Source organism: Rhodoplanes sp. P11 (assembly GCF_964266735.1).
Lineage (GTDB): Bacteria > Pseudomonadota > Alphaproteobacteria > Rhizobiales > Xanthobacteraceae > Rhodoplanes > Rhodoplanes serenus.
In genome coordinates this window covers 452,737-567,054 of record NZ_CAXWGY010000016.1, presented here as the reverse complement: position 1 = coordinate 567,054, position 114,318 = coordinate 452,737, and the positions used below count along the sequence as shown (strand labels likewise).

Below are 114,318 nucleotides of genomic sequence, written 5' to 3'. Positions count from 1 at the left end.
CGGGCGAGCTGCACCAGCACGCGGGCGAGATGCGCCCGGTGCTGCTCGCCGCCCGACAGCGTCGTGATGGTGCGGTGGCGCAGCGCCGCGAGATCGACCTCGGCCAGCATGGCGTCGACCAGGGTATCGATGGCGGCGCCGCGGCTGACGCCGGCGCCCATGCGGACGATCTCCTCGACCGTGAACGGGAAGGCGACCGCGACGCTCTGCGACAGCACCGCCCGCAGCGTGGCGAGCCGCGAGGGCGAGCACGCGGCGATGTCCTCGCCCTTGAGGAGCACGCGGCCGCGGCCGCGGGAGAGCTCGCCCGACAGCACCCGCATCAGGGTCGACTTGCCGGCTCCGTTGGGGCCGACCACGGCGATGATCTCGCCGGGCGCGACCGTGAGGTCGACGGCGTCGAGCAGGGTGGCGCGGCCGGCCCGCACGGTGACGTCGCGGAGCACGATCGCCGTCATAGGCCCACCACGGCGCGCTGGCGCAGCAGCAGCACGAGGAAGAACGGCGCCCCGAGGATCGCCGTGACGATGCCGACCGGCAGCTCGGCCGGCGCCGCCAGCGTGCGGGCGAGGGTGTCGGCGGCGAGCAGCACCAGCCCGCCGAGCAGCACCGCGGCCGGCAGCAGCGCGCGGTGGCCGGGGCCGATCACCAGCCGCAGCAGGTGCGGCACCACGATGCCGACGAAGCCGATCACGCCCGCGGCCGCCACCGCGGCGCCGGCGGCGGCCGCCACCAGCACGATGGCGAAGCGCTTCAGCCGCTCGACCGGCACGCCCATGTGGAACGCCTCCGCCTCGCCGAGCACCAGGAGATCGAGGCCGCGGGCGATCACCGGCAGCGCCACCAGGGTGGCGACGAGGAACGGCGCGATGGCGGCGACCTTCGGCCAGGTCGCGCCGGCGAGCGAGCCGAGCGTCCAGAAGGTGATGTCGCGGAGCTGGCGGTCGTCGGCGAGGAAGACCAGGAGCCCGGTGCCGGCGCCGGCGAGCGCGCCGAGAGCCAGGCCGGCGAGGAGGAGCGTGGCGATCGAGGTGCGGCCCTCGCGGGTGGCGATGCGATAGAGCAGGGCGGTGACCGCGAGAGCACCGAGAAAGGCCGCCAGCGGCAGCAGCTCGGGGCCGATGACGCCGCCCAGCCGGGTGCCGGCCAGCAGCGTGTCGCCGAGCACGATGGTGGCGGCTGCCGCGAGCCCGGCGCCGGCCGAGACGCCGACGAGGCCGGGATCGGCGAGCGGATTGCGGAACAGGCCCTGCATGATGGTGCCTGCGGTGGTGAGCAGCGCACCGACCGCGACCGCGAGCACGATCCGCGGCAGGCGGATCGAGAACAGCACGAGCTGGTCGCGGGCGATCTCGGCGGCGGGGCCGCCGACGAGCCCGAGGGCGGCGGCGAGACGGCCGGGCGGGATACCGGCGGCGCCGGTCGCCGCCGCGCCGATCGCCGCCGCGATCAGCAGCACCGCGAGACCGGACAGCACCAGCCCGCGCCGCAGGGCCCGCAGGCCGGGCGGTGGTGCCGCGGGAGGCATCATCGCGGCCGGGATGGCGTCGTCGCTCATCGCCGGCAATCCGCCACGGTGGCGTCGTGGCTGACGGCGCGCGTGCCGGCGCCCGTCGTGACCGTTGCGGCCGTCGTGGCCGCCGCGGCCGGCGTCCCGCCGGCGAGGGCAGCGAGCCGCGCCGCCAGATCGCGGGCAGCGCGCGCCGTGCGCGGCCCGAAGCCGAGCAGGTACTGGCCGTCCATCACGATCAGCGCCCGGGCGCGGCCGGCCGGCGTGCCGACGAAGGCTGGGCGATCGAGCACCGCGGCGGTGGCGGTCTCGCCGGGCCGGTTCATCATCAGCACCACGTCGGGCTGTGCCGCGATGATCGCCTCGTCGCCGACCGGCTTGTAGCCGACGAGGTCCGGCATCGCGTTCTCGGCGCCGGCCAGGCGGACGATGCCGTCGGCGGCGGTGTCGCGGCCCGCCACCATGGCGCGCCCGCCCACGAAGGACAGCACGAAGAGGACGCGCAGCGGCCGCGCGAGCCGCACCCGCTCGCGCTCCAGCGCCGCGACGTCGGCCCGCAGCGCATCGATCAGGCAGGCCCCGCGGGCGGGCTCGCCGATGGTGTCGGCGACGAGCCGCACCTTCTCGATCACGCCCGCGATGGTGTAGCGGTCGGCCACCTGCACGAAGGGCACCTGCGCGGCCTTGAGCACGGCGACCGCCGCGGGCGGGCCGGCGCCCTCCGAGGCCAGCACCAGCGACGGCGCCATCGCCAGAACGCCTTCCGGCGAGAGCTGGCGCATGTAGCCGACGCTCGGCTTGTCGGCGAGCGCCTGCGGCGGATGCACGCTGGTGCTGTCGACCGCGACGATGCGGTGCTCGGCGCCGAGCGCGTAGAGGATCTCGGTGATGGCGCCGCCGATCGCGACGATGCGGCGCGTGTCCGTGATGGTGACGCGGCGTCCGTCGGCGTCGGTGACCGTGACGGGCTCGGCCCGCCCGGCGTCGGGCTCGGCCCGCAGTGGTGTCGCGGCCGCCAGCGACGTGATCACGAGGGCGCCGGCGAGGAGCGCAGCAGGAAGCTGCGCGGTGCCGCCGCGGTGTCGTGTTGCGCGTCTCATGCGGACCTCCGAATCCGTGCGGGTCACTTGGTCAGGATCAGCTTGTTCTGCGCGGTCAGCCGCAGCCGGTAGGCGTCGGCGCCGTGCTGGATGACGATCTCGCGGGTGGCGACGAACAGGTCGCGGCTCGCGATGCGATTGCCCGTCACGGCGACGTGGCGGGCCGGGGTGGGGTCGCCGTCGGCGGGCGAGACGGCGGGACGGGCGGGCTCGGGCGGGGGCAGGGGCATCGGCGGTCTCTCGGCGGCGCGGCCGTTGTTCTTTGAGATGTTCGAAGTTTGGGATGATTCTAGACTTGATTATTCTATGATTTGAGACGTTCTAAACTCCGTTTATCTATGTTGACGTCCCGTAATACAGTCGAGTAGCAAAGGCAAGCGCGCGACGCCCGGCTTCGACCGCGGCGTCGCGCCACCGCCAGCCAGCCGCCGCGTGCCGACGCGGCGCGCCCGCCAGCCCGCGACATCACCCAGCGACGACGACGGGGGCCGACATGGCGGGACGGGAACGAGGGCGGAGCGCCGACGCGCTCCTCATGGGAATTTCGGTGATCGCCGTCACGGCCGTGGCGACGGCGGTCGCGCGGGCGCAGGCGGTCGACACGCTCGATCCGATCACGGTGGTGGCGACCAAGCAGGAGGAGAAGGCAATCGACGCGCTGGCGCCGGTGTCGACGGTGCGCCGCGAGCAGATCGACCAGATCCTGCCGAAGCGGCTGTCGGATCTGCTGATCGCGGTGTCGGGCGTCACCGTGCAGGAGCGCGGCGACGAGCCGTCGACCTCGATCAACATCCGCGGGCTCCAGGACTTCGGCCGCGTCGCCGTGGTGGTGGACGGCGCTCGCCAGAACTATCAGCGCAGCGGCCACGGCGCCGACGGCGCCTTCTTTCTCGATCCCGAGCTGATCGGCGGCATCGACGTGGTGCGCGGGCCGACCGCCAACATCTACGGCTCCGGCGCGATCGGCGGTGTCGTCGCGATCCGCACCAAGGATTTCCAGGATGTGGTGCGGCCGGGCGAGCGGTGGGGCGCCGAGGCCCACACCCAGGCCGCCCACAACGGGCCGAGCGGACTCGCCTCGTTCTTCGGCGGTTACCGAGCCTCGCCCGATGTCGACGTGTTCGCCGGCGGCAGCTTCAAGAGCCAGGGCGACTACCAGGACGGCAACGGTGCCGAAGTGGTCAACTCGGGGAGCCGGGCCGGCAGCGCGATCGCCAAGGTCACGGCGCGACCGGCCGATGGGCACGAGGTGAAGCTCTCGGGCCTGTTCCAGAACTTCGACTACGCCATCGGTCAGCCGAGCCGCTCCGGCGTCACCGGAACCTCCACCTATGCGACCGACCTGACCAACATCACGACCGCGGCGCGCTGGCGCTACAACCGGCCCGACAACCAGCTCGTCGACTGGGATGCGAACGTCTATTGGAACCGGACCGACTCGCAGCAGGTGAAGACGGTCCATACGTCGGCGGCACCGAGCGCATTCTGCGGAGGCCGTCCGGGGAACGCGATCAGCGGCTGTGTGGGCGGCGAGCGAAACTACGTGCTCGACACGATCGGGTTCGACGCCAACAACACGAGCCGCTTCGGTGCGCTCGGCTTCGCCCATGCGCTCACGGTCGGCGGCGACTCCTTCACCGACAAGGTGGAGACCTACGACGCCACGGGCAACTCCAACATCACCACGCCGGGCGGCGAGCGCACCGTGAGCGGCGCCTTCGCGCAGCTCAAAAGCACCTACTCGACCTGGCTCGAGGTGATCGCCGCGGCCCGCTACGACGCTTACGCGCTCGACGGCGGAGGGACGACGGCATCGGGCGACCGGCTGTCTCCGAAGGTCACGATCGGTATCACACCGATCGCCGGGCTCACACCCTATGTCACCTACGCAGAAGGCTATCGGGCGCCGGCACTCACCGAGACGGTGGTGGCCGGGCCGCATGTCGCGGTCGGTCCGCCGTTCTTCACCTGCTCGGACGGCAGCCCGGCGCTGTTCTGCTTCCTCCCCAATCCCGGACTGCGACCGGAGACCGGCAAGACCAAGGAGGCCGGCATCAATCTGAAATACGACAACGTGCTCATGCCGGGCGCGATCTTCCGCGGCAAGGTCAACGTCTTCCGCAACGATGTCGAGGACTACATCGACCAGGCCCTGTTCGGGCCGACCGTGACGTTCCGGGGAGTCACGTACTACAAGTTCACCCAATACCAGAACATCGCGCAGGCGCGCATCGAGGGTGCCGAGCTCGAGGCCATGTACGACGCCGGCGCCTGGTTCGTCGGTCTCGCCGGGCAGATCCAGCGCGGCCGGAATGTCGAGACCGGCGTCGGCCTGGTTCGTGTCCAGCCGAACCGGATCGTCACCACCGTCGGCGCGCGCTTTCTCGACCGAAAGATCACCGCGATGGTGCGGTGGGCCGCGGTGGCTTCGAACGACGATCTTCCCGCCGCGTATACGCCGGCCGACTCCTACAATCTCGTCAACGTCTATGTCGGCTACCAGCCGACCCCAGACGTGCTGATGGGGCTCGGGATCGACAATCTGTTGAACCAGTTCTACCGCCCTTATCCGACCGCCGGACAGCCCGACACCGTGTGGTCTTCGCCGGCGCCCGGCATCACGTTCAAGGGCTCGGTCAAGATCCGCTTCGGAGCCTGAGGGCGCGATGTCGGGCCAGCATCACCGCCGGGTCGATCGCGCCACGCTGACGGTGGTGCCACGCCGGGCCGTCGACGCCGTCGCCGAGGGGCGCGCTCCGGCGGTGGTGCTGCGGCCGTTCGTCGAGGAGGCGCGTCACCGCGGCAATGTGGTGTCGCTCGCCCCTGTCCGGGCGGGGCGGAACCATGCGGTAGGTGTCTCTGCGGCGCCGCCGCTCGCAGCGTTGTGCGTCGATGACCGTGCGACCCCGCTCCGCCACCCCGGAGCGGGGCGCCGGTCGGCCGCCGTGGCTGTGGCGTCGGTGCTGCTGCACGCGGCGGCGCTGGCCGCTTTCGCCCGGGTGCCGGCGCCCGCCGCCAGCATCGGGGTCGCGGTGGTGTCGGTCGAGCTGGTGCTCGGCGCCGACACGGCGGCCGGGCTCGCGCCGGTGCCGGGCGTGTCCGAGACGGTGAGCGCCGCCGCGAGCGGCGAGCTGGCGCCGGAGCCGACGGAGCGGGAGACCGCCAAGCCCGAGACGCCCGCGCCGCCACCGCCGCCCGACGAGACGGTCTTCGAGCGGATGGAGGAGCCCGCGGTCGCCGAGCCGGCCGTTCCCGAGCCGGCCCCGGCGCCTGCCGAGACCACCGCGTCCGCTCCGCCGATCGAGCCCGAGGCGCCCGAGCGCGTGGCCGCCCGGCCGGAGCCGATCCCGCCGAAGGCCGAGACACGCACGGTGGAGCCGCCGAAGGCCGCGCCGCGCAAGCCCGCGGCGGCGTCGCGCAAGCCGGTGTCCGCGCCGCGGACCGGCGACACCGCCCGCGACGCACGGCCCTCCGGCCGCACCGCCAGCGTGGCGTCGAGTGCCGCGAGTGGCGTCGGCATCGGTCGCTCCGATCGGCATACGAACTATCGCGGCCTCGTCGCGGCGCATCTCGCCCGCCACAAGCAGTTCCCGTCCGATGCCCGGGCGGCCGGCCTTCAGGGCAGCACCACCGTCACCTTCACGATCGACGGCGGCGGCCGGGTCACCGCGGTGCGGCTCGGCCGCACCTCCGGCGTCGCCAGTCTCGACCAGGAGAGCGTCGCCATGGTGCGCCGCGCCTCGCCGTTTCCCGCCCCGCCCGACGGCCGCGCCATGAGCTTCACGGTGCCGGTCGGCTTCCATCTGCGCTAGAGCATTTTCCGGCGAAGTGGACGCCGGTTCGCCGTCGAAAATGCGATCATGAAAGGACTTTTGGAGCGGAACACGATCCAGGTGGATCGGCTTCCGCTCCAGCATTTCCCGGACTGTCGAACCCGGTCCGGCCCCACGAGCAGACAGGAGAGACCCCCGATGTACATCGCCATGAACCGCTTCCGCGTGAAGACGGGCAGCGAGGCGGCGTTCGAGCAGGTATGGACGTCCCGCGAGACCTATCTGGACCGCATGCCCGGCTTCGTCGAATTCCATCTGCTCAAGGGGCCGGAGGCCGAGGACCACACGCTCTATGCGTCGCACACCGTGTGGGAGAGCAAGGCCGCGTTCGAGGCGTGGACGAGGTCGGACGAGTTCCGCAAGGCGCATGCGCGCGCCGACAACGCCAACACGGGTCCGCTGTACCTGGAGCACCCGAAGTTCGAGGGCTTCGAGGTGAAGCAGACGGTGCGGCCGCGCGAAGCCGACGCGGCGTAGCCTTCACGTGCCATATGGCGCAGGATTGCGTCCCTCTCCCCGCTGGCGGGGAGAGGGTGGCGAGCGGCGCAAAGCGCCAAGCGAGCCGGGTGAGGGGGCGTTTCGGATCGAGTTGTGACACCCATCACCCGGACTTCGCGCCTGCGGCGCAAAGTCCGACCTCTCCCCGTCAGCGGGGAGAGGGGAAGAGCGCGCCTATTCCCGCGTCGCCTACTCCCGCGCCTTCTGCTTGAGTGCGTAGAGCGCCTCCAGCGCCTCGCGCGGCGACAGCGCGTCGGGATCGAGACCGGCGAGCGCCTGCATCACCGCCTCGGCGTGCGGGTCGGCGGGCGGCGGCGGGATCGGGCGCGCCGCGAACAGCGGCAGGTCGTCGACGAGCTTCCGGGCCGGCGAGGTGCGGTCCTCCGCCTCCAGCACGCCGAGCACATGCTTGGCGCGCTCGATCACGGCCGGCGGCAGGCCGGCGAGCTTCGCCACCTGGATGCCGTAGGAGCGGTCGGCGGCGCCCGGCACCACCTCGTGCAGGAACACCACCTCACCGTGCCACTCCTTCACCCGCACCGTGATGTTGAACAGCCGGGCGAGCTTCTTGGCGAGCGCGGTCAGCTCGTGAAAGTGCGTGGCGAACAGGGCGCGGCAGCGGTTGCGGTCGTGCAGGTGCTCGATGGCCGCCCAGGCGATGGAGAGGCCGTCGAAGGTCGCGGTGCCGCGGCCGATCTCGTCCAGGATGACCAGCGACCGCTCGCCCGCCTGGTTCAGGATGGCGGCAGTCTCCACCATCTCGACCATGAAGGTGGAGCGCCCGCGGGCGAGATCGTCGGCGGCGCCGACGCGCGAGAACAGCCGGTCGACCACCCCGACATGGGCGCGCGCCGCCGGCACGAAGCTGCCGGCCTGGGCGAGCACCACGATCAGCGCGTTCTGGCGCAGATAGGTCGACTTGCCCGCCATGTTGGGGCCGGTGACCACGGCGATGCGGCCGGAACCCGTCGTCCCGGCGCCACCCTCGCCATCCCGGCGGGGCGCCGGCGACAGGTCGCAGTCGTTGGCGACGAACGGCGAGCCGTCGGCGACCAGCGCCTGCTCGACCACCGGGTGGCGGCCACCCTCGATGCGGAATGCGAGGCTCGCGTCGACCTCCGGCCGCACGAACCGGCAGGCGACCGCGACCTCGGCCAGCGCCGCCGCGACATCGATCACGGCGAGCGCCTGGGCGGCCGCCTTGACGGCGTCGGCGGCGTCGACCACGGCGGCCGACAGCCGCTCGAACGTGTCCAGCTCCAGCCCGAGGGCACGGTCGGCCGCACTGGCGATCTTGGCTTCGAGCGCCCCCAGCTCGACCGAGGTGAAGCGCACCTGGCCGGCCAGCGTCTGTCGATGCACGAAGGTCTCGTTGAAGGGCGGCGCCATCAGCTTGTCGCCGTGCTGCGCCGTCACCTCGACGAAATAGCCGAGCACGTTGTTGTGCCGGATCTTGAGGGTGCGGATGCCGGTGTCGTCGGCGTAGCGGGCCTGGAGGGCGGCGATCACCCGCCGCGACTCGTCGCGCAGCGCGCGCGTCTCGTCGAGGGTCGCATCGTAGCCGTCGCGCACGAAGCCGCCGTCGCGCTTGAGCAGCGGCAGCTCGTCGGCGAGCGCGGCCGCGAGCTCACGGCCGAGCGCCGGATCGGGCGCGCGCAGATCGGCGATGGCGGCGGCGATCTCGTCCGGCATCGCGGCGGTGTCGAGCCGGGCCGCGAGGTCGACGGCGGCCGCGAGGCCGTCGCGGATCGCTGCGAGATCACGCGGTCCGCCGCGCCCGAGCACCAGCCGCGCCAGCGCGCGGGCGAGATCGGGGGCCGCCGCGAGCTCGTCTCGGACCAGGCTGCGGAGCACGCCGTCCGCCACGAAGGCATCGACGGCGTCGAGGCGCCGGGCGATCGCCGCCGGATCGGTGAGCGGCGCCGCGATGCGCTGGGCGAGCAGCCGCGAGCCGGCCGCCGTGACGGTGCGGTCGATGGCGGCGAGCAGCGAGCCGCGGCGCTCGCCGCCGAGCGTCTTCATCAGCTCCAGGTTGGCGCGCGTCGCCGCGTCGATCAGCAGGGTGGCGCCGCTCGCCTCGCGGGTCGGCGGCGACAGCGGCGGCCGGCGGCCGAGCTGGGTGCGCTCCACATAGGTGACGCAGGCGGCCGCGGCGGTCAGCTCCAGTCGCGAGAAGCTGCCGAACGCATCGGCGGTCGCCACCGCGAAATAGGCGGCCACCCGCCGCTCGGCGGTGGCGCCGTCGAACACGTCGCGGCCGAGCGGCGTCACCGCCGGCAGCGTGCGCAGGAACGGCGCGACGTCGGGGTCCTCGTAGAGCGCGTCGGCGACGATCACCTCGCCGGGCTCGACGCGGGCGATCTCGGCCGCCAGCCGCACGCGGTCGCATTCGGTCAGGCGGAACTCGCCGGTCGAGATGTCGAGGCAGGCGAGGGCGAAGCGGCCGTCGTCGTGCTCGCTCGACGGCTTCGCCTTCACGATCGCGGCCAGGAAGTTGTTGCGGCGGGAATCGAGCAGCGTCTCCTCGGTCAGCGTGCCGGGGGTGACGAGGCGGACCACGTCGCGTCGCACCACCGACTTGCCGCCGCGCTTCTTGGCCTCCGCCGGGTCCTCGAGCTGCTCGCAGACCGCGACCCGGTGGCCGAGCGCGATCAGCCGGTGGAGGTATTCGTCGGCGCGCTCGATCGGCACGCCGCACATCGGGATGTCTGCGCCCTGGTGCTTGCCGCGCTTGGTCAGCACGATGCCGAGCGCCCGGCTCGCCGTCTCGGCGTCGCCGAAGAACATCTCGTAGAAGTCGCCCATCCGGTAGAACAGCAGGCAGTCCGGATTGGCGGCCTTGATCTCGATGTACTGCTCCATCATCGGGGTGACGCGCGTCTCGGCCCGCGGCGCGTCCGGACGTGGCGGCTCGGCCCGCGGCGCGGGCGTGTCGGGGGATTCGTCGGGAGCGGGGTTCTGCACGGCATCCATGGCGGCGGACGCTAGCAGAACCGGCCGAGGGTTTCTAACCGCTGGTGCGCCCGACTTGTGGAGAGCCGGCCCCGAGCCTGCCCTCCTTCTCCCCGCCTGCGGGGAGAAGGTCGGGATGAGGGGGCGCCGCGTGGATACGGAGACGCCCCCTCACCCGGATTCCGCGCCTGCGGCGCGTCATCCGACCTCTCCCCGCGCGGCGGGGAGAGGTGACGGTGGTGCCGCGGCCCTCACCCCACGAATGTCTTCCCGGTGATGCGCTCCAGGTTGCCGCGATAGATCAGGTCCAGCGTCTCGCGCGGCAGGTCGAGGGAATCGAGGATCGCCTGAGTGTCGCGGATGAATCCGGGCCCCTTCTCGGGGTCGAACGGGCAATCGCTGGCGAACAGGATGTTCTCGGGCGGGTAGAAGGCGAGGCCCGCCTGGGTGCCGATCCGCGATCCGAACGTCGCGGTATCGGCATAGAAGCTCTCGCGGAAGTAGTCGAGCGGTCGCTTCGCCAGGCTGTTCTTGAGGGCTTGCAGGTCCTCGCCGGAGGTGCGGCTGCCGATCTGGTCCCAGCCCGGGCCGATACGGCCCTCCAGCATCGGCACGATGCCGCCGAAATGGTGGACGATGGGCTTGAGCTGCGGGTGGCGGTCGAGAGTCTTGGAGAACACCAGCCGGGCCATGGCGGCGGCGGTCTCGTAGGACCATCCGAAGGTCCACCAGATCTCGTAGAGCGACGTCTGCTCGGTCCGGTAGTCGGCGAAGTCGGCGCGCCGCGCCGGGTGAATCCACACCGGCTTGTCGAGCCGCTCCATCGCGGACCAGAACGGCTCGAACTGCGGCTGATCGATCGGCGCGCCGGCCACGTTGGTGTAGATCTGCACCCCGCAGGCGCCGAGCTGGGTGACGGCCCGCTCGGCCTCGCGCACCGCTCCCTCGACATTCGCCAGCGAGACCTGACCGACGAAGCCGGGGAAGCGGTCGCGGTGGCGCTCCACCAGCGCGGCGAGGCCGTCGTTGATGATGCGGGTGAACTCCTCGACCCGGTCGGGCCCGACCACGTCCTCCACCGGCGGGCTCGGATAGGCGATGATCTGGGCATAGTCCGGGAAGGCATCGAGCATCCGCAGCCGGGCGTCGAGATCGTACAGGCAGGGCACGCCGCGCATCCGTTTGCCGATGTCCCGCTGGCCGCCGCCGACCCGATCCATGGCGGCGATGATGCCGGCCGGAATGAAATGCGTGTAGGCGTCGATGCGCATGGGCGGTCTCCGGGAGCGCGGGGGCGGCGGGCGGGACGCCGACCATCGCCGGAATCCACCCCCGGCGCCAGTCCGGGAGGTGTGCGCCGAAAGCCGGGAGGGGGCGCGTCCACCGCAAGACGCCGCCGCGGCGGCGCGACGGCGCGGGTGGTTTCCCGTCGGGCGCGAATGCTCTTAGATGGAGCCGTCACAGTGTTCGGATCGGATTGTTCATGGCGCAATTCATGTCTCTCGGCGATGCCGTCGCGGCGCTGGTGCGCGACGGCGACACCGTCGCGGTCGAAGGTTTCACCCATCTCATTCCCCATGCCGCCGCCCACGAGGTGATCCGCCAGGGCCGCCGCGACCTGACCCTGGTGCGGATGACGCCCGACATCGTCTACGACCAGATGATCGGCATGGGCTGTGCGGCCAAGCTCGTCTTCTCGTGGGGCGGCAATCCCGGGGTCGGCTCGCTGCACCGCTTCCGCGACGCCGTGCAGAACGGCTGGCCGCGGCCGCTGGCCATCGAGGAGCACGCCCACGCCGCCATGGCCAATGCCTATGCGGCCGGCGCCGCCGGGCTGCCCTTCGCGGTGTTCCGCGGCTATCTCGGGGTCGACCTGCCTGCCGTGAATCCCAACATCCGCCGGGTCACCTGCCCGTTCACCGGCGAGGCGCTCGCCGCCGTGCCGGCGCTGCGGCCGGACGTCGCCATCGTCCATGCGCTGAAGGCGGACCGCGCCGGCAACGTTCTGATCGAGGGCATTCTCGGCGTCCAGAAGGAGGTGGTGCTGGCGGCGTCGCGCGCGCTGGTGACGGTCGAGGAGATCGTCGACGATCTCGGCCCCCGCAGCCCCAATGCGGTGGTCCTGCCGGGCTGGACCATCGCGGCGATCGCGGCGGTGCCGGGCGGCGCCCATCCGTCCTACGCGCACGGCTACTACCGGCGCGACAACGCCTTCTATCTCGGCTGGGACGACATCGCGCGCGATCGCGCGTCGTTCACCGCCTGGATGAAGACCAACGTGCTGGAGGCCGGTCCGGACGCCTTCGCGGCGCACCGCCGCCGCCTCGCCGTCGCGGCCAATCAGTATGTCCTACGTTTTCAAGCATAAGGGCGCCAGCGGCTTGCTTTCATACCAACGGCATCAGAGATTGACCGCTGCCCAAGCTCTGGTTGCGATCGAGCGGATGCGGCCCGGCTCGGCGGCGAGGGCGTTCCAGGCGTCGCAGCAGGCGTCGACGATGTCGTCGTAGGTGTCGAAGACGCGGTTGGAGAGCCAGTTGCCGCGCAGGAACTGCCAGACGTTCTCGACCGGATTGAGCTCTGGTGAGTAGGGTGGCAGCTTGAGCAGGCTGATGTTGTCGGGGACGCGGAGCCGCCCGCCGGTCTTGTGCCAGCCGGCCCCGTCGAGCACGACGACGGCATGGTACCCGGGCCTCACGGTGCGGCGATCTCGGCGAGATGCAGGGTCATAGTCTCGGCATCGGCCTTGGGCAGCACGAGAGCGGCGCCGCAATCGCGAGCCGGACAGACCGCCCCGAACAGATAGGCCCAATCGTAGCGCTGGTCGCGTGGAGCGCGCGGCCTTGTGCCGCGCTCGGCCCAGATGCGGGTCAGCGTGCCCTGCTGGCCGACACGCGCTTCGTCCTGCCACCAGAGCTCGATCGGCTTGCCGCGTGCGCGGGCCGGGATGCAGGCGGTGACCAGGTCGGCGAAGTTTTTTTATGCGCCTCCTGGGCCGCGATGTCCTGCTCGGGACAGCGCGGCCGCACCGACATCCGCCGGATGCCGAGGCGCCGCAGCAGGTCCCCCACCGAGCGTTCGGCGAGGGTGACGCCCCAGCGCTCTTCGATCAGGCGCGACAGGTCGATCCGACGCCAGCGCACGACACCGTGGACGGCCGGATCGGGCCCTTGCCGGACCAGCTCCGCCACCTCCCGCATCTGCGACGGCGACAGCCGGGGCGACGCACCAGGCGCCTTCCGGTCGGCCAGCCCGGCCAGCCCCAAGGCGTTGTACCGATGCACCCAGTCGCGCAGCGTCTGCCGGTCCATCCCGCACGACGAGGCCGCTTCGCTCCGCGACTTTCCCTCCAGCACCAACGCCAGCGCCAGCATCCGCCGCGCCGCATTGGCGTCGCGGCTCCGCGCTGCCCCATGCCGTAGCTGCGCCGCCGTAAGGTCATTCCGCGTGATCGTGATCCCCGGCATCCCTGCCTCCCTCGAATCAAGAGACCTCAGAGAATCACGCCGACCACCCCTCGAAAACCCGAGTCACCCTCTCACGCCGTTGGTATCAGTTCGATCATGTATCTGTTCCGGGTGTGCACCAAGTGGATTTGGGCCAATAGCTAAATCTGTTTCCAGTCAAATTATTGTTGATCCAAAATTTCGCAGCACTTGTTCTTCAAAAGATGCGATTAGACGTGGTCTCGGTACTTATTGAAGACTTTGAGTGTGGACTGAATGTCTGTAACGCTGTCCCAGCGAGTGCGGTCGTTGAAATTGCCTCGAAAATCCTTTGTTGTCTTGAATTTGACTATGCTCCCGTTCACTTCCGCGATAATGCTATCATCAGGTAGTCGAATAATGGGGCCGATTTTCGATTTTAATAGCATAAGTCGGTGTGTCTGAATATAGTTCGTAATAAAATCGGGGTCGTTGAGCTTTTTTCGGAGTTTTTCTTGACCGTTTTCGGTGTCTTGCTTGATTTTTTCGAGAATTGCTTTATGAATTTTTTCAAGATATGATTTGTCATTTATTGCCATGTAGGCCTCTGCAAGCTGATCTACATAGTCTTGGCCATGCGGTTTTAATGAATAATGGATCTTGTTGATCTCGGGGTCGTACTGGACAAGGGCGTTCCACTTCTTTTCGTCATAGAGTTTTTTTTGATCTGACAGGGGGTTGAGGCCCGGTTGGCGCAGTGCGGTCGAAACTTTATCAACCAACGAAGATTCTCGTTGGGACACTAAAAGCACAATGAGCCCCAAAATGGGGAAAATGGCGCAAGTAAGCATCCACAAGGCTACATTTTTATTTTTTGATTGTGCTATGAAGCCACCAAGAACCGCGCAAAATATTCCTAATGTGCTAAAAATGATAATCACTTCTTATCTCCCGAGTTGTCCTGAGAGGAGTCTGCCATTCCTGCGCGCTAATCTCAATAGTTGCGTTTCTGAATTGCGTGGCGGCCTTTCGTCCGGCGGCGCCAACACGCTGTCCCGAGACTACTCAGAGCTCGTTTGGGAACTCGGACGGGACTGCGTCGCGGCGCGACCTGTCGGGCACCAGGAGAAAAGCGAGACCGATATCAGGTGGTATCGGCGAGCTTTTCGACGCCGTGGCCGGCGGTCGCCCCGCGACCCGAAGGGCCGGGCCGCTTTCGACCGCCCGGGGCGTCGCCGATCTCGCCCGTACTCCCTGGTACGCCCTTCGATCGGCTCCTGCCGGATCGGCCGAAATCGGCTCCGGCGCAGCCCGTCGGAGTTCCCAAACGGGCTCTCAGCACCTGTTTGGGGTTTTGGATGCCGACAGCGGCTCAGTGTGAACCGCCGGGCGCCTGAAGAACGCAGCGCGCAGATTTGGAGTGTCAGCGGCCCCTCGGAAGCCGCTGATCGCTTTACCCGCGATGTCGAGGGCTTGGTTGCTTCTGGTCGCCCGGTTCATCATTGATCTCGACCGCACTCTCTTGGCACGCCCGCCGATCGACACGTGATGGAATGCCCAGAATCGACTCCGCAGAAGTCCCGCGGAAATTAATAGACGGTCGCGCACTCCGATTGCTGACCGCACATTTCCTAGCGGGTGATCACATCACCGCCGCCGCCTCGCCGTCGCGGCCTGAGAGGAGCGCCCCATGACGTCCGCCGATACGACCCTCGCCTATACGGCCACCGAGATGATGACCGTGGTGTCGGCGCGCGCGCTGACCTCGGACGACGTCTGCTTCGTCGGCATCGGCCTGCCGTCGGCGGCCTGCAACCTCGCCCGCCTCACCCATGCGCCGGACATCACGCTGATCTACGAGTCCGGCACCATCGCGACGCGGCCGAGCGTGCTGCCGCTGTCGATCGGCGACGGGGAGCTGTGCGACACCGCACTGACCACGGTGTCGGTGCCCGAGATGTTCCGCTACTGGCTGCAAGGCGGCCGCATCACGGTCGGCTTCCTGCCCGGCGCCCAGATCGACCGCTTCGCCAATCTCAACACCACGGTGATCGGTCCTTACGATCGCCCCGTCACGCGGCTGCCGGGCAGCGGCGGCGCGCCCGAGATCATGACCCATTGCGGCGAGATCTTCGTCACCATGCCGCAGAGCCGGCGCAGCTTCGTCGACAAGCTCGACTTCGTCACCACGTTCGGCCACGGCCAAGGGGGCGACCATCGGGCGCGGCTCGGCATCCGCACCAAGGGGCCGACCCGGCTGATCACCGACCTGTGTGTCTTCGAGCCCGACCCGGAGACGAAGGAGATGACGGTGACCTCGATCCACCCCGGCATCGATCGTGATCAGATCCGCGACGCCACCGGCTGGCCGGTGCGCTTCGCCGAGCGGGTCACGGAGACGTCGTCGCCGACCGACGTCGAGCTCGAGACGCTGCGCGACCTGCATGCCCGCACGCGGCGCGCCCACGCGGCAGACGCCTGAGGGATCGCCGCCCGAGGTCGCCCGGCGGCCTCGCCGGGCACCTCGTATCAGGGGCACCTCGTATCAAAAGCGGGGCCTCATGCCGGTCCAGCTCTGGGCGATAATCGCGCGTCCGTCCAAAAATACGAACACGCGACGCTTGCATTCGAATTACCCGTAGCTTCAAATAGAGGACAATCGAGACCAACGACAAAACGGAAACGCCAAGGATCTCCATGACCTTCTTCTATCCGACCGCGAGTCTCGACGCCTTCCCGCCGCGCCTCTCGCCGGGCTACCGAAGCACCCCCAAGCGCTCCCCCACCAAGCCGCTGATCCTGATGCGGCACACCCTGACCGAGCTGACCGGCCCGGTCTACGGCCAGGACGCCGTACAGCCCGGCGACGAGGACCTCACCCGCCAGCATGCCGGCGAGCCGCTCGGCGAGCGCATCATCGTGCATGGCCGCGTGCTCGACGAGGACGGCCGGCCGGTGCCCGACGCGCTGGTCGAGATCTGGCAGGCCAATGCCTGCGGACGCTACATCCATGTGGTCGACCGGCATCCGGCGCCGCTCGACCCGAACTTCACCGGCGCGGGGCGCGCCAAGACCGACGCCGAGGGCCACTATCGCTTCGTCACCATCCGGCCCGGCGCCTATCCGTGGGGCAATCATCCGAACGCCTGGCGCCCGGCCCACATTCATTTCTCGCTGTTCGGCCACTCCTTCGTGTCGCGTCTCGTCACCCAGATGTACTTCCCGGGCGACCCGCTGTTCCCGTTCGATCCGATCTTCAACTCGGTCACCGACGAGGCGGCACGCAACCGCATGATCGCGGCGTTCGATCTCGACCACACGGTGCCCGAATGGGCGCTCGCCTATCGCTTCGACATCGTGCTGCGCGGCCGCCGCCAGACCCCGATGGAGAGCTGAGATGACGAGCGCCGAGACGACGCTTGGCATCACCCCGTCTCAGACGGTCGGTCCGTTCTTCGCCTACGGGCTGACGCCGAACGGCCAGTATCCGTGGAAGGACACCTTCGGGAACGACCTCACCGGCCCGGACATCGCGGGCGAGCGCATTCGCATCGAGGGGCGGGTGTTCGACGGCGACGGCGCCCCGATGACCGACGCCATGCTGGAGATCTGGCAGGCTGACGCGCAGGGACACTACGCCGGCGCGGCGGGCGAGCCGCGGCGGCACACCAATGCGCAGTTCCAGGGATTCGGCCGCGCCGGCACCGACGCCGAGGGCCGCTTCGTGTTCGAGACCATCAAGCCGGGCCCGGTGCCCGGACCCGACGGCCGGCCGCAGGCCCCGCACATCCTCGTCGCGCTGTTCGCTCGCGGCATGCTGCGGCAGAGCTACACGCGCCTCTACTTCGCCGACGAGCCCGCCAATGCCGACGACCCGGTGCTCGCCCTGGTGCCGGAGGAGCGGCGCGCCACCCTGATCGCCTCCCGCACCGAGCGCGACGGCCGCGCCGTCTACACCTTCAACATCCGCATGCAGGGCGAGGCCGAGACGGTGTTCTTCGAGATCTGACGCGGCCCTCCGCGCAGATTCTCCGCGCAGCGCAGGTCGCCCGCGGCCGGATCGGCCGCGGCCCGAGAACGCCGATCGAACGACGCCGTCGAGGAGATGCCGACAGCAGGCAACGATGACAAGACGTCGGCGCAAGACGTCGAAGCAGGTGAAGCGCAATCATGCGAACCGGAGAGGAACCATGCTCGAGCGCGTGCTGACACCCCTGGCGATCCTGCTCGGCCTTCTGGCCGGCGGCCCCGCGTCGGCGCAGGGAACCGTGAAGATCGGCGTCATCGAGGCGATGACCGGACAGCAGCAATCGACCGGCGTGCAGACGGTCGCGGCCATGCGGCTCTACATGGCCAAGCACGGCGACACCGTCGCCGGCAAGAAGATCGAGCTGGTCGTCAAGGACGACGGCGCCGTCGCCGACAACTCCAAGCGGCTCGCGCAGGAGCTGATCGTGCGCGACAAGGCGGCGGTGCTGATCGGCTTCGCGGTGACGCCGACCGCGCTCGCGGTGGCGCCGCTCTCGACCGAAGCCAAGATCCCGACCATCGTGGCCAATGCCGGCACCTCGATCATCACCGAGCGGTCGCCCTACATTCTGCGCACCAGCTTCACGCTGGCGCAGTCGAGCGTGATCATCGGCGAATGGGCCGCCCAGAACGGCATCAAGAAGGTGGTCACCCTGGTGTCGGACTACGCGCCCGGGCTCGACAGCGAGAAGACCTTCACGGAGGCGTTCACCAAGGGCGGCGGCCAGGTGGTGGAGGCCCTGCGGGTGCCGCTGATGGCGCCCGACTTTGCGCCCTTCCTCCAGCGGGCCCGCGATGCGGCGCCGGACGCCGTGTTCGTGTTCGTGCCGGCCGGCCAGGGCGGCACCTTCACCAAGCAGTTCGTCGAGCGCGGACTCGACAAGGCCGGCATCCGGATCATCGGCCCCGGCGACGTCACCGACGACGATCTCCTCAACGCCATGGGCGATGCGGTGCTCGGCAGCGTGACGGCCCACATGTACTCGGCCGATCATCCCTCCGCGATGAACAAGGAGTATGTCGAGGCGTTCAAGAAGGCCAACAACGGCATGCGCCCGAACTTCATGTCGGTGGGCGGCTGGGACGCCATGCACCTCGTCTACGAGGCGCTGAAGAAGACCGGCGGCGACACCAACGGCGACAAGCTCGTCGCCGCCATGAAGGGAATGGCCTGGGAGAGCCCGCGCGGCCCGATCTCCATCGATCCGGAGACCCGCGACATCGTCCAGAACATCTACATCCGCAAGGTGGAGCGCAAGAACGGCGAGCTCTACAATGTCGAGTTCGCTACCTTCGAGGCCGTCAAGGACCCGGTGAAGGCGAAGCGGTGAGCGGCGGCGGCGTGACCGAGACGCCGGTTCTCCCTCTCCCCGCGTGCGGGGAGAGGTGAAACGCGCGATCGCGAACGCTCATCGGGACGACGGCGCCGGCCATCCACGCTCCACCTCGTCACCTGCACCTCGTCACCCGCGGCGGCCCGCATGCTGACCATCCTGTTCGACGGCATCGCCTACGGCATGCTCCTGTTCGTGCTCGCCGCCGGCCTCGCCGTGACGCTCGGGCTGATGAACTTCGTCAACCTCGCCCACGGCGCCTTCGCGATGGCGGGGGGCTATGCGGCGCTGGTGCTGGTCAACCGGCTCGGACTGCCGTTCGTGGTCGGGCTCGTCGGCGCTTTCGTGTTCGCGGCGGCGCTCGGCGCGCTGCTGGAGCGTACCCTCTACGTCCATGTCTACGCCAAGAGCCATCTCGACCAGGTGCTGTTCACCATCGGGCTCGTCTTCATGGCGGTCGCCACCGTCGACTACACCATGGGCTCGTCGCAGCAGTTCATCGCGATCCCGGCGGCGCTGCAAGGCCAGGTCACCGTGCTGGGCGTCGGCATGAGCAAGTACCGGCTGATGATCATCGCGGTCTGCGGGCTGATCACGCTGCTGCTCCAGCTCGGGCTCACCCGCACCCGCTTCGGCAGCCGGCTGCGGGCCGCCGTCGACGACCAGCGGGTGGCGCGCGGCCTCGGCATCAATGTGGGCGCGGTGTTCGGCTTCACCTTCGCGCTCGGCTCCGGGCTCGCCGGCCTCGGCGGGGCGCTCGGCGCCGAGATCCTCGGGCTCGATCCGATCTTTCCACTCAAGTACATGATCTATGTTCTGATCGTGGTGACGGTGGGCGGCACCTCGTCGATCACCGGGCCGTTCCTCGCGGCGCTGCTGCTCGGCATCGCCGACGTCGCCGGCAAGTACTACGTGCCGCAGCTCGGCGCCTTCGTGATCTACACCATCATGATCGTGGTGCTGATCCTGCGGCCGCACGGCCTGTTCGCCCGCGGCGGTGCGCGATGAGAAGCGAGACGTCGCCCCCCGCGCTGTCGGTGACCGCTCCGCTCGACACCGCTATCGCGGTGCAGCTCGCCGCCCGCGGGCGCTGGTCGCCGTTCGAGATCCTGTTCTGGCTCGGCGCCATCTCGACCATCTGGCTGCTGCCGGACCATCACCTGATCCTCACCGAGATCGTGATCTGGGGCCTGTTCGCGCTCTCGCTCGACCTCATTCTCGGCTATGCCGGAATCGTCTCGCTCGGCCACGCCGCCTTCTTCGGTGTCGGTGCCTACACGGCCGGCCTGCTGGCGCGGCACGCGCTGATCGGCGAGCCGGTGGTGGCACTGCTGGTGGCCGGCCTCGCGGGCGGCGCCTTCGGGTTCCTGACCAGCTTCCTGGTGCTGCGCGGCACCGATCTGACCCGCCTGATGGTGACGCTCGGGGTGGCGCTGCTGCTGCGCGAGGTGGCCAACCGCATGGCCTGGCTCACCGGCGGCGCCGACGGGCTCCAGGGCATCACCATGCAGCCGGTGCTCGGCCTGTTCCGCTTCGACCTCTACGGCCACACCGCCTATGTCTACAGCCTCGTGGTGCTGTTCGTGCTGTTCCTTCTCGCGCGGCGGATCGTCGGTTCGCCGTTCGGCCTGTCGCTGCTGGCCATCAAGGGCAACCCGCTGCGCGCCGGCGCGATCGGCATCGGAGCGGGGCCGCGGATCGTCGCCGTCTACACGCTGGCGGCCGTCTATGCGGCGATCGCCGGCGCGCTCCTGACCCAGACGACCGCCTTCACGTCGCTCGAATCGCTGTCCTTCGACCGCTCCGCCGACGCGCTGCTGGTGCTGATCATCGGCGGCACCGGCCATCTCTATGGCGGGCTGATCGGCGCCGTGGTGTTCCGCTTCGCCCAGGACTGGCTCTCGGCGGCGACCCCGCAGTACTGGCAGTTCTGGATCGGCCTGATCCTGGTGGTCATCGTGCTGGTCGGGCGTGACCGCATCGGCGGCTGGCTGGCGCCGCTGCGCCGTGCCGGCGACCGGCTGGTCCCATGGCGCGGCGGCCGCGACGGAGGCCGGCCGTGATCCCGGTTCTGGAGACGCGCAATCTCGAAAAGCGCTTCGGCGGCATCGTCGCGTCCTCGCAGGTGTCGCTCTCGGTGGCGCGCGGTGCACGTCATGCCTTGATCGGCCCGAACGGCGCCGGCAAGACGACGCTCGTCAACATGCTCACCGGGGTGCTGGCGCCGTCGTCCGGCGAGATCCGGCTGGACGGCGAGGACATCACGCGGCTGCCGCCGCACCGGCGGGTGCGGCGCGGCATCGCCCGCACCTTCCAGATCAACCAGCTGTTCGCCGACCTCAATCCGGTCGAGGCACTCGGCCTCGCCATCTCGGAGCGGCTCGGCACCGGCACCCACTGGTGGCGGCGGCCGGGCAGCCGGCCCGAGGTGGTGGCCGAGATCGCGGCGCTGCTCGACCGCTTCGGCCTCGCGGATGTCCGCGGCGTGCGCACCGCGGCGCTGCCCTACGGCAAGCAGCGGCTTCTGGAGATCGCGCTCGCCTTCGCGTGCCGGCCGCGGGTGCTGCTGCTCGACGAGCCGGCCGCCGGCGTGCCGGAGGCGGAGCGGCACGAGATCCTCGCGGCCGTCGCCGGGCTGCCGGCCGATGTCGCGGTGCTATTGATCGAGCACGACATGGACATCGTGTTCACTTTCGCCGATCGCATCACCGTGCTGGTCAATGGCCAGATCTTCGTCGACGGGCCACCCGACGCGGTGGCGCGCGACCCCCGGGTGAAGGCCGTCTATCTCGGAGAATCGCGCGATGGCCGAGCTCCTTGAGATCGAACGGCTGAGTGCCGGCTACGGCGAGGCGGTGGTGCTGGCCGACGTCTCGCTCACGCTCGCCGAGGGGCGCTCGCTGGCGCTGCTCGGCCGCAACGGCATGGGCAAGACCACCCTGGTCGATGCCATCGTCGGCGTCGTCCGCCGGTTCGGTGGGACGATTCGGCTCGCCGGCCGCGACATCGGCGGCCTGCGGCCCGACCAGCGGGCGCGCGCCGGCATCGGCTGGGTGCCGCAGGAGCGCAACATCTTCCGGTCGCTCACCGTGCATGAGAATCTGACCGCCGTGGCGCGACCGGGGGCGTGGACGCCGGCGGCGGTCTATGATCTGTTTCCGCGGCTGGCCGAGCGTCGCGGCAATCTCGGCCACCAGCTGTCCGGCGGCGAGCAGCAGATGCTGGCGATCGGTCGCGCCCTGGTGCTGAACCCACGGCTCGTCCTGCTGGACGAGCCGCTGGAGGGGCTCGCGCCGATCATCGTCGAGGAGCTGATCGCGGCGCTCGGACGGATCACCCGCCGGGAGGGGTTGTCCGCCATCCTGGTCGAGCAGAACGCCGACAAGGTGCTGGGCGTCACCGACCAGGCGGTGGTGCTGGAGCGTGGCGCCGTCGTGTGGGCCGGCGACAGTGCGGTGCTGCGCGCCGACCGTGCCGTGCTGGAGCGGCACCTGGGCGTCGCCGACGGCAGGCCACGGCGCGCCGGTGTCGCGTCCCACCCGGACGTCGCGTCCCGCACGGACGCATCCGCGATCGTGCCGTCGGATGCCGCCGCCGCGGAGCCGAGATCCGACTGCGGCGAAGTGCCGCCCGATACCGGGACCCCGTTTCCGAGGAGAGGCCGATGACCCGCCCGCGACCGCCGTTCCGCGCCGACCAGGTCGGCAGCCTGTTGCGTCCCGCCGCCCTCAAGGAGATGCGCGCCCGTGTCCAGGCCGGCACGGCCTCTCCCGAGGATCTGCATCACGTCGAGGACGACGAGATTCGCCGCATCATCCGGCGGCAGGAGGAGATCGGCCTTCAGGCGGTCACCGACGGCGAGTTCCGCCGCTCGTGGTGGCACTTCGATTTCCTCAAGAAGCTCGACGGAGTCGAAGGCTTCGAGACGGCGTCGGGCATCCAGTTCCAGGGCGTGCAGACGCGCGCCGAGGGTGTGCGGGTGACCGGGCGGATCGGCTTCTCGGGTCACCCGATGATCGAGCATTTCAGGTTTCTCCGGGCCAACACCAAGGTCACCCCGAAGATGACGATTCCGTCACCGTCGGTGCTGCACTTCCGTGGCGGCCGCAAGGAGATCAGCACCGCGGTCTATCCGCATCTCGACGCCTTCTTCGACGATCTCGCCCGCGCCTACCGCAAGGTCGTCAAGGCGTTCTACGAGGCCGGCTGCCGCTATCTCCAGTTCGACGACACCGTGTGGGCCTATCTGTGCTCCAAGGAGCAGCTTCATCTCGCCCGCCAGCGTGGCGAGGAGGTGGAGAAGCTGCCGCGCATCTATGCCGACGTGATCAACCACGCCATCGCCGACCGGCCGCACGACATGGTGATCACCACTCATGTGTGCCGCGGCAACTTCCGCTCCACCTGGGTCAGCGAAGGCGGCTACGAGCCGATCGCCGAGCGGCTTCTCGCCGGCATCGATTACGACGGCTACTTCCTCGAATACGACACCGAGCGGGCCGGCGGCTTCGAGCCGCTGCGCTTCCTGCCCAAGGGCCGCAAGATGGTGGTGCTCGGGCTGGTCACCACCAAGTCGGGGACGCTGGAGAACACCGACGCCATCGAGCGCCGGATCGAGGAGGCGTCCAAGTATGTCGCGCTCGATCAGCTCGCGCTCAGCCCGCAATGCGGCTTCGCCTCTACCGAAGAGGGAAATCTGCTCTCCGAGGAAGAGCAGTGGGCGAAGCTCGCCATGATCGTCGAGCTCGCCGCCGACGTCTGGGGGTGAGCGGGGCGCCGGAACGCCGCGCCGGAATGCCGTCGGTGGCGTCGCGGGTCGGGCGTTGCGTCCTGTAGAACCCGCCCGGGGCCGAACAGCGCTTGCGATTCCCCCGGAAGGCGATATCTGACGGCGACGTGCCGACGCGGGCGCCCGGGACGGCGCATCGGTGCGGTGGGGACACGGCCTCGCTCGAACGGATCACCCATGACCACCACGCTCGTCGCCGACATCGGTGGCACAAATACTCGGCTGGCGGTGTCCGGCCCAGACGGCCGGCCGCATCGCATGGAGCTGTTCGCCAACCGCACCGTCGCGGGCCTCGACGACGCCATCGGGCGCTATCTCGCGACGATTCCGGAGCGGCCGGACGCGGCCGTGCTGGCGATGGCGGCGCCGGTGCGGGGCCGCAAGATCGCGCTCACCAATCGCAGCCAATGGGTGATCGATCTCGATCGCCTGGAGGCGCGGTTCGGCTTCCGCTGGGCGTGTGCCGTCAACGATTTCGAAGCGCTGGCCTGGGCGCTGCCGGAGTTCGGGCCGGGCGATCTGCGGCCGCTCGGCGATCGCCTGCCGAGCCGCGACGGCCCGGTGGCGGTGCTCGGTCCCGGCACCGGGCTCGGCGTCGCCGCCCTGGTGCCCGAGGAGGACGGCGGCTGGACCGCGGTGGCCAGCGAGGCCGGCCACATCGCGTTCGGCCCCGCCGAGCCCGACGAATGGCCGGTGTTCGAGCGCCTCGCCGCGCAGCTCGGGCGGGTTTCGGCCGAGCGGGTGATCTCCGGCATCGGCCTGGCGCGGCTGCACGCGGCGCTGCATCTCGACGCGCCGGCGCTCGATGCGCCCGCCGTCGACGCCGCCGCCGAGGCGGGCGATCCGGCGGCGCGCGCCACCGTCGCGCTGTTCGTGCGGCTGCTCGGCCGCTTCGCCGGCGATGTCGCGCTCGCCTTCCGGTCCACCGGCGGCGTGTTCGTCGGCGGCGGCGTCGCCCAGAAGCTCGGCGAGCTGATCGATGCGGCGGCGTTCCGGACGGCGTTCGAGGCGCATCCGCCGATGGAGCGGATGCTGGCTGCGATCCCGACCGCGCTGGTCACCTATCCGGAGCCGGGCCTGCTCGGCTGCGCCGCCTATGCGGCCCATTTGGCGCGACGCCGTCCTGCCTGACGAAACGGCAGCGTAGAAGGCCGTTCAGGCGAGACCGCGGGCGCGCAGCGCGTCGACGTGACAAGCCGCCGATGTCTCGCCGAAGCAGCAGAAGATCACCCGATCGATCGGGCGCGCCGCCGTGGTCGCATCGTCGCCGTCGCGCGTGAAGGACGCCAGCGTCGCCGTCACCGTGTCGACCGCGATGCCGGCGGCGCGGTCGGGCGGAAAGCCGTAGATGCCGGTGGAGATCGCCGAGAAGGCGAGCGAGGCGAGGTCGTGCCGGCGCGCCAGCGCGAGCGCCGTGCGGTAGCAGCCGGCGAGCAGCGCGTCCTCGTCGTGATCGCCGCCCGCCCACACCGGGCCGACCGCATGGATGACGTGGCGAGCCGGCAGGCGGAAGCCGGGCGTGATCTTGGCCGAGCCGGTCTCGCAGCCGCCGAGCGGGCGGCACGCCTCCAGCAGCTCCGGTCCCGCGGCGCGATGGATGGCGCCGTCGACGCCGCCGCCGCCGCCGAGGCTGCGGTTGGCGGCGTTGACGATGGCGTCCACCGCGAGCGTCGTGATGTCGGCGACGATCACCTCGATCCGCGTTGAGCCGAGCCGGGTCGCGGCATGGGGGGCAGGTTGCATCCTCGTCACCTCCTCGCTCCGCCGGCCGGCGCACGCGGTGGCGGCGTCATGCGACTGTGTCGGTCGACAGCCTCGTGCCGATGTCTCGCCATCGCCAGTCGTGCCGGTTCCGCGGCTGCGGGTTCATCGTCGACGCGAAACGCCCGCCGCAGACTTCCGTTGCAAACCCCGCCCGGAGCGGTCCGCGACGACGATTATCGATCGCGGCGCGCCGTGTTTCCTGGCGTGGAACGCGGGCCGCGAGTCCCGCATCGGCGGGCGCGACGCATCGCGGCGGCCATATCGGCCGGATCACACCTCGGTAGCCCGAATGTGTCCATGGCGCAACAGATCGAAGAGTGCTGCGCGATACGTAGCCGCGCCCACTTGATGCGATTTCGCGGCTTCGGTCTAATTGATGCATGAGCACCGTCCTGATCGAGATTCGTCGTGCCAAGACCTCCGATGCGGCCTCCGTCGCGGCGGCGCACGACGAGGCTTGGCGGAGCGCCTATCGCGGTGTGATCCCGGGTCCCGAGCTGGAGAAGCTGGTGAACCGGCGGGGACCCGCGTGGTGGGACGGCGCCATCCGCAAGGGCAGCCGTGTGTCGCTGTTCGTGTTCGGCGACACCGTGGCGGGCTATTCCAATTATGGCCGCAACCGTGCTCGCAGCCTGCCCTACGAGGGCGAGGTGTACGAGCTGTATCTGCGGCCGGAGTTCCAGGGCCTCGGCTTCGGTCGCCGGCTGTTCACGGCGGCGCGGCGCGATCTCGCCCAGAACGGCATGAAGAGCGTGGTGGTGTGGGCGCTGTCCGACAACGAGCCGGCGCTGGAGTTCTACCGCGCCCTCGGCGGCCGTCCGGTGGCGCGCTCGTCCGAGACCTTCGGCACCCGCACGCTCGACAAGGTCGCCTTCGCCTGGCCAGCCTGAGGTTGGCCGGCGTGAGGTTGGCGGGCATGACCCGCACCTCGGCGTGATCCGTACCCATCAGCTTCGCCGCGTCGCCCTCGCGTCCCGGCTCACGGCACGGTGCGCCACGCCCGAGACACCGAGCTCACGAGGCCACGAGACCACGACGTCACGAGACCGGGGCCTCCCGTCTTTTGTCCCATTGCCAGCCTGTGTGCAGCGCGGTACGGTTCCGCCGCATCATTCCGCGGCGCCGGCGTGCCGGTGTCCGGCCGGCGGCACCACCGCCACACCGTTTTGCCGACCACTGAACCAGACCGCTGAACACGACCTCGCGTGATCGTCCGCCGGCGTTCCATCAGGCCGGGTGGGCGCACTCCTGACCTCAGCCACCGACCCCCATGTTTCGTCCGTGACGATGGCCAAGACCAGTTCGGGGCGCTACTTCGAAGACTTCCGCATCGGTGACGTGATCCGGCACGCGGTGCCGCGGACCGTCACGGACGGCGACGTCGCCCTCTACACGGCGCTGTACGGGCCGCGCTTCGCGGTGCAGAGCTCCGACGCCTTCGCCCGGGCGATCGGCTATCCGCGCGCCCCGATCGACGATCTGTTGCTGTTCCACATCGTGTTCGGCAAGACCGTGCCGGACATCTCGCTCAATGCCGTGGCCAATCTCGGCTATGCCGAGGCGCGCTTCCTCGCCGCGGTCTATCCGGGCGACACCCTGACGGCGACCTCCGAGGTCATCGGCCTCAAGGAGAACTCCAGCCGCCGCACCGGCGTCGTCTATGTCCGCTCGGCCGGCTGGCGCCAGGACGGCACCAAGGTCCTCGAATACGTCCGCTGGGTGATGGTCAACAAGCGCGACGAGGCGGCGCGGCCGACCGGCGAGCTGGTTCCCGAGCTGGCTCCGTCGCTCGATCCGGCGCTGCTCGGCGACGGCTGCCCGCGGATCGACGTCGCGGCGTGGGACTTCGGCCTGTCGGGCGCGCCGTACCGATTCGACGATTTCGAGATCGGCGAGAAGATCGACCATGTCGACGGCATGACGGTGCAGGAGGCGGAGCACCAGCTCGCCACCCGCCTGTACCAGAATACGGCCAAGGTGCACTTCAACCAGTTCATGCAGGTGCGCACCCGGGTCGGTCGACGGCTGATCTATGGCGGCCACGTCATCTCGCTCGCCCGGGCGCTCTCCTATAACGGGCTGGCGAACGTGTTCCACGTCGCCGGGATCAACAGCGGCACTCACGTCTCGCCGCTGTTCGCCGGCGACACCGTGTTCGCCTGGTCGGAGGTGCTGGACCGGGCGGCGCTGCCGGGCCGCTCCGACGTCGGCGCCCTGCGGCTCCGGCTGGTCGCCACCAAGGATCGCGTCTGCGAGGACCATCCCTATCGGATCGGTCACGACTACGAGCCAGGCGTGATTCTCGACCTCGACTACTGGGCGCTGATTCCGCGCTGACCGCCCGGCGGCCGCCGACATCTCTGTTTCGCTGCGCCGCACGCCTGCGCGGGGCTCCCGCGCGACCCCGCCCAGGTGGTCCGCGCGACGCGGTGCCGCGCGGCGGCGGGCCGTCTCGCCCGATGCCGTCGATCGCATCGCGCGAGGCCGTCCCGGCATGCAAACATGTGACCCCCGGCATCCCCCGCAAGCCCAGATTGGGCATTGCACAACAGACGCGCATCTGCTTCAAGGAACTGGCCCAATCTGGAGTAATTCCATGGCTGAACGCCCGGCGCGGGTCGAGCGGCCGCTATCGCCGCACCTCCAAATCTATCGCCTGACCTTCACGTTCCTGATGTCCGGGTTCCACCGGGTCACCGGGATCGTTCTCTATCTCGGCTTCCTGCTGGTGGCCTGGTGGCTGCTCGCCGCCGCCTCCGGCCCCAACGCCTATGCCTGGGTCCAGTGGTTCATGAGCACCTGGATCGGCCGGCTGGTGCTGCTCGGCTTCTCGTGGGGGCTGATCCACCACTCGCTCGGCGGCGTCCGCCACCTGATCTGGGACACCGGCCGCGGCTTCGCCCCGCACGAGCGCGAGTGGCTGGCGCGGGCGACCCTGATCGGCTCGATCTCGCTGACGCTGCTGGTGTGGATCATCGGCGGCTTCGTCATGGGAGGTCTGCGATGAAGTCGACCAGCATCCGCACGCCGCTCGGCAAGGTGCGCGGGCTCGGTAGCGCCAAGTCCGGCACCGAGCACTGGTGGGAGATGCGTCTCACCTCGATCGCGCTGCTGCCGCTGACGCTGGCCGCGATCGTCATCGTCATCTCGCTGATCGGCCGCAACCACGCCGCCGTCGTGCAGATCCTGGGCTCGCCCCTGGTGGCGATCACCATGCTGCTGTTCGTCTGGACGGTGACGCTGCACATGCGGCTCGGCCTCCAGTCGGTGATCGAGGACTATGTGCACGGCAAGGCGATGAAGACCGCCCTGCTGATCGCCAACACGTTCCTCACGATCGTGCTCTGGCTGGCCTGCACCTACGCGATTCTCAAGCTCTCGTTCGGAGTCTGACCGATGGCCGTCAACGGTTCCGGAAACGGCGGGGCGCCGGCGGTGAACGGCCGTGCCTATCCGCTCGAAGACCACACCTACGACGTCATCGTGGTGGGCGCCGGCGGCGCCGGCCTGCGCGCCGTCGTGGGGTGCAGCGAGGCCGGCCTGCGCACCGCCTGCCTGACCAAGGTGTTCCCCACGCGCTCCCACACGGTGGCGGCGCAGGGCGGCATCTCGGCGGCGCTCGGCAACATGGGGCCGGACGATTGGCGCTGGCACATGTACGACACCGTCAAGGGGTCGGACTGGCTCGGCGACCAGGATGCCATCGAGTATCTGTGCCGTAACGCCGCGGCCGCCGTCTACGAGCTGGAGCACTGGGGCGTGCCGTTCTCGCGCACCGAGGAAGGCAAGATCTACCAGCGCCCGTTCGGCGGCATGACGACGAACTATGGCCAGGGCATCGCCCAGCGCACCTGCGCGGCGGCCGACCGCACCGGCCACGCCATGCTGCACACGCTGTATGGCGCCGCCCTCAAGCACTCGGCCGAGTTCCTGGTCGAGTACTTCGTGCTCGACCTGATCATGGACGACGAGGGCCGCTGCCGCGGCATCGTGGCCCTCAACATGGACGACGGCACGCTGCACCGCTTCCGCGCCCAGATGACCATCCTGGCGACCGGCGGCTACGGGCGCGCCTACCTGTCCTGCACCGGCGCCCACACCCAGACCGGCGACGGCAACGCCATGGTGCTGCGCGCCGGCCTGCCGCTCCAGGACATGGAGTTCGTCCAGTTCCACCCGACCGGCATCTACGGCTCGGGCTGCCTGATCACCGAGGGCTCGCGCGGCGAGGGCGGCTATCTGGTCAACTCCGAGGGCGAGCGCTTCATGGAGCGCTACGCGCCGTCCGCCAAGGACCTCGCCTCGCGCGACGTCGTCTCGCGCGCCATGACCATCGAAATCCGCGAGGGCCGCGGCGTCGGCAAGAGCAAGGACCACATCTTCCTGCACCTCGACCATCTCGATCCGAAGATCCTGGCCGAGCGTCTGCCGGGCATCTCGGAGAGCGCCAAGATCTTCGCCGGCGTCGACGTCACCAAGGAGCCGATCCCGGTGCTGCCGACCGTTCACTACAACATGGGCGGCATCGCCACGAACTATCACGGCGAGGCACTGACCAAGCAGGGCGGCAATCCGGACCACATCGTGCCCGGCCTGATGGCGCTCGGCGAGGCCGCCTGCGTGTCGGTGCACGGGGCCAACCGGCTCGGCTCCAACTCGCTGATCGACCTCGTGGTGTTCGGCCGCGCCGCGGCGCTGCGCTGTGCCGAGCTGCTCGAGCCCGGCGCCACCCAGGCCAACCTGCCGAAGGACGCCGGCGACGCCGCGCTGGCGCGCCTCGACCGCTTCCGCAACGCCTCCGGCTCGACGCCCACGGCGGAGCTGCGCTCGCGCATGCAGCGGGTGATGCAGAACAACTGTGCGGTGTTCCGCACCGGCGAGGTTCTCAACGAGGGCGTCAAGCTCATCGACGAGGTGCTGGCCGGCGCCGCCGACGTGAAGGTCTCCGATCGCTCGCTGATCTGGAACACCGACCTGATCGAGACGCTGGAGTTCGACAATCTCATCGCCCAGGCGGTGGTGACGATGAACTCGGCCGCCAACCGCCAGGAGAGCCGCGGGGCGCACGCGCGCGAGGACTTCCCCGAGCGCGACGACAAGCAGTGGATGAAGCACACGCTGGCGTGGCTCGATCCGCAGACCCGCAAGGTCTCGATCGACTACCGGCCGGTGCACACCTACACGATGACGAACGACGTGTCGTACATCGAGCCCAAGGCGAGGGTCTACTGAACATGGTCGAATTCACCCTGCCCAAGAACTCTCGGGTCACCGACGGCAAGGTGTGGCCGAAGCCGGAGGGCGCGACCAACACCCGCGAGTTCCGTGTCTATCGCTGGAATCCCGACGACGGCAAGAACCCGCAGGTCGACACCTTCACGGTCGATCTCGACGACTGCGGGCCGATGGTTCTCGACGCGCTGATCTGGATCAAGAACAAGATCGACCCGACGCTGACGTTCCGGCGCTCGTGCCGCGAGGGCATCTGCGGCTCCTGCGCCATGAACATCGACGGCGTCAACACGCTCGCCTGCACCAAGGACATGGGCGAGGTGAAGGGGGCCGTGAAGGTCAACCCGCTGCCGCACCAGCCGGTCGCCAAGGACCTGGTGCCCGACCTCACCAACTTCTTCGCCCAGCACGCGCTGGTGCAGCCCTGGCTCCAGACCGAGACGGTGGCGCCCGAGAAGGAGTGGCCGCAGAGCCGCGAGGACCGCGAGAAGCTCGACGGTCTGTACGAGTGCATCCTGTGCGCCTGCTGCTCGACCTCGTGCCCCGAGTACTGGTGGAACCCGGACCGCTATCTCGGCCCGGCCGCGCTGCTGCATGCCTATCGCTGGGTCATCGATTCGCGCGACGAGGCGGCCGGCGAGCGGCTCGACCAGCTCGAGGACCCGTTCCGCCTGTTCCGCTGCGTCACCATCCTAAACTGCTCGAAGGCGTGCCCGAAGGGCCTCAACCCCGCCAAGGCCATCGCCGAGTTGAAGAAGCTGATGGTCGAGCGGCAGAAGACCTGAACCGGGGTCGCCGATCCGACGTTGACGGGATGGCGCGAGGCGCCGTCCCATCGTGTTCCTCCGGGGCGGCCTGCGGGCCGTCCCGGAATCGTGGAGGGAACAAATCGTGATCGACCATGTCGGCTTTCCGGTTTCTGACTACACCCGGTCGAAGGCGTTCTACGCCGCCGCGCTGGCGCCGCTCGGCTACGCCTTGATGATGGAGGTCGGCGGCGACGCGCTGGAGAGCGGCCATGCGGCCGCCGGCTTCGGCCGCGACGGCAAGCCGGATTTCTGGATCGGCGGCGAGGGTGGCCTGACCGGCGTCCTGCACGTCGCCATCGCGGCCGCGGACCGGGCGACGGTGGATGCCTTCCATGCCGCGGCGCTGGCGGCGGGCGGCCGCGACAACGGCGGCCCCGGCCTGCGGCCGCAGTACCACCCCGACTACTACGCCGCCTTCGTGCTCGATCCCGACGGCCACAACATCGAGGCGGTGTGCCACCGCCCGGCCTGATGGCCGTGTGGGCGCCCGAAGCGGGAACCGCGCGGACGTGGCCCGGGTTGACCCGCGAGCCCCGACGCGAGGTTTCCCGATGATGCATGCCGCCCCGGTCGCCACCGACCGGCCGTTCCGAACCGCCGCCGATCTTCCGACCGGGCCGCGCATCCCGCCGGCGCCCCAACTGCCGGTCCCGCCGGTGGCGCCGCCCGATCCCGATCCCGATGCCCCGGTGCTGCCCGACCCCGACGACCCGCCGGTGCCGGGTCCGGGCGGGCCGCGCACGCCCTATCCGGTCAACGACCCCGGCATCGCCGACCCGACCAAGCCGGGCTCCGATCCGGACTACGTGCCGCCGCTGCCGCCCGGCGGTCCCGGGCAGATGTGAGGCGTCGCCGGCCTATCCGCTCAGCCGGCGCCGTAGTCGATCACCGGGCATAGACCGGCCGCGTCGAGCGCCAGGATGGCGGCGATCTGCGCCGGCAGATCCGCGAAGCGAACCGGCGGCCCCAGCAGGGCGTCGAGACGGGCGTCGGCCAACAACGTCAGCGCCGCTTCGAGCCGCCGCCGGTGCGTCCAGCGCGGCCGGCGCGACCGCGCGACCTGCCCGACCTGGCTCGACCGTAGCGTCAGCCGCCGGCTGTGGAAGGCGCCACCGAGCGGCACCGCCGGTGCCGTCTCGCCATACCAGCTCAGCTCCAGCACGGTCGCCTCGTCGCCGGCGAGCGACATTGCCGTGGCGAGCCCGGCCGCGGTGGCGCTCGCATGCACCACAAGGTCGCAGTCGCCGGCCGCCGCCGCGGGCGCCGCGAAGGCGAGCCCGAGGGCGGCCGCGGTCGCGGCGCGCTCCGGTGCGACGTCCACCACGGTGACGTCGGTGCCCGGAATCCCGGCGCACAGATGCGCCACCAGAAGCCCGACCACGCCGGCCCCCACCACCGCGATGCGATCGGCCGGGCCGGGTGCGGCGTCCCACACGGCGTTCAGCGCGGTCTCCATGTTGGCGGCGAGCACGGCGCGGCGCGCCGGCACGCTCTCGGGGATCGGCACCACCATCTCGGCCGGCAGCACGAAGCGGCTCTGATGCGGATGCAGCGCGAACACCGGGCGGCCGATCAGCGCCGCCGCGCCGGCCTCGACCACGCCCACGGTGGCGTAGCCGTACTTCACTGGAAACGGGAACGTGCCGCCCATGTGAGGCCCGCGCATCCGCACGTGCTCGCTCGCCGGCACCCGGCCTGACAGCACCAGCCGCTCGGTGCCGCGGCTGATCGCCCCGTGGGTCGCCCGCACCAGCACGTCGCCGGGACCGGGAATCGGCAGCGGCTCGGGCCGGATCTCGGCGCGCCCCGGCGCCACGTACCACAGGGCCGCGCCAGCCCTCGTATCGCCGTCCTGTCCCACTCGCGATTCCTTTATTGGACGGGTTGATGCGTCCCGCTATACCCGCGGACGTGGTGGAATGGCAGGGGGCATCCCGGATGTCGGCAGAGGCGACCGCGGCACCAGCCGCGGAGGTGGACCGCGGCCTGCCCGTCGCGGCGCGGCGGGCGCTGTTCGCGACGCTCGTCGCCGTCACCCTCGCGGCCCTCGTCGCCCTGATGGTCCGGGTGCTGGCGCCCGGCGGCTTCGGCGCCTTCGATCTCGCCGTCACGGTGCTGTTCGCCATCACCCTGCCGTGGACCGTGATCGGCTTCTGGAACGCGGTGATCGGGTTTCTGATTCTGCGCTTCGCCGACGACCCGGTCACCGCGGTGCTGCCCGGGGTGGCTCGCGTGGCGCCCGACGCGGCGATCGCCGGATCGACCGCGATCCTGCTGTGCGTGCGGAACGAGCCGCCCGACCGCGTGGTGCGCAACCTGCGGCCGCTGCTCGCCGGTCTCGCCGGCTCTCCTTACGCCGATCGGTTCCACGTCTATGTGCTGAGCGACACCAGCGACCCGGCGATCGCGGTCGCCGAGGAAGCGGCCTTCGCGGGCCTCGCCGCCGAGCACGACGGGCGCCTGGCGCTGACCTATCGGCGGCGTCGCGACAATGCCGGCTTCAAGGCCGGCAACATCGCCGACTTCTGCAACCACTACGGCGACCCCCACGACTACGCCGTGACGCTCGACGCCGACAGCGTGATGCCGGCCGAGGCGGTGCTGCGGCTCGTCCGCGTCATGGAGGCCGATCCGCGCCTCGGCATCCTTCAGGGCCTGGTGATCGGCATGCCGGCGACCAGCGCGTTCGCCCGCCTGTTCCAGTTCTCGATGCGGCTCGGCATGCGCTCCTACACGGTGGGCAGCGCCTGGTGGCAGGCCGACTGCGGCCCCTATTGGGGCCACAACGCGGTGCTGCGGCTCAAGCCGTTCATGGCGCATTGCGAGCTGTCGGCGCTGCCCGGCACCGGGCCGCTCGGCGGCCATGTGCTCAGCCACGACCAGATCGAGGCGGTGCTGATGCGCCGCGCCGGCTATGCGGTGCGGGTGCTGCCGGAGGAGACCCTCGGCTTCGAGGAGAATCCGCCGACCCTGATCGAGTTCGTGCGCCGCGATCTGCGCTGGTGCCAGGGCAACATGCAGTACTGGCGCTTTCTCGGCCTGCCCGGCCTGCGCCCGGTGAGCCGGTATCAGCTCCTCTTCGCCATCCTGATGTTCCTCGGCTCGCCGGCCTGGATCGGCCTCGCGGTGCTGGGCGCCGCCGCCGCGTGGCTCGCCGGCGGCGACACGCTGGTCGATCCTGGCGCCGGCGGCCTCCTGGTGGCGCTGCTGGTGCCGATGTGGTTCGCACCGCAACTGGCCACCCTCGCCGACATGCTGACGCGGCGCGACCGCGCCGCCGCCTTCGGCGGGCGCGCCGCCCTCGTCGTCAACGCGCTCGCCGCGATGGCCTTCATGCAGCTCCTGGTGCCGATCATGTGGCTCGCCCACACGGTGTTCCTGGCCGGGCTGCCGTTCGGCCGCGCCATCGGCTGGCAGACCCAGACCCGTGTCGACCATGCGGTGCCGATCGGCACCGCGCTGCGCCTCATGTGGCCCCAGACCCTGCTCGGCCTCGGCGTGCTCGGTCTCGTCGCTGCGGCGGCGCCGGCGGCGCTGCCGGTGGCACTGCTGATCGCCGCCGGTCCGGCGCTGGCGGTGCCGCTCGCCGTCGTCACCGCGTCGCCGGCGGTCGGTCGCCTCGCCCGCCGTTTCGGCCTCGCGGCCCTGCCGGAAGAGCGCGCCCCGCCGGCCATTCTCCGCGCCATCGCGGTCGCGGCGCACGATCTCCGCCCCGGACCGCCCGTCGCGGCCGCCCCGTCGCCCGCCGCCGCCGAGCTGCCGACATGCTCCAGAGCGTCCGCACCCTGACCGGGGTCGTCGCCTCGCTGCGCACCTATTACGGCCGGCGCGGCCATCGCGACGGCCTCGACCGGCTGTACGCCCGCTTCGTCCGGCCCGGCGATCTGGTCTTCGACGTCGGCGCCCATGTGGGTGACCGCGTCGCTGCCTTCCGCCGCCTCGGCGCCCGTGTGGTCGCGGTCGAGCCGCAGCCGGTGCTCGCCCGGGTGCTGCGGCTGCTCTACGGCCGCGACCGCGCCGTGGTGGTCGAGCCGGTGCTGCTCGGCGCCCAGGCGGGAACGGCCGAGCTCTTGATCAACACCGCCAACCCGACCGTGTCGACCGCCTCGGCGGCGTTCGTGGCCGCCGCCGCCGGGGCGCCGGGCTGGGAGGCCGAGCGCTGGACGGCGCGCCGCGCCGTGGCGATGACGACGCTCGATGCGCTGATCGCGCGCCACGGCGTGCCGGCCTTCGTCAAGATCGACGTCGAGGGCTTCGAGGCCGAGGTGCTGGCCGGACTGTCGGCGCCGGTCGCGGCGCTGTCGTTCGAGTTCACCACCATTCAGCGCGACGTGGCGCGGGCCGCGCTCGCCCGCTGCGCGGCGCTCGGCTACGCCAAGTTCGATGCCTCGCTCGGCGAGTCGCATCGGCTGATGCATGGCGGCTGGCAGACCGCCGCCCGCATGGCGGAATGGATCGACGGCTTGCCGCACGCCGCCAACTCCGGCGACGTCTATGCGATCCGCTGACACGCCGCTCGCGGTGCCCCGGCAGGCGCTCGCCGAGGCCACCGCCCCGGCAGGCCGCGGGGCGGCGCCGCTCGTGATCACGATCGTCGCGGCATCGGGCTTCGCGCTCACCCTCGTGGTGTTCTGGCCCGGCGTGATGACCTTCGACGCGCGCTTCGTACTGGAGGCGGCGCGCGCCGGCACCTACGGCGACTGGCAGTCGCCGGTGCTGGCGGCGCTGTGGCGCGTCATCGACCAGTGGTGGCCGGGGCCGGCCGGCCTGCTGGTGCTGACCGCGACGCTCTACTGGACGGGCTTCGCGCTCGTCGGCGCCGCGCTCACCCGGCGCTCGCGCGTGCTCGGCATCGTCGCCGTGCTGCTCGGCTTCACGCCGCCCGCCTTCATGTTTCTCGGCATCCTGTGGCGCGATGTGCTGTTCGGCTGCGTCTGGCTGCTCGCCGTGGCGCTGGCCATCGTGTCGACCGCTCGGTTGCGGGACGTCCCGGAACCGCACGCCCTGTCGCGTGCGACCGTTCTCCGAGCAGCGGGGATCGGGCGGCTCGCGCTCCGCCTCGCCGCCGTCGCTCTCGTGATCCTCGGCGTGCTGCTGCGCCCCAACGCGCTGCTGGCGGCGCCCCTGCTGATCGCCTACGCGGTCTGGCCGTCGCGGCTGTCGCTGCGGCGGATGGCGCTGCTCTATGTCCCGGCCGGCCTCGCCCTGTTCGGTCTTCTCCAGCTCGTCTACTACGGCGTGCTCGGCGCCACCCGCGAGCACCCGCTGCACTCGCTGGCGGTGTTCGACCTCGGCGGCATCACTCACTTCTCCGGCGACGTCCGTCTACCGGGCGCGTGGACCGCCGACGAGCGGCGCCGCCTTCTCACCGACTGCTACGATCCGTATCTGTGGGATGCCTACTGGTACGGCCGCCCCTGCGCCTTCGTGATGGAGCGCCTGGAGCGGCGCGAGCGCGTGTTCGGAACGCCGGTGATCACCACAGCCTGGCGTGACGCGGTGCTGACGCATCCGCTGGCGTGGCTCTCCCACCGCGCCGCCTTCTCGCGCACCTTCCTGATCGGTCCGACCTTCACGCTGTGGGTCGCGGATCTCGACGACAAGAGTCGTCTGGCGCTGCCGGACAACCGCGCCTTTGCGGCCATGGTGGCGGTCCACGACGTGCTGAAGCCGACTCTCTTGTTCCGCGCCGGCGTCTGGCTCCTCGTCTGCGTGCTGCTCGCCGCCGCGGCGCTGCGCCGGCGCGACACCCCGGCCGGCGCCTTCGTGGTGGCGGTGGCGGGCTCAGCGGCCGTCTACGTGGCGAGCTTCACGCTTCTCGGCGTCGCCGCCGATCTTCGCTATGCGTGGTGGAGCATCGTCGCGGTGCTCCTGTGCCTTCCGGCGTGGGTGGCGACCGCACGGCGGTGATCTTCTCGCGCGCGAGTTGTTGCGGCGTCGCGCTGCCACGGCGCGACGGTTTGCAAAGCTGCGCGCCGCGGTCGAGAATGCGACCCACCCCCGCGCCCCCACGGCGCCGCCAACCAAGGCCCCCGATCGATGAGCATCCCGTCCTCTCCGCGGGCCGTTCCGGCCGCGCCCGCCGTCGAGCCGGAGCCCGCGCCGGCGCGTCTCGATCTCGTTGCTCTGCCCGGCCTGCCGCTGATCCGCCCCGGTGACGATCTCGCCGGCCTGCTCGCGTCGGCCGTGATCGCGGTGGGCGGTGCCGCGCCCGGCGACGTGCTGGTGCTCGCTCAGAAGATCGTCTCCAAGGCCGAAGGCCGCTATGTGGACCTCGCCGCCGTCGCGCCCTCGGCGGCCGCCGAGGCGCTCGCCGCCGAGACCGACAAGGATGCGCGCCTCGTCGAGGTGATCCTGCGCGAGTCGCGGCGGGTCGTGCGCCACTCCCGCCACGTCCTGATCGTCGAGCATCGCTGCGGCTTCGTGATGGCCAATGCCGGGATCGACCGCTCCAACGTCGACCCGATCGAAGGCAGCGACCCGGTGCTGCTGTTGCCCGAGGATGCCGATGCGTCGGCGGCGCGGCTGCACCATGCGCTCTCGGCCCGGCTCGGCGTGCCGATCGCCGTCATCGTCAGCGACAGCTTCGGCCGGCCGTGGCGGAACGGCACCGTCGGGGTCGCGCTCGGCGCCGCTGGCCTGCCGGCGGTGCGCGACCTGCGGGGCGAGCCCGATCTCTACGGCCGGCCGCTGCGCGTCACCGAGACGGGCTTCGCCGACGAGATCGCCGCCGCCGCCTCGCTGCTGATGGGGCAGGGGGCCGAGGGCCGCCCCGCCGTGCTGGTGCGCGGGCTGGCGCCCGCCGGGCCGCCGCGCCCCGCCACCGATCTGATCCGTGGCTCGACCGAGGATCTGTTCCGCTGATGGCGCCCCGGGGCACCGTGGTCGCCCTGTCGGGGGGCATCGGCGGCGCCAAGCTCGCGCTCGGCCTGGCGCGCCGGCTGCCGCCCGGCGATCTCGCCGTGGTCGCCAATGTGGGGGACGACTTCGAGCATCTCGGCCTCCATGTCTCGCCCGACATCGACACGCTGATCTACACGCTCGCCGGCCTCGCTGATCCGCAGCAGGGCTGGGGCCGCGCCGGCGAGACCTGGACCTTCATGGCGGCGCTGGAGGCGCTCGGCGGCGACACCTGGTTCCGGCTCGGCGACGGCGATCTCGCCATGCATGTGATGCGCACGCACCGGCTCGCCGCCGGCACGCCGCTGTCGGAGATCACCGCGGCGGCCTGCACGGCGCTCGGGATCGCCACCCGGGTGTGGCCGGCGACCGACGACCGCCTGCGCACCCGGGTGCGCACCGACGACGGGTGGCTCGATTTCCAGGACTGGTTCGTCGGCCGCCGCGCTCAGCCTGCGGTGCGCGAGATCGCCTTTTCGGGTGCCGCGGCGGCACGTCCGCTGCCCGCCGTCGTCGCCGCGCTCGCCGCGCCCGATCTGCGCGCCGTGGTGATCTGCCCGTCCAACCCGCTGATCAGCATCGGGCCGATTCTCGCGGTGCCGGGCCTGCGCGACGCCCTCGCGTCGTGCGCGGCGCCAGTGGTCGCGGTGTCGCCGCTGATCGGCGGCCGCGCCGTCAAGGGGCCGACCGCCGCCATGCTGGCCGATCTCGGCATCGGCGCGACTGCGGCCGCGGTCGCGGCGCATTACGGTGATCTCCTCGACGGCTTCGTGCTCGACGAGGCCGATGCGGCGGCGGCGGCCGATGTCGGCGTGCCGACGCTCGTCACCCGTACCATGATGCTCAGTCTGGCCGATCGCGAGCGATTGGCGGATGATGTGCTCGCCTTCGTCGACCGGATCGGAGCCACCCCCGCATGATCCCCGACCCGAAGCTCTGCGCCGTCGTGCCCATCAAGGGCCTGATCGGCGCCAAGCAGCGCCTCGCCACGGTGCTGCCGCCGGACGCCCGTGCGGATCTCGCCATGGCGATGGCCGAGGACGTGCTGGAGCAGCTCGCCGCGGTGCCGGAGCTCGCCCGCATCCTGGTGGTCACCGCCGACGCCACCGCGGCGGCGCTGGCCCGGCGCTGGGGTACCGAGGTGTCCGACGCTCATGCGAGCGAGGGCCACACCGGCGCCGTGACGGGCGCGGCGCGGCGGCTGGTGCGCGAGGGCTTCGGGCTGATCACGGTGCCCGGCGACCTGCCGCTGGTCGTCGCCGCCGACATCTCGCGGGTGATCGCCGCGCATGGCGCGGCGCCCGCCTTCACGATCACGCCGGCGCGCGACTTCCAGGGCTCCAACGCCATCGTCTGCTCGCCCGCCGATGCGGTGCCGCTGCGCTTCGGGCCGGACAGCTTCTATCCGCATCTCGCGGCGGCGCGTGCGCACGGCATCACTCCGACCGTGGTCGAGGTGGCGGGGCTCGGCTTCGATGTCGACGAGCCGCACGATCTCGCCGACTTCGTAGCGCGCCGGGTCGACACCCGCGCCGGCCGGCTGGTCGCGAGCTTCGGCCCAGCATTGGTCGACCGCCTCGCCGCTGTCCTCTCGTCCGATGAGGCCGCGCCGGCGCTCGCCACGGAGGCGGAGCGATGAGCCGGGTAGCTGACGACGCGCTGCCCGATCTCGCCGCGCTTGCCCGCACGCCGCGCCCGCTCGCCGACGCGGAGGCGCTGGCGCTCGCCGGCGTCGCGCCGGGGCCGGCGCTCCTGCGGGCCGCGGCGGCGGTGCGCGATGCCGCCTTCGGCGATCGCATCACCTATTCGCGCAAGGTGTTCGTGCCGCTGACCCAGCTCTGCCGCGACTCGTGCCACTACTGCACCTTCGCGCACCCGCCGCGGCGCGGCGAGGCGGCCTATCTGTCACCCGACGAAGTGCTGGCGATCGCCCGTGCGGGCGCGGCCGCCGGCTGCCACGAGGTGCTGTTCACGCTTGGCGACAAGCCGGAGCTGCGCTACCGCGCCGCTCGCGACGGCCTCGACCGTCTCGGCCACGCGACGACGCTCGACTATCTCGCCGCCATGGCGGACCTAGTGCGGCGCGAGACCGGCCTGTTGCCGCATCTCAATGCCGGCGTGATGACGGCCGACGACATCGCCCGGCTGCGCACCGTCTCGGTGTCGCAGGGGCTGATGTTGGAGACCGTCTCGGACCGCCTCTCCCAACGTGGGGGCCCGCATTTCGGCTCGCCCGACAAGCACCCGGCGGTGCGGCTCGCCACCATCGCGGCGGCTGGCGCCGCCAAGGTGCCGTTCACCTCCGGCATCCTGATCGGTATCGGCGAGACGCGGCGCGAGCGCCTCGCGGCGCTGCTGGCGCTGCTGGCCCTGCATGCGCAGCACGGCCATCTGCAAGAGATCATCGTCCAGAACTTCCGTGCCAAGCCGGGCACCCGGATGGCGAGCCATCCGGAGCCGGACGCGGCCGAGCATCTGTGGACCGTCGCGGTGGCGCGCCTCGTGATGCCGCCCGACGTGACCGTGCAGGCGCCGCCCAATCTCGGCACCGGCTATCTCGCCGACCTGATCGCCGCCGGCGTCGACGACTGGGGCGGCGTGTCGCCGGTGACGCCCGACCACGTCAATCCCGAGAAGCCCTGGCCACATCTCGATGCGCTGGCGCGCGAGACCGCGGCGGCCGGCAAGGTGCTGGTGCCGCGCCTCGCCGTGCACCGTCGCTTCCTCGCCGAGCGTGATCGCTGGATCGACCGCGGCCTGCACACCGCGGTGCTGCGGGCGAGCGACTCGGACGGCTTCGCCCGCACCGAGACTTGGACGCCGGGCGCCTGCCTGGCGTTGCCGCCGATGCCGGCGGTCGGGCCGCGGCCCGGCACGCTGGCGCCCATCCTGGCGCGCGCCCAACGTGGAACGGAGCTGTCGGAAGCCGAGATCGTCGCGCTGTTCGAGGCGCGCGGCACCGCCTTCGCCGAGGTGTGCGCCACCGCCGACGCGCTGCGCCGTGCGACCGTCGGCGACACCGTCAGCTATGTCGTCACCCGCAACATCAACTACACCAACATCTGCACCTATCGGTGCAGCTTCTGCGCGTTCTCCAAGGGCAAGACGGCGGAGCATCTGCGGGGACGGCCCTACGACCTCGGCATCGACGAGGTGGTGATGCGCTGTCGCGAGGCGTGGGATCGTGGCGCCGTCGAGGTCTGCCTCCAGGGCGGCATCCACCCCGACTACACGGGCGAGACCTATCTGACGCTCTGCCGTGCTATCAGGGCGGCTCTGCCGGCTTTGCATATCCACGCCTTCTCGCCGCTCGAGATCCACCAGGGCGCCCGCACCCTCGACCTGACGCCGGCCGAGCTGCTCGCGATGCTGCGTGACGCCGGCCTCGGCACCCTGCCGGGCACCGCCGCCGAGGTGCTCGATCCGGCGGTGCGGGCCATCATCTGTCCCGACAAGGTGACGACGGAGCAGTGGCTCGGCGTGGTCGAGGCGGCGCATCGGGCCGGGCTGCGCACCACGGCCACCATCATGTTCGGCCATGTCGACCAGCCGGTGCACTGGGCGCGTCATCTGCTCCACCTGCGCCGCCTGCAACAGCGCACCGGAGGCTTCACCGAGCTGGTGCCGCTGCCTTTCGTGCCGATGGAATCACCCATCAATCTGCGCGGCCAGTGCCGGCTGGGGCCGACATTTCGCGAATCCGTGCTGATGCATGCGGTGGCCCGGCTGGTGCTGCACGGGCTCGTGCCCAACATCCAGACCTCGTGGGTGAAGCTCGGTGCCGCCGGCGCGCAGGCGTGCCTGGAGGCCGGCGCCAACGACGTCGGCGGCACGCTGATGAACGAGAGCATCACCCGGGCGGCCGGCGCCGCGCACGGCCAGGAGATGACGCCCGCGGCCCTCGAGGCGCTGATCCGCGCGATCGGCCGCACGCCCCGGCAGCGCACGACGCTCTATGGCGATGCGCCGGCCGAGCGGGTGGCGGCGTCGTTCGCGGCGGCGCCGGCGCTGACCGAGCGGGCCACCGCGGCGGAGTGACAAGCGCCTTCGTTTCCGCCGGTCGATCTCGGATTGCTGCGACCTTCGCATGACAACTGATACCGATGCGGTCGGAACCGGCGTATAGCCGATCTCGATCCGACCAAATCGGCTCATCTGAGGTCGGAGGGGGATTCTCATCATGGTCTCGGGATCGATATCGATCCTCTTGCTCGCGATCGCGGTCGTCCTGATCGTCGTCGCCACCGGCAAGTGGAAGGTGAATGCATTCGTCGTCCTGGTCGTGATCGCCTTCGCCTATGGGCTGGCGATCGGCATGCCGGCGCTGGACGTCGTCAAGGCGGTCCGCGAGGGCTTCGGCGGGACGCTGACCTATATCGGCATCGTGATCGTGGCCGGCACGATCATGGGCTACATCCTGGAGAAGACGGGTGCCGCCCTGGTGATGACCCAGGCTATCCTGAGCCTGGTCGGGCGATCGCGGGCACCGCTCGCCATGAACATCGCCGGTTATGTCGTCTCCATCCCGGTGTTCTGCGACTCCGGCTACGTGATTCTCACGCCGCTCAACAAGGCGTTGTCGGCGGAGACCAAGACCTCCATGGGCGTGATGGCGGTGGCGCTCGCCACCGGCCTCTATGCGACGCACACGATGGTGCCGCCGACGCCCGGCCCACTCGCCGCCGCCGCCACCCTGAACGCCGATCTCGGCCTCGTCATCCTCTACGGCATGATCGTGGCGGTGCCGTCGGCGCTGTCCGGCCTCGCATGGGCGCTGGTCTTCGGCCGCAAATACGACATCTCGCCCGGCGTCGAGGAGAGCTACAGCGATCTCGTCGCCAAGTACGGCAAGCTGCCCAGCGTGTTCATGAGCTTCCTGCCGCTGGTGCTGCCGATCGTGCTGATCCTGCTGAAGTCGGTCGCCGATTTCCCGACCCGTCCGTTCGGGAACGGGAGCGTGCGGGTGTTCTTCAACTTCATCGGCGATCCGGTCACCGCCCTGATGCTCGGCGTGGTGTGCAGCCTGTTCCTGGTTCCGCGCAAGGAGCTGTCCGTCGCGGTCGACTCGTGGATGGGCCAGGGCATCAAGGATGCCGCCATCATCCTGGCAATCACCGGAGCCGGCGGCTCGTTCGGCAAGGTGCTGGCCGCGTCGCCCATGAAGGACTTCATCGGCACGAACATGGCGCATCTGCCGCTCGGGCTGTTCCTGCCGTTCGCCATCTCGGCGGCGCTGAAGACCGCGCAGGGCTCCTCGACGGTCGCCATCATCACCACGGCGGCCATCGTGGCGCCGTTGCAGCCGACGCTCGGATTCGACCCGGCGATCGCCGCGGTGGTCATCGGCGCCGGCTCCATGGTGGTGTCGCACGCCAACGACTCCTATTTCTGGGTGGTGTCGCAGTTCTCCAACATGCCGGTCAACGTCGCCTATAAGCTCTACACCTCGGCGACCTTCGTGGTCGGCGTGGTGGCGTTCCTGTTCGCCTATCTCTTGTCGCTGGTCGTCTGATCGCGATATCGACGGTTGCGACGGGCGGCGTGTCGCGCCGCCCGTTCGCATGTCTGACCCGATCCGCTCCGGAGAGCCGCCGATGCTCCGCTCGCTGCTGCTGCGCGCCTACGAGCGCCTCGCCCTCAACGCCCTCGCATCCGGCGACTATCCGCGCGCCGAGCGGATGCTGCGGCGGATGGAGCGGCAGGAGGGCGAGACCCGGCGGGTGCTGCACAATCTGGCGCTCGCCCGGCTCGGCCAGGGCGACGCCGGCGGCGCGGTGCGGCTGCTCGACCGGCTGGTCGACCTCTACGGCGAGGCGCCAGCGGTGCTGCGGGCGCTGGCTGACGCCGCCTATCTGTCGGGCGACCGCGACGACGCCCGGCGTCGCATCGCCGCCGCGCTGGCCGAGCCCGACTGCCCGGACCGCACGTTGCTGACCCGCCGCGCCGCGCTGTGCGAGGACGCGGCCGCCCACGCCCGCGCCATGGCGGGCAAGCGCGACTTCGCCGACGGCAACGCCAGGCTCGCGGCCGGCGACAAGGACGCGGCGCTCGCCGCCTTCCGGCGCGCCGCCGAGGCGGACCCGACCGACTTCGTCGCCCTTAACAATCTCGGCACGCTGCTGATGAACCACGCCGGCGACCGCAAGGGCGCCGAGAAGGTCTTCGCCCGCGCGGCGGCGCTCGCCGATCAGCCGGTCGTCCGCCGCAACCTCGCGGCGGCGCGCGAGAGGTCCTGATCCCGTCTCGTCCTCTGCCGGGCGAAGAAATCACTCCGGCACGTTTCGCGGCCCCGGCCCGGTGTAGGTCCAGATCTGATCGCGCGGGATCGGCCCCTTGTTGCGGTAGTCGGATTGGCTCTCCTCCCATGCATGGGCCAGGCAGCCGACCGAGCGCGACAGCACGAACAGGCCGCGGCACAGGGGCGGCGGAAAGCCCAGCTCGGCGAAGATGACGCCGGTGGCGCCGTCGATGTTCATCGGCACTCGCTTGCCGCCGCGGCGCGCCGCGACGACGTCCTCGATGGTGCGGCCGATGGCGGCGTAGAGGCCGCTCACTGCGCCCGCGGCGGCCGCCTCGTCGACCAGGGCCAGCAGGCGCGGCGCCCGCGGGTCGAGCGGGTGGAAGCGGTGGCCGTAGCCGGGGACGTGGCGGATGCCGCGCGCCTTGAGGGCGTCGATCTCGGCCGTCACCGCCGTGGTGATCGCGGCGGCGTCGCGCACGCCTTCGGGCAACCGCGCCGCGATCGCCCCGAACAGCGCCACGCATTGCTCGCCGGCGCCGCCATGCACGTCGCCGAGCGTGTTGATGGCCGACGCCATGGCGTTGTTGATGCCGACCCCGCAGGTCATCGCCATGCGAGCGACCGCGATCGAGGGGGCCTGCGGCCCGTGGTCGACGGCGGCCACCAGCGCGGCCTCCAGCAGCCGCGCCGCCGGCTTCGGCGGCAGCTCGCCGCGGGTGAGGAGATACACCATCTCGGCGAAGCCGACGCGGCCGATCAGGTCCTCGATGGCATAGCCGCGATAGCGGATCATGCCGGGCTTCATCTCGATGATCGACGTCGCCCACCAGTCCGGCGGCGACAGCTTGGCGCGTTCGCTCATGGGGTCCTCGTCGTGGCCGCGGGCCTGCGTTCAGACGGCGCCGCTGTCGCGCAGCCGGGCGATCTCCTCGGCCGTGTAGCCGAGTTCGGCGAGCAGCGCGTCGGTGTCGGCGCCGAGCGCCGGCGGCGGCGAGCGCGGCTCCGGATCGCCGCTCGCCAGCTTGAAGCCGGAGCGCACCACCGGCACCTCGCGGTCGACGCCCGGCGCGCTCGGAAAGCGGGTGACCAGGCCGCGCGCCTGGATGTGCGGATGCGACAGTACCTCGGGAATCGACAGCACCTCGCCGGACGGGATGCCGGCGGCGTTCATCAGCGCGGCCCACTCCTTGGCGGTGCGGCGGGCGAGCGCCTTCTCGATCTCGGCCTTCAGCTCGAAGCGGCGCTTCTTGCGATCCTCGCGGTCGACGAAGCGCGGATCGGTGGCGAGCTCCGGCCGGCCGATCACCCCGCACAGCGCGACGAACTGCTCCTGCTTGTTGGCCGCGATGTTGAGCGGGCCGGAGCCGGTCGCGAAGGTGCCGGACGGGCTCGCCGTCATGTTCTCGTTGCCGATCGGCCGCGGCTGGATGTGGGCGACCAGATAGTTGGAGACCTGCCAGCCCATGGTGACGAGGGTCGATTCGAGCATCGAGACGTCGATGAACTCGCCCTCGCCGGTGCGCCCGCGCCGCACCAGCGCGGCCGCGATCGCGAACGCCGCCGTGATGCCGCCGATGGTGTCGGCGACCGGGTAGCCGACCCGCAGCGGCGCCGTCGTCTCGTCGCCGGTCACGCTCATCACCCCGGCGAGGCCCTGGACGATCTGGTCGTAGGCCGGGTTGGCATGCAGCGGGCCGGTCTGGCCGAAGCCCGAGATGGCGCAGTAGACGAGGCTCGGCCGGATGGTCTTGAGCTGGCTCCAGCCGAGGCCGAGCCGGTCCATCACGCCGGGGCGGAAGTTCTCCACCAGCACGTCGGCGCTTTCCACCAGCCGGCGGAACACCGCCTTGCCGGCCGGGTCCTTGAGATTGACGGTGAGCGACCGCTTGCCGGCGTTCTGGGCCAGGAAGGAGGCCCCCATCAGCGCCTTGTTGAGATCGCGGTCGGCGCCGAGCTGGCGGGCGAGATCGCCGCTGCCGGGGACCTCCACCTTGATCACGTCGGCGCCGAGCAGCGCCATCTGATAGCAGCAGAACGGGCCGGCCAGCACGTTGGTGAGGTCGAGGACGCGGATCTGGTCGAGCAGCGGGCTCATGGTGCCCCGTGTCATGGTGCCCCGTGGGTGGCGCCGCCGGCAGGCTCGGTCGGATGGCCAGGGCGCCGGAGCGGGGGAAGGTCGGCGGCGGCCGCCGCCGTCGCGGATCACCTCCCTTTACACGATCGCGGCGGGCCCGACGAGCGGAGCGTCGGCGGCCGCGCATCCGCATTGCTGCGGAGGCAGGGCACGTTCTCCAGTTGACGGCGGCGCGCCGCTCCAGCGGGGCGGGCGCCGTCGGCTCGTATGCTGGGCATGCCACGTCGCCCATCCCGTGCGGGGACGTCGCACCCACACTCACTTCGTTGACTCGGGTGGGGCGCCCGTCTACCCAAACGCGAGGACCCTCACGGGAGAACCGACATGCGTCGAACTCTGCAACGCCTCGCGCTCGCGGCGCTCTGGCTGACGCCCTCCGCGGCCTTCGCTCAAGACGTCGTCAAGATCGGGTTTCACGCGCCGCTGACCGGCTTTGCGGCCGCCGACGGCAAGTCGGCGCGGCAGGGCGCGGAGCTGGCCGTGCAGCAGGCGAACGCGGCCGGCGGCATCAACGGCAAGAAGATCGAGCTGGTCGTCTACGACGACGAGGGCAAGCCGGAGAACACCATTCCGCTCGCCAACAAGCTCACCGGCCAGGACAAGGTCGCCGTCGTCGTGTCGGGCGGCTATTCGGGGCCGACGCGCGCCGCCGCCCCGGTGATGCAACGGGCCGGCGTGCCCTATCTCTCGGCCTATGCGATCCACCCGGACATCACCCGGGCCGGCGATTTCATCTTCCGCACCGGCATGATGGGCGAGGTGCAGGGGCGGGCCGGCGCCAAGCTGGTCGGCGAGCTGCTGAAGAAGAAGAAGGTCGTCATCGTCGCCGTGAACAACGATTTCGGCCAGGCGCTCACCGCCGGCTTCAAGGAGGTGGCGCCGAAGTTCGGCATCGAGGTGCTGAAGGAGCACACCTTCGCGATGCCGGACCGGCAGTTCGGCCCGCTGGTGGCGCAGGTGAAGGCGTCCGCCCCCGAGGTGATCTATGCGCCGGGCTACTTCTTCAACGCCGGCCCGCTGGTGGCTCAGCTCCGTGCCGCCGGCGTCGACGCCACCATCATCGGCCAGGAGGGTTACGACAGCCAGCGCTTCATCGAGATCGCCGGCAAGGCGTCCGAGGGCGTCATCGTCACCACCTCGCTCGATCGCGACTCGAGCGCGCCGGCCACCCGCTCGTTCATCGAGAACTACGAGAAGACCTTCAAGGACCGCGTCGACATGGTGGCGGCCTCCGGCAATGCCGCCGCCACGGTGGCCATCGAGGCGCTGCGCAAGGCCGGCAGCACCGATCCGAAGGCGATCCGCGACACCATCCGGGCCGGCACCTTCGAGACCGCCATCGGCACGCTGTCGTTCAACAGCCTCGGCGAGGTCAAGAAGGCCGTGCAGGTGCAGGTGGTGAAGGACGGTAACTTCCACCGCTATGCCGTGATCGACGACCTCGGATTCCTGGCGCCTCCGGAAAAGTGAGCCGGCGGCGCGACCGCGCCTGATCGCCCTCGGCCTGCGGCTCCCGCCGCGCCGGGCCGGGGGCAGGCCGCCGGGGTCGGCGAAGGCCCCGGCCCGGCGACTGCCCCTCGCCGGCAGGCCGATCGGCAACCGAGCAGAATCGTCGGCAACGTCCGCCCGAGTGGGGCGCCTTCGAAAGAAACCCCATGCTCCACGTCGAGCTCGTGCTGCAAGGTCTGGTCAACGGCAGCATGTATGCCGTGATCGCCGTCGGCCTCACTTTGGTCTACGGCCTCCTGCGCATTCTCCATGTCGCCCATGCCGGGCTGTTCACCCTCGGCGCCTACATCACGGTGCTGATCACCAACGCGACCGGCAGCCTGCCGCTGGCGGTCGCGGTGTCGGCCGTCACGGTCGGGGTCGCCGGCATGCTGGTGTACCGGCTGCTCTACGAGCCGCTGCTCGACCGGCCGCCCTATGTGGCGCTGATCGCCTCCATCGGCCTGTTCATCTGCATGGAGGAGGGCTACCGCATCGTCTTCGGGCCGTATGGCAACTCGTTCGACACCATGCAGCTCACCGAGCGGATCAATATCGGGCCGATCGGGATGGCGGCGGCCGACGCCGCCATGCTGGTCGGCGCCGTCGTGCTGCTCACCGGGCTCGGCCTGCTGATGAAGCGCACTCGCTTCGGCGTTGCCTGGCGGGCGACCGTGACCGACCCGGCGATGGCGCGCGCCTTCGGCATCGACACCGTCAAGGTGCGCTACGTGAACTTCTTCATCGCCTCGGCGCTGGCGGCCGCGGCGGGTGCCCTCGTCGCCGTCCTCAACAATCTGGTCGAGCCCACCATGGGCAGCGTGCCGAGCTACAAGTCGCTCGCCATCATCGTGCTGGGCGGGCTCGGCAATGTCGGCGGCACGCTGGCGGCGGCGCTGCTGCTCGGCGTCATCGAGGCGTACGGCACCATCTATGCCGGGTCGTTCCTGGACCGCGACGCCATCGCGTTCGTGTTCCTGATCGCGGTGCTGATGGTGCGGCCCCAGGGCCTGTTCGCGACGGGGCGGTCATGATCGGAGCCTACGAGATCACCCTGGTGGCGGTGGTCAGCATCAACCTGATGCTGGCGCTCGGCCTCAATCTCATCACCGGCTTCTGCGGCCAAGTCAGCCTCGGCCATGCCGCCTTCTTCGGCACCGGCGCCTATGCGGCGGCGCTGGCGGCCGGCGGCCTGCCGCTGCCGGTGGTGCTCGTCCTCGCCGGCCTCGTCGCCTGCGCGCTCGGCCTTCTGGTCGGCGTCGCCTCGCTGCGGGTGCGCGAGGATTTTCTCGCCATCACCACCATGGGGGTGGGCTTCGTGTTTCTCGGCTTCGTGCGCAAGCAGGGCTGGCTCGGCGCTGAGATGGGGCTGACCGACATTCCCGACCACGGCCTCGGCGACATCGGCTTCGTCGGCCTGTGCCTGGCCCTGGTCGCCGCCATGGCGGCTCTGTCCTGGCACATCAAGCGGAGCTGGATGGGCTTCGGCTTCGCGGCGGTCGCCGACGACGAGCGCACCGCCCGCACGCTCGGCATCAACGCCGCCGCCTACAAGCTCGCCGCCTTCGTGATCGGCACCTTCCTGGCCGGCGTGGCGGGCGCCGTGTATGCCTACTTCACCCGCTTCATCATCCCGAGCGCCTTCGGCTTCACGGTGTCGATCAGCATCCTCACGATGGTGATCGTCGGCGGCGTCGGCTCGATCTGGGGTGTCGTCGCGGCCTGCGTGGTGCTGACCCTGCTGCCGGAGTTCAGCCGGGTCATCAACGACTACAAGCTGCTGCTGTACGGCGCCCTGATCGTGCTCACCATGCGGTTCGCGCCGGGCGGGCTCGCCGGTCTCGTGCGCAGCCTCGTGGCGCGGCGCTCCACCGGAGGCGCGCCATGACGACGCTGCTCGCGGTCGAGGACGTCCTGGTCCGCTTCGGCGGCATCGTGGCGCTCGGTGGGGTCAGCTTCTCGCTCGCCAAGGGCGAGCTGCTCGGCCTGATCGGGCCGAACGGCGCCGGCAAGACCACCATGCTGCACACCGTGATCGGCGTGGTGAAGCCGACCGAGGGGCGCATCCTGGTGGCGGACCGCGACGTCACCCGCCTCGCCCCCGACGCGCGAGCCCGCCTCGGCGTCGCGCTCACCCACCAGATCGTGCGGCCGTTCCGCGGCCTGAGCGTGCTCGACAACGTCACGCTGGCGGCCGGCTTCGCCAAGACCACGCATCTCGCCCGCGCCATCGTGTCGGTGTCGCGCACCGCCGAGCGGGCGCGCGCCCGCGAGCTTCTGGCGCTGGTCGGCATCGCCGACTACGCCGACGCGGCGCCCGGCGTGCTGCCGCTCGGTGCGCTCAAGCGGCTGGAGGTCGCCCGTGCGCTCGCCATCTCGCCCGCGGTGCTGCTGCTCGACGAGCCGCTGGCCGGGCTCAACTCGGTCGAGGCGGCGCGGCTCGCCGCGACGCTCGCCGACCTCAACGCCTCCGGCATCACCATGATCCTGATCGAGCACAACCTCGCCAAGGTGGCGGAGATCTGCCCGCGCCTCGTGGTGCTCGACAACGGCCGCAAGATCGCCGACGGGCCGACCGCCGCGGTGCTGGCCGACCCGCAGGTGATCGCCGCCTATATGGGGCAGGACACGAGCGGCCGCGAGACGGGCCGGGAGGCCGCGCATGCTGGCGGTTGACGGACTCACCTGCGGCTATGGCCGCGTGCTGGCGGTGCGCGACCTGTCGTTCGAGGCGCGGCCCGGCGAGGCGCTGGCGATCCTCGGTCCGAACGGGGCCGGCAAGTCGTCGACCCTGATGGCGGTGGCCGGGCAGGTCGCGGTCTCGGCCGGCACCATCCGGTTCGACGGCGAGGACGTCACCACGCTGTCGCCGATGGCGCGCTGCGCCCGCGGCATCGCGCTCGCCCCCGAGGGACGGCGGCTGTTCCGCGACCTCACGGTGCGCGAGAACCTGATCGTCGGCGGCTATGTGCGCCCGGCCCGCGACACCCACGCCGCCATGGAGCGGGTGCTCGACCTGTTCCCGCGCCTGAAGGAGCGGCTCGACAACCTGGCCGGCTCGCTCTCCGGCGGCGAGCAGCAGATGACGGCGATCGGCCGCGCCATGATGGCGGCGCCGCGGCTGCTGCTGATCGACGAGGTGTCGCTCGGGCTGATGCCGAAGAACGTCGACATCTGCTACGAGGCGCTCGACGCGCTGCGCCGAGCCGGCCTCACCATCGTGCTGGTGGAGCAGAGCCTGGAGCGCGTGCTGGCGATGGCCGACCGGGTGATCGTGCTCGAATCCGGCCGCCTCGCCTGGGCCGGCACCGCCGCCGAGGCGCGCGGCAACCCGGAGGTCGTGCGCGCCTACATGGGCGGTGCCGCGGCGTGAGGGGGCGCTGTTACGCCGCGAGGATGCGCCGCAGTGTCGCGAGATAGCGCGCCGTGATCGCGTCGCGGGCGCGGTGGTGCCCGTCGCGCACGACGATCTCGCCGCCCGCCATCACGGTTCCGACCGCCTCGCGGCCGGCGACGAACAGCCACAGATCGATCAGCCGGTCGGTCGACCGGCCGCCGGTCGCGTCGCCCGCGACGGCGGCGAGATCGGGATACGTGGTGTCGAGCACCACGAAATCGGCGCGCCGGCCGACCGCGATCGCTCCGATCGGCTGACCGAGCGCCTGGGCGCCGCCGGCGAGTGCCTCGCCGAGGAGCCGCCGGCCGGTCGATTCGCCTTCGGCGGTCGCCATCACGTTGCGGGCGCGGTGTGCGAGGCGCTGCGAGTATTCGAGCTGACGCAGCTCGCCGGCCGGATCGATGTCGATGTTGGAGTCGGTGCCGATCCCGAACCGGCCGCTGGTTTCGAGATAGCGCGCGCCGTCGAAGATGCCGTCACCGAGCGACGCCTCGGTGAGCGGGCACAGGCCCGCCACCGCGCCCGCACGGGCCAGCCGCACGGTCTCGTCCGGGGTCGTGTGGGTCGTGTGGATCAGCACCCAGTGCTCATCGACCGGCATCTCGTCGAGCAGCCAGGCGACCGGCGGGCGGCCCGACCAGGCGACGCAGTCCTCGACCTCCTTGACCTGCTCGGCGGCGTGGATGTGGATCGGCCCGCCGGGTGCGAGCGCGATGGCGGCCCGCAGCGTCTCCGGCGTGACGGCGCGCAGCGAGTGCGGCGCCACGCCGACCGTTCCGCCCGGCACCGCGGCGACGATCTCGCGGCTGCGCGCGACCAGCCGCGCGAAGCGGTCCGGATCGTTGAGGAACCGCCGCTGGCCCTCGACCGGCGGGGCGCCGCCGAAGCCGCCGTGGCCATACAGCGACGGCAGGAGCGTGAGGCCGATGCCGGTCGCGTGCGCGGCCGCCGCCATGCGGCCGGCCATCTCGCCGAGATCGGCATAGGGGCGGCCGTCGATGTCGTGATGGAGGTAGTGGAACTCGGCGACGGCGGTGAAGCCGCGCTCAAGCATCTGCATGTAGGCGAAAGCGGCGATCGCCTCGGCATCGTCCGGCGTCAGCCGGGCGAGGAAGCGGTACATCACCTCGCGCCAGGTCCAGAAGCTGTCGGAGGCGGGGCCGCGCCGCTCGGCGAGCCCCGCCATGCCGCGCTGGAAGGCGTGGCAGTGCAGGTTGGGCACGCCCGGCAGCGCGAGGCCGGCGATGCGCTCGGTGCCCGGCGCGACGGCGGCGCCCGGCTCCACCGCGGTGAAGCGTCCGTCCGCGATCTCGACCCGCACGTTCTGCGCGAAGCCGTGTGGCAGCAGCGCCTGCGCGAGCAGGAATGCTCCGGTCATCGATCCAGTCCTCCTTCACGTCTCCCCACCTGCGGCGACAGGGAGCGGCGATGCTGTGCGACACCGCGCGCCGGACCATAGCGAAGCGTGTGGCGATTTTGTATGGAAACAACTCGGACATCGGCGCGACGGAGCGGCTCATGCGGTTCGACAGGATCTGGCGCGACGCACGCCTTGTGACTCTGGCGTCCAACCGGCCGGGGCTCGGGCTGATCGAGCGCGGCGCCATCGCGACGATCGAAGGCCGCATCGCCTTCGTGGGTCCCGAGGCCGACTTGCTGGCGAACGCCGATGCGGCCGAGACGATCCGGCTCGACGGCCGCCTGGTGCTGCCGGGCCTGATCGATTGCCACACCCATCTGGTCTATGGCGGCAGCCGCGCGAAAGAGTTCGAGATGCGGCTGGCCGGCGCGAGTTACGAGGAGATCGCGCGCTCGGGCGGCGGCATCGTCTCGACCGTGCGGGCGACGCGCGCCGCGAGCGAGGACGAGCTGGTGGCGAGCGCGCGGGCGCGGCTCGACCGGCTGATCGCCGAGGGCGTCACCACGGTGGAGATCAAGTCCGGCTACGGGCTCGACGCCGAGACCGAGCGGCGCATGCTGCGGGCCGCGCGTCGGCTCGGCCGCGAGGCGCCGGTGCGGGTCCTCACCACCTATCTGGGCGCCCACGCGATGCCGCCGGGCGAGACCGACCAGGACGCCTATGTGGCGGCGGTCTGCGATCTCGTTCCCGCGCTGGCGCGCGACAAGCTCGCCGATGCGGTCGATGCCTTCTGTGAAGGCATCGCCTTCTCGCCGGAGCAGACGGGGCGCGTGTTCGCGGCCGCCGAGGCGGCGGGCCTGCCAGTGAAGCTGCACGCCGATCAGCTCTCGAATCTGCACGGTGCGCGGCTCGCCGCCTCACATGGCGCGCTGTCGGCCGATCACCTCGAATACACCGACGAGGAGGGCGCCGCCGCGATGGCGCGGGCCGGCACCGTCGCGGTGCTGCTGCCCGGCGCCTTCTACGTGCTGCGCGAGACCCGGAAGCCGCCGATCGAGGCGTTCCGCCGGCACGGCACCCGCATGGCGCTCGCCACCGACTGCAATCCCGGCACCTCGCCGGTCACCTCGCTGTTGCTGATCATGAACATGGGCGCGACGCTGTTCCGCCTCACCGTCGACGAGGCGATCGCCGGGGTGACGCGCGAGGCCGCCCATGCGCTCGGTCTCGCCGCCGAGATCGGCACGCTGGAGACCGGCAAGCGCTGCGACCTCGCCATCTTCGACGTCGATGCGCCGGCCGAGCTGGTCTATCGCATCGGCTTCAATCCGCTGTTCTCGCGTGTCTACGGAGGCACGTGATGTCGTGTGGCCGGAGCGCCGCGTCGACGCGAGAGGAGCGGCAATCTCTTCCCCCGTCATGGCCGGGCTCGTCCCGCCCATCCACGTCTCGGCGGCTGAACGACGTGGATGCCCGCGACGAGCGCGGGCATGACGACCGAGAGTGTGGCCGGCGTCCCGGCTCCTCTCGCCAACCCGCGTAAGGACATCGCCATGACTCGCATCGACTCCGCCCGCATCGACAACGCCCGCACCATCCGTGCTCCGCACGGCAATACGCTCTCGGCCAAGAGCTGGCTGACCGAAGCGCCGCTGCGCATGCTGATGAACAATCTCGATCCCGACGTCGCCGAGAAGCCGGGCGAGCTGGTCGTCTACGGCAGCATCGGCCGGGCGGCGCGCAATTGGGAGAGCTTCGACCGCATCGTCGCGGCGCTGCGTGCGCTCGACGCCGACGAGACCCTGCTGGTGCAGTCGGGCAAGCCGGTGGCGGTGCTGCGCACCCACGCGGATGCGCCGCGTGTGCTGATCGCCAACTCCAACCTAGTGCCGCACTGGGCCACCTGGGATCATTTCAACGCGCTCGATCGCCAGGGCCTGATGATGTACGGCCAGATGACGGCGGGCTCGTGGATCTACATCGGCTCGCAGGGTATCGTGCAGGGCACCTACGAGACCTTCGCGGAGCTGGGGCGCCGCCACTACGGCGGCGATCTTTCGGGCCGGTGGGTTCTTACCGCGGGGCTCGGCGGCATGGGAGGGGCACAACCGCTCGCGGCCGTGATGGCGGGGGCCTCGTGCCTGGTGGTCGAGTGCCAGCCGAGCCGCATCGAGATGCGGTTGCGTACCGGCTATCTCGATGTCGCGGCGCAATCGCTCGACGAGGCGCTGGAGATCGTCCGGCGGTCGTGCGCCGAGAAGAAGCCGACTTCCGTGGGCGTGCTCGGCAACGCCGCCGAGATCTTCCCGGAGCTGTTCCGCCGCGGCATCCGTCCGGATGCGGTCACCGATCAGACCTCGGCGCACGATCCGGTCAACGGCTATCTGCCCAAGGGCTGGACGCTGGCGGACTGGGAGACCAAGCGCGAGAGCGATCCGAAAGCGGTCGAGCAGGCGGCCAAGCGCTCGATGGTCGATCACGTCAAGGCGATGCTCGACTTTCATCGCGCCGGCGTGCCGACCGTCGACTACGGCAACAACATCCGTCAGATGGCGCGCGACGAAGGGCTCGCCGATGCGTTCGCGTTCCCGGGCTTCGTGCCGGCCTATATCCGCCCGCTGTTCTGCCGCGGCATCGGCCCGTTCCGCTGGGCGGCGCTGTCGGGCGATCCGGCCGACATCCTGCGTGCCGACGCGGCCGTGAAGGAGCTTCTGCCGGACGACAAGCATCTGCACAACTGGATCGACATGGCGCAGAAGCGCATCAAGTTCCAGGGCCTGCCGGCGCGCATCTGCTGGCTCGGGCTCGGCGACCGCCACCGCGTCGGCCTCGCGCTCAACGAGCTGGTGGCGAAGGGCGAGATCAGCGCCCCGATCGTGATCGGACGTGATCATCTCGACTCCGGCAGCGTGGCGAGCCCCAACCGTGAGACCGAGGCGATGCTGGACGGCTCCGACGCGGTGTCGGACTGGCCGCTGCTCAATGCGCTCGTGAATTGCGCGAGCGGCGCCACCTGGGTGTCGCTGCATCACGGCGGCGGCGTCGGCATGGGCTACTCGCAGCATGCCGGCATGGTGATCGTCGCCGACGGCACGCCGGAGGCGGCGCGCCGGCTCGCGCGGGTGCTGTGGAACGATCCGGCCACCGGGGTGATCCGCCACGCCGATGCCGGCTACGACATCGCCAGGGACTGCGCCCGAGAGAAGGGCCTGACGATGCCGAGCCTGGGGTGAGGCGCCTTACCCGCGTTTGGGGTGAACCTCTTCCGGCCGTTTAGACTTACCGGAGGCGGCGCGTCTCGACCGCGTCTCCGCCGCAGGCCGCGCCTGAGCAGCCGCCCTGCGGCGAGCGGCCCGGCTCAGCACTGCGTTCATGCGGCTCTGCCAGCCGGGTCCGGTGCTCCGGAAATAGCGGAGCACGTCCGGATCGAGCCGCAGGCTGACGGCGATCTTGATGCTTGCCGCCTTCGGTCGCCCTGGGCCACGGCCAGGGCGGACGAGCCGATCGCCCTCGTAGACGTCGGCCTGCTCGAAATGAGCCTCGGTCAACTCCGGCGCATCGTCTGGATCAGCCCAGGTGCCGGCGCCAGCGGGCTTCTTCCTTGGCATGGCAGTACCTCATAGAGATGACGTGACGGGCCTCGCCGCGCGGCGTCCAGACGATCACCACCATCCGGTCGCGGAGCATGCCGGCGGAGATGTAGCGATCCTCTCCATACGGAAAACGATCGTCGAGCAGCACCGTGTGACGGCCGGCAAACACCGTCGCCGCGTCGGCGAAATCGAGGCCCCGCTCGGCCAAGGTCCGGAGCCGCTTCTTCTGGTCGAAGGTGATCCTGACCATGACGGCGACAAGCGCCTTCCATCGTCTTTTTTACCGTATATACGAAAATAGGGGCCGTGTCGACCGGCCGGGCGGCCGGTCGCGGCGGTCCACCATCAATCCGCCCAGGCCGGATCGGCCGTGAACACGATGGTGAGCCAGCGGTCGGGGCCGTCGCCGCCGATCGCGGCGGCGACCTCGTCGCGGATGCGGTCGTGCTCGCGGATCGGCGTCACCGTCCAGTCGGGCGGCGTGATGAAGTGCAGCTCGATCTGGCGCGAGCGGCCGACCTTGGCCACATAGGCACGGAACGACAGCATGCCGTAGCGCCGCACGGCGTCCCGGGCGATCGTCTCGACCTGCTCACGCAGCTCGTTCGGCGCCATCAGCATGATGTCGAACAGCGCCTGCTTGGCGGTGCCGAACGGCAGCGGGATGATGACCAGGCAGATCAGCGTCAGCACCAGCGGGTCGATATACGGCGTATAGGCGTCGAGACCGGCGCGCGTCATCAGCCAGCCGATGCCGAAGGCGAGCACCAGCGCCGCCGTGATGCCGCCCGACATCATCCACGCCTTGGCGTCGAGGGCGACGAAGTCGGACTTCAGGCGCCGATTGATCCGCGTCTCCCACCACGCCATGCCGGCGCACACCAGGAACGTCACCACCGCATAGACGATGGCGATTCCGAAGGCGAGGTCGTGGCCGCCCGCCAGCAGGCTGGTGACCGCATTGATCAGCGCATAGACCGATACGCCCATCAGCATCGTCGCATTGAGCCCGAGCACGAGCGGCTCGAGATGCCAGAAGCCGAGCTGGAAACGACGATGCAGCGGGCTCTCGGGCGAGGTCTCGGCCGCATAGGCGGCGATCGCGCGAGCAACCGCCAGGGCGAGGCCGCTCATCGCGGCGTCGACCAGCGAATAGGTGCCGTCGAACGCGATGGCGAACGAGCCCGACAGAATACCGAACAGGATGCCGATGGCGGCTATGCCGATGGTGGCGATGATGGAGGTGCGAAGGACGGTTTGCTCATTGCACATGATGACACGACGCGGCACTGCGCCGGATCGACGATCCGACGGGTGCTCGCCCCGGATTTGGAGTTCGCTCGCGTGCCGTGGCGCCGCGCGCGTGTGCGCGCGAGCCGTGACGGCACGTCGGATGAGGACGACAGGACGAAAACAGTTCGCGCGATGACGAACCCGGCCATGCGCCGGGATGTGCGCGACGTCGCAGCGGCGCCGACGGGCGCGGCCGCGACGGTCAGACCCGCCGTGCGATGATTCGCAACGACCCGCTCGGCCGGGTCGACCAGCCGAGCACGATCGATGTGTTACGTGGTCCCATGATGGGGCTCGCCTCTCACGATCGATATAAGAACAGTATAGGCAGCCGGCCGAGAAGCGGCAAGCCAGGCTGCCATGCGAGCAATCCGGAACATCACGCTGGGCGATCTGATCACGAGATGACGGTTGATCGCGGAAGGCTTGCGATTTGTTGCGCCGAGGCCCGCGGCACGATGCTTTCTAGCCTGTCGCCAGGCTCACGATCTCCGATCGACCATGGCGGCGCACCGGCTGCGCGGCCCTTGGCCGCACGTCTCGGTCTCATACGAGATCCGGCTGATCAATTCGATGGTCATTCCGGAAGCCGCGAAGCGGCTATCCGGCTGCGACGGTCAGACCCGCCGTGCGATGATTCGCAACGACCCGCTCGGCCGGGTCGACCAGCCGAGCACGATCGATGTGTTACGTGGTCCCATGATGGGGCTCGCCTCTCACGATCGATATAAGAACAGTATAGGCAGCCGGCCGAGAAGCGGCAAGCCAGGCTGCCATGCGAGCAGTCCGGAACATCACGCTGGGCGATCTGATCACGAGATGATGGTTGATCGCGGGAAGGTTTGCGATTGTTGCGCCGAGCCCTTCGGCATGCTTCTTTTCAGCCTGTCGCCGGACGCCGAGATCTCCGACCGACGATGGTGGCGCACCGGCTGCGCGGCCCTTAGCCGCGCGTCTCGGTCTCATACGAGATCCGGCTGATCAATTCGGTGGTCATTCCGGAAGCCGCGAAGCGGCTATCCGGCGACTGTCTTGGATGTCAAGCGGGTGCGTATACGACGTCGGCTTTGACGAGGCCGTTGGCGACGACGAGGATCTTCCTGGCGACGGCGATGAGGGCGACCTTTGCGGGCTTTCCCTGGTCGCGCATGGCCTTGTAATCGTCCCTGAGCTTCGGGTTGTGGCGGACGGCGACGAGGGCGGCGAGATAGAGTGCGGTGCGCACGCAGGGTCTTCCGCCCGAGATGGCGGCGCGCGGCGGAGCGTTTCCGGACTGGCTGACGTGCGGCGCGAGGCCGGCCAGGCTGGCGATGGACTTGCGGTCGCGGTGGCCGAGTTCGGGCAGGTCGGTGACCAGCACGGTGGCGATGCGGGTGCCGATCCCCGGGATCGATGTGAGGATGCGGGAGACTCGGACGAGCTCGGCGTCGGCGGCGATCCGGCGAGCGAGTTCGGCCTCGATTCGCTCGCACTGCGCGGCGAGTTCGGCGATGGTGGCACGGTGGCTCTCGATCAGAAGTGGCTCGAGCGTCTGCTTGAGCCTGGTCTTCTCCATGGCGATCATCTCGGTGAGCTGGCGGCGGCGCAGGGAGAGCGCCTTGAGGGTCTGCTGCTCGGCGGAGGGGAGTGGGCGGTCGGCGTCGGTCATGACGAGAGCGAAGCGCGCGATGAGCTGCGCGTCCAGCCTGTCGGTCTTGGCGCGGCGCCCCTCGGCGTCGCGGAACGCCTTGATGCGGCGCGGATTGACGATGCCGACCTGGAAGCCGGCCGCGGTCAGGGCGGCGACTGCGGTCTGCGCGTAGGAGCCGATCGCCTCGAGGACGACGCGGGTGACGCCCGCCGCGGTCAGGCGGGCGATCATGGTGGCGATGCCGGAGGCCAGATTGGGCACCCGGAAGGTCTTTCCGGACGGCGCCAGGGCGACGTCGAGAAAGCGTTGGCCGGCATCGATGCCGGCCGCCGTCGAGACGGACTGCGATGTCATGGAACCGGACCTGTATGCGGGCGGCCGGGCGGGCCGGCACCCGTGCGACTGTTCGATCAACGAGCGGAACGGAGACGCCCGAGCCGGAATAGCGGCCACACAGGGCCGGGAATCCAACGAGCGGTCCCCGTCAGCCCGCCACTATGCCAGTGACAGCCGAAAGATACAGGAATCCAACCGAGAGTTCCGAGTTTGCCGCTGGATTCCGGGCTCGCCGCTGCGCGGCCCCCGGGAATGACGGCGCACTGATCACCCGAAAATAGTATCAGTCGTCCAGCACCTCGAAGCTCAGCCTGAGCAGCGGGGCGTGCTGCTGGGCACCGTAGACGTCGGCATCGCCGACGGCGCCGGAGGCGAGCGGCCGCTTCAGCGTGATCTTGATGGCGGATGCGGGATCGAAGGCCACAATCGACAGGACGTCGCTCTCGGCGATGCCGTACAGCGCCGCGATGCGCGCCGGCGACAGCACCTCGCTTTGGCGCAGGCGTTGGTACCAGGCCGGATCGCCCACCATGATGTCGAGCGTCAGCTCGAATGGTCCGGCGTTCTTGGAGCGAATCACGCCGGCGATGTCGACGAGGCGAACCGTGGTCATGGCTGCTCTCTCCGGGCGAGCGCGACGGTGCGCGCACCGACCTCCTCCAGCGTGATCGGGAACAGGGCGCACGGATCGTCGATGCCGGTCAGCAGATGATAGACGCTGAAGCGGTACACCGCACCGGCATGGAAGTCCGACGGCGAATACGGGAAGGCGAGGTTGCCGGCGGTGGCGATGCGGCCCGGATAGCCGAGATGCAGCAGCGTGGCGCGGGCGAAGCTCACGATGGTGTCGGCGATCGCCTGGGTGTCGGCCACCGCCTCGACGATCAGGCCGAGCTCGTGCGGCGTCGCGATGGTCCGCAGCGGCTCGCTCGTTCCCATCACGCCGTCGCGGCCGTACAACCGGAACAGCAGTTGCCAGCTCTCGGGCGCCAGCGTGCCGGCGAAGTTGGCGGCCACCCGGGCGCGGGCCGCGTCCAGGATGGTGTCGACCTGGGCGATGAAGGACGGATCGCGCACGCCGGCAATCGACACGGTGCGGAAGCCGACCGGCGCGGCGCCCTCGATCTTGAGCGTGTAGGGGCGCGTCAGCATGCGGCTGCCCGCCACCCGCACGGTGCGCTCGTCCTCCTGCGCGAAGGTGGTCGCGGTGAGATCGAGCACGCCGCCGGGGCCGGGCAAGCGATACGGATCGCTCTTCTCGTAGAGCGTGTGCGCGGCGACCGAGACGACGGTGCAGCGGCGCTCCGGCGCCAGCGGCTCGACCAGGAAGTGGTCGCGCCGCAGCGTGCCCAGCATGCAGTCGCCGCCCGAGCCCGGCACCGCCGCGATGGCGGCGCATTCCAGGATCTTGCCGAGATGCACCGCGAGCCCGGCGTCGAAGCCGTGCGCGAGCGGCAGCGCCGCGAACACGGCGGGATCGTAGGCGCGGCCCGCCACGATCACGTCGGCGCCCGCCGCCAGCGCCGCGACCAGCGGCTCGGCGCCCATCTGGGCGACCAGATGGGTCGAGGCACGCACGTCGTCGGCGGTCGCCTCCGGACCCGGCGGCAGCGGCACCAGCGCGCCGCGCGCCTGGGCCGCGAGGAGGGCGTCGCGATCGATGTCGGCAGCGATCACCGCGAGGCGGAACGACAGGCCCTCCTCGGCGGCGATCTCGCGCACGATCGCCACCGTGATGTCGAGATGCGGGCGCGCCCCGCAGCCGCCGGCCGAGCCGACGATCACCGGAATGCGTCGCGCGCGGCCGGCGCGCAGCATCAGGCGCAGGTCGCGCGTCACCGCGGCGCGGTCGGTGAACGGCTCCCCGGCGCCGAGATAGTAGGGGCCCGGGTCGGACGAGCCGGCGTCGACCGCGATGACGTGCGGGTCGCGCGCGAGCCCGGTCGCGAACGACGCCTCCGGGAAGCCGTAACCGAGGATCGCGGTCGGCGACAGAATTCGAAGCTCCTCCGGTGGAGCGGCGCGGGTCATCGACGTGCAGTCCTTCTGTGGTGCCGGCAGTGCGTGAGGCGCCGCCCCTGTCACTCGATGCGGGCGCCGGCCGCCTTCACAACCTCGGCCCAGCTCGTGATGTCGGCGTCGAGCCGCCTGGCCAGCTCGTCCGGCGTCGAGGTCACGATGGTGGCGCCCTGCGCCTTCAGCTTCTCCTGCACGCCGGGGTCCGCCATCGCCTTCAGGGTGGCGGCGTGCAGCCGGTCGCGGATCGCCGGCGGGGTGCCCTTAGGGGCGAACAGCGCGACCCAGAGATCCGCCGCGAAACCCGGCAGCGTCTCGGCGATGGCCGGAATGTCGGGCGCCGCCGGGCTGCGGGTGGCGGAGCTCATGGCCAGCGGCTTCAGCACCTTGCCCTGGAGGTGCGACATCACCGACGGCATGCTGGCGAAGCCGAGCTTCACATGGCCCGCCACCATGTCGTTGATGGCCGGGCCGACGCCGCGATACGGCACATGGGTGAGCGGAATGCCGGCGCGGCTCTTCAGCATCTCGCCGAGCAGGTGGTTGAGGGTGCCGTTGCCGGCGGAGGCGTACTGGATCGGATCGGCCGCTTGCGCCTTGGCGAGCGCGATCAGCTCCGGCAGCGTGTCGGCCGGCAGCGACGGGTGCGCCACCAGCACGTTCGGCACGGTGGCGAGCAGCGAGATCGGCTCGAAGTCCTTCACCGGGTCGAAGCCGAGCTTGGCATAGAGGGCCGGGTTGATGGCCTGGGTCGACGAGATGGTGACCAGCAGCGTGTAGCCGTCGGGCGTCGCGCGCGCCGCCGAGGCGGTGCCGATATTGCCGCCGGCGCCGGGCCGGTTCTCCACCACGAAGCGCGCCTGGCCGAGCACGTCGCCGAGCTTGTCGGCGAGCACGCGGGCGATGATGTCGTTGGTGCCGGCCGGCGCCTGCGGCACCACCACGGTGACCGGGCGGCTCGGATAGGCGTCCTGGGCGGCGGCCGGCAGCGCCGCCGCCGCCGCGAGCAGTGCGGTGCTCGTCAGCGCGGCGGCCAGCATCAGGCCCCGGCGGCGCGTGATGCGGCTGATCTCGTCGGTCATGCGGTCCTCCTCGCGTGTCCTCGCCGCCGAAGATCTGCGCCTTCGGACGGATCGGGACAGACTAGGCGGGCCGCGCGGGAGCCGGGAAATACCAGTTCGCTCTGCGGGGCATAAGGAGGGCTTATGGCCCGCCGCCGCGGGTCCGGGGCCGGGGTGGCGGAGCGGGCGCCGGCGTTCCGGTCGGGCGGACGCCGTGCCAGGTGCCGTCGGCGAGGCCGTCGCGCGTCAGCGCCAGCAGGATGTCGCGCACCGCCGCGGCGGCCGCCGTGCGGGGCGCGGTGGCGAGGCGGCACAGGCTCACCGGCCGGTCGAGATCGGGCTCGGTCAGCCGCCGATGCGCCAGCGTCACCCCGGGCGGCAGCGCCGCCAGCGCCGACCACGGCAGGATCGTGCAGGCGAGGCCGTCGAGCGCGGCGGCGAGCAGCAGCGGCAGCGAGTCGAGGTCGGCCACCACGGTCGGCGGCTCGGCGACGGCCCGGGCGAAGGCCCGGTCGACCAGGCGGCGCAGGCCCTGGGCGCCGCTCGGCAGCACCAGGGGCACGCCGGCGAGAGCCCGCACCGGGCAGGTCGCGCGACCGTCGGCCCGAGCCCGGCGCCCGGCTCGTGCGTCGCCCGGCAGCGCCCCCATCACGAACAGCTCCTCGCGCAGCAGCGGCTCGACCGCGACGCTCGGGGTCTCCAGGTCGCGGTACAGCACCGCGAGATCGAGGCGGCCGTTGGCCAGCAGCTCCTCCAGGTACCCGCTCATCGATTCGAACACCTGGAGCCGGATGCCGGGATGCTCGGCCCGCACTCGGCGCAGCAGAGGCGCCGCCAGCATGGCGGCGACGGTGGTGGGCAGGCCCACCGCCACCGTGCCGGTGGCGCCGCCGGCGGCGCCACGGCGCACCTCCTGGCGCGCCTCCTCGATCTGGCGCAGCACCGTTCGGGCGTGGCGATAGAGCGCCTTGCCGGCCTCGGTCGGCTGCACGCCCTGCGGGCTGCGCAACAGCAGGGCGGTGTCGAGCTCGGCTTCGAGCCGGGTCATGCGCTGGCTCAGCGCCGGCTGGGCGACGTGGAGCTGCGCGGCCGCCCGGGTCAGGCTGCCGAGGTCCACGATGGTGACGAAGGCACGAAGCTGGCGGATGTCCATGGGGCGTTCGGCGGCGGGCGCCTCGGCATCCTAGAGCGGCACATCGCCGAACGGCAACGCGGCGCCGGCGGCGAACCGCCGGGTCAACGTCGCGCCGGGGCGGCCGGCCGGCGCCGCACCAGCAGCACCACGAGATTGAAGGCGATCGACACGGCCAGTGCGGCGGCGAGGCCGGGCCACACGCCGAGCGGCGGCACCGCGAGATGCACGGTGAGGCAGGAGGCCGCGAAGCCGATCAGGCCGACCAGCGCATGGGCCATCAGCGCAGCGGTCGCCGGGCCGCCGAGCCGCGGCTGAAGGATCATCGCCATGCTGGACAGCACCACCGGGAACACCGACAGGAGCCCGGTGAGGCCGGCGCCGAGCCGGCTGCTGCCGGTCACCACCAGGCCGACCAGCGTCGCCACCAGCATGGCCCGGACCGGCACGTCCCACCAGCGCCGCCGCGCCAGCGGGATCGGCGCCCGGCCATAGGGCGCCGCCAGGATGGCGCAGCCGATCATCACGGCGAACACCACCGCGCTGGTGGTGCCGGCGCCCCATGGTGCCGCCTGGATGACGACCGTGGCGGCCGCCCAGACCAGGAAGGCGGTGCCGACGCTGACGACGACGCCCCGGCTCTGCGCCAGATAGACGAACACGAGGCCGAACAGCCCGCTCGGCGCATTGGCCTTGAGGCTGGACAGCCCGCTCGCGGCGATGAAGGCGGCATCGTGATCGAGCGCCAGGAACACGTAGGCGGGGCCGGCCGAGACCGGCAGCGTCGCGATCATGGCGCCGAGCAGGGGGCCGGCCCGCTCCGCCGTCGCGGTGGCGGTGACCACGAACGCGGCGGTCACCGCCACCTTGGTGAGAAGCGGCAACAGGACCGGGATATCGAAGGGCATCGGACAGGAACCACGGGCGGGCGGCGCCGCCGCCCGCCGCACGAAATGGGGCAGGAGCCCTGGAGAAAGAGGACGAAGGTGGCGAGACTCAGGCGCGGTCGAGATGGATGGTGACCGGCACGCCGCCTCGTAGCGTCTGGTAGACGACGCAGTAGCGCTCGGTGAGCTTGAAAAGCTGCGCGAGCTGCTCCTCGGACGCATTGGTGTCGATCCGGAAGGTCAGCCGGATCTCGGCGAAGCCGACCGGCGCCTCCTTGTCGACCCCGAGCGTGCCGCGGAAGTCGAGATCACCCTCCGCCATCACGGCGCCCGAGCGCAGCGGGATGGCGAGCGCGGTCGCCACCGCCTTGAGGGTGACGCCGGCGCAGGCGACGAGCGCCTCCAGCAGCATGTCGCCGGAGCACAGCTCGACGCCGCTGCCGCCGGTCGCCGGATGCAGGCCGGCGACGACCGAGAGCGCCTTGCCGGTCTCCACCTTGCAGGCGATCGTCGTGTCGTCGAGCGTGCCCTTGGCCCGCAGCGTCACCAGGGCGGCGGCCGGGTCGGACCGATAGTGCTCCTTGAGCGGCGCCTGGAGGGAGCGCAGCGCGTTCTGATCCATCGTGCGATTCTCGCGTCCGGGGTGAAGTCGAAAGCCTACAGGCCACGGCAGCAACCGCAAGGGGGGTGCGGGGGGCGCCAAGACATTGTGATCATGCCAGGTTTGACTGAGCCCGCACATTCCGTCAGGGTATCGCAACCGCTGGTTCGCCGGATCTGGTCCGCGCCGCGACGTAGCCCGTTCGACGTCGCCCGTTATTCGACGCCGTCCATCAGGCCGTTCCGCCGCCGATGATCTTGCGTGAGTGATCTCAGACCAGTGGTCTTGCCGCCCGTCGTCTTGCACCAGAGATCGTCGATCAGTCATCCTATGCCAGTGCATTCTATGCCAGTGCACCTTATGCCAGTGATCGTGCGCCAGTGATCCGACACGAGTGTCCGTCAGCCGAGTTTCGATGCCGAGTTCAGGGTCGCACGGGATGACAGGCCACCGCGCGGACGCCGACCCTTCCGAGACCCAATCCATCCGCGCCGAATCCGTCGCGACCAGCGTTCCGTTCCTCGCCGGCGGCGGCGAGATGGGCGCGCTCATGCGCGCGCACGACTGGAGCCGGTCGCCGCTCGGGCCGCCCGAGCAGTGGCCCGATGCGCTGCGGATGGCGGTGAGCATCTGCCTGAACTCCCGCTTCCCCATGCTGATCTGGTGGGGGCCGGACTTCGTCATGCTCTACAACGACGCCTATCGGCCGATCCTGGGCATGACCAAGCATCCGGCGAGCCTCGGCCGGCCCGGTCGCGCCATCTGGCCGGAAACCTGGAGCATCATCGGGCCGCAGCTCGAGAGCATCTGGCAGGGCGAAGCGACCTGGTCGACCGACCTGCTGCTGCCGCTCGACCGCAACAACTACCTGGAAGAAGCGTACTTCACCTACTCGTATAGCCCGATCAAGCATGCCGACGGCCGCATCGGCGGGGTGTTCACGGCGGTCACCGAGACGACCGAGCGCATTCTCGACGAGCGCCGCCTGCGCACCCTGCGCGAGCTCGCCATCCGCAGCGCCGGCGCCCCCACCAGCGAGCAGGCGTGCGCGCGCGTGCTCGATGTGCTGGCGGCTGGCAACCCCGACCTGCCGATCGCGCTGCTCTATCGGCTCGACGAGGATCGCGGGGTGCTGCGCGCCGCCGGCAGCCACCGGGTGCCGGCCGACCGCTTTCCGGCCGAGATCCCGCTCGATGCCGACGATCCGTGGTCCGTCGCCCGTGCGGTGCGTGCCGGCGAGGCGGTGCAGCTCGATCATCTGCCGTTCCGCTTCGGCTCGCTCACCGGCACGGTGTGGCCGGAGCCGGTGCGCCGCGCCCTCGTGGTGCCGGTGCCGCGGCTCGGCGCCGTCGGCGTCGCCGGGGCTCTGGTCGTCGGCGTCAATCCACGCCGCGCCCTCGACCACGATTACCGCCTGTTCGTCGACCTTCTCGCCGACCATGTCGCCACCGCGATCTCCAATGCCCGCGCGGCCGAGGAGGAGCGGCGCCGCGCCGACGAGCTGGCACGTCTCGAGGCGCGCTTCCGCGACCTCGCCGATTCGGCGCCGGTGATGATCTGGGTGTGCGATCCCGCCGGCCTGTGCACCTGGGTGAACCGGCCATGGCTCGCCTTTCGGGGGCGGTCGCTCGACGCCGAGCTGGGCGCCGGCTGGCTCGATGCCGTGCATCCGGACGACCGGCCGCGCTATCTCGCCGTCTACCAGGCCGCACTCGACCGGCGCGAGGCGTTCCGCATCGAGTTCCGCCTCCGCCGGCACGACGGCGTGTGGTGCCAGGTCGACGACACCGGCGTGCCGCACTATGCGGCCGACGGCAGCTTCCTCGGCTTCGTCGGCTCCTGCGTCGACGTCAGCGACGCGCGGCGCTTCGAGGCGGCGCTGCGCAAGAGCCGCGAGGAGCTGCTGCGGCTCAACGAGACGCTGGAGACGCGGGTCGCCGAGCGCACCGAGGATCTCGCCGCCGCCAACCGCCAGCTCCTCGCCGAGATCGCCGAGCGCGAGCAGGTGGAGGCGACGCTACGCCAGATGCAGCGGCTCGACGCCATCGGTCAGCTCACCTCCGGGGTCGCCCACGACTTCAACAACCTGCTCACCGTGGTGCTCGGCAACGCCAGCCATCTCGAACGGCTGTGGGCGGACAGCGACGATCCCAAGCTGATGCGGCGGATCACCCATATCCGCATCGCGGCCGAGCGCGGCGCCAAGCTGATCGCCCAGCTTCTCGCCTTCTCGCGCCGCCAGCGCCTGGAGCCGCGCGTTCTCGATCTCAACGAGACGGTGACGCGCATGCGCGAGCTGCTGGCCACCACCATGGGCGGTGGCATCGAGATCGAGACCGTGCTGGAGCCGTCGCCCTGGCCGGCGCTGGTCGACCCCACCCAGCTCGAGCTCGTGGTGCTCAATCTCGCCATCAATGCTCGCGACGCCATGCAGATCGGCGGCCGCCTGACGGTGTCGACCGGCAATGCGGAGCGTGGCGATCCGGCGCGGCCGGAGCAGCCGCCGCCCGGCCACTATGTCGAGCTGGCGGTCAGCGACACCGGCACCGGCATGTCGGACGAGGTGCAGGCCAAGGCGTTCGAGCCGTTCTTCACCACCAAGACGGTCGGCAAGGGGTCCGGCCTCGGGCTCAGCCAGGTGCTGGGCTTCGCCAAGCAGTCCGGCGGTGGCGTCGAGATCGAGACGGCGCCAGGGGTGGGCACCACCGTGCGGGTGTTCTTTCCGCGGGCGCCGGTCGTCCACGACGACGTGGCGGCGACCGGCGCCGAGGCGGCGGCGCGGGCCGCGGCCTCGGCCTGCGTGCTGGTGGTCGACGACGACGACGATGTCCGCCACGTCACCGCCACCATGCTGGAGAGTCTCGGCCACCGGGTGGTGGAGGCGGGCAGCGGCGGTGCCGCGCTGGAGCGGCTCGCGGCGCGAGACGACATCGACATCGCGCTGATCGACTTCGCCATGCCGGGCATGAGCGGCCTCGATCTCGCCCGCGAGGCGCGGGCGCGGCGGCCGGCGCTGCCGATCCTGTTCATCACCGGCTATGCGGATTCGACCGTGCTGGCGGGCGTGCGGCACGAGCACATCCTGCGCAAGCCGTTCCTCGATGCCGAGCTGGACCGTCGCATCCGCGCCGTGCTGGCCAACAGCCGCGCCGGCACCCTCGATGCGCTGATGGCGCCGGTGCGTTGACGCACCGCCGGATTGCGCCGAACGCCCGGTGGGCGCCTCGCCGCCGCAGCGGTGCCGGTCCCTGATCTTGCACAGACGATGATCGCCAGGGTTGCGCCATGGTGTGGCGTCATCGTGACGATCGACACGCCGTGGTCGAATGCCGGCCCCGATCCTGGCGCGACGGTGCCGGCGACGGAATGGCCTATGTATGATGGCACCGGGCTTCGTCGTCCGGCGTGTCGCTGTCCGGCGTGTCGCCGTCCGGAGTGTCGCTGCGTCCGCCGCGGCACGCCGCCCGGCGCGCTGCTCGGTCCGCAGGAGGTGGTCGCCATGGGTTCGCGTCTCGTCGCCATCGTTGCTCTCGCGCTCGCGGGCGTGCTCGTGATCGGCGCTCCGGCGCCGGCGCTCGCTGCGCCCGAGGGGCCGGCCGCGCGGGCCGGGGCGGCGGTGCGGTCGCTCATCGCTCGCCTGCGCGGCGACGCCATGCCGGCCGGCATCGTCAAGTCGAACGGCCGCATCGAAGCCACCCAGGTCGACGTCATCGCCAAGTATGGCGGCCGGCTCGCCACCCTCACGGTGAAGGAGGGTGACGAGGTGACGGCCGGGCAGGTGGTCGCCACCATCGCGTCGCCGGAGACCGAGGCGCAGCTCAAGGGCGCCCAGGCCCAGGTGCTGCGCGCCAAGCAGGCGCTCGCCGAGGCGATCGCGCTGATCGCCCAGCGCAGCAGCGACGTCGCCTTCACCCGCACGGATCTCGAGCGCGGCCGCAGCCTCCTGGACAGGGGCAACATCTCCCAGCAGGTCGTCGACCAGCGGCAGAACCGCTACGATGCGGCCAGCGCCGGCCTGCGCGCCGCGATGGCGCAGCGCGAGCAGGCCGAGTACGCCATCCAGGTGGCGGAGGCCGACGTCCAGCGCTTCCAGGCCGTGCTCGTCGACATGGTGCTGGTGTCGCCGCGCAGCGGCCGCGTGCAGTATCGCCTCGCCCGCGCCGGCGAGGTGGTGGCGGCCGGCCAGCGGGTGCTGACCATCCTGGATCTCGCCGACGTCTATCTCACGCTCTATCTGCCGGCCGACGACGCCGGCAAGCTGGCGCTGGGCGACGAGGCTCGCATCGTCGCCGATCCCATCCCCGAATACGTGATCCCGGCCACCATCAGCTTCGTCGCCACTGAGGCGCAGTTCACGCCGAAGAGCGTCGAGACCGCCGAGGAGCGCGAGAAGCTGATGTTCCGCGTCAAGCTCCAGGTCGATCCCGAGGTGCTGAGCCGCTGGCACCGCTACGTGAAGACCGGCGTGCGCGGCATCGGCTTCGTCCGCACCAGCCCGGCGGCGGCCTGGCCGAAGGATCTCGAGGTCAAGCTGCCGAAATGAGCGAGACCGTCGTCGCCCGTCTCACCGGCGTGTCGCACCGTTACGGCGCGACCGTCGCGCTCGACGCCGTCGATCTCGCGGTGCCGGCCGGCCGGATGGTCGGCGTGATCGGCCCCGATGGCGTCGGCAAGTCGACGCTGCTCGGGCTGGTCGCCGGCGTGCGCCGTCTCCAGCAGGGCGAGGTGCAGGTGCTCGGCGGCGACATGGCGGATGCCGAGCAGCGGCGCACGCGCTGCGCCCGCATCGCCTACATGCCGCAGGGGCTCGGCCGCAATCTCTACCCGACGCTGAGCGTGTTCGAGAACATCGACTTCTTCGGCCGCCTGTTCGGCCAGGGCGCGGCCGAGCGCCGCGCCCGCATCGACGTGCTCGCTCGCGCCACCGGGCTCGATCCGTTCCTGGCGCGGCCGGCCGGCAAGCTGTCCGGCGGCATGAAGCAGAAGCTCGGCTTGTGCTGCGCCCTGATGCACGACCCCGATCTCCTGGTGCTCGACGAGCCGACCACCGGGGTCGATCCGCTGTCGCGCCGCCAGTTCTGGGATCTGATCGGCTCGATCCGGGCCGGCCGGCCGCAGATGAGCGTGATCGTCGCCACCGCCTACATGGAGGAGGCCGAGCGGTTCGACTGGCTCGCCGCCATGGACGACGGCCGGGTGATCGCCCGCGGCACTCCGGCCGAGGTGCTGGCGCAGGCCGGCCGAGCCTCGCTCGAAGCCGCCTTCATCGCGCTCTTGCCGGAGGCGAAGCGCGCCCGCCACCAGCCCGTCACGGTGCGGCCGCGGCCCGACACCGACGACGCGACACCCGCCATCGTGGCCGAGGGCCTGACCCGGCGGTTCGGCAGCTTCGTCGCCGTCGACCATGTCAGCTTCCGGATCGGTCGCGGCGAGATCTTCGGCTTCCTCGGCTCCAACGGCTGCGGCAAGACCACTACGATGAAGATGCTGACCGGCCTGCTGCCGGCGAGCGACGGCCGGGCCGCGCTGTTCGGCATGCCGGTCGAGGGCGGCGGCATCGAGCTGCGCCGCAATGTCGGCTACATGTCGCAGGCGTTCTCGCTCTACGGCGAACTGACGGTGCGCCAGAACCTCGACCTGCACGCCCGGCTCTACCATCTGCCGGCCGACGAGATCGGCAGCCGCATCGCCGAGCTTCTGGCGCGCTACGATCTCGCCGACGTCGCCGACGCCCACCCCGATTCGCTGCCGCTCGGCATCAAGCAGCGGCTCCAGCTCGCCGTCGCGGTGCTGCACCGGCCGGCGATCCTGATTCTCGACGAGCCGACCTCGGGGGTCGACCCGATCGCCCGTGATGCCTTCTGGCGCACGCTGATCGACCTGTCGCGCGACGACGGTGTCACCATCTTCCTGTCCACCCACTTCATGAACGAGGCGGAGCGCTGCGACCGCGTCTCGCTGATGCATGCGGGCAAAGTGCTGGCGGTCGGTGCCCCGGCGGCCCTGGCGCGCGAGCGCGGCACCGCCTCGCTGGAGGACGCCTTCGTGTCGTGGCTCGCCGAGGCGGGCGGAGAGCCGGCGCCGAAGGCCGCGCCCGTGGCGAGCGAGGCGGAGACGGCGGCACCGGCTCCGTCGTCTCCTGCCGCGCCTGCGGCGCCGCGGCGGTTCGATCCGGGGCGGCTGTGGGCCTATGCGCGGCGCGAGGCGATGGAGCTGCTGCGCGATCCGATCCGGCTGGTGTTCGCCTTCCTCGGCCCGCTGGTGCTGCTGCTCGCCTTCGGCTACGGCATCTCGTTCGACGTCGAGAACCTGCGATTCGCCGCCTTCGACCAGGACCGCACGCCGGAGAGCCGCGCCCTGCTGGAGAGCTTCTCGGGCTCGCGCTACTTCTCGGAGGCGCCGCCGGTCACGACGGCGACCGAGATGGAGGATCGCTTCCGGCGCGGCGACGTCACCCTCGTGGTCGAGATTCCACCGGGCTTCGGCCGGGCGCTCCAGGAGAGCCGGCGGCCCGAGATCGCCGTGTGGATCGACGGCGCCATGCCGTTCCGCGGCGAGACCACGCGCAGCTACGTGGCGGGCCTCGCCCAGAGCTACATCCGCGACCGCATGCTCGAACGCCTCGGCCCCAACGCGGCCGCCGCGACGGTCGAGATCGAGACGCGCTTCCGCTACAATCAGGCGTTCAAGAGCGTCGTCGCCATGGTGCCGAGCATCATCGTGCTGATGCTGATCCTGATCCCCGCCATCATGTCGGCGGTCGCCGTGGTGCGCGAGAAGGAGACCGGCTCGATCGCCAACTTCCAGGCGACCCCGACCAGCGCGGTCGAGTTTCTGGTCGGCAAGCAGCTCCCCTATGTGGCGGTCGCGATGGCGAGCTTCGCGGCGCTGGCGCTGGTCTCGGCCCTCGTGTTCGGCGTCACCGTGCACGGCTCGGCCGCGACGCTCACACTCGGCACGCTGCTCTATGTGTTCGCCACCACCGGCTTCGGTCAGCTCGTGTCGAGCTTCACCCGCACCCAGGTGGCGGCGGTGTTCGCCACCGCCATCATCGCCGTGGTGCCGGCCGTCAACTTCTCCGGCCTCCTGGTGCCGGTGGCCTCCCTGTCGGGCGGCGCCCGGGTGCTGGGGCTCGGCTTTCCGGCGGCGTGGTATCAGCCGGTCAGCGTCGGCACCTTCGCCAAGGGGCTCGGACTCGCCGATCTGTGGCCGAATCTGATGGTGCTCGCTGCCTTCGCGCTGATCTATCTGGCGGCGGCCCGGCTGGTGCTGCGCAAGCAGGAGAGCTGAGATGGCCGATCCCGCCGAGGAGGACCGGCCGGCCGGCCGCGACGGGTCCGCGACCACATCCGGCCCGACGTCGCTCCGCGGCCCGACGTCGCTGCGCGGCCTGCGGGTGCGGCTCGCCAATCTGGCGCGCCTCACCATCAAGGAGCTGCGCAGCATCCGGGCCGATCCGGTGATGCTGCTGCTCGTCGTCTATGCCTTCACCATCAACATCTACACGGTGGCGACCGGCGCCTCGATCGAGGCCACCAATCTGGCCGTGGCGATCGTCGACGAGGATCGCTCGCCGCTGTCGCGACGCATCGCCGACGGGCTGACGCCGCCGCTGTTCCGGCCGGCCACGGTCATCGGCGCGGCCGAGATCGATCCGGCCATGGATGCCGGGCGCTTCGTCTTCGTCATCGAGATTCCGCCGCGCTTCGAGGCCGACGTGCGGGCCGGCCGGCGCACCGCCGTGCAGATCGATGTCGACGCCACCGCCATCACCCAGGCCGGCAACGGCACCGCCTATATCCGCACCATCGTGGCCGACCAGATCGCCGAGACCAAGGCGGGCCGCGAGGATGGCGCCGCCGCGCCGATCGACGTCGTCGTGCGGGCGCGCTCCAACCCGAACCTCAAGTCGAGCTGGTTCACCTCGGTGATGCAGGTGATCAACAGCATCACCATGCTGACCGTCATCCTCACCGGCGCGGCGCTGATCCGCGAGCGCGAGCAGGGCACCGTCGAGCACCTTCTGGTGATGCCGGTGGTGCCGTCCGAGATCATGCTGTCGAAGATCCTGGCGAACGGCTTCGTCACTTTGGCGGCCGCCGGCCTGTCGCTCGTCGTCGTGGTCGGCTGGTGGCTCGGCGTGCCGCTCGGCGGCTCGCTCGCGCTGTTCCTGGCCGGCGCCGCCGTCTATGTGTTCACCAGCGGGGCGCTCGGCATCCTGCTCGGCACCGTCGCCAACACCATGGGGCAATACGGGCTGCTCGCCATCCCGGTGCTGCTGGTGACGCAGCTTCTGTCGGGCAGCGCGACGCCGCTGGAGAGCATGCCGGCGTGGCTCCGCATCGTGATGATGACGGTGAGCCCGACGCCGCATTTCGTGCTGTTCGCGCAAGGGGTGCTGTATCGCGGCGCCGGCCTCGGCGTGGTGTGGCCGTCGCTCCTCGCCATGGCGGCGATCGGCGCCGTCTATCTCGGTGTCGCGCTGCGCCGCTTCCGCCGCGTCGTGTTCGGCGGCTGAGCCGCGCCGCCGGCGTTGCCGCTCACCACCACAGGGCCGCACCGGCCTCGGCCGGGCGGGCGCCGCCGCGGCCCTCGCGGGCATCGTCGAGAGCGGCGAGCACGCGGCGCTTGGCGGCGTCCCAGGCGGCCGAGTCGCGGTCGCGCGGGCGCGGCAGCTCCACCGCGATCTCGGCGGCGACACGCCCCGGCCGCGGCCGCATCACCACGATGCGGTCGGCCAGCGCGATCGCCTCGTCGACATCGTGGGTGACCACCACGAGGGTCGGCTCGGCATCGTGCCAGAGATCGAGCAGATGGTCCTGGAGGTCGGCGCGGGTGAAGGCGTCGAGGGCCGAGAACGGCTCGTCCAGCAGCAGCACCTCGGGCCGGCCGACGAGCGCGCGGGCGAGCGCTACCCGCTGGGCCTGGCCGCCGGACAATTCGCGCGGCCACACGCCGGCCTTGTCGGCGAGGCCGACGCGGGCGATCTGGGCGGCGACGCGGTCGCGCCGCTCGCCGGAGGGCAGGGCCGCAAGCCCGAAGCCGACATTGTCGGCGACGGTGAGCCACGGCAGCAGCCGCGGCTCCTGGAACACCAGGCCGATCTTCTCGTGCGGCGCCGCGATCGCCTCGCCGTCGAGCCGCACCGTCCCGTCGGTCGGCCGGTCGAGCCCGGAGACCAGTCGCAGCAGGGTCGACTTGCCGCAGCCGGAGCCGCCGACCACCGCGACGATCTCGCCGAGCGGCAGGGCGAGCGACACCGCGTCGAGCGCCCGCACGCCGTTGGCGTAGGTCTTGCCGAGCTGGTCGAGCACCAGCATCACGTCGGCTCCTGCTGCGCCACCACGTCCTGCCAGCGCAGGAACGGCGCCGTCGCGGCGACCAGAAGCCAGTCGGTGGTCTTGCCCAGGATGGCGAACGCCACGATGGCGGCGACGATCTGGGCCGGCTTGCCGAGCTGCTGGCCATCGACCAGCAGATAGCCGAGCCCTTCGCCCGCCCCCATGAACTCCGCCGCCACCACGAACATCCAGCCGAGGCCGAGCCCGGCGCGCAGCGCCACCACATAGGACGGCAGCACCGCGGGGAGCAGGATGCGGCGGACCATCGCGGGGCCGGACAGGCGGAAGATGCGGCCGACCTCGACGATCTTGCGGTCGACCGCGGCGATCGCTCCGAGCACGCCGAGATAGACCGGGAAGAACACCCCGACCGCGATCAGCGCCACCTTGGACGCCTCGAAGATGCCGAGCCACAGGATGAACAGCGGCACCCAGGCGATGGAGGGGATGGCACGCAGCGCCTGGAGGGTGGGGTCGACCAGCGTCCGCGCCAGGGTCGAGTAGCCGGCGAGCGCGCCGAACAGCGTGCCGGCGAGCGCCCCGATCCCGAAGCCGGCGGCGACCCGCAGGCTGGTGGCGGCGGTGTGGCGGGCGAGCTCGCCGGTGGCGGCCAGCTCCGTGAAGGTCTCGGCGATGCGCGAGGGCGGCGGCACCAGGCGGCCGTCCGACAGGCCGGCCACGACCGCCAGCTCCCAGCCGACGGCGGCCGCGACCGGCACCACGAGGCCGAGCGCGGCGGCCCGCCAGCGGCGGCCGGCGCCGCCCGCGCGGGCGCGCGGGCGACCGGACGCGGTGGTCTCGGTGACCGGGATGGCGGCGTTGCTGCCCATGCGGGCGATGGTCGCTGCCGTGAACGGCGGCGTCAATTGCCGGCCGGCGCCAGCCGGTCCTCGATCAGCGCGTCGACGGTGGCCTTGATGTCGACGGTGGTCGGCACGACGCCGGCCTGCTGGAGCGCCAGCCCGGCCGCCAGGATGGAGTCGCGCTGCGGCGCGCCAATGCGGCTGTGGGTCAGCTCGGTGCGCTCGCCCAACTGCTTCTCCACCACCGCGTCGGGCAGCTTGGTGACCGCCGCGAAGGTCCGCTTCAGCGCCGCCGGATCGGCGAGCGCCTGCCGGCGCGCCTCCTCGTAGACGGCGAGCACCCGCCGCACCAGCTCGGGATGATCCTTCAGGAACGCCTCGCGGACATTGAGGATGCCCCAGGTGTTGGCCTCCGGCTTGCGGTAGAACAGCTTGGCGCCGTCCTCCACCTCGGCCTGCGCCATCATCGGATCGAGTCCGGCCCAGGCATCGACGTCGCCGCGGATCAGCGCCGTCTTGCCATCCGGATGCTGGAGCAGCACCGGGCGGATGTCGCGCTCCGAGAGGCCGGCGTCGAGCAGGGCGCGGACCAGGAAGATGTGCGGATCGGTGCCGCGGGTCACCGCGACGCGCTTGCCCTTGAGGTCGGCCACCGTGGCGACCGGGCTGTCCTTGCGGGTGACGAGGGCGGTCCATTCGGGCCGTGAGTAGACGTAGATCGACTTGATCGGGTTGCCGTTGATCCGCGCCACGAGAGCGGCCGAGCCCGCCGTCGAGCCGAAGTCGATCGAGCCGGCATTGAGGAACTCCAGCGCCTTGTTGGAACCGAGCGACTGCACCCAGCGGATCGTGATGCCGTCCTTGGCGAACTCCTTCTCCAGCAGGCCCTGGTCCTTCAGCACCAGCGAGACCGGATTGTAGGTCGCCCAGTCGAGCCGGATCTCCTTGGGCGGCTCGGCCGCCACGGCGACGCCGGGTCCGGCGACGACAGCGCCGGCGGCGAGCAGAAGACCCGCGAGGGCGGCGACCACGGTACGGCGCGACGACAGCATGCGACTCTCCGCTGATCAGGATCGGCCGGCCGGGAAGCCGGGCCGACCAAAGGACGGTGTATCGGTCAGCCGTCCGTCGTCGCCTGCGATGAAAGCAACGGACCCCGCGGGGGCGCCGGGACGGTGGCGCCATGCGGGGCCGCGGGCGCCCCGCAACCGTCGCCCAGACCGAAGCGTCGGTCAATATGACAGGAGTTACTTGTATTTAGGCATCGAGAGCAGGATTTTCTCCGGTCCCGACGGAGCACAGCAGGGCGTTCTTCGATGGCGGCGCCGATCGGCCGCGCCGGCCCGCGTCACGCCGATCGTGACAGGGTCGGCGGCGTCCGCTATCCAACCGGGATGAGCGCTCTCATCGACCGGCCGTCCCGTCCCGCCTCCGAGCTGTTCGACGTCGCCGCGGTGGCGGCCGATCTCGATCGGCTCGCCCACGAGCATACCGGCCACGAGCGCGAGCTGCGTACCGCGGTCGCGCAGCGTCTCAAGCAGGTGGTGACGGAGGGCCGCGCCCGCGCCGAGCAGCTGCTGCTCACCGACCGCCACGGTCGCCGCTGCGCCGAGCGCCTGTGCGACATGCAGGACGCCGTCATCGCGCTGCTCTACGAGTTCGCCGCCACCCATCTCTATCCGACGCGCAATCCGTCGGAAGCGGAGCACATGGCGATCGTCGCCACCGGCGGCTACGGCCGCGGCCTGATGGCGCCGGGCTCCGACATCGATCTCCTGTTCCTGCTGCCCTACAAGCAGACCGCCTGGGGCGAGTCGATCGCCGAGGCGATCCTCTACGGCCTGTGGGACATGGGCCTGAAGGTCGGCCACGCGACGCGCTCCATCGACGAGTGCATCCGCCAGGCCAAGGCCGACATGACGATCCGCACCGCCATCCTGGAGGCGCGCTTCCTGTTCGGCGAGCAGAGCCTGTTCGACGAGATGACAGAGCGGTTCGACCGACAGGTGGTGCAGAACACCGGCCCGGAGTTCGTCGCCGCCAAGCTGGCGGAGCGCGAGGAGCGGCTGAAGCGAGTCGGCCAGTCGCGCTATCTGGTCGAGCCCAACGTCAAGGACGGCAAGGGCGGCCTGCGCGATCTGCACACGCTGTTCTGGATCGCCAAGTATGTCTACCGGGTCCGCCGGCCCGAGGAGCTGCTGGAGCGCGGCGTCTTCGACCGCCAGGAGTACCGCCTGTTCCAGCGCTGCGAGGACTTCCTGTGGTCGGTGCGCTGCCACATGCATTTCGTCACCGGCCGCTCCGAGGAGCGGCTGTCGTTCGACATCCAGCGCGATCTCGCGGTGCGGCTCGGCTACACCGAGCATCCCGGCATGCAGGACGTCGAGCGCTTCATGAAGCACTACTTCCTGATCGCCAAGGATGTCGGTGATCTCACCGCCATCCTGTGCGCGGGGCTGGAGAGCCGGCACCAGAAGGACGTGCCGATGCTCAACCGCTTCGTCGCCCGGCTGCGGCCGCGGCCGCAGCGGACGCTGCGCGAGAGCGACGACTTCATCTCCGACAACAACCGCATCAACATCGCCGATCCCGACGTCTTCCAACGCGATCCGAAGAACCTGATCCGCATCTTCCATCTCGCCCAGAAGCACGGCCTCGCCTTCCATCCCGACGCCATGCGGGCGGTGACGCGCTCGCTGCGGCTGATCGACAAGCACCTGCGCGCCGATCCCGAGGCGAACCGGCTGTTCCTGGAGATCCTGAGCGGGCGCAACGACACCGAGATCGTGCTGCGGCGGATGAACGAAGTCGGCGTGCTCGGCCGCTTCGTGCCGGATTTCGGCCGTGTCGTCTCGATGATGCAGTTCAACATGTACCACCACTTCACGGTGGACGAGCATCTGCTGCGCTGCATCGGCGTCCTCGCCGAGATCGAGTCGGGCCACAACGAAGAATACGGGCTCGCCACCGAGCTGATGCGCACCATCCAGCCGGAGCACCGCGCCGTTCTCTACGTCGCGCTGTTCCTGCACGACATCGCCAAGGGGCGGCCCGAGGACCATTCGCAGGCCGGCGCCAAGATCGCCCGCAATCTCGGACCGCGCTTCGGCCTGTCGGCGGCCGACACCGACACGCTGGCGTGGCTGGTCGAATATCACCTCGTGATGTCGACCATCGCCCAGTCGCGCGATCTCTCGGACCGCCGCACCATCGAGAACTTCGTGCAGATCGTGCAGTCGCTCGAACGCATGAAGCTGCTGACCATCCTGACCACGGCCGACATCAAGGCGGTGGGGCCCGGCGTGTGGAACTCGTGGAAGGCGCAGCTCCTGCGCGCCCTCTACTACGAGGCCGAGCCGGCCCTGACCGGCGGCTTCTCGGAGGTCAACCGGGCCCAGCGGGTCGCCGCCGCGCAGGCGCAGTTCCGCGCCGAGCTGACCGAGTGGTCGGCCGAGGAGGTCGACAAGTATATCGGCCGCCACTATCCGGCCTACTGGCTCAAGGTCGATCTCGCGGCGCAGCTCGGCCACGCCCGTTTCGTCCACGACACCGAGGCGGCCGGCCTGCCGCTCGCCACCCGCTGGGGCTTCGACGAGAGCCGCGGCGTCACCGTGCTGACCGTGCTGGCGCCCGATCATCCGTGGCTCCTGTCGGTGATCGCCGGCGCCTGCGCGGCGGCCGGCGCCAACATCGTCGATGCGCAGATCTACACGACGACCGACGGGCTCGCGCTCGACACCATCTCGATCTCGCGCGAGTTCGAGCGCGACGAGGACGAGACGCGGCGTGCCGCGCGGGTCACCGACACCATCGAGAAGGGCCTGCGCAACGAGCTGAAGCTGCCCGACATGGTGGCCAAGCGCGGTGCCGGCAAGGGCCGCATCCGCGCCTTCCGGATCGAGCCGGAGGTGTCGGTCAACAACCAGTGGTCCCACCGCTACACGGTGGTCGAGGTGTCAGGGCTCGATCGCCCCGGGCTGCTCTACGAGCTGACCACGACACTCTCCAAGCTCAATCTCAACATCACCTCGGCCCACGTCGCCACCTTCGGCGAGCGCGCCGTGGACGTGTTCTACGTCACCGATCTGATGGGTGCGCGCATCACCTCGCCGACCCGCATCGCCGCCATCAAGCGGGCGCTGCTCCAGCCGTTCGCGCCGCGGCCGGAGCGTGCCGCCGAGAGCGGGTCGCGGGACGACGCGACCGGCGACGCCGCCGTGGCCGGATAGCGGTCGCCGCCTCGTTTCCTCCCGGAACCGGCTGCTGCCGAGAGCGTGCCTGCGCACAACGCTCGCGCGTCGTTCACAGGGGCCAGTCGATCGGCGGACGAGACGGCGTCGGCGCTGGGACTGCCGGCCGCAATGGCCTGCTACTTGGCATATAAAATGCGACGTGTCGCGTAGTCCGCAACAACCATGCGGTCCGCGTACGGAACCGTCTGGTGTGCGGCCGCCGCTGTGCTAGGCTCGCGGCTCTCGCCTGTCGTTTCCCCCGATCTCCCGTTCGTTTCGCGTTTCGTTTCCGGTCCCCGGTCGACACGGAGCATGCGACATGAAGGCAGTGCTGGTTCTCGCCGCGGCTGCGGCGGGGCTTCTGGTTCACGGCGACGTCCGTGCCCAACCCTATCCGTCACGACCCGTCATGGTGGTGGTGGCCGCCAGCGCCGGCGGGCCGACCGACACCATCGCCCGCATCGTCAGCGAGCGCATCGGCGCCTCGCTCGGCACCACCATCGTGGTGGAGAATGTCGGCGGCGCCTCCGGCACCATCGGCACCGGGCGGGTCGCCCGCTCGACGCCGGACGGCTACACGCTCGGCATCGGCGGCTGGAACCACTACGTGGTCAATGCTGGCCTGTATCCGACGCTCGGCTACGACCTGTTCGCCGATTTCGAGCCGGTGGCCCAGCTCGCCAGCGGGCCGCAGATCATCCTGTCCAAGAAGGCGGTGCCGGCCACGACCTTGCAGGAGCTGATCAGTTGGCTGAAGGCGCAGCCCAACGTCACCATGGCGACCGGCGGCGTCGGCGCGCCCGGCCATGTCAGCGGCCTGACGTTCCAGGAGCGCATCGGCGTCAAGTTCCAGTTCGTGCCGTATCGCGGCTCGGCCCCGGCGCTCCAGGATGTCGTCGCCGGCCATCTCGACGTGATCTTCGAGCAGACCTCGGCGGCGTTGCCGCAGATCCGCAGCGGCACGGTGCGGCCCTATGCGGTGACGGCGAGTGCGCGGCTCGGCGTGCTGCCCGACGTGCCCACCGTCGACGAGGCCGGCCTGCCCGGCTTCCACGTCTCGGTGTGGCAGGGGATGTGGGCCCCGAAGGGCACGCCGAAGGACATCGTCCAGAAGCTCGCCGCCGCGGTGCGCGAGGCGCTGGCCGACCCCAAGGTCAAGGCGCGCTACGCCGAGATCGCTCAGGAGATCCCGCCCGCCGCCCATCAGACGCCGGACGGCTTCTCGGCGTATCACAAGGCCGAGATGGAGAAGTGGGTGCCGATCATCAAGGCGGCCGGCATCACGCCGAACTGACCGGCCGCGCCGGTCCCGCATCTCCACGTTGCCGGTGGACGACGGCCCAGCGATGGCGGCCGCACGGGACGCGCCCGCACCCATCGGCGCGCGGGCCGCGGTACGGGCCGGTTGGGCCGTTCATGCACGAAGCTGCTCAATCGCGGCAAACGAACCATTTGTGTCATGGCGGCTTCGGCGGCAGCTTTCGGGGTCCGTGCCGGACCCGGTCCGTGCCGCATGCGGTCCGCCCGGAGCCTCGGCTCGCCGCCCGCCGCCGCGACGTGATCGTGGGCGGGGCGGCCGCCGCCTTCGCTGGAGCGGGCCTCCAAGGAGATCGCCATGACGTCCTCCCAGCCGACGAGTTCCTCGACGCCCAGCCTGTCGCGCCGCCTGGCGCTCGCCACGCTGGCCCTGCCGCTCCTGCTCGCGGTGCCGCCGCCGGCGGCTGCTCAGGCGCCGGCTCAGGTCCCGACACAGTCCTGGCCGAGCAAGCCGGTGCGTGTGCTGGTGCCTTATGCGGCCGGCGGTGCCGTCGATGTGCTCGCCCGCACCCTCGGCCAGGCGCTCGCGAAGCCGTGGGGCCAGCAGCTCGTCGTCGACAACCGGCCGGGGGCGGGCGGCATCATCGCGTCGCAGGCGCTGATCCAGTCGGCCCCGGACGGCACGACGCTGCTGCTCGTCGCCAGCGGCCATCCGCTCAACCAGTTCTTCTATCCGAAGCTGCCTTACGACACCTTCGCGGACTTCACGCCGATCACCGAGATCGCCTATTCGCCGCTCACCATCAACGTGGCCGGCAACAGCCCCTACAAGAGCCTGACGGCCTTGCTCGACGAGGCCCGGGCCAAGCCCGGTGCGCTGTCCTATGGCATGTCCGGCATCGGCACCTCGGCGCATCTCGCCGGCGAGCTGCTCAACCACACCGCCAAGGTCAAGATCGTGCCGATCCCCTACAAGGGCGGGGCGCCCGCCCTGATGGCGGTGATCGCCGGCGAGATCCCGCTGAGCGTCAATCCGATGGCCGAGGTGGTGGGGCAGCTCCAGGGCGGCACCGTGCGGGCGCTGGCGGTGACGACCGCGCAGCGTTCGCCGGCGCTCCCCGATGTGCCGACCGTCGCCGAGCAAGGGGTGCCGGGCTTCGACAGCGTCGTGTGGTGGGGCCTGCTCGGCCCGAAGGGGATGGACTCCGCCCTGATCGCCAAGATCCAGGCGGACGTCGCGGCGGCCCTGAAGGACCCCGCCGTCGTCGAGTACCTGAAGAAGACCGGCTCGTTCGCGGTCGGCAGCACGCCGCAGGCGTTCGACGCCTACATGCGGGCCGAGGCCGAGAAATGGGGGCCGGTGGTCAAGGCCGCCAACATCAAGCTCGACTGAGCCGGCGCGGGGCCGCCGTCGCGGAGGATCGGGTCCGGCACGGCCGTGCCGGACCCGCTTCGTGATACTGTTTCCAGGTGATCAGTTCGCCGTCGTTCCGGGGCACGGCACCCGGATCGGCGCTGCGCGCCGTTCGGGCGCCGCGAACCCGGAACCCAGCGAGACACGTCATCCTGCGGCAGACTTTTGACTCTCGGTTGGATCCGGACAACCGCTTCGCGGCTTCCGGAATGACCACCAAATGGATCAGCCGGATCTCGTATCAGTCGTCGTCGAACAGGCCGCGCTCGGCGTCCTCGTGGCACGCCTTGCAGTCGCCCTTGAACTTCGCGCCCTTGCGGGCGAGCGTCGCCGGCGCGACGCGATCCTTGCGCTCGTGCTTACGCTTCCACCATGGCAGGTCGGTGATGCGGGCCGGGGTGACCTCGTCGGGCAGACGCCGCAGCACGCGGCTCGGCCAGCGCCCGGCATCGGCAGCGTTGGCGGTCAGATAGGCCCCGATGCGGGCCGCGGTGGCGTCGTCGAGCGAGGCGTTGTCGCCGAAGTGATCGCTGAGACCGGCCATCATGGCGGTCCAAGAGCGCGCCGGCAGCAGCCCGGCCGGATAGATCAGGTGGCAGGCGCCGCATTCCTTGCGCACCACCGGGTCCTTCACCGGCGCGACCCTCAACCCGTCGGCATAGAGCGGACGGACCAGCACCACGCCGGCCGCGAGGATCGCGGCGGCGGCGACCGCCACACTGGCGATCCGCAGGACCTTCGGTCGTGTCTCGGTCATGGCAGGGCTCTCCGGGCGAGCGGTGTTATTGGCTGATCAGGAAGGCGACGAGATCGGCCTTCTCGGCGGCGGTGCAGTCGCGGCCGAGCACCTCGGCGCAATTGCGCCGGAGCCACTTGGCGACGTCGGCGGCGTCGGTCAGGCGCGCCGGCACCACCGACGGCGCCAGCGGCGCGATCGGCTTGCCGGCGCGGCTGTGACCGCCCTGGCGGGGATCGTCGCCGTGGCACGACGTGCAGGACGGCGAGTCGGGCTTGCCGCCGCCGGGCGAGCCGGTGAACAGCGTACGGCCGCGCTCGGCCGACGGCGTGAAGCCCGGGTCGGCGGCGCGCGCCGCCTCTACTTGAGCGGCCAGCACGGCCCGCTGCGCCGGGCCGGCCGCCGTGACATCGGCGGGCGCCGCCCGCACGGCGGCGACCGGCACCGCCGCGAGCAGAACCAGGGCGGCCGGGATCAGGGCGGCCGGCGCGAGCCGGCGCGCGACGCGCGTCGTCATGGTGATTTCACTCCCTCGCGGGTCTGCTCGCGACCGGCCGGTCGTTCAGCTCTGGCGCGGCTCGCCGAACGGCAGCATGCGGGCGATGGCGCCGTCCTTGAGCACGACGTGATGCACGATGGCGGCCACCGCATGGATGCCGGCGAGCGCCGCCAGGACATAGACGGCGGTCTCGTGCACGTCGCCCAGGAACTCGGCGAGGTCGCGGTCGGGTGCGATCATCGGCGGCACCGAGAACAGGCCGAAGACGCCGACCGTGCGGCCCTTGGCCCACACCATCATCATGGCCAGGAAGGGCACCGCGATCAGCAGGGCGTACAAGGTGCCGTGCATCGCCTTGGCCATGAGCTGAACCATCGGCTCGCCGGGGATCGGATCGGGCTGCGGCGTCACCAGCCGCCAGCCGAGACGCGCCGCGGTCAGCGCCATGATCACCACGCCGAACGAGATGTGCAGCCCGATGAGCTGCGACTTCGCCGGGCCGCGCGCCATCTCCTCCATGATCAGGCCACTGGCGAACAGGCCGACCACGGCGATGAAGGTGAACCAATGAATGGCCTGGGTGAATGTATCGTAGCGAGATCGGGTCATCGTGATGCGTCCTGTGGCAATCGCCGCCGATCCGGCGAACCGGGAGCGGCCTGATCGTCACATTGGCACCGAGGCCCTGACGCGGATCTGATCCGGGTCGTCAGCGAGCCGTCAGCGACGGTCCGGATCGGGTGGACGGAAGGGCCGTCAACGGCCGCGCGGCAGGTGAACCGCAGCCGTCATGGCGCCCGGATCGGTCGGCCCCAGGCGGAGGGCGCCGTCCCAGGCGTCGGCGATGTCGCTGGCGATGGCGAGGCCGAGCCCGGTGCCGGGGGTGGTGTCGATGCGGCCGCCGCGCCGAAGCGCTTGCGCCACCAGTTCCGGCGGGATGCCCGGCCCGTCGTCGATCACCCGCACCACCACCGCGTCGCCCTCCACTGCGGCCCGCACCACCACCCGTTCGCGGGCGTGGCGGGCGGCGTTGTCGAGCAGGTTGCCGAGGATCTCGGCGAGGTCGTCGGGGGCGATGCGGGCCTTGAGTCCCGGATCGACGTCGACCTCCCAGTCGAGGGCGTCGCCGGCCGGTGTGCGGCCCACCACCTTGACGACGCGCCCCGCCACCTCGGCGACGGCGGCCGACGCGGTGCCGGCGGTGGCGGTGCGGCGGGCGCGGGCGAGCTCGCGCTCGACATGGCGCCGCATGCTCTCGCCGACGGCGGCGAGATCGGCCGCGATCGCCGTCTCGCCCTGCCGGGTCAGCCGCTCGATATCGCCGGCCAGCACCTGAAGCGGCGTCTTGAGCCCATGGGCGAGGTCGGCGGCCCGCGCCCGCGCCGTCTCGATCTGGCGGTCGCGGGAGGCGAGCAGCGCGTCAACTTCGGCGGCGAGCGGCTGCACCTCGTCGGGAAACGACGTGCCGAGCCGCTCGGCGCGGCCCGACCGGATGGCGGCGAGGCGATTGCGCACGGCAGCGAGCGGGGCGAGGCCGACGCGCACCTGAACCGCCGAGGCGATGCCGAGCAGCAGCGCCACCAGGCCCATATAGGGGAGCAGCTCGCTGGTGAAGTCGCTGGTCGCCACGCTGAGGTCGGCGAGATCGCGTGCCACCACGAGGCGCACCGGGCCGCCGCCGAGGCGCGCCGGCAGCACCACGCGCCGCTCCACCGCGAGCAGTGTGGTGCCGCCCGGTCCGGCGATGCGGTGCTGGTGCAGCGCGCCTTCCGACAGCTCGTCCTCGGGCAGCGGAAGATCGCTGTCCCACAGCGAGCGCGAGCGATCGATCAGGTCGTGCGGCTCGCGCAGGATCTGCCAGTAGAGCCCCGACAGCGGCCGCTCGAAGCGCGGGTCGTCGGGCGGATCGGCCACCGTCAGCTTGCCGTCGGCGTCGCGCTCGAGCCCCGCCAGCAGGCGATCGAGCACCAGGGTGAGGTCGGCCGCCATGCGCCGCTCGACATGGCGCTCGAACAGGATCGAAAGGCCGAACGCCGCCACCCCGAGAGCGATCAGGATCGACACCGCGCCGGCGACCAGCAGCCGCAGCCGCAGCGAGCCGGCGATCACGGCGCCGGCTCCGCGATCCGGTAGCCGAAGCCGCGGCGGGTCTCGATCACGTCGGCGCCGAGCTTGCGGCGCAGGCGCATCACCAGCGCCTCGAGCGCATTGGCGTCGCGGGCGTCGTCGGTGCCGTAGAGCTGGTCGATCAGCTCGTGGGCCGGCACCACCCGGCCCTTGTGGAGCGCCAGATAGGCGACCAGGCGATACTCGAGCGGCGACAGCGACACCGGCACGCCGCGGAGCGACACCCGCATGTCGCGCGGATCGACGGTCAGCGGCCCGGCCTCGATGACGGCGGTGCCGATACCGGCCGAGCGGCGGATCAGGGCGCGGGCGCGCGCCACCAGCTCCTCCATGCGGAACGGCTTCGGCAGATAGTCGTCGGCGCCGGCGTCGATGCCCTCGACCCGCTCGGCCCAGGTGCCGCGGGCGGTCAGCACCAGCACCGGCATCTGCCGGCCGTTGTGGCGCCACCGCTTGAGCACTGCGAGCCCGTCGAGATGCGGCAGGCCCAGATCGAGCACCACCAGGGCGTAGTCCTCGGTGTCGCCCTTGAACCACGCCTCCTCGCCGTCGCCCACCACCTCGACGACGCAGCCCGCCGCCGAGAGCGCCGCGGCGACGTCGCGGGCGATCCGCGGCTCGTCCTCGACCACCAGCACCCGCATCAGTCGTCGTCCTCGATGCGCTTCCCGGTCATCGCGTCGACGGTCGTCTCGACCAGCCGTCCGTCCGGGCGCAGCACCTTGACTTCATAGACGACACGACCGGCGCAATGCTCCAGCTCGACGTCGATGGCATGGCCGCCCAGCTCCTTCTCGACCGCCGGCAGGATCTCCGTCAACGGCTTGGCGCGGCCTTCGGCGAGCGCCCGCAGGGCGCAGTCGTGATCGTCCCGACGTCGGCGGCGCCGGCCTTCGCCGCGCCCGCCGCCACCTCCGCCGGCCCAGGGCGGCGGTCCTCCGCCTCCCCATGGCCGTCCCTCGCCCCTTTGGGCGAGCGCCGGGCAGGCGCTGGCGATGATGGCCAGGCCCCCGAGGAGGAGAGAGCGGCGGCTAGGGATTCTCATGTGTCGCAGTTTCGTCCCTGCGCCCTGACGATGACCTGACGGGCCGCGTCAGACCCGCATCAGTCCTCCCATGCGACAATTCCAAGCGATCGGGGGCGGTTTCCCCGACGAACCACAGGAGGGCGCGATGATGATATCCGCTCGAACGCTCCTCGTCGCCGGCGCGCTGGTCGTGGCCGGCCTCGCGGTCACCCCGGCGCAGAGCCAGGGCTGGGGCGGGGGTTGGGGCGGCGGACCCGGCTGGGGCGGCTGCGGATGGAGCCAGGGCTGCGGTGGGTGGGGTGGCGGCCCCGGCTATGGTCCCGGCTATGGCCGGGGTCCGGGCTGGCGCGGCCAGGGTGGCGGCCAGATGGGCGGTCCCTGCGTGACCGGCCGCAACGCTCCGTGCTGGCGGGTGCAGAATCCCGAGCGGCATGCGGCCTGCTGGAAGGAGGCCGACGCCAAGGGGCTGCGGGCCGCCGCCCGGCGCAGCTTCATGACCTCGTGCATGACCGGCGCCGCCAAGGCGCCGTGACCCGACCGGCGCCGCCGAGGGTCCTGATCCGGGTGTCCTGATCCGAATGGCGGCGGAGCGTCGCGACCGCGCCGCGGCACTCCGCCCGGCGCGGGACTTGGAGTCCGCCGGCGGCGGGGAGGGCTCGTCAACGCACCCGGAAGGCGGCGTGGCAGCCGCTGCACCGGGCCGTGATCGCGGCCAGCCCCTTCACCAGCGCGGCCCAGCCCGCCGCATCCGGCGGCTCCGTGACGGCCGCCGTGGTGCGGGCGCTGACGGCCGCCAACGGGGAGGAGGGGTGACCCTAACAATTTACCATCAAAACTGTACGCGGGCGTTAGGAGTGATTGATTACATCCCTTTAAGTGAAGCCGGGCTAGATCTCGCCTTGGGCTAGCCCTCGGGGGCGGACCGCCGTCATCCGACGGTGCTGGCCTCGTGAGCCATCGGGTTCCGCCGACGGCCCCTCGTGGGGCCGCCAACTGGAGGTCCGCGCATGCGTGCCGCCATGCTGCCGCCGGACGAGCCGCGACGCCTCGCCGCCCTGCGCGACTGCGGCGTCCTCGACAGCGCCCCGGAGGAGTGCTTCGACCGGGCCACCCGGCTGCTCGCCACCCTGACCGGAATGCCGACCGCGACGATCGGCTTCGTCGATGCGCACCGGGAATGGTTCAAGTCCCGGGTCGGAACCGAGTCGACCGCGATCGCCCGCCGGCTGTCGTTCGGCGCGCACGCCATCCTGGCCGACGCCCCGCTGGTGGTGCACGACACCCGCGCCGACCCGCGCTTTCGCACCAACCCGCTGGTCACCGCGACGCCGGGCGTGCGGTTCTATGCCGGCGCGCCGCTCCGCACGCCCGAGGGCCTGGCGGTCGGTGTCCTCTGCGCGGTGGACCACCGCCCGCGCTCCTTCGACGCCTTCGAGATCGGGGTCCTCGCCGACCTCGCGGCGCTGGTGTCGTCCGAGATCGCGGCCCGCCTCGCGGCGCGTCAGCTCGCCCGCGAATGCGACCGCCGGGCCGACCTGGAGGCCGAGCGGGCGGCGGCCGAGCAGCGGCTCGGCGACATGCTGGAGACCGCGACCGACTGGCTGTGGGAGACCGATTCCGACCACCGCTTCACCTACGTGTCGGGGGCGGCGCCGCCGAGCTTCGCCGACGTGATCTTCCTCGGTCGCCGCCGCGAGGAGTTCGCGGCCACCGCCGACGCGCCCGACTGGGAGGCGCACCATGCGGATCTCGCCGCCCGCCGGCCGTTCCGGGATTTCCGCTATGCGGTGCCGCGGGCCGGCGGCGGCGTGCGCCACATCGAGACCAGCGGCAAGCCGGTGTTCGAGGCCGGCCACTTTCGCGGCTATCGCGGCACAGGGCGCGACGTCACCGCGGCGGTGGAGGCGCAAGCGGCCCTGCGCGAGATGAGCGTCAAGCTGCAAGCGCTCCAGACCTCCGGGGTGATCGGCGTCATCGCCTGCCGCGGCGACCGCATCGTCGATGCCAATGCCGAGTTCCTGCGCCTGGTCGACCGCGACCGCGCCGATCTCGACGCCGGGCGGCTGACCTGGTCGGGGCTGACCACCTCGCCGTCGCGCGAGCCGTATCAGGGTGACGGCGTCGATCCGCCGCTCGACCACCCGAAGCCGTTCCATCGCAACTGCCTGCGCCGCGACGGCACGGTGGCGCCGGTGTCGGTGTCGTCCTTCGTAATCGACCCCGCGACCCGCCACTGGATGGCGCTGGTGCAGGATGTCAGCGAGCAGAAGGCGCGCGAGGCCCAGATCCGCGAGCTCGCCTATCGCGACACGCTGACCGGCCTGTTGAACCGCCGCTCCTTCAACGAGCATCTCGGTCGCAGCCTGCGCAAGACGTCGCGCGGACGCACCGCCCGCGGCGCGCTGCTGCTGCTCGATCTCGACCACTTCAAGGACGTCAACGACGCCATCGGCCACGACGCCGGCGACGCGCTCCTGCGGCAGATCGGCCGCCGGCTGCGCCAGGGCGCCCGCGACGGCGACGTGGTGGCGCGTCTCGGTGGCGACGAGTTCGCCGTCATCCTCAAGGATATCGACGATGCGGCCGGGATCGCGGCGTGCGCCCACCGGCTGCTGGAGACGCTCACCGAGCCGCTCATGCACGAGGGCCAGGTGATCCATCCCGGCGTCAGCATCGGGGTGGCGCTCTTCCCGCGCGACGGCAGCGATCCCGCCCAGCTCATCAAGAACGCCGATCTCGCCCTCTACCGCTCCAAGGAGACGGGGCGCCGGTCGGTCTCCTTCTTCGACGCCGGCATGATGGACGACGCGGCTGGCCGGCTGCGGCTCGTCGCCGAGGTGCGCCTGGCGATGACGGAGCGACAGTTCCGGCTCGCCTTCCAGCCGATCATCGCGCTCGCGGACGGCGCGCTGGTCGGCTTCGAGGCCCTGCTGCGCTGGGCGCATCCGCAGCGCGGCCTGGTGGCGCCCGGCGAGTTCCTCGACGCCATCGAGGCCGCCGGGCTCAAGGGCTGGCTCGCCCGCTTCACCCTCGACACCGCGGCCCGCCAAATTCGCGCCTGGCTCGACCAGGGGCTCGAGCCCGGGATTCTCGGCGTCAACATGACGGCCGCCCAGATCAAGGCCGAGCGCTTCGCCGACGAGGTGGCCGCGGCGCTGGCTGCCACCGGGGTGGCGCCCGCACGGCTGCTCGTGGAGGTGACCGAGCGGGTGGTGATCGCCGACGATCCCGGTATCGCGGCCGCCCTCGACCGCCTGCACGCGGCCGGCACCCGCATCGCCCTCGACGACTTCGGGACCGGCTATTCGTCGCTCGTTCACCTCAAGCGGTTCCCGGTCGACATCCTCAAGATCGACCGCTCCTTCGTCAGCGACCTGGAGGGCGAGTCCGAGAACACCACCATCGCCCGCGCCATCGTCAATCTCGCCCATAGCCTGGGGATGCGGGTGGTGGCCGAAGGAATCGAGAGCGAGGCGCAGTTCGCCCGCTTGCAGGCGCTGGGCTGCGACTTCGGCCAGGGTTACCTGATCGGCGCCCCGGTCTCGGCCGATGCGGCGACGCGCTGGCTGGCCGGTGGCGCCTCGCGCACCGGGCTGGCCGCGGGCGACGCCGCACCGGGCGGCTAGAGCGGAATCCGATCCAACTGGATCGGCCCCGCTCTGGAAGTCCTTACTTGATCGCATTTTCGACGGCGAACCGGGTCCCACTTCGCCGGACAATGCTCTAGACGCCCGGCCGAAACGATGTGGCGGTATCGGGGAACGGGCCTCGCCGCCGTGCGTTGTCTCGCAGCCGACCAGGAGAACCGCCATGCAGGCCATGCCCGAGACCGTCCCCTCCACGCTGCCGCCGACCTTGCAGTTTCTCGCCCGCCGCTGGTGGCTGGTGCTGCTGCGCGGCGTCGTCGCCATCCTGTTCGGATTCCTGGCCGCGCTGTGGCCCGGCCTGACCATCCTGACGCTGGTGGTGCTCTACGGCGCCTTCGCGTTCACCGACGGTATCCTCGCCCTCGCGGCGGCGATCGCCGGACGGGGGCCGTCCTCGGCGCGCTGGTGGCTGGTGCTGTCCGGCCTGCTGGGGATCGCGGTCGGCGTCGTCGCGGTGATCTCGCCGGGGGCGGTCGCCTTCGCGCTGCTGATCCTGATCGCCGCCACCGCCATCGCGCTCGGCGCCATGCAGATCGTCGCGGCGATCCAGATGCGCAAGGAGATCGCCCACGAGTGGCTGCTGATCGTCGCCGGCGTGGTGTCGATCCTGTTCGGCATCGTGCTCCTGGCCCAGCCGGGGGCCGGCGCCATCGCCATCGCCTGGATGGTCGCCGCCTATGCGGTCGCCTCCGGCGTCGTCTACATCGCGTGGTCGCTCCGCCTGCGGAAATGGCACAACACCACGACGGGCGCTCCGGCGCCCTGAGCGGCGCTCACGGCGAGCCGGCGGCCCGCACCATCAGGAGCTGCGCCGCCACCGAGGCGGCGATCACGGCCGGCGCCTTGCCGGCGATCCCGGGTAGGCCGATCGGGCAGACCAGGCGGTCGATCGCCGGCTGGTCGAGCCCGAGCGTGCGGGCGTGACTCGCGAAGCGCGCTCGCTTGGTGGCCGAGCCGATCATCCCGACATAGGCGAAATCGCCGCGGCCGAGCGCCCGCGCCGCGATGGCATAGTCGAGGGCGTGCAGATGGGTCGTCACCACGGCCAGGGCACCATCCGGGGCGGTGTCGATCTCGCTCTCCGGCGCGGTGCTGAGCACCGGGATGGCGTTCGCAGGCAGGTGGCTCGGGAACTGGTCGGCGCGGCTGTCGACCCAGCGCACCGCGAAGGGCAGCGGCGCCAGCGCCAGCACCAGGGCGCGGCCGACATGGCCGGCCCCGAACAGCAGCACCGGCACGCGGTCGTCGCCGAACTTCTCGATGAACGGCGCGTCCGGCTGCACCCGCCCGGATGGTGCCTGCGCGGATGGTGTCCCCGCCACCGCCGCGTCCGGGTCGGCGGCGACCTCGCGGCGGACGCGGCCGTCCTCGCCGAGCCGCGACAGGGTGGCGAACGGGCCGGACCGCTCCGCCGCCGCCAGGGCGGCCACCGCGTCGGCGTCGCTCGCGTCGAACACCTCGGTCAGCGTGGTGACGACACCGCCGCAGCACTGGGCGAGATCCGGCCCGAGCGTCCAGGTGCGCAGCAGCGCCTGCCGCTCGCCGCGGGCGAGCGCCGCACCGGCCGCCGCCAGCACCTCGTATTCGAGCCGACCGCCTCCGATGGTGCCGAAGAAGCCGCCATCCGGCCGCGCCACGAGCCGCGCCCCGCTCTCGCGCGGCGCCGAGCCGGCGACCCGCACCACGCTCACCAGGGCGGCCCGGTCGTGCTGCGCGATGATCTCGCCGATGCGCGCCCAGACTGCCATGGCTCGTCGCCTCGCTTGCGTCCCGCGGCCGCGGCGCCCGGCGCGGCGATCAGGCCGGGCGCGGCAGCGCCGCCGGGAGCGCCGCCGCCAGCGCCGCCACCGGATCGAACGGCCCGACCGCCCGCACGATCGCCTCCGGGGTCGCCGGCGCATCGAGCCGCAGGCCGCCGCCCGGGCTCGCCGCCTCGACCGCGTCGGCGATGGCGCAGAACACCGAGATGGCCAGCATGAACGGCGGCTCGCCCACCGCCTTGGAGCGGTAGATGGTCTCCTCGCGGTTCTCGCCGTCGAACAGCGCGACGCGGAAGTCGGCCGGCACGTCGCCGGCGACCGGGATCTTGTAGGTGGACGGCGCGTGGGTGAGCAGCCGCCCCTCGGCGTCGAACACCAGCTCCTCGGTGGTGAGCCAGCCCATGCCCTGGACGAAGCCGCCCTCGATCTGGCCGATGTCGATCGCCGGATTGAGCGAGCGGCCGACGTCGTGGAGGATGTCGACGCGCAGCACCTTGGTCTCGCCGGTGGTGACGTCGACCACCACCTCACTGACCGCGGCGCCCCAGGCGTAGTAGAAGAACGGCCGCCCGGTGGCCTTGGCGCGGTCCCAGTGCAGCGTCGGCGTCTTGTAGAAGCCGGTCGACGACAGCGACACCCGCGCCGCATGGGCGAGCCGGGCCAGCTCGCCGAACGGGACGCGCTGGTTGCCGATCAGCACATGGTCGTCCTGGAACATCACCTGGTCGGCCGGCACCGACCAGGTCTCGGCCGCGAACGCCGCCATCCGCCCCTTGATGACGCGGGCCGCCGCCTGCACCGCCATGCCGTTGAGATCGGTGCCCGAGGAGGCCGCGGTCGGGGAGGTGTTGGGCACCTTGTCGGTCGTGGTCGGCGTGATGCGGACGCGATCGAGGCCGATGCCGAACTCCTCGGCGGCGATCTGCGCCACCTTCTGGAACAGGCCCTGCCCCATCTCGGTGCCGCCGTGATTCAGATGCACCGAGCCGTCCTGATAGACATGCACCAGCGCCCCCGCCTGGTTGAGCGAGGTGAGCGTGAACGAGATGCCGAACTTCAGCGGTGTCAGCGCCAGGCCGCGCTTGAGGATCGGCGAGGCGGCGTTGAAGGCGGCGATGGCGGCGCGCCGCGCCCGATAGTCCGACGTTCGCTCCAGCTCCTCGACCAGCGCGAGGCCGATGTCGGCATCCGTGACGGTCTGGCCGTAGGGCGTGCGGTCGCGTCCGGTGGCGTAGAAGTTCGCCTTGCGCACGTCGAGCGGATCGCGGCCGAGCGACCAGGCGACCGCGTCGATCACCCGCTCGGCCGCCAGCATGCCCTGCGGGCCGCCGAAGCCGCGGAAGGCGGTGTTGGACACCGTGTTGGTCTTCACCCGGCGGCTGTCGATGCGAAAGGCCGGCAGGAAATAGGTGTTGTCGGCGTGGAACATCGAGCGATCGACGACGCCCTGGCTGCAATCCGCCGAGATGCCGCAGCGCGCCGCCAGCAGCATGTCGAGGCCGGCGATGCGGCCGTCTGCATCGAAGCCGACCGACCAGTCGACGCGGAAGTCGTGGCGCTTGCCGGTCATCGCCATGTCGGCATCGCGGTCGAGCCGCAGCTTGCACGGCCGGCCGGTGACGCGCGCCGCCACCGCCGCGATGGCGGCCCACGGATTGGCCTGGGTCTCCTTGCCGCCGAAGCCGCCGCCCATGCGGCGCACCTCGCAGGTGACGAACGCATCGGGCACGCCGAGCGCGCGCGCCACGATGTGCTGCACCTCGCTCGGATGCTGGGTCGACGAGTGCACCAGCATGGCGCCGTCCTCGCCCGGCACCGCCAGCGCGATCTGGCCTTCGAGATAGAAGTGCTCCTGGCCGCCGATGCGCAGGGTGCCGGACGTCTGCCGCGGCGCCGCCGCGATCACCGCGGCGACGTCGCCGCCCACGAACGCATAGTCGGGCAGCACCCGCTCGCCGGTCGCGAGGCCGTCGTCGACCGTGACGGCGGGCGGCTCGGCGGCGATCTCGATGCGGGCGAGCAGCACGGCGCGGCGCGCCGCGTCGCGGGTCGTCGCCGCCACCGCGAACAGCGGCTGGCCGTGGAACGCCACCGTGCCATCGGCGAGGATCGGCTCGTCGTCCATGTGGGCGGCGACGCCGTTGCGGCCCGGGATGTCGGCCGCGGTGATCACCGCGACGACGCCGGGGGCGGCGCGCACGCGATCGAGATCGAGCCGGGTGACGGTGCCGCGCGCCTTGGGGGCGCCGCCGACCGCGAGATGCAGCGTGCCCTGCGGCTCCGGCAGGTCGTCGATATAGGGTGCCGCGCCCTGCACCTGCTTGACCGCGCTGTCGTGCGGCAGCGGCTTGCGGACGTGGCGCAGCAGAACCTCGGGCGTCTCACGAAGCGACACGGGCACGCTCCTCCCTCGGCCGCACGCGGGTGACGTCGGCCGGCACGCCGGCGATCTCGGCCAGGATCTTGACCACCAGATTGGTGGCGACCTGCGATCGGTAGGCGGCACTGCCGCGCTGATCGGTGAGCGGCGTGAAGTCGTCGGCGATCAGGGCGGCGGCCGTGCGCCACACGGCGGGATCGGCGAGCCGGGCGCCGACGAGCGCCGCCTCGACCGCGGCGGCGCGCTTCGGCACGCCGGCCATGCCGCCGAAGGCGATGCGCGCCTCCGCGATGCGGGCCTCCGCGGCATGGTCGCCGTCGAGCGTCAGCGCGACCGCGCCCATCACGGCCGAGATGTCCTCGTCCATGCGCTTGCTGATCTTGACGACGCGCAGCCTCGTGGCGGGCTTCGGCTTCGGCACGATCAGGCGGCGGACGAACTCGTCGGGGGCGCGATCCTGCTTGCCATAGGCGATGAAGAAATCCTCGACCGGCAGCGTGCGGACGGTGTCGCCGCGGCGCAGCTCCACGGTGGCGCCGAGGGCGATCATGACCGGCGCGAGATCGCCGATCGGCGAGCCGTTGGCGATGTTGCCGCCGACCGTGCCGGAGGTGCGCACCTGCTCCGAGCCGAACCGCCGCATCAGCTCGCCGATGTCGGGATCGAGGCGGGCGAGCAGGGGCGCCGCGCGGGCGAGCGGCAGCGCGGCGCCGAGCACCAGGGCGTCGGCGCGGTCCTCGACGGCATCGAGCCCGGCGACGCGGCCGACATGGACGATCTTCGCCAGCGGCGCGAGCTTCTTGGTGATCCACAATCCGACGTCGGTCGCTCCCGCCACGATGGTGGCGTCGGGATGCGCGGCGAGCAGCGCGGCCAACGCGGCTTCGCTCGCCGGCGCCGCGAAGAAGGAGGCGTCGTCGCCCACCCTCACGTCGGCGCCGTCGTCGAGCTCGGCGAGGGCGGCGAGCCGCCGCGGCGCGTCCTGCGCGAAGCGGTCGGCGGCGGCGCCGGCACAGCTTTCGAGGGCGGCGTCGATGATCGGGCGGTAGCCGGTGCAGCGGCACAGGTTGCCGGCGAGCACATCGGCGACGGTGGCCCGATCGCCAGTGCGATCCGGTCGATGATAATGGGCGAACAGGCTCATCACGATGCCGGGCGTGCAGAAGCCGCACTGCGAGCCGTGCCGTTCGGCGAGCGCCTGCTGCACCGGGTGCAGCGGCCCGCCGTCGGCCAGGTCCTCGATCGTGATCAGCTCGGCCCCGTCGATCTGGCCGACCAACGCGATGCAGGCATTGACGGGTTCGTATACCAGGCGGCCGTCGCGCCGGCGCGCCAGCACCACCGTGCAGGCGCCGCAATCGCCCTCCGCGCACGCCTCCTTGGTGCCGGTCGAGCGCTCCTCCAGGCGCAGCCAGTCGAGCAACGTGCCGCGCGGCTGAAACGCGCGCAAGCGGACGACCCGCCCGCCGCGGATGAACTGCACCCAGTCTCTCGCCATGGCACCTCCGGAGGGATAACGAAATCATACGCAATCAGGATTGGCCCGGGTAGGGACAAAGTCGCGCGGGTCGCCAATATCGTTGCTGCGGAGCGATCGCCGAGACGAGCGCCCCGACCGGCGACGAGCGCCGAGCCTGTCGCGCGCCGGGGAGCCTGCCGGCCGGCTGGCGCGGTTGCCGCAGGCGGGACAGTTGCCAAGCCGGCGCGATTGCGGGAGGCTTCGGTTCGAGACGGCCGCCCGGCGGCCGGGCGGCGGGCGCCATATCGGCGGCCGGGTCCATTTTAGCCCGCGGCTGGTGGCTGGCGGGTGGCACCGCCGTCGCCCCAGGGGTCGCGGCAGCGCGTCCCGACGAGACGGCGGACCGCGACCAAAGTGTGAGACTCGCCGTCTTGTGGTGGCGGGCCGGCAGAGCCTATTGAAAGACGAGGAAACGGTCGGCGCGGCCGGAGCGAAGCTCCGTGAACGAATGTCCGCCGCGAGGAGGGAGCAGCAGATGACGCCGAAAGTGTATGATGTTCCTGGCGACTGGGCGACGCGGGCTTATCTCGACGATGCCGCGTACCAGGAGATGTACAAGCGCTCGATCTCCGATCCGAATGCCTTCTGGGCCGAGCAGGCCAAGCGGATCGACTGGTTCAAGCCTTTCACCAAGGTCAAGAACACCTCCTACGATCCGCACAACGTGTCGATCAGGTGGTTCGAGGACGGCACCACCAACGTCGCCCACAACTGCCTCGACCGCCATCTCGCCACCCGCGGCGATCAGGTCGCCATCATCTGGGAGGGCGACGACCCCAAGGACGACCGCAAGATCACCTACAAGGAGCTGCACGCCGAGGTGTGCCGCTTCGCCAACGTGCTCAAGGCGCGTGGCGTCAAGAAGGGCGATCGCGTCACCATCTATCTGCCGATGATCCCGGAGGCCGCGGTCGCCATGCTGGCCTGCGCCCGCATCGGCGCGGTCCACTCGATCGTGTTCGGCGGCTTCTCGCCGGACTCGCTGGCCGGCCGCATCGAGGACGCCAAGTCCACGGTGATCATCACCGCCGACGAGGGCGTGCGCGGCGGCCGCAAGGTGCCGCTCAAGACCAATGCGGACGCCGCCGCGACCCGCGCGGGCGGTGTCGAGACCATGGTGGTGGTGCGCCGCACCGGCGCCGCGGTCGCCATGCAGGCGGGCCGCGACGTCTATTACGACGAGGCTGCCAAGACCGTCTCGACCGACTGCCCGTGCGAGGAGATGGGCGCCGAGGACCCGCTGTTCATCCTCTACACGTCGGGCTCCACCGGCAAGCCGAAGGGCGTGCTGCACACCACCGCGGGGTATCTGGTCTACACGGCCATCACCCACCAGTACGTCTTCGACTATCACGATGGCGACATCTACTGGTGCACCGCCGATGTCGGCTGGGTGACGGGCCACAGCTACATCGTCTACGGCCCGCTCGCCAACGGCGCCACCACGCTGATGTTCGAGGGCGTGCCGAACTACCCGACCAATGCGCGCTTCTGGGAGGTGGTCGACAAGCATCAGGTCAACACCTTCTACACCGCGCCGACCGCCATCCGCGCGCTGATGCAGGCCGGCGACGAGCCGGTGAAGAAGACCTCGCGCAAGAGCCTGCGGCTGCTCGGCTCGGTCGGCGAGCCGATCAATCCCGAGGCGTGGGAGTGGTATCACCGCGTCGTCGGCGAGGATCGTTGCCCGATCGTCGACACCTGGTGGCAGACCGAGACCGGCGGCATCCTGATCACGCCGCTGCCGGGCGCCACCAAGCTGAAGCCCGGCTCCGCCACGCGGCCGTTCTTCGGCGTCGTGCCGCAGATCGTCGACGCTGCCGGCAATCCGCTGGATGGTGCCTGCGAGGGCAGCCTGTGCATCGCCGACTCGTGGCCGGGCCAGATGCGCACCGTGTTCGGCGATCACGAGCGCTTCGTGCAGACCTACTTCTCGACCTATCCGGGCCGCTACTTCACCGGCGACGGCTGCCGCCGCGACGAGGACGGCTACTACTGGATCACCGGCCGCGTCGACGACGTCATCAACGTCGCCGGCCACCGGCTCGGCACCGCCGAGGTGGAGTCGGCGCTGGTCGCCCATGCCAAGGTGTCGGAGGCCGCGGTCGTCGGCTTCCCGCACGACATCAAGGGGCAGGGCATCTATGCCTACGTCACCCTGATGACCGGGCAGCAGCCGAGCGAGGAGCTGCGCGCCGAGCTGGTCGCCTGGGTGCGCAAGGAGATCGGCCCGATCGCCTCGCCCGACGTGATCCAGTTCGCCCCGAGCCTGCCGAAGACCCGCTCCGGCAAGATCATGCGCCGCATCCTGCGCAAGATCGCCGAGAACGAGTTCGGCAATCTCGGCGACACCTCGACGCTGGCCGATCCGACCGTGGTGGACGACCTGGTCAACAACCGCCAGGCGTCGCAGCGCGGCGCCGCCTAGCGCATTGTGCGGCGGAGCGGAGCACGATCCCGCCGGATCGGGCTCCGCTCCTGAGCATGCATTGTCCGGCGAAGTGGACGCCGGTTCGCCGTCGGCAATGCGATCACGCAAGGACGTCAGGAGCCGAATCCGATCCAGTCGGATCGGGTTCCGCTCCTGAGCATTGCCCGGCGAAGTGGACGCCGGTTCGGCGCGCGCTCACCCGTACAGCGGCGTGCCTGGCACGAAGGCGTCGAAGGCGGCCCAGAACAGCGCCCGGATCGGGTCGCGCTCCATCATCAGCTCGTGGCGGGCGCCCGGCACGATCAGATGCGAGCCGGCCCGGAGATGGCTGCCGAAGCTCTCCACCGCGGCGGTGGACACGACGGTGTCGCTGCCGCCGGCGACCAGCAGCATCGGCTGGCGCAGCCGCGCCGCGTAGGTGGGGCGCTGCATCGCCGCCATGGTGCGGAAGGCGGCGTCCACCCAGGCGATCGTCGGGGCCGCCACCGCGAGCGCCGGCCCGGCCTCGACCACCGCGGCGATGCGGGCGTGGCGCACCGGGTCGGAGGTGGCCGGATTGTCGGTGAACGGCCCCAGCGCGGCGGGGCGGCGGCTGGCGCCCGGCGCGGCCAGCCGGCCGAGGCCGAAGAGCCGCAGGGTGCGCGCCAGCGGCGCGGCGGCGCCGAGCAGCGGCCGCTGCGCCAGGTCGATCATCGGGCCGCTGAGCACCATGCGGTCGAACCAGCGATGTCCGCGCGCCGCCGATTCGATCAGCACCGTCGCCCCCATGCCCTGGCCGAGCGCGAAGAAGGGCGGCGGGCAATCGGGCAGCACCACCTCCTTCACGAAGGTCTCGATGTCGACCAGGTAGTCGGTGAAGCGGCCGACATGGCCCTTGCGGCCGTCGCGCACCGCCCGCTGCGACAGGCCCTGGCCGCGGAAGTCGAGGATCGCCACCGCGAAGCCGCGCGTGCGCAGATCGTGGACCACCTCGAAGTACTTCTCGATGAACTCGCCGCGGCCCGGGAACAGGCACACCGTGCCCTTCCGGCCGGGCGGCGGCGGGAACCGGGCGAAGCGCAGCGTGACGCCGTCGCGGGTCGTGATGGTGCCGACGCGGGCGCCGACGGGGGCCGGATTGGCGGGAATCGAGACGAGCTTCACCGCGAAGGGCTTTCCGAGCGGGCGTGGGGCGGCTGACGGCCGCTGAGAGACCATTTGGACACTCCGACGGGGCTGCGCCGGAGCCGATTTCGGCCGATCCGGCAGGAGCCGATCGAAGAGCGTACCAGGGAGTACGGTCGAGATCGGCGACGCACCGGGCGGCCGAAGCGGCCCGGCCCCTGAACTCGGGCTCGCCCGAGTTCAGCTCGTCATGCGACGCAAGTCGGGCAAGCCCGACTTGCGGGGTTCGGGTGCGAACGCCGGCCGCGGCGTCGAACAGCTCGCCGATATCCCCGATATCGGCGTCGCTCTTCTCCTGGCCTCCGGCTGTTCGCAACCCGAACGCAGCCGCCGTCCGAGTGTCCAAACGGTCTCTTAATAGCAGGCTCGGCGGGGGGCTCAACCGGCCGCGCATCGCGGCGGCCGGCGGGGGGCTTGAAGGCGGCCGGACGGCGCCCATATCAACCGTGGCGCCGGCCATTCGGCGGCGCACGAAAGGTCCGGCCCATCGGCGGACCTCTTCGCAAATGGCTCATCGCTCTTAGGAGGATATGCTATGCGCACGAGCTTCGATCTCACCCCTCTGTATCGCTCCACCGTCGGCTTCGACCGGCTGTTCTCGATGCTCGACCAGGTCGCCGGCTTCGACGGCCAGGGCCAGGGCTCGACCTATCCGCCCTACAATATCGAGCGCACCGGCGAGAATGCCTATCGCATCACCCTCGCGGTGGCCGGCTTCGCCGCCTCCGACCTGTCGATCGAGGCGAAGGAGAACACCCTGACGGTGCGCGGCGAGCGGCAGGCCGCCAAGACCGAGGAGAGGAAGGGCGAGGTGCTCTATCAGGGCATCGCGGCCCGCGCGTTCGAGCGCGCCTTCCAGCTCGCCGATTTCGTCGAGGTGCGCGGTGCCAGCCTGGAGAATGGCCTTCTGCACATCGATCTGGTCCGCGAGATCCCGGAGAAGATGAAGCCGCGCCAGATCGCCATCGGCACTGCGGCCGGCAACGGCGGCGCCAAGGTGATCGACTCCAAGGCCGCGGCCTGACCGTCGGAACGACCGCACGGAGCGCGCCCTAGAGTGCGCCTGATTGCGAAACTGGAAGCGCCCCGCCCGGGGCGCTTTCTTTTTGTGGAGCGGGCACTTGGCCGATTGGTCGGCCCACCCGTCACTCCACTCCTTCGTTACTCCAGCGGCGCGATGGGCACGGTGACGGCGCCGGGCGCGCGCGGCGGCACGGGGGACGACACCGTTCCGGTCGGCTCGCCCGGCCGGTCGGGGCGGGTCCGCGGCAGCGGTGCGGCCGCCTTGGCCGAGGCCCCGCCGGGGGCGGCTCCCGCGCGTGCGCCAGGCCCCGGCCGGCCCGGGATCGCCCGCGGGGGCACCAGCCGCGGCTCGGCGCCGCGGCCGAAGATCCAGGGCGGGATCGGCCGGCGGCGGCTCGCCGCCACCATGACCAGATCGTCGTCGATCGAGTGTCCGTCCGGCTCCGTCGCGGCGGTCGGGCGGTCGCCTGGCAGGGGGGCGGTCCCGCCATCGGGGCGAGCCGAGGGGGCAGCGAACGGCATCGCGGCGAGTGGCATCGTCGTGCCGATCAGCACCAGCCCGGCCAGCGTGAGCCCGACCGAAGCCCGTCGGGCCGGTCCGGTCCGATACCTGGGCCGCCCTGCGCCGGCCTCCGCCTCTCCATCTCTTGTGGTCATGGGTCCTCCCGATCCGGGCCCATACAGGTCTCCGACTTCGGCAGGGGCGGGGCGGCCGTGTGGCGGCGGGCCGTCGCGGGAAGCATGACGTCGTCGAGGTGTGCGTGGAAGCGGTACCGCGATCCCGCAGCGGGCTCGCCATGCCCTGGCCAGGGTTATGAATTTCGGGCACAATTCGTGATTCTGGGGGTGGTGCCTTGAATGCGTGGCAAGAGTTTGGCATTCTGATTTAGGACAGCATTGCTGTCTCACTTTAATGTATTTGGTTCTGACTTCTCCGGTCCGGGTCCTGGCGGCCGGGCGCCTGTCGACGACGCAGCGCCTGTATCCTCGGGACGACGCCGTGTGCGTCGCCGGACCGGGCGCCTGGCCGGGGACAACGAGCCCGCTGGCATCGCGACACCGAGGGGTGACGCGGCGCAGCGGGCACGCCCGCCTCTGACACAGACGTCCGACGGACGGGCGAGCGATACGAGGGTTTGCACATGACCGCGAACAGGTCCGGCTCGAGCTTCGGAAATGGACAGGCCACCCGTAAACCGGCGGCGGCCGTCCCTGATCCGGCCTCGCAGGCCCGCGGCCTGTACGACCCGGCGGACGAGAAGGACTCGTGCGGCGTCGGCTTCATCGCCGACATCAAGGGTCGCAAGTCGCACCAGATCGTCGCCGACGCGCTGGCGATCCTGTGCAATCTCGAGCACCGCGGCGCCGTCGGGGCCGACCCGCGCGCCGGCGACGGCGCCGGCATCCTGGTCCAGATGCCCGATCGCTTCCTCCGCAAGAAGGCGGCGGAGCTCGGCTTCGACCTGCCGGAGCCCGGCCAATACGGTGTCGCCCAGCTCTTCCTGCCGCACGACGAGGATCGCCGGCAGGAGATCATGAAGCTCTACGCCGACCAGGCCATGCGGGAAGGCATGCAGATCCTGGGCTGGCGCGACGTGCCGACCGACGACAGGAGCCTCGGCTACTCGGTGCGGCCGACCGAGCCGTTCCACCGGCAGGTGTTCATCGGGCAGGGGAGCCTGCGGCTCTGCGAGGAGGATTTCGAGCGCAGGCTCTACCTCCTCCGCAAGACGATTTCCGGGATTCTCTACGAAAAGCGCGGTCGCAACACCGCGCTTTATTATCCTGTGTCGGTCTCTTGCCGGACCCTGATCTACAAGGGCATGTTCCTGGCCGACCAGCTCGCCGCCTACTATCCGGACCTGCACGATCCGGACTTCGAGAGCGCGCTGGCGCTGGTGCATCAGCGGTTCTCGACCAACACCTTCCCGACCTGGTCGCTGTCCCATCCGTACCGGATGATCGCCCACAACGGCGAGATCAACACGCTGCGCGGCAACGTCAACTGGATGGCGGCGCGGCAGGCGTCGGCGCGCTCGGAGAATTTCGGCGCCGACATCGACCGGCTGTGGCCGATCTCCTACGAGGGCCAGTCGGACACCGCCTGCTTCGACAACGCGCTCGAGTTCCTGGTCCAGGGCGGCTATCCGCTCGCCCATGCCGTGATGATGATGATTCCCGAGGCGTGGGCCGGCAACCCGCTGATGGACGAGGAGCGGCGCGCCTTCTACGAGTATCACGCCGGCCTGATGGAGCCGTGGGACGGCCCCGCCGCCATCGCGTTCACCGACGGCCGCCAGATCGGCGCCACGCTGGACCGCAACGGCCTGCGGCCGGCGCGCTACCTGGTCACCCGCGACGACCGCATCATCATGGCCTCCGAGATGGGCGTGCTGCCGATCCCGGAGAAGGACATCGTGGTGAAGTGGCGCTTGCAGCCCGGCAAGATGCTGCTGGTCGACCTGGTCGAAGGCCGGCTGATCCCGGACGAGGAGATCAAGGCCGAGCTCGCCCGCAAGAATCCCTATCGCGAGTGGCTCGACCGCACCCAGCTCGTGCTCGAGGACCTGCCGCCGGCGAGCAGCCGGCCGGTCGCCTCCAACCTGGCGCTGCTCGACCGCCAGCAGGCGTTCGGCTACAGCCAGGAGGATCTGCGCGTCCTGATGGCGCCGATGGCCTCGACCGGCGAGGAGCCGGTCGGCTCCATGGGCAACGACGCACCGATCTCGGCGCTGTCGTCGCGGCCGAAGCTGCTGTTCACCTACTTCAAGCAGAACTTCGCCCAGGTCACCAATCCGCCGATCGACCCGATCCGCGAGGAGCTGGTGATGAGCCTGGTCTCGATGATCGGGCCGCGGCCGAACCTGTTCGACCTGGAGGGCGTGTCGCGGGTGAAGCGGCTGGAGGTGCGCCAGCCGATCCTCACCAACGACGACCTGGAGAAGATCCGCTCGATCGCCGACATGGACGGCTCGGGCTTCCGCTCCATCACGCTCGACACCACCTGGCCGACGGTTGCCGGGGCCGACGGGCTGCGCCCGGCGGTGGCGGCGCTGTGCCAGCGCGCCGAGCGCGCGGTGCGCGACGGCCTCACCATCATCATCCTGTCGGATCGTGCGGTCGGCACCGACCGCATCCCGATCCCGTCGCTGCTCGCCTGCGCGGCGGTGCATCACCACCTGATCCGCCGCGGCCTGCGCACCTCGGTCGGCCTCGTGGTCGAGTCGGGTGAGCCGCGCGAGGTGCATCACTTCTGCTGCCTCGCCGGCTACGGCGCCGAGGCGATCAATCCCTATCTCGCCTTCGAGTCGCTGCTCGCCATGCGGGACGAGCTGCCGCAGCGCCTCGACGAGAAGGAGATCGTCAAGCGCTACATCAAGTCGATCAACAAGGGCATGCTGAAGGTGATGTCCAAGATGGGCATCTCCACCTATCAGTCCTACTGCGGCGCCCAGATCTTCGACGCGGTCGGCCTCAAGTCCGAGTTCGTCCACGCCTACTTCACTGGCACCGCGACCCGCATCGAGGGCATCGACATCGATGTGGTCGCCGAGGAAACGGTGCGGCGCCATCGCGACGCCTTCGGCGATGCGCCGGTCTATCGCAACGCCCTCGACGTCGGCGGCGAGTACGCCTACCGCACCCGCGGCGAGGAGCATGTGTGGACGGCGCCGACCGTCGCGGCGCTCCAGCACGCCGTGCGCGGCAACTCGCAGGAGCGCTACCGCGCCTTCGCCGGCATGGTCAACGAGCAGTCCGAGCGGCTCCTGACCATCCGCGGCCTGTTCCGCATCCGCTCCGCCGAGGAGGACGGCCGCACCAAGGTGCCGCTCGCCGAGGTCGAGCCGGCGGCCGAGATCGTCAAGCGCTTCGCCACCGGGGCGATGTCGTTCGGCTCGATCTCGCGCGAAGCGCACACCACGCTCGCCATCGCCATGAACCGCATCGGCGGTCGCTCGAACACCGGCGAGGGCGGCGAGGAGGCGGACCGCTACAAGCCGCTGCCGAACGGCGACTCGATGCGCTCGTCGATCAAGCAGGTGGCGTCCGGCCGCTTCGGCGTCACCGCCGAGTATCTGGTCAACTCGGACGTCATGCAGATCAAGATGGCGCAGGGGGCCAAGCCCGGCGAGGGCGGCCAGCTGCCCGGCCACAAGGTCGACAAGACCATCGCCCGGGTGCGCCACTCGACGCCCGGCGTCGGCCTCATCTCGCCGCCGCCGCACCACGACATCTACTCGATCGAGGATCTGGCGCAGCTCATCTTCGACCTCAAGAACGTCAACCCGCGGGGCGATGTCTCGGTCAAGCTGGTCTCCGAGGTCGGGGTCGGCACGGTGGCGGCCGGCGTCTCCAAGGCGCGCGCCGACCACGTCACCATCTCGGGCTTCGAGGGCGGCACCGGCGCCTCGCCGCTCACCGCCATCAAGCACGCCGGCTCGCCGTGGGAGATCGGCCTCGCCGAGACCCACCAGACGCTGGTCGCCAACCGGCTGCGCGGCCGCATCGCCGTGCAGGTGGACGGCGGGCTACGCACCGGCCGCGACGTGGTGGTGGGGGCGCTGCTGGGTGCGGACGAGTTCGGCTTCGCCACCGCGCCGCTGATCGCGGCCGGCTGCATCATGATGCGCAAGTGCCACCTCAACACCTGCCCGGTCGGCGTCGCGACGCAGGACCCGGTGCTGCGCGCCCGCTTCAAGGGCACGCCCGAGCACGTCATCAACTACTTCTTCTTCGTCGCCGAGGAGGTGCGCGAGCTGATGGCCGAGATGGGCTATCGGCGCATCGACGAGATGGTCGGGCAGATGCAGATGCTCGACCAGCGCCGCCTCGTCGAGCACTGGAAGGCCAAGGGGCTCGACTTCTCGCGCCTGTTCATGAAGCCGGTGGCGCCCGCCGAGGTCGCCATCCGCAAGTGCGAGACGCAGGACCACGGCCTCGACAAGGTGCTCGACCGCAAGCTGATCGCCGAGGCGCAGCCGGCGCTCGACCGCGGCGCCCCGGTGCGTATCCAGGCGACCGTCGGCAACACCGACCGCACCGTCGGCGCCATGCTGTCGGGCGAGATCGCCCGCCGCTACGGCCACGAGGGACTGCCGGACGGCACCGTCCACATCCGCCTGGTCGGCACCGCCGGCCAGAGCTTCGGCGCCTGGCTGGCCCGCGGCGTCACGCTCGAGCTGGAGGGCGACGCCAACGACTATGTCGGCAAGGGCCTGTCGGGTGGTCGCATCGTCGTGCGGCCGCAGGCGGAGGCCGGCATCGTGCCGGAGGAGTCGATCATCGTCGGCAACACGGTGATGTACGGCGCCATCGCGGGCGAGTGCTACCTGCGCGGCGTCGCCGGCGAGCGCTTCGCGGTGCGCAACTCGGGCGCCACCGCCGTGGTGGAGGGCGCCGGCGATCACTGCTGCGAGTACATGACCGGCGGCGTCGTGGTGGTGCTCGGCAAGACCGGGCGCAACTTCGCGGCCGGCATGTCGGGCGGTGTCGCCTATGTGCTGGACGAGGACGGCAGCTTCCAGAACCGCTGCAACATGGCGATGGTGGAGCTTCAGCCGCTGCCCGAGGAGGAGGCGGTCAACGCCGCCTACTACCACCACGCCAAGGATCTGGAGACGCCCGGCCGGGTCGAGGTGCTGCGCGACATGACGCGCCACGACGCCGAGCGGCTGCATCTCCTGATCAGCAAGCACGCGCGCTTCACCGGCTCGCAGCGCGCCCGCCACATCCTCGACAACTGGGCGGCGTTCCTGCCCAGGTTCCGCAAGGTGATGCCGCTCGAGTACAAGCGCGCGCTCGCCGAGCTGGCCAAGGAGCAGGAGGCCGCCATGCAGGCGGCCGAGTGAGGCGGACGCGACACGATCACGTCTGCCCCGAACCTCGACGGCGTCATGCCCGGGCTCGTCCCGGGCGGCCACGAGTGTCCGGCACGACCGGATCGAGGCGAGGATGGCCGGGGTGAGCCCGGCTATGACGGGACTTCGGACGGGGGCGGGGCGGACCGCACCGCGAGACTGAACAGACAGGCAGCGGCCTCTCCGATCGGGTCGGCGCCAGGATCGAGAAGAACGATGGGCAAGGTTACGGGTTTTCTGGAATTCGAGCGCACCGACCGCAAGTACGCGCCGGTGGAGGAGCGCCTGCGCCATTACCGCGAGTTCGTGCTGCCGCTGCCAGAGCCGGAGCTGAAGACGCAGGCGGCGCGCTGCATGAACTGCGGCATCCCGTACTGTCACACCGGCTGTCCGGTGAACAACCAGATCCCGGACTGGAACGATCTCGTCTATCTGGACGACTGGAAGACGGCCGCGCAGAACCTGCACTCGACCAACAATTTCCCGGAGTTCACCGGGCGCGTCTGCCCGGCGCCCTGCGAGGAAGCCTGCACGCTGAACCTCGAGGACAACCCGGTCACCATCAAGACCATCGAGTGCGCCATCGTCGACAAGGCCTTCGAGCAGGGCTGGGTGAAGCCGGAGCCGCCGAGTCGGCCGACCGGCCATCGCATCGCGGTGATCGGCTCGGGTCCGGCCGGGCTCGCCAGTGCCCAGCAGCTCGCCCGCGCCGGCCACGAGGTGCACGTCTTCGAGAAGCAGGCCAAGGCCGGCGGCCTGCTGCGCTACGGCATCCCCGACTTCAAGCTGGAGAAGCATCTGATCGACCGCCGCGTCGCCCAGATGGAGGCCGAGGGCGTGACCTTCCACTATGGCGCCCATGTCGGCGTCACCGTAAAGGCCAAGGACCTGATCGACCGCTTCGATGCCATCGTGCTGGCCGGCGGCGCCGAGGCGCCGCGCGATCTGCCGATCCCGGGCCGCGAGCTGGCCGGCGTCCACGTCGCCATGGACTTCCTGCGCCAGCAGAATCAGCGGGTGAGCGGCGAGCCGGTCACGGGCGAGCCGATTCTCGCCACCGGCAAACACGTCGTCGTCATCGGCGGCGGCGACACCGGCTCCGACTGCATCGGTACCTCGGCCCGCCAGGGCGCCGCCTCGATCGTTCAGCTCGAGATTCTGCCGCAGCCGCCCGCCAAGGCCGACAAGCTCGTCACCTGGCCGAACTGGCCGCTCAAGCTGCGCACCTCGTCGAGCCACCAGGAGGGCGCCACCCGCGAGTTCTCGGTGCTCACCGAGCGGTTCTCGGGCGAGAACGGCAAGGTGAAGCGGCTGCACTGCGTGCGAGTCGACGCCGCCATGAAGCCGATCCCGGGCTCCAATTTCGAGCTCGCCGCCGATCTCGTGCTGCTCGCCATGGGCTTCGTGCATCCGGTGCACGAGGGCATGCTGGCCGGGCTCGGCATCGCGCTCGATCCGCGCGGCAACGTCAAGGCCGACACCGATGGCTACCGCACCTCGCTCGACAAGGTGTTCACGGCCGGCGACATGCGCCGCGGCCAGTCGCTGGTGGTGTGGGCGATCCGCGAGGGCCGCCAGGCCGCCCATGCGGTCGACAGGTTCCTGATGGGGTCGAGCGCCCTGCCGCGCTGATCCCGCCGCGCTGATCCTGTCGCCGGTCTCGCGGCGGTGGTGCGGCCGGGCGGAGCCAGGCCCGGGTGATCACCGGATCTCGTATGACGAGGAAACGCCCGCACCGAGGTGCGGGCGTTTTTCGTCGGGCGGTGCTGTCGCCGGCAATGCGCTCCCGGCTCCTTCGGTGGCGAACCGAAGCCCGGCGCGCCGGAGCTGCGTCAGCGCCCGCCGCCGAACAGGAACGGGAAGAAGGTCGGGCGCTGCACCTGCCGGTACTGCTGTTGCTGCTGCTGGTAGGTCTGGTACTGCGGCTGCCGGTAGGGCTGGCCGAACCAGCCGAACACCTGGGGCTGCTGCGGCTGGGGCTGGCTGCGGGCGACGCGCGGCGTGCTCGGCGCCGCCGGGCGGGCGGGGCCAGGCTGGGCGGCCGCGGTGGCGCCGCCGGTCCCGGCTGCCGGGGCGGACGCCGGGGCGTCGGCCACCATCTGGCGCTCGGCCTTCATCGGCGTCATCGGCAGGGTCGTGTAGGCCACCACCGGATCGGCGCCGACCGCCGCGGGCTCGCGCCGCGGCCAGGCGAAATCGTCGGCACGGCCGGCCGGCGCCGGCATCGGCTCGCCCTTCACCATCACCTTGGTGGCGACCGCGTCGAGGGCCGCCGTCTTGGTCTGGCGCGGGCCACCGGCGAGCTGGTCGTCGCCGTCGCCGGGGATCGGGATGGGACCGAGGGTGATCACCGGGCCGGACAGTGGCCGCGCCGTCCCGGCGGGCGGCGGCGGGGCGCTCGGCTCGGCCGCGGCCGGCTTGGCCGGCTCCGGACCCTTGGCGGGCTCCTCGACCGGCAGCGCCACCGGGGTGCCGCGCGTCATCCACCGTTGCAGCTCGCGCTCGACGTAGTGGGCGAGCTTGCGGGCGCCGGCCTGGGTGAAGTGGACGCCGTCGGCGGTGCGCAGGCGGCGAATCTGGCCGTCGACGTCCGGCCCCTGCTGGGCGAAGCGGCCCGCCTCGTCGACGAAGCCGTCCCACACGTCGACATAGACGATGCCGCCGCGGTCGGCGCGGCTGCGGAACAAGTCGTTGAGATAGCTGATGTCGGCGGTCGAGCGGGTGCCACGCACCGGCGGCAGGCCGACCCAGAACACCGGCACGCCCTTGCTCTTGAGCGCCGCGATGGTCTCGTCGATGCGGCGGATATAGAGTTCCGACCAGCGCTCCGAGCGGAACTCGTGGGTGCCGCTGCCGGTGGCCTGGGCGTCGCCGCCCTCGGCGGGGGGCTCGTCGGGGGGCGGCTGGCCGGGCCGGGTGACGCCGGCGCGGGCGGCGCGCGGCTCGCGGATCGGCCGGCGGTCGTTGAGGCCGACCATCATGACGATGAAGTCGGGCCTCTCGCCCGCCAGCATCTCCTGGATGGCCTTCGGCCAGTCGGGATGCTCGCCGCGCGGATCGCTGCGCACCTCCTGGCGGATCAGGCCGGACTGGGTGCGGTGCTTGCGGATGACGCCCATCTCGGGCGACTCGGTGAACGACACCTCGAGCCCGTAGGCGAGCCAGTCGGCGAGCGAATCACCGAACACCAGGACATTGGTGGTCGGCGCGCTTTCCGGCTTCTTGGGCGCCGGTGCCTTGGAGTAGTCGACCGGCGGCGGCGCCTGGCGCGGCTCGGGCTGCGGCTGGAACGGGTTCCAGTACTGCTGCTGTTGCTGCTGCTGCTGGCGCCGGAACGGGTTGCCGAACGGGTTCTGGAACGGGAAGCGGTCGTCGAAGAGCTGCGCGGCGGCCGGCGTCACCCCGCCGGGGGCGAGCAGCAACCCGGCCTGGGCCGCGACCACGAGGCCGAGCACGACGAGGGCGCGCGCCAGCACGCCGCCGAGCCCGGGGGCGCGAATCCGAGGCGCGCGGCCGGTCCCGCGCATCGTCCGCCGTGTCATGGTCGGTCTGCTCCGCACGCCCGATGGTCGGCGCCGCAGCGCGCCGGCCCGTCCGGCGGCGCAGCGACGCGGGGCCGCATCCTGGGCGGTCACCGTGGCGACAGCAAGATCGCAGCCCGGTCCCGGCTTTTCAAGGGACGGTGACATGCGCCGGTTCCGTCCCCCCTCGGGGGGAGACGTCGGCCGCTCAGCGGGTGCGCAGCCGGTCGAGCAGCCCGGCGCTGGCGAAGCCGTCCGGGATCAGCCCCACCGTGTGCTGGTAGCGCTTGATGGCGGTGCGCGAGCGCGGCCCGATGCGGCCGGTCGGCTCGCCACCGATGTCGAAGCCGCGCCGCACCAGATGGCTCTGGAGCTCGTAGCGCTCGGCGCTCGACAGCACTCGCTCGTGGCGCGGCCACGCCTGGACGATGGGCCCATCGCCGCGCATGCGGTCGGCCAGGTGGCCGATCGCCATCGCATAGGCTTCGGCCGGGTTGTACTTCATGATGACCCGGAAGTTCTTGAGCATCAGGAAGGCGGGGCCGCGGGCGCCGGCCGGGACCAGGAGGTAGGCCTTGTCGGTCGGGCGCGGGAAGCCCTTGCCGTTCGGCCGGGCGAGGCCGAGGCGCGACCATTCGGCCAGCGTCAGCCAGCGCGACGAGTCGGCCATCAGGTAGTCGAAGCCCTGCGGCACCACCACCTCGTAGCCCCAGGTCCGGCCGGGCTCCCAGCCGTCCTTCTTCAGGTTGTTGGCGGTCGAGGCGATCATGTCGGCCATCGAGTCGACGACGTCGCGGCGGCCGTCGCCGTCGAAGTCGACGGCGTAGCGCTTGAACGAGGTCGGCATGAACTGGGTGGGGCCGAAGGCGCCGGCCCAGGAGCCCTTCAGGTGGTCCGGCACGACGTCGCCGCGGTGGAGGATCTCCAGGGCGGCCAGGAACTCGTCGCGGAAATAGGCCTGGCGGCGGCCGACGCAGGCCAGCGTCGCCACCGAGCGCACCACCGGACGGTCGCCGATCTGGGTGCCGAAATTCGATTCGACGCCCCAGATCGCCGCCACGAAGTGGCGGTCGACCCCGTACGCCTTCTCGACCGCCGCGAAGGTGGCGGCGTGCTGGGCGAGGATCTCGCGGCCGCGCTTGATCCGCGCCTCGCTGACCAGCAGGTCGAGATAGTCCCAGAACGCCTTGGTGAACTCCGGCTGGGCGTCCATCAGGTCCATCAGCCGCAGCTCGGGGGTGAGGCCGGCGGTGTGGTGGTCGAAGCTCGCTCGCGAGACGCCGCGGCGGGCGGCCTCCGGCCACATCCGCTGGATGCAGGCCGGGAAGTCGGCGGCGGCGGCGCGGATCGCATCGGCCGTCATCAGGGGATGGCCGGAGCTGCCCGATTCGCCGCTCCACGGGCGCGCACCGCCGGGGGCCGGGGCCTGCGGGGCGGCCTCCAGGGGCGCCGCCGGGGCGCTCGCCGGCGAGATCGAGCCGGTGGTCCGCGGTCCGCCGAACAGGTTGTCGAGAAAGCTCTGTGCCGCGGCGGGCGCGGCCGCCAGCGTCGCCGCGAGGGCGAGCGCGCCGCCGGCGGCGGCGAGGCGCCATCCGGTCGGGTGCCGGCCGGTCCAGTGCCATGCGGCTGGTCGCCGGCGAGCCAGGGTGATCGCCGTCGCGGGGGTCGTCGCCGTCTCTGCCATCGCGTGTCTCCGTCCGCGCGAGTCAAGGCCGGGCAGGGTTTAAGCCATCTTAACTGCCCGTGGCGCGGTCGCGACGCAAATGCGGCCGTGGCGGGGCGTGCTGGTCCGCGCCGCTCCCGCGGTCCGGGCCGCGCGGCGGTCCCCGCCGCCGGATCGGAACCGCACGGCCGGCCAGCGGTTTCGTGCCGCAGGGGGCGCCGTCACCGCCGTCCGACTCCGCCTGTTTATCCATGGACTCGGCCGGCCCGGCGTGGTTCTTTGCCGCGCCTGCGGACCCTGTCGGTCCCGACCACGCGATCGCATCATGACCAAACCCATCCGCAAAGCCATTCTGCCCGTCGCCGGTCTCGGCACGCGCTTCCTGCCCGCCACCAAGGCGATGCCCAAGGAGATGCTGCCGGTGGTCGACCGGCCGCTGATCCAGCACGTCGTCGACGAGGCGCGCGAGGCCGGCATCGAGCACCTGATCTTCGTCACCGGCCGCAACAAGGCGGTCATCGAGGATCACTTCGACCGCCAGTACGAGCTGGAGGTGACGCTGACCGAGCGGCGCCGCTTCGCCGATCTCGAGCACCTCGAGCGCGACCTGCCGATTCCCGGCCAGACCAGCTTCACCCGCCAGCAGTCGCCGCTCGGCCTCGGCCACGCGGTGTGGTGCGCCCGCGACATCGTCGGCGACGAGCCGTTCGCGCTGCTGCTGCCCGACGTGCTGGTGCAGGCCGAGCGCGGCTGCCTCGCCCAGATGATGGATGCGTATCGCGAGCTGAACCAGCGCGCCAACGTCATCGCGGTCGAGGAGATGCCGGAGGATCGGCTGCACATGTACGGCGTCGTCGGCGCCGGCAAGTCGCTCGGCAAGGCGTTCGAGGTCACCGAGATGATCGAGAAGCCGGCGCGCGGCAAGGCACCCTCCAACCTGATCATCACCGGCCGCTACATCCTCCAGCCCGAGGTGTTCGACATCCTGGAGAACCAGAGCTGGGGCGCCGGCGGCGAGATTCAGCTCACCGACGCGATGATCAAGCTGGCGATGAACCAGCCGTTCTTCGGCGTGAAGTTCGAGGGTCGCGCCTTCGACTGCGGCTCCAAGATCGGCTTCCTGTGCGCCAACGTCGCCTATGCGCTCGACCGCGACGACATCGCACCGGCCTTCCGCAAGGAGCTGGAGCGCATGCTGGGCGCGTGATCGCGCGTCTCGCCTGCACCAGACAGCTGTCTCTCGCAGCGAAATGGTCGCCGGGTCGAGCCCGGCGACGACGCCTGTAGCCCGGCGTGGTCGGCACCCCACGGACGATGTTGCTGCATCGTATTCGGCGGCGCGCAGGCGCTCCGGGTAGCCGCGCTGGCCCGGCCGGTGTCGAACAGCGGGACGGCCATGCAAACTCGGACGCGTCGACGCCGATGGGAGGATTTATTTACCACCATCATGCCAATGGATAATGCGGACGAATAAACCGAACGCATAGGACGAGCGTCGTGTCATCCCAGGCTAGGCCGACCCATCGCGAAGTGCATTTCGATCCCGACGACCTGATCGTTTCGAAGACCGATCTCAAGGGCCGCATCACCTACGCCAACCGGGTGTTCTGCACGGTGTGCGGCTACAGCGAGGCGGAGCTGCTGGGCCAGCCGCACAGCATCATCCGGCATCCGGACATGCCCCGGGCCGTGTTCAAGCTGCTGTGGGACACCATCCAGAATGGCCAGGAGGTCTTCGCCTACGTCAAGAACATGGCGCGGAGCGGCGACTTCTATTGGGTGTTCGCCCATGTGACGCCGTCCTACGACGGCCAGGGCAACATCGTCGGCTACCACTCCAACCGCCGCCTCCCGGAGCGCCGCGCCATCGAGGCGATCGCCCCGGTGTATGCCGAGGTGCTGCGGGAGGAGCAGCGCCACGCCAACGGCAAGGACGCGCTGGCGGCGGGTTACCGCCGGCTGATCGACTTCGTCAACGCTCAAAAGATGCCCTACGATGAACTCGTCTTTGCTCTCTGAGGCAGTCGTTGCCCTCGGTGTCGCGGCCGCCGCGCTGGTCGGCGCCGGCATCGGGCTCGCCCTCGCGGCCCCCGTGGCCACCGGGGCTGCGGTCGCGGTCGCCGGCGTCGCGGTCGCAGCCGCGGCCTGGCGGCTCGCCCGCATCACCGCCGTGTGCCGGCGCGTCACCGCGGTGGCCGCGCGTATCGCGATCGGCGATTTCGAGGCTCGGGTTCTCGGCATCCGCGAGGGCGGCGAGCTCGGGCGCCTGCAACATGCGTTCAACGACGCCATCGATCGCTGCGATGCCTTCGTGCGTGAATCCGCCGCCGCCATGGCGGCGATCCGCGACAATCGCTATCACCGCCGCATCCTGCCGAAGGGCCTGCACGGGGCCGTGCGCGGCGCCAGCGAGACGATCAACCAGGCCATGGAGGTGATCCAGCGCCGGGTCGCCGCCTTCAACGCCGACACGGCGGCGTTCGAGTCCGCCATCGGCCGCGTCGTCGACGCGGTGTCGGGCGCCGCGGGCCACATGAAGTCGACCGCCGGTGTGCTCGGTCAGGGCGCCACC

Annotated in this window: 92 protein-coding genes and 2 pseudogenes (2 of these 94 cut by a window edge); 55 read left to right on the top strand and 39 right to left on the bottom strand. The window is 71.0% G+C overall.

The genetic code is table 11. The features are described from left to right. The 4 genes in view from ACFQUV_RS14325 to ACFQUV_RS14310 are tightly spaced (at most 23 nt apart) and all read right to left on the bottom strand, a layout consistent with a single transcriptional unit that may run on beyond the window. On the bottom strand, positions 1-458 hold the 5' portion of the coding sequence (locus ACFQUV_RS14325; protein ID WP_129609049.1) for a heme ABC transporter ATP-binding protein. Its footprint begins 373 nt before the window's first position; 458 of the gene's 831 nt are visible here — the first part of the coding sequence; it begins with the start codon at positions 456-458; its stop codon lies off the left edge, out of view. Next, positions 455-1,558, bottom strand: a complete 1,104-nt coding sequence (locus ACFQUV_RS14320; protein WP_129609050.1) for an iron ABC transporter permease — start codon at positions 1,556-1,558, stop codon at positions 455-457. The genes ACFQUV_RS14325 and ACFQUV_RS14320 overlap by 4 nt, the downstream gene beginning before the upstream one ends. Beyond that, entirely contained in the window at positions 1,555-2,610 is a 1,056-nt protein-coding gene (locus ACFQUV_RS14315) for a hemin ABC transporter substrate-binding protein (protein WP_129609051.1), read from the bottom strand. The genes ACFQUV_RS14320 and ACFQUV_RS14315 overlap by 4 nt, the downstream gene beginning before the upstream one ends. Before the next feature lie 23 nt (positions 2,611-2,633). Beyond that, complete coding sequence (locus ACFQUV_RS14310; protein WP_378395094.1) at positions 2,634-2,840, bottom strand: hemin uptake protein HemP; 207 nt, start codon at positions 2,838-2,840, stop codon at positions 2,634-2,636. Positions 2,841-3,145: 305 nt separating this feature from the next. Here ACFQUV_RS14310 and ACFQUV_RS14305 point away from each other — a divergent pair, with 305 nt between their 5' ends. The 3 genes from ACFQUV_RS14305 (at position 3,146) to ACFQUV_RS14295 (ending at position 6,920) form a co-directional block, all read left to right on the top strand. Next, complete coding sequence (locus ACFQUV_RS14305) at positions 3,146-5,269, top strand: TonB-dependent hemoglobin/transferrin/lactoferrin family receptor (RefSeq protein WP_244601452.1); 2,124 nt, start codon at positions 3,146-3,148, stop codon at positions 5,267-5,269. A 7-nt stretch (positions 5,270-5,276) separates the two neighbouring features. Continuing rightward, positions 5,277-6,422 (top strand): energy transducer TonB, encoded by a 1,146-nt coding sequence (locus ACFQUV_RS14300; protein ID WP_129607757.1) that lies wholly within the window; start codon positions 5,277-5,279, stop codon positions 6,420-6,422. A gap of 159 nt (positions 6,423-6,581) precedes the next feature. After that, positions 6,582-6,920: an antibiotic biosynthesis monooxygenase gene (locus ACFQUV_RS14295; RefSeq protein ID WP_111386309.1), complete on the top strand. Its 339-nt coding sequence runs from the start codon at positions 6,582-6,584 to the stop codon at positions 6,918-6,920. Between the two features lie 210 nt (positions 6,921-7,130). Here the strand turns inward: ACFQUV_RS14295 and mutS are convergent, their stop codons facing one another. After that, complete coding sequence (mutS, locus tag ACFQUV_RS14290; RefSeq protein ID WP_129607758.1) at positions 7,131-9,914, bottom strand: DNA mismatch repair protein MutS; 2,784 nt, start codon at positions 9,912-9,914, stop codon at positions 7,131-7,133. A gap of 230 nt (positions 9,915-10,144) precedes the next feature. Next, entirely contained in the window at positions 10,145-11,164 is a 1,020-nt protein-coding gene (locus ACFQUV_RS14285) for an amidohydrolase family protein (RefSeq protein WP_129607760.1), read from the bottom strand. Between the two features lie 212 nt (positions 11,165-11,376). Here ACFQUV_RS14285 and ACFQUV_RS14280 point away from each other — a divergent pair, with 212 nt between their 5' ends. After that, a complete protein-coding gene (locus tag ACFQUV_RS14280) occupies positions 11,377-12,261 on the top strand; it encodes a CoA transferase subunit A (protein ID WP_129611324.1) in 885 nt (294 codons plus the stop codon). A 33-nt stretch (positions 12,262-12,294) separates the two neighbouring features. On the opposite strand, the pseudogene ACFQUV_RS14275 reads toward ACFQUV_RS14280, so the two are convergent. After that, positions 12,295-13,360, bottom strand: a pseudogene (locus tag ACFQUV_RS14275) (IS630 family transposase). A 209-nt stretch (positions 13,361-13,569) separates the two neighbouring features. After that, entirely contained in the window at positions 13,570-14,259 is a 690-nt protein-coding gene (locus tag ACFQUV_RS14270; protein ID WP_129611323.1) for a hypothetical protein, read from the bottom strand. Positions 14,260-15,008: 749 nt separating this feature from the next. On the opposite strand from ACFQUV_RS14270, the gene ACFQUV_RS14265 reads away from it, so the two are divergent. The 10 genes and pseudogenes from ACFQUV_RS14265 (at position 15,009) to ACFQUV_RS14220 (ending at position 24,601) form a co-directional block, all read left to right on the top strand. Beyond that, the gene (locus ACFQUV_RS14265; RefSeq protein WP_129611322.1) at positions 15,009-15,800 is read left to right on the top strand and encodes a CoA-transferase subunit beta; all 792 of its coding nucleotides are present in this window, start codon (positions 15,009-15,011) and stop codon (positions 15,798-15,800) included. A 215-nt stretch (positions 15,801-16,015) separates the two neighbouring features. Further along, a complete protein-coding gene (pcaH, locus tag ACFQUV_RS14260; protein WP_129611321.1) occupies positions 16,016-16,714 on the top strand; it encodes a protocatechuate 3,4-dioxygenase subunit beta in 699 nt (232 codons plus the stop codon). A gap of 1 nt (position 16,715) precedes the next feature. Beyond that, positions 16,716-17,327 (top strand): protocatechuate 3,4-dioxygenase subunit alpha, encoded by a 612-nt coding sequence (pcaG, locus tag ACFQUV_RS14255; RefSeq protein ID WP_129611320.1) that lies wholly within the window; start codon positions 16,716-16,718, stop codon positions 17,325-17,327. A gap of 181 nt (positions 17,328-17,508) precedes the next feature. Continuing rightward, positions 17,509-18,678, top strand: a complete 1,170-nt coding sequence (locus ACFQUV_RS14250) for an ABC transporter substrate-binding protein (RefSeq protein WP_129611319.1) — start codon at positions 17,509-17,511, stop codon at positions 18,676-18,678. A 150-nt stretch (positions 18,679-18,828) separates the two neighbouring features. Beyond that, positions 18,829-19,689 carry a branched-chain amino acid ABC transporter permease gene (locus ACFQUV_RS14245; protein WP_129611318.1) on the top strand — a complete coding sequence of 287 codons (861 nt, stop codon included), beginning with the start codon at positions 18,829-18,831 and terminating at the stop codon, positions 19,687-19,689. Then, positions 19,686-20,744: a branched-chain amino acid ABC transporter permease gene (locus tag ACFQUV_RS14240; RefSeq protein ID WP_129611317.1), complete on the top strand. Its 1,059-nt coding sequence runs from the start codon at positions 19,686-19,688 to the stop codon at positions 20,742-20,744. Before ACFQUV_RS14245 ends, ACFQUV_RS14240 begins: the two co-directional genes overlap by 4 nt. Further along, entirely contained in the window at positions 20,741-21,502 is a 762-nt protein-coding gene (locus tag ACFQUV_RS14235) for an ABC transporter ATP-binding protein (RefSeq protein WP_129611316.1), read from the top strand. The genes ACFQUV_RS14240 and ACFQUV_RS14235 overlap by 4 nt, the downstream gene beginning before the upstream one ends. Then, a pseudogene (locus tag ACFQUV_RS14230) lies at positions 21,486-22,190 on the top strand (ABC transporter ATP-binding protein); the annotation flags it as partial. The gene ACFQUV_RS14235 and the pseudogene ACFQUV_RS14230, both read left to right, overlap by 17 nt. Positions 22,191-22,345: 155 nt before the next feature. Then, positions 22,346-23,449: a cobalamin-independent methionine synthase II family protein gene (locus tag ACFQUV_RS14225; RefSeq protein ID WP_111383950.1), complete on the top strand. Its 1,104-nt coding sequence runs from the start codon at positions 22,346-22,348 to the stop codon at positions 23,447-23,449. A gap of 198 nt (positions 23,450-23,647) precedes the next feature. Next, positions 23,648-24,601 carry an ROK family protein gene (locus ACFQUV_RS14220; RefSeq protein WP_129611314.1) on the top strand — a complete coding sequence of 318 codons (954 nt, stop codon included), beginning with the start codon at positions 23,648-23,650 and terminating at the stop codon, positions 24,599-24,601. A gap of 24 nt (positions 24,602-24,625) precedes the next feature. On the opposite strand, the gene ACFQUV_RS14215 is transcribed toward ACFQUV_RS14220, so the two are convergent. Continuing rightward, positions 24,626-25,213 (bottom strand): O-acetyl-ADP-ribose deacetylase, encoded by a 588-nt coding sequence (locus ACFQUV_RS14215; RefSeq protein ID WP_129611313.1) that lies wholly within the window; start codon positions 25,211-25,213, stop codon positions 24,626-24,628. A gap of 401 nt (positions 25,214-25,614) precedes the next feature. On the opposite strand from ACFQUV_RS14215, the gene ACFQUV_RS14210 reads away from it, so the two are divergent. The 8 genes from ACFQUV_RS14210 (at position 25,615) to ACFQUV_RS14175 (ending at position 32,120) form a co-directional block, all read left to right on the top strand. Continuing rightward, the gene (locus tag ACFQUV_RS14210; RefSeq protein ID WP_111383947.1) at positions 25,615-26,124 is read left to right on the top strand and encodes a GNAT family N-acetyltransferase; all 510 of its coding nucleotides are present in this window, start codon (positions 25,615-25,617) and stop codon (positions 26,122-26,124) included. A gap of 397 nt (positions 26,125-26,521) precedes the next feature. Continuing rightward, on the top strand, positions 26,522-27,571 hold the full coding sequence (locus tag ACFQUV_RS14205; RefSeq protein ID WP_129611312.1) for a MaoC family dehydratase: 1,050 nt from the start codon (positions 26,522-26,524) through the stop codon (positions 27,569-27,571). A 259-nt stretch (positions 27,572-27,830) separates the two neighbouring features. Next, entirely contained in the window at positions 27,831-28,241 is a 411-nt protein-coding gene (sdhC, locus tag ACFQUV_RS14200; RefSeq protein WP_111383945.1) for a succinate dehydrogenase, cytochrome b556 subunit, read from the top strand. After that, on the top strand, positions 28,238-28,627 hold the full coding sequence (gene sdhD, locus ACFQUV_RS14195; protein WP_111383944.1) for a succinate dehydrogenase, hydrophobic membrane anchor protein: 390 nt from the start codon (positions 28,238-28,240) through the stop codon (positions 28,625-28,627). Before sdhC ends, sdhD begins: the two co-directional genes overlap by 4 nt. Positions 28,628-28,630: 3 nt before the next feature. Beyond that, a complete protein-coding gene (sdhA, locus tag ACFQUV_RS14190; protein WP_111383943.1) occupies positions 28,631-30,466 on the top strand; it encodes a succinate dehydrogenase flavoprotein subunit in 1,836 nt (611 codons plus the stop codon). 2 nt (positions 30,467-30,468) lie between these two features. Next, positions 30,469-31,251, top strand: coding sequence for a succinate dehydrogenase iron-sulfur subunit (locus ACFQUV_RS14185; protein WP_129611311.1), 783 nt, complete (start codon positions 30,469-30,471; stop codon positions 31,249-31,251). Positions 31,252-31,357: 106 nt separating this feature from the next. Further along, entirely contained in the window at positions 31,358-31,747 is a 390-nt protein-coding gene (locus ACFQUV_RS14180; protein WP_129611310.1) for a VOC family protein, read from the top strand. Positions 31,748-31,826: 79 nt separating this feature from the next. Further along, a complete protein-coding gene (locus tag ACFQUV_RS14175; RefSeq protein WP_244601746.1) occupies positions 31,827-32,120 on the top strand; it encodes a hypothetical protein in 294 nt (97 codons plus the stop codon). Positions 32,121-32,140: 20 nt separating this feature from the next. Here ACFQUV_RS14175 and ACFQUV_RS14170 read toward each other — a convergent pair whose 3' ends face one another. Beyond that, positions 32,141-33,136, bottom strand: coding sequence for a zinc-binding alcohol dehydrogenase (locus ACFQUV_RS14170; protein WP_244601745.1), 996 nt, complete (start codon positions 33,134-33,136; stop codon positions 32,141-32,143). Between the two features lie 26 nt (positions 33,137-33,162). Between ACFQUV_RS14170 and mdoH the strand changes: the two genes are divergently transcribed. The 9 genes from mdoH (at position 33,163) to ACFQUV_RS14125 (ending at position 44,411) form a co-directional block, all read left to right on the top strand. After that, positions 33,163-35,064: a glucans biosynthesis glucosyltransferase MdoH gene (gene mdoH / locus ACFQUV_RS14165; RefSeq protein WP_280176772.1), complete on the top strand. Its 1,902-nt coding sequence runs from the start codon at positions 33,163-33,165 to the stop codon at positions 35,062-35,064. Then, positions 35,040-35,783 carry an FkbM family methyltransferase gene (locus ACFQUV_RS14160; RefSeq protein ID WP_129611308.1) on the top strand — a complete coding sequence of 248 codons (744 nt, stop codon included), beginning with the start codon at positions 35,040-35,042 and terminating at the stop codon, positions 35,781-35,783. The genes mdoH and ACFQUV_RS14160 overlap by 25 nt, the downstream gene beginning before the upstream one ends. Beyond that, positions 35,770-37,185, top strand: a complete 1,416-nt coding sequence (locus ACFQUV_RS14155) for a hypothetical protein (RefSeq protein ID WP_129611307.1) — start codon at positions 35,770-35,772, stop codon at positions 37,183-37,185. Before ACFQUV_RS14160 ends, ACFQUV_RS14155 begins: the two co-directional genes overlap by 14 nt. Positions 37,186-37,314: 129 nt before the next feature. Then, positions 37,315-38,139: a coenzyme F420-0:L-glutamate ligase gene (gene cofE, locus ACFQUV_RS14150; RefSeq protein WP_129611589.1), complete on the top strand. Its 825-nt coding sequence runs from the start codon at positions 37,315-37,317 to the stop codon at positions 38,137-38,139. Next, entirely contained in the window at positions 38,139-39,095 is a 957-nt protein-coding gene (gene cofD, locus ACFQUV_RS14145) for a 2-phospho-L-lactate transferase (protein ID WP_129611590.1), read from the top strand. Before cofE ends, cofD begins: the two co-directional genes overlap by 1 nt. Next, on the top strand, positions 39,092-39,814 hold the full coding sequence (gene cofC / locus ACFQUV_RS14140; RefSeq protein WP_129611591.1) for a 2-phospho-L-lactate guanylyltransferase: 723 nt from the start codon (positions 39,092-39,094) through the stop codon (positions 39,812-39,814). Before cofD ends, cofC begins: the two co-directional genes overlap by 4 nt. Continuing rightward, positions 39,811-42,213, top strand: a complete 2,403-nt coding sequence (cofH, locus tag ACFQUV_RS14135; RefSeq protein ID WP_129611592.1) for a 5-amino-6-(D-ribitylamino)uracil--L-tyrosine 4-hydroxyphenyl transferase CofH — start codon at positions 39,811-39,813, stop codon at positions 42,211-42,213. The genes cofC and cofH overlap by 4 nt, the downstream gene beginning before the upstream one ends. Before the next feature lie 142 nt (positions 42,214-42,355). Continuing rightward, positions 42,356-43,687: a GntP family permease gene (locus ACFQUV_RS14130; protein WP_129611593.1), complete on the top strand. Its 1,332-nt coding sequence runs from the start codon at positions 42,356-42,358 to the stop codon at positions 43,685-43,687. An 82-nt stretch (positions 43,688-43,769) separates the two neighbouring features. Then, positions 43,770-44,411 carry a lipopolysaccharide assembly protein LapB gene (locus ACFQUV_RS14125; RefSeq protein WP_165364182.1) on the top strand — a complete coding sequence of 214 codons (642 nt, stop codon included), beginning with the start codon at positions 43,770-43,772 and terminating at the stop codon, positions 44,409-44,411. A 30-nt stretch (positions 44,412-44,441) separates the two neighbouring features. Here ACFQUV_RS14125 and ACFQUV_RS14120 read toward each other — a convergent pair whose 3' ends face one another. Next, positions 44,442-45,278, bottom strand: a complete 837-nt coding sequence (locus ACFQUV_RS14120) for a citryl-CoA lyase (RefSeq protein ID WP_111388426.1) — start codon at positions 45,276-45,278, stop codon at positions 44,442-44,444. A gap of 30 nt (positions 45,279-45,308) precedes the next feature. Beyond that, positions 45,309-46,526 carry a CaiB/BaiF CoA-transferase family protein gene (locus tag ACFQUV_RS14115; RefSeq protein ID WP_307719484.1) on the bottom strand — a complete coding sequence of 406 codons (1,218 nt, stop codon included), beginning with the start codon at positions 46,524-46,526 and terminating at the stop codon, positions 45,309-45,311. Positions 46,527-46,874: 348 nt separating this feature from the next. Between ACFQUV_RS14115 and ACFQUV_RS14110 the strand changes: the two genes are divergently transcribed. The 5 genes from ACFQUV_RS14110 to ACFQUV_RS14090 all read left to right on the top strand — a co-directional run bounded on the left by ACFQUV_RS14110 (position 46,875) and on the right by ACFQUV_RS14090 (position 51,411). Continuing rightward, positions 46,875-48,020 carry an ABC transporter substrate-binding protein gene (locus tag ACFQUV_RS14110; RefSeq protein WP_129611595.1) on the top strand — a complete coding sequence of 382 codons (1,146 nt, stop codon included), beginning with the start codon at positions 46,875-46,877 and terminating at the stop codon, positions 48,018-48,020. 185 nt (positions 48,021-48,205) lie between these two features. Further along, positions 48,206-49,072 carry a branched-chain amino acid ABC transporter permease gene (locus ACFQUV_RS14105; RefSeq protein ID WP_111386536.1) on the top strand — a complete coding sequence of 289 codons (867 nt, stop codon included), beginning with the start codon at positions 48,206-48,208 and terminating at the stop codon, positions 49,070-49,072. After that, on the top strand, positions 49,069-49,926 hold the full coding sequence (locus ACFQUV_RS14100; RefSeq protein ID WP_111386534.1) for a branched-chain amino acid ABC transporter permease: 858 nt from the start codon (positions 49,069-49,071) through the stop codon (positions 49,924-49,926). Before ACFQUV_RS14105 ends, ACFQUV_RS14100 begins: the two co-directional genes overlap by 4 nt. Continuing rightward, positions 49,923-50,714: an ABC transporter ATP-binding protein gene (locus tag ACFQUV_RS14095; protein WP_129611596.1), complete on the top strand. Its 792-nt coding sequence runs from the start codon at positions 49,923-49,925 to the stop codon at positions 50,712-50,714. The genes ACFQUV_RS14100 and ACFQUV_RS14095 overlap by 4 nt, the downstream gene beginning before the upstream one ends. Then, entirely contained in the window at positions 50,701-51,411 is a 711-nt protein-coding gene (locus tag ACFQUV_RS14090) for an ABC transporter ATP-binding protein (protein ID WP_129611597.1), read from the top strand. The genes ACFQUV_RS14095 and ACFQUV_RS14090 overlap by 14 nt, the downstream gene beginning before the upstream one ends. A gap of 10 nt (positions 51,412-51,421) precedes the next feature. On the opposite strand, the gene ACFQUV_RS14085 is transcribed toward ACFQUV_RS14090, so the two are convergent. Next, positions 51,422-52,813 (bottom strand): formimidoylglutamate deiminase, encoded by a 1,392-nt coding sequence (locus ACFQUV_RS14085; protein WP_129611598.1) that lies wholly within the window; start codon positions 52,811-52,813, stop codon positions 51,422-51,424. A 140-nt stretch (positions 52,814-52,953) separates the two neighbouring features. Between ACFQUV_RS14085 and hutI the strand changes: the two genes are divergently transcribed. Continuing rightward, positions 52,954-54,156: an imidazolonepropionase gene (hutI, locus tag ACFQUV_RS14080; protein WP_129611599.1), complete on the top strand. Its 1,203-nt coding sequence runs from the start codon at positions 52,954-52,956 to the stop codon at positions 54,154-54,156. A 192-nt stretch (positions 54,157-54,348) separates the two neighbouring features. Beyond that, positions 54,349-56,028 carry a urocanate hydratase gene (gene hutU / locus ACFQUV_RS14075; RefSeq protein ID WP_129611602.1) on the top strand — a complete coding sequence of 560 codons (1,680 nt, stop codon included), beginning with the start codon at positions 54,349-54,351 and terminating at the stop codon, positions 56,026-56,028. A gap of 6 nt (positions 56,029-56,034) precedes the next feature. On the opposite strand, the gene ACFQUV_RS14070 is transcribed toward hutU, so the two are convergent. From ACFQUV_RS14070 to ACFQUV_RS14025, 10 genes are all read right to left on the bottom strand, one after another. Continuing rightward, entirely contained in the window at positions 56,035-56,403 is a 369-nt protein-coding gene (locus ACFQUV_RS14070; protein WP_111386519.1) for a BrnA antitoxin family protein, read from the bottom strand. Then, positions 56,363-56,638, bottom strand: a complete 276-nt coding sequence (locus ACFQUV_RS14065; RefSeq protein ID WP_111386517.1) for a BrnT family toxin — start codon at positions 56,636-56,638, stop codon at positions 56,363-56,365. Before ACFQUV_RS14065 ends, ACFQUV_RS14070 begins: the two co-directional genes overlap by 41 nt. A 95-nt stretch (positions 56,639-56,733) precedes the next feature. Then, positions 56,734-57,660, bottom strand: coding sequence for a cation diffusion facilitator family transporter (locus ACFQUV_RS14060; RefSeq protein WP_129611600.1), 927 nt, complete (start codon positions 57,658-57,660; stop codon positions 56,734-56,736). 1,060 nt (positions 57,661-58,720) lie between these two features. Beyond that, positions 58,721-59,665, bottom strand: a complete 945-nt coding sequence (locus ACFQUV_RS14055) for an IS110 family transposase (RefSeq protein WP_129607263.1) — start codon at positions 59,663-59,665, stop codon at positions 58,721-58,723. Positions 59,666-59,930: 265 nt separating this feature from the next. Continuing rightward, complete coding sequence (locus ACFQUV_RS14050) at positions 59,931-60,260, bottom strand: DUF4387 domain-containing protein (RefSeq protein ID WP_129611157.1); 330 nt, start codon at positions 60,258-60,260, stop codon at positions 59,931-59,933. Continuing rightward, positions 60,257-61,678: an acyclic terpene utilization AtuA family protein gene (locus ACFQUV_RS14045; RefSeq protein ID WP_129611158.1), complete on the bottom strand. Its 1,422-nt coding sequence runs from the start codon at positions 61,676-61,678 to the stop codon at positions 60,257-60,259. Before ACFQUV_RS14045 ends, ACFQUV_RS14050 begins: the two co-directional genes overlap by 4 nt. A gap of 50 nt (positions 61,679-61,728) precedes the next feature. Next, positions 61,729-62,745, bottom strand: coding sequence for a tripartite tricarboxylate transporter substrate binding protein (locus ACFQUV_RS14040; RefSeq protein WP_129611159.1), 1,017 nt, complete (start codon positions 62,743-62,745; stop codon positions 61,729-61,731). A gap of 121 nt (positions 62,746-62,866) precedes the next feature. Continuing rightward, on the bottom strand, positions 62,867-63,877 hold the full coding sequence (locus ACFQUV_RS14035; protein WP_129611160.1) for a LysR substrate-binding domain-containing protein: 1,011 nt from the start codon (positions 63,875-63,877) through the stop codon (positions 62,867-62,869). 83 nt (positions 63,878-63,960) lie between these two features. Continuing rightward, a complete protein-coding gene (locus ACFQUV_RS14030) occupies positions 63,961-64,764 on the bottom strand; it encodes a hypothetical protein (protein ID WP_129611161.1) in 804 nt (267 codons plus the stop codon). Positions 64,765-64,852: 88 nt separating this feature from the next. Beyond that, positions 64,853-65,365, bottom strand: coding sequence for an OsmC family protein (locus ACFQUV_RS14025; protein ID WP_129611162.1), 513 nt, complete (start codon positions 65,363-65,365; stop codon positions 64,853-64,855). A 418-nt stretch (positions 65,366-65,783) separates the two neighbouring features. Between ACFQUV_RS14025 and ACFQUV_RS14020 the strand changes: the two genes are divergently transcribed. The 4 genes from ACFQUV_RS14020 to ACFQUV_RS14005 all read left to right on the top strand — a co-directional run bounded on the left by ACFQUV_RS14020 (position 65,784) and on the right by ACFQUV_RS14005 (position 73,862). Further along, positions 65,784-68,531: a response regulator gene (locus ACFQUV_RS14020; protein ID WP_165364158.1), complete on the top strand. Its 2,748-nt coding sequence runs from the start codon at positions 65,784-65,786 to the stop codon at positions 68,529-68,531. 312 nt (positions 68,532-68,843) lie between these two features. After that, complete coding sequence (locus ACFQUV_RS14015) at positions 68,844-69,887, top strand: HlyD family secretion protein (RefSeq protein WP_129611164.1); 1,044 nt, start codon at positions 68,844-68,846, stop codon at positions 69,885-69,887. Next, a complete protein-coding gene (gene rbbA / locus ACFQUV_RS14010; protein ID WP_129611165.1) occupies positions 69,884-72,634 on the top strand; it encodes a ribosome-associated ATPase/putative transporter RbbA in 2,751 nt (916 codons plus the stop codon). The genes ACFQUV_RS14015 and rbbA overlap by 4 nt, the downstream gene beginning before the upstream one ends. A 1-nt stretch (position 72,635) precedes the next feature. Beyond that, on the top strand, positions 72,636-73,862 hold the full coding sequence (locus tag ACFQUV_RS14005) for an ABC transporter permease (protein WP_129611166.1): 1,227 nt from the start codon (positions 72,636-72,638) through the stop codon (positions 73,860-73,862). Between the two features lie 22 nt (positions 73,863-73,884). On the opposite strand, the gene ACFQUV_RS14000 is transcribed toward ACFQUV_RS14005, so the two are convergent. Genes ACFQUV_RS14000 through ACFQUV_RS13990 form a run of 3 tightly spaced genes read right to left on the bottom strand, consistent with a single transcriptional unit; the run spans position 73,885 to position 76,540 of the window. After that, complete coding sequence (locus ACFQUV_RS14000; RefSeq protein WP_129611167.1) at positions 73,885-74,664, bottom strand: ABC transporter ATP-binding protein; 780 nt, start codon at positions 74,662-74,664, stop codon at positions 73,885-73,887. Beyond that, positions 74,664-75,515: an ABC transporter permease gene (locus ACFQUV_RS13995; RefSeq protein WP_129611176.1), complete on the bottom strand. Its 852-nt coding sequence runs from the start codon at positions 75,513-75,515 to the stop codon at positions 74,664-74,666. Before ACFQUV_RS13995 ends, ACFQUV_RS14000 begins: the two co-directional genes overlap by 1 nt. Before the next feature lie 32 nt (positions 75,516-75,547). Beyond that, a complete protein-coding gene (locus ACFQUV_RS13990; protein ID WP_129611168.1) occupies positions 75,548-76,540 on the bottom strand; it encodes an aliphatic sulfonate ABC transporter substrate-binding protein in 993 nt (330 codons plus the stop codon). 342 nt (positions 76,541-76,882) lie between these two features. Here ACFQUV_RS13990 and ACFQUV_RS13985 point away from each other — a divergent pair, with 342 nt between their 5' ends. The 3 genes from ACFQUV_RS13985 to ACFQUV_RS13975 all read left to right on the top strand — a co-directional run bounded on the left by ACFQUV_RS13985 (position 76,883) and on the right by ACFQUV_RS13975 (position 82,370). Next, positions 76,883-79,717: a [protein-PII] uridylyltransferase gene (locus ACFQUV_RS13985; RefSeq protein WP_129611177.1), complete on the top strand. Its 2,835-nt coding sequence runs from the start codon at positions 76,883-76,885 to the stop codon at positions 79,715-79,717. A gap of 322 nt (positions 79,718-80,039) precedes the next feature. Continuing rightward, positions 80,040-81,014, top strand: coding sequence for a tripartite tricarboxylate transporter substrate binding protein (locus ACFQUV_RS13980; RefSeq protein WP_129611169.1), 975 nt, complete (start codon positions 80,040-80,042; stop codon positions 81,012-81,014). A gap of 321 nt (positions 81,015-81,335) precedes the next feature. Beyond that, on the top strand, positions 81,336-82,370 hold the full coding sequence (locus ACFQUV_RS13975) for a tripartite tricarboxylate transporter substrate binding protein (RefSeq protein ID WP_129611170.1): 1,035 nt from the start codon (positions 81,336-81,338) through the stop codon (positions 82,368-82,370). 262 nt (positions 82,371-82,632) lie between these two features. On the opposite strand, the gene ACFQUV_RS13970 is transcribed toward ACFQUV_RS13975, so the two are convergent. From ACFQUV_RS13970 to ACFQUV_RS13945, 6 genes are all read right to left on the bottom strand, one after another. Beyond that, a complete protein-coding gene (locus tag ACFQUV_RS13970) occupies positions 82,633-83,148 on the bottom strand; it encodes a diheme cytochrome c (RefSeq protein ID WP_129611171.1) in 516 nt (171 codons plus the stop codon). A 25-nt stretch (positions 83,149-83,173) separates the two neighbouring features. Next, complete coding sequence (locus ACFQUV_RS13965) at positions 83,174-83,644, bottom strand: DUF1924 domain-containing protein (protein WP_378395066.1); 471 nt, start codon at positions 83,642-83,644, stop codon at positions 83,174-83,176. Between the two features lie 45 nt (positions 83,645-83,689). Next, positions 83,690-84,235 (bottom strand): cytochrome b, encoded by a 546-nt coding sequence (locus ACFQUV_RS13960; RefSeq protein ID WP_129611173.1) that lies wholly within the window; start codon positions 84,233-84,235, stop codon positions 83,690-83,692. A gap of 147 nt (positions 84,236-84,382) precedes the next feature. After that, positions 84,383-85,735 (bottom strand): HAMP domain-containing sensor histidine kinase, encoded by a 1,353-nt coding sequence (locus ACFQUV_RS13955; RefSeq protein ID WP_129611174.1) that lies wholly within the window; start codon positions 85,733-85,735, stop codon positions 84,383-84,385. Continuing rightward, complete coding sequence (locus ACFQUV_RS13950) at positions 85,732-86,397, bottom strand: response regulator transcription factor (RefSeq protein WP_111387075.1); 666 nt, start codon at positions 86,395-86,397, stop codon at positions 85,732-85,734. The genes ACFQUV_RS13955 and ACFQUV_RS13950 overlap by 4 nt, the downstream gene beginning before the upstream one ends. Then, positions 86,397-86,798, bottom strand: coding sequence for a PepSY domain-containing protein (locus ACFQUV_RS13945; RefSeq protein WP_129611175.1), 402 nt, complete (start codon positions 86,796-86,798; stop codon positions 86,397-86,399). The genes ACFQUV_RS13950 and ACFQUV_RS13945 overlap by 1 nt, the downstream gene beginning before the upstream one ends. A 127-nt stretch (positions 86,799-86,925) precedes the next feature. Between ACFQUV_RS13945 and ACFQUV_RS13940 the strand changes: the two genes are divergently transcribed. The 3 genes from ACFQUV_RS13940 (at position 86,926) to ACFQUV_RS13930 (ending at position 91,193) form a co-directional block, all read left to right on the top strand. After that, the gene (locus ACFQUV_RS13940) at positions 86,926-87,312 is read left to right on the top strand and encodes a PsiF family protein (RefSeq protein WP_111387079.1); all 387 of its coding nucleotides are present in this window, start codon (positions 86,926-86,928) and stop codon (positions 87,310-87,312) included. Between the two features lie 475 nt (positions 87,313-87,787). Next, the gene (locus tag ACFQUV_RS13935) at positions 87,788-90,406 is read left to right on the top strand and encodes an EAL domain-containing protein (protein ID WP_129610688.1); all 2,619 of its coding nucleotides are present in this window, start codon (positions 87,788-87,790) and stop codon (positions 90,404-90,406) included. 184 nt (positions 90,407-90,590) lie between these two features. Further along, the gene (locus ACFQUV_RS13930; protein WP_129610689.1) at positions 90,591-91,193 is read left to right on the top strand and encodes an HdeD family acid-resistance protein; all 603 of its coding nucleotides are present in this window, start codon (positions 90,591-90,593) and stop codon (positions 91,191-91,193) included. Between the two features lie 7 nt (positions 91,194-91,200). Here the strand turns inward: ACFQUV_RS13930 and xdhC are convergent, their stop codons facing one another. The 3 genes from xdhC to xdhA are packed head-to-tail and all read right to left on the bottom strand — an operon-like array spanning position 91,201 to position 96,065. Further along, positions 91,201-92,175, bottom strand: a complete 975-nt coding sequence (xdhC, locus tag ACFQUV_RS13925; protein ID WP_129610690.1) for a xanthine dehydrogenase accessory protein XdhC — start codon at positions 92,173-92,175, stop codon at positions 91,201-91,203. 49 nt (positions 92,176-92,224) lie between these two features. Then, positions 92,225-94,582: a xanthine dehydrogenase molybdopterin binding subunit gene (gene xdhB / locus ACFQUV_RS13920; RefSeq protein ID WP_244601687.1), complete on the bottom strand. Its 2,358-nt coding sequence runs from the start codon at positions 94,580-94,582 to the stop codon at positions 92,225-92,227. After that, positions 94,569-96,065, bottom strand: coding sequence for a xanthine dehydrogenase small subunit (gene xdhA, locus ACFQUV_RS13915; protein ID WP_129610692.1), 1,497 nt, complete (start codon positions 96,063-96,065; stop codon positions 94,569-94,571). Before xdhA ends, xdhB begins: the two co-directional genes overlap by 14 nt. A 496-nt stretch (positions 96,066-96,561) precedes the next feature. On the opposite strand from xdhA, the gene acs reads away from it, so the two are divergent. Then, positions 96,562-98,514: an acetate--CoA ligase gene (acs, locus tag ACFQUV_RS13910; protein WP_129610693.1), complete on the top strand. Its 1,953-nt coding sequence runs from the start codon at positions 96,562-96,564 to the stop codon at positions 98,512-98,514. A 198-nt stretch (positions 98,515-98,712) separates the two neighbouring features. Here acs and ACFQUV_RS13905 read toward each other — a convergent pair whose 3' ends face one another. Further along, positions 98,713-99,660, bottom strand: a complete 948-nt coding sequence (locus ACFQUV_RS13905; protein WP_129610694.1) for an alpha/beta fold hydrolase — start codon at positions 99,658-99,660, stop codon at positions 98,713-98,715. Between the two features lie 556 nt (positions 99,661-100,216). Here ACFQUV_RS13905 and ACFQUV_RS13900 point away from each other — a divergent pair. Continuing rightward, positions 100,217-100,705 (top strand): Hsp20 family protein, encoded by a 489-nt coding sequence (locus ACFQUV_RS13900; RefSeq protein ID WP_111385398.1) that lies wholly within the window; start codon positions 100,217-100,219, stop codon positions 100,703-100,705. A 137-nt stretch (positions 100,706-100,842) separates the two neighbouring features. Here ACFQUV_RS13900 and ACFQUV_RS13895 read toward each other — a convergent pair whose 3' ends face one another. Beyond that, positions 100,843-101,112 carry a hypothetical protein gene (locus ACFQUV_RS13895; protein ID WP_129610695.1) on the bottom strand — a complete coding sequence of 90 codons (270 nt, stop codon included), beginning with the start codon at positions 101,110-101,112 and terminating at the stop codon, positions 100,843-100,845. Positions 101,113-101,846: 734 nt separating this feature from the next. On the opposite strand from ACFQUV_RS13895, the gene gltB reads away from it, so the two are divergent. Continuing rightward, complete coding sequence (gene gltB / locus ACFQUV_RS13890) at positions 101,847-106,553, top strand: glutamate synthase large subunit (RefSeq protein ID WP_129610696.1); 4,707 nt, start codon at positions 101,847-101,849, stop codon at positions 106,551-106,553. A 225-nt stretch (positions 106,554-106,778) separates the two neighbouring features. After that, the gene (locus ACFQUV_RS13885) at positions 106,779-108,194 is read left to right on the top strand and encodes a glutamate synthase subunit beta (protein ID WP_129610697.1); all 1,416 of its coding nucleotides are present in this window, start codon (positions 106,779-106,781) and stop codon (positions 108,192-108,194) included. A gap of 200 nt (positions 108,195-108,394) precedes the next feature. Here the strand turns inward: ACFQUV_RS13885 and ACFQUV_RS13880 are convergent, their stop codons facing one another. Further along, positions 108,395-110,104, bottom strand: coding sequence for an SGNH family hydrolase (locus ACFQUV_RS13880; protein ID WP_244601688.1), 1,710 nt, complete (start codon positions 110,102-110,104; stop codon positions 108,395-108,397). A 187-nt stretch (positions 110,105-110,291) separates the two neighbouring features. Continuing rightward, positions 110,292-111,767: a lytic murein transglycosylase gene (locus ACFQUV_RS13875; protein ID WP_129610698.1), complete on the bottom strand. Its 1,476-nt coding sequence runs from the start codon at positions 111,765-111,767 to the stop codon at positions 110,292-110,294. A 304-nt stretch (positions 111,768-112,071) separates the two neighbouring features. Here ACFQUV_RS13875 and galU point away from each other — a divergent pair, with 304 nt between their 5' ends. The 3 genes from galU to ACFQUV_RS13860 form a co-directional block, all read left to right on the top strand. Then, entirely contained in the window at positions 112,072-112,953 is an 882-nt protein-coding gene (gene galU, locus ACFQUV_RS13870) for a UTP--glucose-1-phosphate uridylyltransferase GalU (RefSeq protein WP_129610699.1), read from the top strand. 290 nt (positions 112,954-113,243) lie between these two features. After that, positions 113,244-113,765 (top strand): PAS domain-containing protein, encoded by a 522-nt coding sequence (locus ACFQUV_RS13865; protein ID WP_129610700.1) that lies wholly within the window; start codon positions 113,244-113,246, stop codon positions 113,763-113,765. Next, positions 113,743-114,318, top strand: partial view of a methyl-accepting chemotaxis protein gene (locus tag ACFQUV_RS13860; protein WP_129610701.1) — the 5' portion only. 747 nt of this gene lie beyond the right edge of the window; only the first 576 of its 1,323 coding nucleotides appear in the window; its start codon is at positions 113,743-113,745; its stop codon lies beyond the right edge, outside the window. Before ACFQUV_RS13865 ends, ACFQUV_RS13860 begins: the two co-directional genes overlap by 23 nt.

Excerpts from the sequence above, each read along its gene's own strand:
- hutU (WP_129611602.1), top strand. The coding sequence starts at position 54,349 with ATGACTCGCATCGACTCCGCCCGCATCGACAACGCCCGCACCATCCGT.
- ACFQUV_RS14225 (WP_111383950.1), top strand. The coding sequence starts at position 22,346 with ATGACCCGCCCGCGACCGCCGTTCCGCGCCGACCAGGTCGGCAGCCTG.
- ACFQUV_RS14280 (WP_129611324.1), top strand. The coding sequence starts at position 11,377 with ATGGCGCAATTCATGTCTCTCGGCGATGCCGTCGCGGCGCTGGTGCGC.
- ACFQUV_RS14110 (WP_129611595.1), top strand. The coding sequence starts at position 46,875 with ATGCGTCGAACTCTGCAACGCCTCGCGCTCGCGGCGCTCTGGCTGACG.
- ACFQUV_RS14105 (WP_111386536.1), top strand. The coding sequence starts at position 48,206 with ATGCTCCACGTCGAGCTCGTGCTGCAAGGTCTGGTCAACGGCAGCATG.
- ACFQUV_RS14295 (WP_111386309.1), top strand. The coding sequence starts at position 6,582 with ATGTACATCGCCATGAACCGCTTCCGCGTGAAGACGGGCAGCGAGGCG.
- ACFQUV_RS14130 (WP_129611593.1), top strand. The coding sequence starts at position 42,356 with ATGGTCTCGGGATCGATATCGATCCTCTTGCTCGCGATCGCGGTCGTC.
- ACFQUV_RS14215 (WP_129611313.1), bottom strand. The coding sequence starts at position 25,213 with ATGCAACCTGCCCCCCATGCCGCGACCCGGCTCGGCTCAACGCGGATC.
- ACFQUV_RS14045 (WP_129611158.1), bottom strand. The coding sequence starts at position 61,678 with ATGACCCGCGCCGCTCCACCGGAGGAGCTTCGAATTCTGTCGCCGACC.
- ACFQUV_RS13935 (WP_129610688.1), top strand. The coding sequence starts at position 87,788 with ATGCGTGCCGCCATGCTGCCGCCGGACGAGCCGCGACGCCTCGCCGCC.
- ACFQUV_RS14175 (WP_244601746.1), top strand. The coding sequence starts at position 31,827 with ATGATGCATGCCGCCCCGGTCGCCACCGACCGGCCGTTCCGAACCGCC.
- ACFQUV_RS14065 (WP_111386517.1), bottom strand. The coding sequence starts at position 56,638 with ATGGTCAGGATCACCTTCGACCAGAAGAAGCGGCTCCGGACCTTGGCC.
- ACFQUV_RS13930 (WP_129610689.1), top strand. The coding sequence starts at position 90,591 with ATGCAGGCCATGCCCGAGACCGTCCCCTCCACGCTGCCGCCGACCTTG.
- ACFQUV_RS14320 (WP_129609050.1), bottom strand. The coding sequence starts at position 1,558 with ATGAGCGACGACGCCATCCCGGCCGCGATGATGCCTCCCGCGGCACCA.
- ACFQUV_RS13950 (WP_111387075.1), bottom strand. The coding sequence starts at position 86,397 with ATGCGGGTGCTGGTGGTCGAGGACGAGCCGCGGATCGCCCGCGACGTC.
- rbbA (WP_129611165.1), top strand. The coding sequence starts at position 69,884 with ATGAGCGAGACCGTCGTCGCCCGTCTCACCGGCGTGTCGCACCGTTAC.
- ACFQUV_RS14205 (WP_129611312.1), top strand. The coding sequence starts at position 26,522 with ATGGCCAAGACCAGTTCGGGGCGCTACTTCGAAGACTTCCGCATCGGT.
- ACFQUV_RS14185 (WP_129611311.1), top strand. The coding sequence starts at position 30,469 with ATGGTCGAATTCACCCTGCCCAAGAACTCTCGGGTCACCGACGGCAAG.
- ACFQUV_RS13880 (WP_244601688.1), bottom strand. The coding sequence starts at position 110,104 with ATGACACGGCGGACGATGCGCGGGACCGGCCGCGCGCCTCGGATTCGC.
- ACFQUV_RS14005 (WP_129611166.1), top strand. The coding sequence starts at position 72,636 with ATGGCCGATCCCGCCGAGGAGGACCGGCCGGCCGGCCGCGACGGGTCC.
- ACFQUV_RS13875 (WP_129610698.1), bottom strand. The coding sequence starts at position 111,767 with ATGGCAGAGACGGCGACGACCCCCGCGACGGCGATCACCCTGGCTCGC.
- ACFQUV_RS14090 (WP_129611597.1), top strand. The coding sequence starts at position 50,701 with ATGCTGGCGGTTGACGGACTCACCTGCGGCTATGGCCGCGTGCTGGCG.
- ACFQUV_RS14125 (WP_165364182.1), top strand. The coding sequence starts at position 43,770 with ATGCTCCGCTCGCTGCTGCTGCGCGCCTACGAGCGCCTCGCCCTCAAC.
- cofD (WP_129611590.1), top strand. The coding sequence starts at position 38,139 with ATGGCGCCCCGGGGCACCGTGGTCGCCCTGTCGGGGGGCATCGGCGGC.
- ACFQUV_RS14000 (WP_129611167.1), bottom strand. The coding sequence starts at position 74,664 with ATGCTGGTGCTCGACCAGCTCGGCAAGACCTACGCCAACGGCGTGCGG.
- ACFQUV_RS13960 (WP_129611173.1), bottom strand. The coding sequence starts at position 84,235 with ATGACCCGATCTCGCTACGATACATTCACCCAGGCCATTCATTGGTTC.
- ACFQUV_RS14220 (WP_129611314.1), top strand. The coding sequence starts at position 23,648 with ATGACCACCACGCTCGTCGCCGACATCGGTGGCACAAATACTCGGCTG.
- pcaH (WP_129611321.1), top strand. The coding sequence starts at position 16,016 with ATGACCTTCTTCTATCCGACCGCGAGTCTCGACGCCTTCCCGCCGCGC.
- mutS (WP_129607758.1), bottom strand. The coding sequence starts at position 9,914 with ATGGATGCCGTGCAGAACCCCGCTCCCGACGAATCCCCCGACACGCCC.
- ACFQUV_RS14285 (WP_129607760.1), bottom strand. The coding sequence starts at position 11,164 with ATGCGCATCGACGCCTACACGCATTTCATTCCGGCCGGCATCATCGCC.
- ACFQUV_RS14070 (WP_111386519.1), bottom strand. The coding sequence starts at position 56,403 with ATGCCAAGGAAGAAGCCCGCTGGCGCCGGCACCTGGGCTGATCCAGAC.
- ACFQUV_RS14300 (WP_129607757.1), top strand. The coding sequence starts at position 5,277 with ATGTCGGGCCAGCATCACCGCCGGGTCGATCGCGCCACGCTGACGGTG.
- ACFQUV_RS14120 (WP_111388426.1), bottom strand. The coding sequence starts at position 45,278 with ATGAGCGAACGCGCCAAGCTGTCGCCGCCGGACTGGTGGGCGACGTCG.
- ACFQUV_RS14100 (WP_111386534.1), top strand. The coding sequence starts at position 49,069 with ATGATCGGAGCCTACGAGATCACCCTGGTGGCGGTGGTCAGCATCAAC.
- ACFQUV_RS14020 (WP_165364158.1), top strand. The coding sequence starts at position 65,784 with ATGACAGGCCACCGCGCGGACGCCGACCCTTCCGAGACCCAATCCATC.
- ACFQUV_RS13975 (WP_129611170.1), top strand. The coding sequence starts at position 81,336 with ATGACGTCCTCCCAGCCGACGAGTTCCTCGACGCCCAGCCTGTCGCGC.
- cofE (WP_129611589.1), top strand. The coding sequence starts at position 37,315 with ATGAGCATCCCGTCCTCTCCGCGGGCCGTTCCGGCCGCGCCCGCCGTC.
- ACFQUV_RS14160 (WP_129611308.1), top strand. The coding sequence starts at position 35,040 with ATGCTCCAGAGCGTCCGCACCCTGACCGGGGTCGTCGCCTCGCTGCGC.
- mdoH (WP_280176772.1), top strand. The coding sequence starts at position 33,163 with ATGCGTCCCGCTATACCCGCGGACGTGGTGGAATGGCAGGGGGCATCC.
- ACFQUV_RS13895 (WP_129610695.1), bottom strand. The coding sequence starts at position 101,112 with ATGGTGGCGGCGAGCCGCCGCCGGCCGATCCCGCCCTGGATCTTCGGC.
- ACFQUV_RS14040 (WP_129611159.1), bottom strand. The coding sequence starts at position 62,745 with ATGACCGACGAGATCAGCCGCATCACGCGCCGCCGGGGCCTGATGCTG.
- ACFQUV_RS13990 (WP_129611168.1), bottom strand. The coding sequence starts at position 76,540 with ATGCTGTCGTCGCGCCGTACCGTGGTCGCCGCCCTCGCGGGTCTTCTG.
- ACFQUV_RS13985 (WP_129611177.1), top strand. The coding sequence starts at position 76,883 with ATGAGCGCTCTCATCGACCGGCCGTCCCGTCCCGCCTCCGAGCTGTTC.
- hutI (WP_129611599.1), top strand. The coding sequence starts at position 52,954 with ATGCGGTTCGACAGGATCTGGCGCGACGCACGCCTTGTGACTCTGGCG.
- ACFQUV_RS13885 (WP_129610697.1), top strand. The coding sequence starts at position 106,779 with ATGGGCAAGGTTACGGGTTTTCTGGAATTCGAGCGCACCGACCGCAAG.
- ACFQUV_RS13980 (WP_129611169.1), top strand. The coding sequence starts at position 80,040 with ATGAAGGCAGTGCTGGTTCTCGCCGCGGCTGCGGCGGGGCTTCTGGTT.
- ACFQUV_RS14210 (WP_111383947.1), top strand. The coding sequence starts at position 25,615 with ATGAGCACCGTCCTGATCGAGATTCGTCGTGCCAAGACCTCCGATGCG.
- ACFQUV_RS14155 (WP_129611307.1), top strand. The coding sequence starts at position 35,770 with ATGCGATCCGCTGACACGCCGCTCGCGGTGCCCCGGCAGGCGCTCGCC.
- ACFQUV_RS13945 (WP_129611175.1), bottom strand. The coding sequence starts at position 86,798 with ATGAGAATCCCTAGCCGCCGCTCTCTCCTCCTCGGGGGCCTGGCCATC.
- sdhA (WP_111383943.1), top strand. The coding sequence starts at position 28,631 with ATGGCCGTCAACGGTTCCGGAAACGGCGGGGCGCCGGCGGTGAACGGC.
- ACFQUV_RS14265 (WP_129611322.1), top strand. The coding sequence starts at position 15,009 with ATGACGTCCGCCGATACGACCCTCGCCTATACGGCCACCGAGATGATG.
- sdhD (WP_111383944.1), top strand. The coding sequence starts at position 28,238 with ATGAAGTCGACCAGCATCCGCACGCCGCTCGGCAAGGTGCGCGGGCTC.
- sdhC (WP_111383945.1), top strand. The coding sequence starts at position 27,831 with ATGGCTGAACGCCCGGCGCGGGTCGAGCGGCCGCTATCGCCGCACCTC.
- ACFQUV_RS13940 (WP_111387079.1), top strand. The coding sequence starts at position 86,926 with ATGATGATATCCGCTCGAACGCTCCTCGTCGCCGGCGCGCTGGTCGTG.
- ACFQUV_RS14015 (WP_129611164.1), top strand. The coding sequence starts at position 68,844 with ATGGGTTCGCGTCTCGTCGCCATCGTTGCTCTCGCGCTCGCGGGCGTG.
- cofC (WP_129611591.1), top strand. The coding sequence starts at position 39,092 with ATGATCCCCGACCCGAAGCTCTGCGCCGTCGTGCCCATCAAGGGCCTG.
- ACFQUV_RS14085 (WP_129611598.1), bottom strand. The coding sequence starts at position 52,813 with ATGACCGGAGCATTCCTGCTCGCGCAGGCGCTGCTGCCACACGGCTTC.
- xdhA (WP_129610692.1), bottom strand. The coding sequence starts at position 96,065 with ATGGCGAGAGACTGGGTGCAGTTCATCCGCGGCGGGCGGGTCGTCCGC.
- galU (WP_129610699.1), top strand. The coding sequence starts at position 112,072 with ATGACCAAACCCATCCGCAAAGCCATTCTGCCCGTCGCCGGTCTCGGC.
- ACFQUV_RS13965 (WP_378395066.1), bottom strand. The coding sequence starts at position 83,644 with ATGACGACGCGCGTCGCGCGCCGGCTCGCGCCGGCCGCCCTGATCCCG.
- ACFQUV_RS14245 (WP_129611318.1), top strand. The coding sequence starts at position 18,829 with ATGCTGACCATCCTGTTCGACGGCATCGCCTACGGCATGCTCCTGTTC.
- ACFQUV_RS14060 (WP_129611600.1), bottom strand. The coding sequence starts at position 57,660 with ATGTGCAATGAGCAAACCGTCCTTCGCACCTCCATCATCGCCACCATC.
- ACFQUV_RS13900 (WP_111385398.1), top strand. The coding sequence starts at position 100,217 with ATGCGCACGAGCTTCGATCTCACCCCTCTGTATCGCTCCACCGTCGGC.
- cofH (WP_129611592.1), top strand. The coding sequence starts at position 39,811 with ATGAGCCGGGTAGCTGACGACGCGCTGCCCGATCTCGCCGCGCTTGCC.
- ACFQUV_RS14095 (WP_129611596.1), top strand. The coding sequence starts at position 49,923 with ATGACGACGCTGCTCGCGGTCGAGGACGTCCTGGTCCGCTTCGGCGGC.
- pcaG (WP_129611320.1), top strand. The coding sequence starts at position 16,716 with ATGACGAGCGCCGAGACGACGCTTGGCATCACCCCGTCTCAGACGGTC.
- ACFQUV_RS13995 (WP_129611176.1), bottom strand. The coding sequence starts at position 75,515 with ATGGGCAGCAACGCCGCCATCCCGGTCACCGAGACCACCGCGTCCGGT.
- ACFQUV_RS14315 (WP_129609051.1), bottom strand. The coding sequence starts at position 2,610 with ATGAGACGCGCAACACGACACCGCGGCGGCACCGCGCAGCTTCCTGCT.
- ACFQUV_RS14250 (WP_129611319.1), top strand. The coding sequence starts at position 17,509 with ATGCTCGAGCGCGTGCTGACACCCCTGGCGATCCTGCTCGGCCTTCTG.
- ACFQUV_RS14310 (WP_378395094.1), bottom strand. The coding sequence starts at position 2,840 with ATGCCCCTGCCCCCGCCCGAGCCCGCCCGTCCCGCCGTCTCGCCCGCC.
- ACFQUV_RS14025 (WP_129611162.1), bottom strand. The coding sequence starts at position 65,365 with ATGGATCAGAACGCGCTGCGCTCCCTCCAGGCGCCGCTCAAGGAGCAC.
- ACFQUV_RS14035 (WP_129611160.1), bottom strand. The coding sequence starts at position 63,877 with ATGGACATCCGCCAGCTTCGTGCCTTCGTCACCATCGTGGACCTCGGC.
- ACFQUV_RS14305 (WP_244601452.1), top strand. The coding sequence starts at position 3,146 with ATGGGAATTTCGGTGATCGCCGTCACGGCCGTGGCGACGGCGGTCGCG.
- ACFQUV_RS14240 (WP_129611317.1), top strand. The coding sequence starts at position 19,686 with ATGAGAAGCGAGACGTCGCCCCCCGCGCTGTCGGTGACCGCTCCGCTC.
- ACFQUV_RS14055 (WP_129607263.1), bottom strand. The coding sequence starts at position 59,665 with ATGACATCGCAGTCCGTCTCGACGGCGGCCGGCATCGATGCCGGCCAA.
- ACFQUV_RS14050 (WP_129611157.1), bottom strand. The coding sequence starts at position 60,260 with ATGACCACGGTTCGCCTCGTCGACATCGCCGGCGTGATTCGCTCCAAG.
- ACFQUV_RS14115 (WP_307719484.1), bottom strand. The coding sequence starts at position 46,526 with ATGACACGGGGCACCATGAGCCCGCTGCTCGACCAGATCCGCGTCCTC.
- acs (WP_129610693.1), top strand. The coding sequence starts at position 96,562 with ATGACGCCGAAAGTGTATGATGTTCCTGGCGACTGGGCGACGCGGGCT.
- ACFQUV_RS13970 (WP_129611171.1), bottom strand. The coding sequence starts at position 83,148 with ATGACCGAGACACGACCGAAGGTCCTGCGGATCGCCAGTGTGGCGGTC.
- ACFQUV_RS14030 (WP_129611161.1), bottom strand. The coding sequence starts at position 64,764 with ATGCCCTTCGATATCCCGGTCCTGTTGCCGCTTCTCACCAAGGTGGCG.
- xdhC (WP_129610690.1), bottom strand. The coding sequence starts at position 92,175 with ATGGCAGTCTGGGCGCGCATCGGCGAGATCATCGCGCAGCACGACCGG.
- gltB (WP_129610696.1), top strand. The coding sequence starts at position 101,847 with ATGACCGCGAACAGGTCCGGCTCGAGCTTCGGAAATGGACAGGCCACC.